The sequence below is a fragment of the Bradyrhizobium sp. UFLA05-153 genome, assembly GCF_054185185.1.
Genome location: NZ_JBBIAM010000025.1, coordinates 1 through 105,130 on the forward strand (window position 1 = coordinate 1; position 105,130 = coordinate 105,130).

Here is a 105,130-nt window from a genome sequence, read left to right on the forward strand (position 1 = left end):
CATGGTTGAACGCCTGGTTGCGGCCGTTCAGCGCATTGAAGCCCTTCTGCTTGGCGATGCCGAGCGTGATGCCGGTCACCGCCGGCACGATGGCGGCGCTCGCCAGCGACTGCGCGACTTGCGAGAACGTCACCGCCCAGAAATTCTGCGAGATCAGGATGATCGCGGAGGCGAGGACGACGCAGACGCCGGGGATCACCACCCAAAGGCGCTTGTTGCGGCTGGCGTCGATGAAGCCGCCGACCGGCGTCGTGATCAGCATGCCCGCGACGTTGCCGATGGTCATGGCGGTGCCGATCAGCCCGCTCGCCCAGCCGCGATCCTGGAGGAACACGCCGATGAACGGTCCGATGCCCGACTGCATGTCGGCCATGAAGAAGTTGAGCGCGAAGAGGGGCCAGAGACGGGGTGAGGAGGGGGACCGCGATGTCATCGATACGTCAAGCGTGGTCTCAGCCGAATTCGTGTTGGCGGGGTTGCCTTGATCTTGTGTGGACCAAAACGTAACGGATGGTGATCCCGTTGGTTCCAGCCGCTCTTGCGGAGGAGCGATCTGCACGTCACATCTTTGGTCGTTGCTGACGGATGTCTTTCCTGGAGTACGCCATGCCACTCTGGACCTGCGAAACCTGCGGCGCGCAATTTCCCTCGAGCGAAAAGCCGCCAACGTCATGTCCGATCTGCGAGGACGAGCGCCAGTTCGTGAACTGGAAAGGGCAAACCTTCCTATCCTGCGAGGCCCTGGCGCGGCGTTGCCGCGTGGTGTGGCGGGACGATCTCGGCCTGACCGGCCTGTCGCTCGAGCCGAGCTTTGCCATCGGTCAGCGGGCGCTGCTCGTTCCGGACGGCAGCGCCTTCGTGATGTGGGACTGCGTTCCGCTCGCAACCGCTGAAGCGATCGCGCATGTCAGATCGCTCGGCGGGCTGAAGGCGATCGCGATCTCGCATCCGCACTACTATGGCGCGCTCGCCGATTGGAGCGAAGCCTTCAGCGCGCCCGTTTATCTCCATGCCGACGACCGCCAATGGGTGACGCGGCCGCATCGCGCCATCGAACACTGGAGCGGCGATAGTCACCGGCTCTCGGATGGCATCACCCTGTTGCGCAGCGGCGGCCATTTCGCCGGCGCCACGATTCTGCACTGGACGCGTGGTGCCGACGGCAAGGGTGCGCTGCTCACCGGCGACATCGCGCAGGTGACGATGGACCGCCGCTTCGTCAGCTTCATGTATTCCTATCCGAACTACGCGCCGCTGAACGCGGCTGCGGTGCGGCGGATTGCGGCCTCCGTGGCGCCGCTCGCCTTCGATCGCATCTACGGCGCCTGGTGGGGCCGCAATATCGCCGACGGCGCCAAGGCAGCATTCGATGCGTCGGTGGCGCGCTATCTCGCCGCCATCGCCTGACGAACGTCGCCTAGGCCCGCTGCCGCAGGGCTGCGGGCAGGTCCTGCCGCCTGGACCAGGAGATGTAGTAGGCCACAGCCGCGATTGCCGCGAGGCCCAACAGGCTGACCAGGACCTGCATTGCGACGAGATTGGGTCCCGTGATCAGGATGAGGTGCGCGGCAAAGGATAGGAACACGCTGACGCAGAATACCGCGAGCCATTCCTCGCCGCTCCGGATCACCGGTTGCAGCGACTTCCATTGCAACGCCGGATGATCTGCCGGCACCAGATACGTCGCGAGGAAGGCCAGCGCTAGGAAATGCAGCACGCGATGCGGCGCGAGGTTTTCCTTGTCGGGCGCGAAGATGTCGAGCACGGCATCCGGCAGATAGGCGGAGAGCGCCGGCGAATGCCGCGCCAGCGTGACCGCCATCGCGAACACCAGATAAGCGCCTGCCAGCGCGCGCAGCCAGGACATGCCGTGCAGCGCGCGGGCAGGCGCGCCGGTCACCGCGAACCAGCCGCCCAGCACCATCAGCATCTGCCAGCAGAACGGATTGAAGGTCCATTCGCTGTCCGGAGAGATCCGGAACGTCCAGCCGAAATACCTCGCCGCGAAGTACACCGCGATCGATGCGAGCAGCGTCAGCTGCGGGCGGCGGAGCAGGCCCCACAGCGCCAGCGGAAAGAACGCCATGAGGGGGATCATCAATTGCAGCAGGTCGAGGTTGAGCGGCTCTTCCTGGAGCACTAGCCCGCGCACCAGGATGCGCAGGGGATGCTCGAGAATGCCCGAGATATTGTACTCGTGGATGATCTCCGGCGCGGTCGATTGCGAGGCGACGTAGGCGATGGCGTCGATATAGATCACGAACAGCACGACGTAGGCCGCATAGAGCCGCCAGACGCGACCGAAGATGCGGGTTGCCGCGACGACGAAGCCGCGCTCCAGCGCGATCTTGCCGTGGATGATCGTGACGCCATAGCCTACCACGAACACGAACAGGTCGGCGGCGCCGCTGAAGCCGAAATTGCGCAAGGTCAGCAGATTCGCAACATTGTTCGGAACGTGGTCGAGGAAGATCGACCAGTTGGCAATCCCGAGCGTGAGATAAAGCCTGGCATCGTGGGTATGTGCGGCAAGGGCCGCCTTGACGGACGGTTTCATTAAAAATTATCAGTTGGAATCAGGGGCGACGCTTGTAACGGCTAGCATTGCACGATCCGAGTAGCGTTTCCGTGAACGGAGATGGTCTTTACCCTCTTCCTTTGTGGGGGAGGGTGCCTCGCGGAGTGAGGTCATCCGCCTTGACTTCGGCAGGGCGCCTTTCCTCACAAGGGGAGAAGGAGGAAATGCCCCATCACAACCTCTTGATCTGCCGCGCCCGTGCGCTATATCCCGGTTTTCCTCATCCAGTTTCGATCGGGTAAACGCATGACGACGTCAGATACGGCTGTGCATTCGCAGCCCTTCCAGGCCGAGGTGTCCGAGCTCCTGCACCTGATGGTGCACTCCGTCTACTCAGAGACCGACATCTTCCTGCGCGAGCTCATTTCCAACGCGTCGGATGCCTGCGACAAGCTCCGCTATGAGGCGATCGAGACCCCGGCGCTGCTCGGCGAGGGCGATGCCCCCAAGATCCGCATCATCCCCAACAAGCAGGACGGCACGCTGACCATCGCCGACAACGGCATCGGCATGGAGCGGCAGGAACTGATCGACCATCTCGGCACAATCGCCCGTTCGGGCACCAAGGCTTTCGTGGCGAAGCTCAAGGAGGCCAAGGATGGGCTTGGCCTGATCGGCCAGTTCGGTGTCGGCTTCTATTCCGCCTTCATGGTTGCGGACAGGATCCTCGTCGTCAGCCGCAGGGCCGGCGAGAGCGACGTCTGGACCTGGAGCTCGTCGGGCGGCTCCGGTTTCGAGATCGCGCACGCGGGCGAGGAAGATGCCGCGCGCGTGACGCGTGGCACCGAGATTGTGCTGCACCTGAAGGAAGATGCGAAGAAATATCTGGAAGACTACGAGATCCAGCGCATCGTCTCCGCCTATTCCGACAACATCCTCTTTCCCATCGAGCTCGTGCCGGCAGAAGGCGAGCCGCGCCAGATCAATTCGGCGAGCGCGCTGTGGCAGCGGTCGAAATCGGAGCTTTCGGCTGACGACTACAAGAAGGCCTATCAGCAGATCGCCACCGCCTTCGATGATCCCGCGATGACGCTGCACTACCGCGCTGAGGGCCGCTATTCCTACGCCGTGCTCCTGTTCGCACCGTCGACGAAACCGTTCGACCTGTTCGAGCCGTCGCGCAAGGGCAGGGTCAAGCTTTATGTCCGGCGCGTCTTCATCACCGACGACGCCGATCTGTTGCCGGGGTACTTGCGCTTCATCCGCGGCGTCGTCGACAGCGAGGACCTGCCGCTCAACATTTCGCGCGAGATGCTGCAAAACAACCCGCAGCTCGCGCAGATCCGCAAGGCGGTCGCCACCCGCGTCGTCTCCGAGCTCGAAAGCCTCGCCGAGAAGGACGCGGAGAACTTTGCGAAGATCTGGGAGGCCTTCGGCGCGGTGCTGAAGGAAGGCATCTACGAGGACTTCGAGCGCCGCGAGAAGCTCTTGGCGCTGTCGCGCTTCACGACGACCTCGGGCGAGAAGCGCTCGCTGAAGGACGTCGTCGCCGACTTCAAGCCGAACCAGACCGAAATCTATTATCTCGTCGGCGACAGCATCGAGCGGCTGAAGTCCAGTCCGCGCCTGGAGGCAGCGGCTGCGCGCGGCATCGAGGTGCTGCTGCTCACCGATCCCGTCGATGCCTTCTGGACCTCGATGCCGATGTCGTTCGACGGCAAGCCACTGAAGTCGCTGGGCCAGGGCGATCTCAATCTCGACCTGATCCCGCGCGTCGACGAGGAGACGAAGGAGGAGCCGGCCGCTGATGAAGCCGCCACCATCGCGCTGATCAAGGGCTCCCTCAACGAGCGCGTGAGCGACGTGAAGGCCTCGACGCGTCTCACCAGCTCCGCATCCTGCCTCGTCGCCGACAGCCAAGGTCCGAGCCGCGAGCTCGAGCGCATCCTGGCGCAGCAGAACCGCGGCGAGCGCTCGAGGCCAATCCTCGAGGTCAATCTGCGCCATCCGCTGGTGACAGCAATCACCAGGGCGCCGGCCGGTTCGACGGTGATCGATGATCTCTGCCTGCTGTTGCTGGAGCAGGCCCAGATCCTCGACGGCGAATTGCCGGAAGACCCGTCAGCCTTCGCCGCAAGGCTGAACCGCCTGGTGCTAAAGGGGCTGGGTGGGTAGGCGAAGCAAGCTGCTCCCACAAGACACGTCATTGCGAGGAGCGAAGCGACGAAGCAATCCAGGCTGCCTCCGCGGAGGCGATCCTGGATTCCTTTGCTGCGCTCGCAATGACGAAGACTGTGGCGTCGTCCTCGCTCACTCCGCCGCGTCCTTCTGCTCGTCCCTCTCGGCGTCTGCCTGCGGCTTCGGCTTCTTCGCCATCCAGCGTGAGAGCAAATTGGAGAAGCGGTCGAGATAGAGATAGACGACCGGCGTCGTGAACAGCGTGAGTGCCTGGCTGACCAGGAGGCCGCCGACCATGGCATAGCCGAGCGGCTGGCGGATCTCCGCGCCGGTGCCGGTTCCGAGCATCAAGGGCACGCCGCCGAGCAGCGCCGCCATCGTCGTCATCATGATCGGGCGGAAGCGCAGCACCGCCGCCTGGCGGATCGACTGCTCCGGCGTCAGATGCTGCTCGCGCTCCGCGGCGATCGCGAAATCCACCATCATGATGCCGTTCTTCTTGACGATGCCGATCAGGAGGATGATTCCGATCAAGGCGATCAGGCTGAAGTCGAAGCCGAAGATCATCAGGATGGCGATTGCGCCGACGCCGGCCGAGGGCAGCGTGGAGAGAATGGTCAAGGGATGGATGTAGCTCTCGTAGAGCACGCCCAGGATCAGGTAGACCACGACGAGCGCGGCCAGGATCAGCAGCGGCACGGTGCCGAGCGATTGCTGGAACGCCTGCGCGGTGCCCTGGAAGCTCGTTGCCAGCGTCGGCGGCGCGCGCATCTCGCTCACGGTTTGCGAAACCGCGTCGGTCGCCTGCCCGAGCGCGACGTCCTCGGCGAGGTTGAAGCTGATCGTCACCGCCGGAAACTGGCCCTGATGGGCGATCGCGAGCGGCCGCACCGGCACATTGGTCCAGCTGCAAAAGACTGAAAGCGGCACCTGTTCGCCCGTTAGCGGCGACCGGATGTAGAGCTTGTCGAGCGTATCCAGCTTGCCCTGCAGCTCCGGCGTGATCTCGAGGATCACGTGATAGCTGTTGGTCTGGGTGAAATATTGCGTGACCTGGCGCTGGCCGAATGCGTCATAGAGCGTGTCGTCGATCAGCTGCGGCTGGATCCCGTAGCGCGCGGCGGTATCGCGATTGATGGTGAGCTGAAGCGTCGTGCCTTCGGTTTGCTGGTCGGTCGCGACGTCGCGAAGCTGCGGCAGCGTTTTCATCGCGTCCAGGATCCTTGGGGCCCATGCGTTCAGCTCGGCGAGATTGGCGTCCTGGAGCGTGAACTCGAACTGGGTGCGCGTCGCACGGCCGCCGAGCCGCACGTCCTGCGAGGCCTGCATATAGAGGCGGGCGCCCTCGACCTCCGCAAGCTTCGGCCGCAGTCGCGCGATGATCTGCTGCGCGTTGACATCGCGCTCGTCCCGCGGCTTCAACGTGATGTACATGCGCCCGGAATTCAGCGCGGTGCCGCCGCCGCCGATGAACATCGCGATCGAATCGACGGCGGGATCGGCCTGCACGATCGCGTTGAGCTCCTCCTGCCGCCGCTTCATCTCCGTGAACGAGATGTCCTGCGGCATCTCGGAGACTGCGGTCAGGAAGCCGTTGTCCTGCTGCGGGAAGAATCCCTTCGGGATCAGGATGAAGAGGTAGACCGACAGTGCGACCGTGGCGAAGAAGATGCAGAGCGTGATGAAGCTGTGCTTGAGCGCGACGTCGAGCCCGCGCTCATAGGCGCCGAGCAGGCGCTCGAACATCCGCTCGCTCCACTGATAGACCCGGCCATGCCGCGCCTCGTGATCGGCGCGCAGGAAGCGCGAAGCCATCATTGGGGTGAGCGTCAGCGACACCACCAGCGAGACGAAGATCGCCATTGCCAGCGTCACGGCGAACTCGCGGAACAGCCGGCCGATGATGCCGCCCATGAGCAGCAGGGGGATCAGCACGGCGATGAGCGAGATGCTGATCGAGACGATGGTGAACCCGATCTCCGCCGCTCCCTTGTAGGCGGCAGCCAGCGGTCGCTCGCCCTGCTCGACGTAGCGGGTGATGTTCTCGAGCATCACGATCGCATCGTCCACCACGAATCCGACCGCGATCGTCAGCGCCATCAGGGAGAGATTGTCCAACGAATAGCCGAACACCCACATCAGCGAGCAGGCGCCCAGCAGTGCCAGCGGCACGGTCACGGCCGGGATGATCGTGGCCCAGAAGCTGCGCAGGAAGAGAAAGATCACCATCACCACCAGCGCAATGGTGATCAGGAGCGTGATCTGCACATCCTCGACCGCTGCGCGGATGGTGGTGGTACGATCGCTGATGATCTTGATGGCGATCGCCGGCGGGATCGCCGCCACCAGCCGCGGCAATTGCGCCTTGATGCGGTCGACGGTGTCGATGACATTGGCGCCGGGCTGCTTGAAGATGACGAGAAACACGCCGCGCTTGCCGTCGGCCCACGCCGCCGTCTTCATGTCCTCAGGACCGGCCACCGCCTCGCCGATGTCGCGGACCCGCAAGGGAGCGCCATTGCGATAGGCAATGATCACATCCTGCCAGGCCGCGGCTTCGAGCAGCTGGTCGTTGGCGTAGATGGTGTAGGCGCGCCGCGTGCCGTCAATGTTTCCCTTCGGACTGTCGGTGGTGGTGATCGCGATCTGGCCGCGCACGTCCTCCAGCGACAGGCCCTTGGCGACGAGTTTTGCCGGGTCGACCTGGATCCGCACCGACGGCTTCTGCTGTCCTCCGACGAAGACCTGCGCCACCCCGGAGATCTGGCTGATCTGCTGGGCAAGCTGGGCGTCGGTGCGGTCGCTGACGGTGGTCAGCGGCAGCGTGTCCGACGTCGCCGACAGGATCATGATCGGCGAATCCGCCGGGTTGACCTTGCGATAGGTCGGGGGCGAAGGCAGGTTCTTCGGCAATTGGCCGCTCGCCGCGTTGATCGCGGCCTGGACATCGTTGGCGGCGGCGTCGATCTGGCGGTTGAGATCGAACTGGATGGTGATCGAGGCCGAGCCTAGTGAACTCGTCGATGTCATTTGTGCGATGCCGGGGATCTGCGCGAGCTGGCGCTCGAGCGGCTGCGCCACCGAGGAGGCCATCGTCTCGGGGCTGCCGCCGGGGAGCGATGCGGAAAGCTGGATGGTCGGAAAGTCGACCTGCGGCAGCGGTGCAACCGGCAGCAGTGGATAAGCCACCAGGCCGACGAACAGGATACCCGCCATCAGCAGCGAGGTGCCGATCGGGTAACGAATGAACAGAGACGAGAAGCTCTCTTGCATGCCCTGAAACCATCGACTGGCCAGCGCATCTTCTCCTCGCGAAAAGCGGAGTCGCGCCCGAGAGCCCGAGCGCGAATGTGCGTTTCCTTCAGCCCATATGTTGATCGCCCCGAGCCATCGGCGGTTCGGGGGCCGGCGTTGTGAGAACAAGATTAGTCCCTTCGCGCCGGCTTGCGAATGGAATCCTGCGAGGGATCATGCGACCTTTGTCGAACAGGGGCGACCTGCAGATATGCGCTTTCTGCAGGTCAAGAGAGGTCAGCTTGTCTGCTCTTTCGAACGTGCGTCACAAGCGGGAGAGGTATGTTCCGGGACGGTCGCCTCCGCCGCCGCGTTGTGCCATATCGAACCGGCGCGACGCCCGTCGTCGTCGCCGATTCGAGGAATTTCCGATGCGCAAAGCACTCCTGACCGTCATCGCGATCGCCACTCTGCAGGCTGCGACGCCTGCCAGTGCCCAGCGCTACGACCCGCGCTATCCGGTGTGCATGCACGTCTACACGGGAGGCTTCCGCGGCGGCGGCAGCGACTGGTTCGACTGCTCGTTCACGTCGCTGGCGCAGTGCCGCGCCACGGCCTCGGGCCTTTCCGCGTCCTGCGACCTCAATCCCTACTACGCCTACGACCAGCCGCAGCCGCGCCGGCGCTATAAGCAGGCTTACTAGCGCCATCATCGGCGCGCCCGAGCGCCGCAATGTGTGCGGCGCAGCGTTCACCGCTCGCCCGGCCACCATTCCGAGCGCAGATCGCGCACGGAGATCTTCGTGGTGCGCAGCGCCACGAGATGGCTACGCTTGTAGGGAAACCCTGACAGTTCCGAGCATTGCCGGCAGCGCATGTAACGTTCGAGCTCGTGGATCGGCGTCGACTTCCGGCGCCTGATGATGTCGAGCGCCACGGTCTGGTGCGTCTCGCAGCCGAGGCACTTCACCTCGAGATAGCAATATCCGGCGTTCAGCGCGTCGCCCAGCGTCGGGGATGGCTGCGCCGGCCCCTGAAACGACAGCATCCGCTTGTTCCAGGCCTCGCAGGCGAGGCGGTCGGCCTCTTTCCGTGCCGCCGCCGCCCGCTCCGCCGCCGCGCGAACGGATGCGCCGTAGATTCGCTCGCGAGATTTGTTGCCCATGGCGCGAGACAATGCGCGCGCAGGAGAGGCAAGGGCAAGCCGCTAGGGATTGCGGGTGTGGATGCTGCGGACGCAAGCCGCTGTTGCGCGCGGCTGCCGCCGTTACTCCTTCTTCGCCCCCGACAACTGCACCACCTTGCGCCAGCGCGCGGTCTCCTCCGTCAGCATGCTGCCGAACTCGTCTGCATTGCCGTGCAGCACCATCGCGCCGAGCTCGGCGATGCGGCTCCTGATCTCGCTGTCGGACAGCGCTGCGTCGATCTCGCGGTTCAAGAGATCGATGATCTCGCGCGGCGTATCCTGCGGCGCGCCGACGCCGTAGAAGGACGACGTCTCGTAATCCGGCAGCGTATCCGCGATCGGCGGCACGTCGGGCAGGATGTCGGAGCGTTCGCGCGTCGTGACGCCGAGTGCGCGCAGCTTGCCGGCCCGCACCAGCTCGAAGGACGAGGTGACGTTGTCGAACATGCCGTGCACCTGGCCGCTCATCACGTCGGTCAATCCGGGCGCGGAGCCGCGATAGGGCACATGGGTGAACTGCACGCGGGCAAGCGCCTTGAACAATTCACCGGACAGATGCAGCGAGGTGCCGATGCCGGAGGAAGCGATCGAGAGCATGCCCGGATTTGCCCGAGCGTAGAGGATGAAGTCCGAAACGGTTCGCACCGGCAGATCGTTATTGACGACCAGCACCAGCGGAATACGTGCCACGCCCGCAACCGGTGCGATGGACTTGGCGAAATCATAGGGCAGTGCCGGATCGAAGGACGCGTTGATCGCGTTCGCGGTCGACGTCAGCAGCAGCGTGTAGCCATCGGGTGCCGAGGCAATCACGGCCTGCGTGCCGATATTGCTGCCGGCGCCGGGCTTGTTCTCGACCACGAAGGTCTGGCCGAGCCGCTCGGACAGGCGCTGGCAGATCAGCCGCGACAGCACGTCGGTCGCGCCGCCGGGCGCGTAAGGAACCACCCATTTCACGCTGCGCGAGGGATAGGAGGGATTGCCGAGGGCAAATGCGCGAGGGGCGGCGAGGCTTGCAGCGGCACAGGCGGCCGCGCTGAGAAAGTTGCGTTTGGTGATCATTATTATTGCCTCAATGCGAGGAAACTACCGGTGCGAACCACAGCTCGCCCGCACGCCTGAAATCGATATCGCAAGAATTGCTCCTCGCCGCACGCCGTTCCCGCCGGCTTGGTAAAGGATGACTAGAGTTAATCGCGGACTAACCGCGTTTTACCTTGTCTCTTAACACCTGGTCAGGGGCTCGCGGTTTATAGCTACCTTGACGGACGAGCGACCAGCCGAAAGACATCAACAACATGAACACCGGCGTCATCGAGCAGGCGAAACCTTCGCGCGCGCCCTCGGCCTCAAAGATCTGGCTGAAGGCGATCGAGCTCACCGCGCGCATCGAGACGCTGCCGGGCCGGCTGTTCGCCGATGTCGTCGAGGATTGGGCGAGGCGCCAGCCGGATCACGCGGCGCTCGTCACGGACGACGAAACGATCAGCTACGATCAGCTCGCAAAACGCATCAACCGCTATGCGCGCTGGGCGCGCTCGGTCGGCCTCGCGAAGGGCAACACCGTCGGTATAATCATGCCGAATGGTGTCGACTATGTCGCCGCCTGGCTCGGCATCAGCCGGATCGGCGCCGTCGTCGCCCTGATCAACACCAGGCTGATCGGGCAATCGCTCGCGCATTGCATCGATGTCGCAAAGCCGTCCCACCTCATCGTCGCGCACGATCTCACCGAGGCGCTTGCGGATGCCAGGCCGCACCTGAATTCGGCGGCAAAGATCTGGACCCATGGCGATGCGCGCAGCGAGCGCTCGATCGATGTGGCGCTGGCCGCGCTCGGCGACGGCCCGCTCTCGCAGGACGAGCACGGCGACGTCACGATCAATGATCGCGCGCTGCTGATCTATACCTCGGGCACCACGGGCCTGCCGAAGGCCGCCAGCATCAGCCATCGCCGTATCCTCAACTGGGGTTTTTGGTTCGCAGGGTTGACCGGTGCGACGCCGCAGGACCGGCTCTATGACTGCCTGCCGCTGTTTCATTCCGTCGGCGGTATCGTCGCGCCCTGCAGCATGCTTGCCGCCGGCGGCTCGGTGGTGATCGCGGAGAAATTCTCGGCGACGAATTTCTGGCCCGACATCGTCCGCCACGACTGCACGCTGTTCCAGTATATCGGCGAGCTCTGCCGCTACCTCCTGAAGTCGCCGCCGTCGGAATACGAGAACCGGCACCGCCTGCGGCTCGTCTGCGGCAATGGCCTGCGCGGCGACATCTGGGAGGATTTCCAGGCGCGCTTCGCGCTCCCCCGTATCCTCGAATTCTACGCGGCGACCGAAGGTAATTTCTCGCTGTTCAACGTCGAGGGCAGGCCGGGTGCGATCGGCCGCATTCCGCCGCTGCTCGCGCATCGTTTCCCGGCGGCGATCGTCAAGCTCGATCCTGATGCCGGCGTACCCTTGCGCAATGCCGACGGCCTCTGTGTCGCCTGCGCACGCGGCGAGGCGGGCGAAGCCATCGGCCGCATCGGCTCCGCCGATGAAGGCGGAGGCCGTTTCGAGGGCTATACCGACGCCGGCGAGACAGAGAAGAAGATCTTGCGAAATGTCTTCGCTCACGGCGATGCCTGGTTCCGCACCGGCGACCTGATGCAGCTCGACGACAAGGGCTTCTTTCATTTCGTCGACCGCATCGGCGACACATTCCGCTGGAAGGGCGAAAACGTCGCGACGTCAGAGGTCAGCGACGCCGTGCGTGATTGCACCGGCGTGGTCGACGCAACGACCTACGGCGTCAGCATTCCCGGCACTGACGGCCGTGCCGGCATGAGCGCGATTGTGGTCAACGAGGGCTTTGATCTCGCCGCACTCGCGGGCCATCTCGCCGCGCGTCTGCCTCCTTATGCCCGTCCCGTCTTCATCCGCATCTCGCACGAGCTCGATGCGACCGAGACCTTCAAGCAGAAAAAGAGCCAGCTCGCGCACGAAGGGTTTGATCCCGGCGCGATCGCCGATCCGCTTTACGTGATGGAACCGAAGTTGGGGGCCTACATTGCGCTGGAACAGCAGGTTCATGCGCAGATCGTCGACGGATCGATCAGGCTCTAACGTATGAATGAATATGCCTCCACGCTAATAGTGCGCTCCCTCCCCCCTTGCGGCCCCTTGCGGGGGAGGGTCAGGGAGAACGGTAGCCCCGGGGAGGATGCCAGACGCCTGCGGATCGCCGGCAATAGAGCGCTCGCGCGCCTACACCGAGGGAGCGTGCCGTGTGGCACCTCCCTCCCTGCCGCTCCACCGCAAGGGGGGAGGGAATGAGAGAAGGTGCTCACCTCATGTCGGTCACTGCAAAATTGACAGCGGACTTCGACGCTGGAATCTGCAAAAACAGAGATAGGTCCAATTTTATCTGAATTGTCCAAGAAGCCATTTACTTCTGTCCGGTAAACCACGGAGCAACGGGAGGCGGGCACTCCGCCGAAGACGACCAAACGACAACAAACACGAAGCGAGCGCAGCCATGTCGGTAAGGTTAAAGGTCACTGAAGCGATCAAGCAGATTGCCAGGGAGCAGCACGTCACGCTGCCGGAGCTGACGGACGACCTGTCGCTGCATGAGACGGGTTTCGACTCGCTCGCCTTCGCAATCCTGGTCGCGCGCCTCGAGGACGAGATCGGCGTCGATCCCTTCACGATTTCCGAGGACGCTGCCTTCCCCGCGACCGTCGGCGATTTCGTGCGGGCCTACGAAAATGTCCCCGCGTGAGATCCTTGCACTCCGCGACTATCTCGGCGCGGAGCTGAAGGGACGGACGCTGTCGGATGCGCATCATCTGGTGTCGCTGACCGACGTGCTGTCGCAGACGGTCCTGGGCGGTCGTCTCGGCGAGTTGTCCGGCCGGTCGGTGCTGCTGAAACTGTCGGACCAGCTCAAATCCGGCCTTGCCATGATCGAGATCGACGGCATCGCCCGTCGCATGCTCTTGTGCCCGCCGGATCTCAATCCCGCGTATCTCGATGCGCTGATTGCGGACGCGGAGATCGACGCTGTCGTGACCGACGAGCCGGAATTCTGGAAAGACAGCGCGATCCCGCTCGTCGTGATCGCGCAACTGCCGCTCACGCCGGCCGCGCCTGCGAAGACCGAGTGCGCAACCGAATGGCTGATGCTGACCTCGGGCACCTCTGGCGTGCCGAAGATCGCAGCGCATACGCTGGAAGCGCTGACCGGCGCGATCCGGGCCGAGGCGCCTGCGCGCGGTCCCGCGCCGGTCTGGGCTACTTTCTACGACATCCGCCGCTATGGCGGCCTCCAGATTTTCCTGCGCGGGATCCTTTCCGGCGGCTCGATGGTGCTGTCGGACGCACATGAGGTCCTCGCGGACCATGTCGCGCGGCTGAACGCGCGCGGTGTCTCGCACATTTCCGGCACGCCCTCGCATTGGCGCAAGCTCCTGATGAGCGGTTCGGTCGCGCAATTTGCGCCGCGCTATGTCCGCCTCTCCGGCGAGATCGCCGACCAGGCCGTGCTCGACGGCCTGAAGGCGGCATTCCCCGGCTCCTCGATCGGCCATGCCTATGCCTCGACGGAGGCCGGCGTCGGCTTTGCCGTCAATGACGGGCTCGAAGGTTTCCCCGCCGATTATATCGGCGTGAACCCAAACGGCGTCGAGATGAAGATCGTCGACGGCTCGCTGCGCATCAGGTCGAAGCGCACCGCGCACGCCTATATCGGCCGCAATGCCGGCAAGCTCGCCGAGGATGACGGCTTCGTCGACACCGGTGACATGATCGAGCTGCGCGGCGACCGCTATCATTTCGTCGGCCGCCGCGGCGGCATCATCAATATCGGCGGGCTGAAGGTTCATCCCGAGGAGATCGAGGCGGTCATCAACCGTCATCCGGACGTGCGGATGTCGCGCGCGAAATCGCGGAAGAGCCCGATCACCGGCGGCATTGTCGTGGCCGACGTGATCCTTGCCGACGGCACCGATCCGGCGCGGGCGAAGGAAATCCGCGAGCAGATCCTGGACCAGTGCCGGGCGCAGCTTGCCTCACACAAGGTGCCGGCGGTGATCCGCTTCGTCGAGACGCTCGACGTCACTCCGGCCGGAAAGCTGGCGCGCACCGATGCATAACGTCCTCATCACCGGCGGCAGCCGTGGCATTGGCCTTGCGATCGCGACGCGGCTCGTGGGCGCCGGTTACAACGTGATCGCGGTGGCGCGGCGCGAGACCGAGGAACTCGCGGCCGCGGTGCGCACGTCGGAGAAGCGTCTGCATTTCCGTGCCTGCGACCTCGCGGTGATCGACGCGATCCCGGCTTTCGCAAAGCTGGTGCGCGACGAGTTCGGTACGATCTATGGCCTCGTCAACAATGCCGGCCTCGGCACCGAGGGGCTACTCGCGACCATGCACAATTCCGAGATCGAGGCACTGGTGCAGCTCAACGTGCTGTCGCCGATCATCCTCACCAAATATATCGCGCGGCACATGATGGCGGATGGCGCAGGCCGCATCATCAACATCTCCTCGATCATCGCCTCCACGGGCTATAACGGCCTGTCGGTCTATGGCGCGACAAAGGCGGCGGCGACCGGTTTCACGAAATCGCTGGCGCGCGAGGTCGGCAAGCTCGGCATCACCGTGAATGCGATCGCGCCCGGCTTCATCGACACCGAGCTGACGCATAATCTCTCCGACGAAGGCCGCAAGCGCATCGCCGGGCGCAGCGCGCTGCGCCGCTTGCCGGAGACTGACGACGTCGCGCGGATGGTCGAGTATCTGCTCGGCGAGGGCGGACGCAACGTCACGGGAACGGTGTTCACGATCGATGCTGGAAATACCGCTTAGAGCATGATCCGGAAAAGTGTGCAGCGGTTTTCCGAAAGATCATGCTCAAACTAGAATAGGGAACTTTCAGCGCCACAATTGAGTTGATCGGGCTCAATTTCATTTCCGCGCATTTGGTTCTAAGATGCCCCGCAATCGGTTGTGTTACGTCAATCGATCTGCCCTAATCGACAGGGAGCAGTGCATGACCGCATCGAACCTTCCGCGGGTGTCAGCGCAGTCATCTCAAGCAAGAGAGAGCGTCAGTAACTGCAAGCCGATGTCGCATCAGAATTCCGGCGATCACGGCTACGAAATGTATCCGCAGCAATTTGTCCGGCTTGTCGGCTGCCATGATGTGCACGCGCCCTCGGCGGCGGAGAAGGAGAAGCTGCACTAGCGCTTTTGTGCGCTCGTCTCAGCCCTTGCGCTTCGGCAGATCGATCCGTTCATTTGAAAATTCCGGCGGGCCTTCGGTGAGGCGGCGAATGCGCCGTTCGCGCTCCTCTGCCGGCAATGCGGGGTCGAGCAATTGATCGAGCTGCCTCGCCGCGCGCTCCTCGATCTCGATGTGATCGCGCGTGATCGTGCCGTGGACGATGGGGACCGCGCCCGCAGCCGTCAGGCCGAGCATAACCAGCTGGCAGATCGCATCCGAGCGCGCGATGTGGTGGACCTCGGCCCAGGCATCGACTGCGGCGGTCAGGTCTTCCGACATTCGCACCGCGCTGACGGCATCGAGCCCCGTACGCCTGCGCACGGGAGCTGCGGAATCCTTCTTGCCGGTATCAGCCACCCTGATCGTCCCGTGAGCAAGCCTTCAGACGTTTTAATTGTAAGCGCTCCCGGCGGCAGCCGGTTTGATGCCGGTCAATGACAGCCTGCGGCATTGCAGCGCGGTCCCGGCTTGTTGTCCGGCCCCGTTTCAGCCAATGATCGCCAGGGCTCGTCATCGGCGAACCCGGATCAATTCTGCAACGTATCTCCTCTTCGAAGCTCACCAGCCATCCGGCCTCAGGCGATGACAGCAGGCGTCCCCTTCTACGGCAGCATCTCCGTCTTCCGCGGCTTTACCAGCCTGATGGATCCCTCCCTCTATTCACCGCTGCCGGATGACTGGACCATCGGGGTGGCCGACATCGTCGATTCCACCAAGGCGATTGCGGCGCAGCGCTACAAGGCGGTCAACATGGCCGGTGCTGCGGTGATCGCCGCCGTCACCAACGCGCTGGAGGGCAGGGAATTCCCCTTCGTGTTCGGAGGAGACGGCGCGAGCTTTGCGGTTGCGCCCAGCGACCTCGATCGTGCCCGCGACGCGCTGGCAGCAACGGCGACCTGGGTCAGGCAGGATCTCGATCTGAAGATGCGCGTCGCGCTGGTGCCGGTCAGCGCGATCCGCAGCGTAGGCCTGGACGTGCGCGTCGCGCGCTTCGGGCCATCGGCCAACCTGTCCTATGCGATGTTCTCCGGCGGAGGTTTGGGGTGGGCCGAAGCCGCGATGAAGCGCGGCGAGTTCGCCGTTGCCGAGGCGCCCGACGGGACGCAGCCAGATCTGTCCGGCCTGTCCTGTCGGTTCGAGGAGATCCCGGCCTCGCGCGGGCTCATCCTGTCCGTGCTGGTGGTGCCGGCGCGCGGTGCCGATCCGTCTGCCTTCCGCAAGGTGATCGAGGACGTCCTCCATCTCGTCGAGCGCAGTCCAGATGCGGGGCGGCCGGTGTCGCCGCAGGGCCCGCCGCTGAAATGGCCGCCGCAGGGGCTCGACTATGAGGCGCGTGCAAGGCGTGGCGGCTCGCTGCTCAAGCGCCGCGTCAGCGTGCTGGCCTATACACTGTTCGCCTATTTGATCGTGCGCTTCGACATCAAGGTCGGCGGCTTCGTGCCCAAAACCTATACGCGGCAGGTTGTCGAGAACTCGGACTTCCGCAAATATGATGACGGCCTGCGCATGATCCTCGACTGCACGCCGGAGCTCGAGCGCGATGTGAGCGATCGGCTTGCAGCGGCGGCGAAGAGCGGCATCGTGCGCTACGGCCTGCACCGGCAGGATGCGGCAATGATGACCTGCTTCACGCCCTCGGCGCTGCGGAGCGACCACGTCCACTTCATCGACGGCGCGCGCGGCGGCTATGCGTCGGCGGCAACGGCGTTGAAGGCGACGGCGTGACGCCATTCTCGTACCCCGGACGCAGCGCAGCACCGAAAGCGCGTTCACGCGCGTCTTCGACGCGCTATGGTGATGCGCTGCAGGGCCGGGGCCCATAAGCATGTGGGTCCCGGCTCTGCGCAGCGTCACTGCGTGCCGCAGCGCTTCCGGGACATGAGAGATCAGCTCAGCGGCCCACGCGCGTCCAGGTCTCGCCGCCGCACAAGGCACCGACACAGCCTTCGACGCGGAGCGTATCAGTGCCGGTGACGGAGATATTGCTCGCATACATGCTGCCGTCATCAGCGTTGTAGATCTGCCCCGACCATTTGTTGGGACCGGTGGCCTGCATGCCGTTGAATAGCGGCAAGCCGATCAGCGGGCGCCTGGCGAGCGCGGGATTTGGATTCTTGCTGTCGCTCGCGGGCTGGCCGGTTGCGGTGTCGTAGGGCTCCTTCAGCCAGACGATGACGCCGCAGATGCCGCCGCCACATTTGCTGACCTTGACGCGCGCGTCGCCCGCCTGCGTCAGCCAGGTCCCGCTCGCATCCGCGCTCTGTGCGCGTGCCGAGGGCGCACCGAACAGCGCAGCAGAGAGAACGATGAAAACAGCGAATCTGCAAATCATGAGAAGCCCCGAAAATGGAGGCGTCTCCATAGCAGCAAATCGCCATCATGCAACGCGCGGCTGCATCACATTCCTGCGTTCATTTGCCCCAGCGCGCAAGGGCAACGGACGTTGCGGTGGACAGTCCGAACACCGTCATGGCGCCGCCGATCAGGGCGAACAGCGTCCAGGCGGGCGCCTGGGCAGCCGTGAGCGCGACGCCGCCGACGGCAACGATCAGGAGTCGCGCGGTTGACGCAAGCACCGGGCCTCCGACACGCGCGGCACCTTGCGAGGAGAAATACAGCGAAACGCCGACGCCGAAGAACACGAAGGCCGGCCCCGCCCAGTGGAAATAGCTGTGCGCAGCGGCGGTGACGCCGGCATCGCGGGTGAAGAGCGAGACCCAGATCGCCGGATCGAGCGCGACGGTCACGCCGATCAGCCCGACTGTGAGGCCCGCGGCTGCGGCCGCCGTCCACGCGACGCGCCGCGCGCGCTGCAACTGTCCGGCGCCGATCGCCATGCCGACCATCGGCACCGAGGCAATGCCGAAGGCGAAGGTGATCGGGATCAGCAAGAATTCCAGTCGTGAGCCGATGCCATAGCCAGCGAGCATCTCGGTGCCGAAGCTTGCGAGAATTTTCGTGAAGATCAGGATTGTGAGCACAGTCTGCAGCGGCGACAGGCAGGCCACCGCGCCGACCTTGAGGATGTCGAGGAACATGCCGCGCTCGAACCGGAATGCGCCAAAATTCAGCGGCAGGCGGCTGCGACCCGCGAGCAGATACCAGACGAAGAAAATGGCCGCGAGCATGAAGGCGATGAGCTGGCCGGAGGCAACGCCGCGCATACCGAGTTGCGGCACGCCGAACAGGCCGAGCCCCAGCGTGCCGCCGACCACGACCTGCACCAGGCTGGTGCCGATCAGCGTCATCGAGGGCAGGCGCATGTCGCCGGTGCCGCGGATCACGGATGCGAGCGTGTTGACCAGCCAGATCGCGATCGCGCCGGAGAACAGCACCTGCGAATAATTGCAGGCTTCTTCGAGGACATTGCCGCGTCCGCCGAGCAGCGTGAAGAAGCTGCGGCCGAACAGCAGCATCATCACGGTGAAGAACAGCCCGCCGCAAATGCCGATGATGGCGGCGTGCACCGCCAGTGTCGCGGCGCGATCCCGGTCGCCCGCGCCGAGCGCCCGGCTGATCGCAGACGACACGCCGCCACCCATCGCGCCCGCGCTCATCATCTGCGTCAGCATCGCGAAGGGAAACACCAGCGCGATCGCGGCGAGCGGAATCGTGCCGAGCCGGCCGATATAGGAGGTCTCGGCGATCGCAACCAGTGTGCTGCCGACCATCGCGATCATGTTGGGGATCGCCAGTCGCAACAGTGTCGGCAGGATCGGCGCAGTCAGCAGGCTGGTGATGGGGGAGGTAACTGGGGCGCGCGACGGTGCGGCGTCTATCGGGGCGTCGATCGTCATGCGTCACCGGACGAAATTAAATGATGGTCAACATACTACAAGGCAGGCGTCGTCCGCGCCAGCCCTCCGTTCACGCAGGGCTCACCACGGCCGGCCGCATAGGTCGATGGTGCCCAGGCGCGGCGCGCGGACGATGTCGAAGACGAACGGCGCCGTACAGTCGAAGCGGATCCGTCCCTCCGGCTGCTCGCAATAGACATCGCCGGTGAAAGGATGCCAGTTACGAGCCTGGTAGAACGCGAAATTATGTGGCTCGCAGAACAGGAGCGCGAAGCGGACCGCCTCGTTGGCGCGCATGGTGTGAATAGCGGCATCGATTGCGAGCGTCGCGTAGCCGCGTCCACGGCAGTCCTCGCGAGTCACGACGCCGCCGATGCCGCCAATATGGACCTTGCGGCCGTTCCAGGTGATGGTGCGGAAGTAGATGCCTACATGACAGGCAAGCCCGCCCTCGGGCGCCTCAATCAACACGCGAAGCTCGGTATTGGCCCATTTGATGTGGCCCCAGGGCCGCTTCTCTACGGCATCGCGCGGCCAGACTGCCTTGAACAGCGGCTCAGCGATCGGCCACGAGGCGTCGCCGTTCAAGATGTCGATCTCGATGCTCATGGGTCCGCCTTTGCTAACTCCGCGCGAGGATGCATTCGTTCTCTCTTAAACGCTTCAAAGGCAATGATATTTTACGCCCCGTCCACGAGCCTGGTTGCGGGCCTGATCTTGTGCGTGAGTTTGGGCAATGAGGCCATGCCGTCGCATCAGGCGTTTTCGCAAATTCTAAGGTATTTAACGGCGCAGGAACCTTCTATAAGGGGTGACCGTTAGAACACGTTCCCCACCCAGTTGCGGACAACAAGCCATGACCTTTACGCTCCCCCCTCTCCCTTACGCCTATGACGCCCTCGGCCAGTACATGTCGAAGGAAACGCTGGAATATCACCACGACAAGCATCATCAGGCCTACGTCACCAACGGCAACAACGCGCTCAAGGGGACCGAATGGGAAGGCAAGTCCCTTGAGGAGATCGTGAAGGGCTCCTTCGGGAAGAACCCGGCGGTCTTCAACAATGCCGGCCAGCACTACAACCACATCCACTTCTGGAGCTGGATGAAGCCCAATGGCGGCGGCACCAAGCTGCCCGGCAAGCTCGAGAAGAAGATCAACGAGGACCTAGGCGGCTTCGACAAGTTCAAGGCGGACTTCCAGGCTGCCGGCGTCGGCCAGTTCGGCTCCGGCTGGTGCTGGCTCCAGGTCAAGAACGGCAAGCTCGAGATCTCCAAGACGGCGAACGGCGAGAATCCGCTGGTGCATGGCGCCACGCCGATCCTCGGCTGCGACGTCTGGGAGCACTCCTACTACATCGACTACCGCAACCGCCGCCCCGACTATCTGAAGGCTTTCGTCGAGAACCTCGTGAACTGGGAATACGTGGAGTCGCTGTTCGACAAGGCGTGAGCCGTCGACTGGTCATTCCGGGGCGATGTGCAGCATCGAGCCCGGAATCCTGAAGTCGTGGCGCGAGATTCCGGGTTCGCACTTCGTGGGCCCAGGAATGACAGAAACAACGAAAGGGCGGTCGCGTCTTGCGACCGCCTTTTTGCTGCGCGGAATTTGCCTCCGCCTCGCGTAGCCCTGCGCGGGGCGCGCATCGCCCCCGCCATCACTGTGTTTGCATCGCGTCAGTGGCGCCCTTAAGCAGAACGGGCATCCCCTCGATCCGACCCGAGCCCGTTGTCAGAACCTTCCCCGAACAATCCGACGCCTGCCGAGGACGCAGAGTCCGAGCCGCGGCCGGGGCGTATCCGCAAGCCGATCGGCTGGTCGACCATCATCATCGCGGTGCTCGTGGCGGTAAGCGCGGCGCTGGTCTGGCGGCGTGACGGCACCGAAGGCGTCCTCGACATTCTCACTCACGATCTCTCGCTGTTTGGCGGCATCCTGCCGCGCGTGCTCGCCGGCTGCCTGCTCGGGGCCTTCATCTCGGAGATCCTGCCGCACGAGAAGGTGTCGCGCTCGCTCGGGCCGAACTCCGGCCTGATGGGCCTTTTGATCGGCACCGCCTTCGGCGCGATCCTGCCGGGTGGGCCGTTTACAGCCTATCCGGTGGCAAGCGCGCTGCTCGCGGTCGGTGCCGATTTCGGCGCCACCATCGCCATGGTCGTGAGCTGGACCCTGATCGGCTATGGCCGGGCGGTCGCCTGGGAAATCCCCATCATGGGCACGGATTTCACGCTGTGGCGGATCGTGATCTCGCTGCCGCTGCCGGTGCTCGCAGGTAGCCTCGGTCGCTTCGTCTATGTCCGGCTCTATCCGAAGCCGGCGGTAAAGGACGACGAGACGTGAGCGCCGCACTCCTCATCGATATCCTGTTGTGGGGCTCGGTGCTCGGCGTCGGCCTGATCGCCTTCCGCCGTGGCAAGCCGGTGTTCAAGGCCTCGCTGCGCGAGGGGTCGATGGACTTCGTCAACATCGTGCCGCGGATCGCGCTCGGCGTGATCGGCTCCGGCTACATCGCCGCGATCATCCCGCAGGAAGTGATCACCGGCTGGCTCGGCCCCGATAGCGGCTGGCTAGGGGTGGCCACCGCCGTGGTCGCCGGCGCCGCCACGCCCGGCGGCCCAGTGATCGGCTTCTCCATCGGCACGGTGGCGCTGAAGTCTGGCGGCGGCGTGCCGCAGGTTGTGGCATACGTCGTCGCCTGGGCGCTGTTCGCTTTCCAGCGGGTGATCCTGTGGGAAATCCCCTTCATGCCGGCCCGTTTCGTCTGGTTCCGCTGCGCCGTCTCGGTGCCTTTCCCGTTCGTGGCGGCGGCCATCGCCATGGTGATCGGCAAGCCGTGAGAGGAATGACGGATGCAGGCGTGGACAGAGGTAATGTTATAATATAACGTTCCCGGATGGTCCCCGCCGCGTCCCACGCCCATCATCACGACCATTCCCATGACCAGGCCCATGCCCATGGGCATGACCATACGCACGCCCACGTCCACGATCCCCTAGCGCCGCACCCGGCCCAGGCCGCGCCCTGGTCGATCCTGCGCATGACCATGGCGGGCCGCCTGGCAGCGGCGCTTGCCGTCTGCGCCGTGCTCTGGGGCATGGTCTTTCTGGCGATGAGGTGACCATGGCGGCGCTCGGTTTCCACAACGTCACCCTCGGCTATGACCGGCACCCGGCGGTCCATCACCTCAAGGGCGAGATCGTGCCTGGGGCGCTGGTCGCGGTGATCGGCCCGAACGGCGCCGGCAAGTCGACGCTGCTGCGCGGCATCGTTGGCATCCTCAAGCCCCTCGCAGGATCCATCCATCTCGGCGGACTCGATCCGCGCGATATCGCCTATTTGCCGCAGACCGCCGACATCGACCGCAGCTTCCCGATCTCGGTGTTCGATTTCGTCGGCACGGGCCTGTGGCGTGGGATCGGCCTGTTCGGCGGCATCGGCAAAGCGGCGCGCGAGAGGATCCTGCGCGCGATCGCCGCCGTCGGGCTGAACGGTTTTGAGAATCGCCCGATCGGCACGCTCTCCGGTGGGCAGATGCAGCGCGTGCTGTTCGCGCGCGTGCTGCTCCAGGATGCTGCGCTCATCGTGCTCGATGAGCCCTTCAACGCGATCGACAGCAAGACCACGGCCGATCTGCTCGCGCTGGTGACGCGCTGGCATGGCGAGGGCCGCACCGTGCTCGCCGCGCTCCACGACATGGAGATGGTGCGGGCGCACTTCCCGCAAACGCTGTTGCTCGCGCGCGGTCCGGTGGCCTGGGGCGCGACCGCCGAGGTGCTCACGGCGGAGAACCTCATGGTCGCGATGCGGATGTGCGAAGCGTTCGACGACAGCGCGGCGGCCTGCGCCGACGATGACGAGCGCTCGCAGGCGGCATGACGCACGATGTATGACGCGCTGATCGGTCCCTTCACCGAATTCGAATTCATGCGGCGCGCGCTCGCTGCCGTGATCGCGCTTTCGCTTGCGGGCGCGCCGATCGGCGTATTCCTGATGCTGCGGCGGATGAGCCTCGTCGGCGATGCCATGGCGCATGCGATCCTCCCCGGTGCCGCGATCGGCTTCCTGCTCTCCGGCCTCAATCTGTTCGCGATGACTGCCGGCGGCCTGATCGCGGGCTTTGCGGTCGCGATTCTCGCCGGCGTCGTCGCGCGCTCGACGGGCCTGAAGGAGGACGCTTCGCTCGCGACCTTTTATCTGGCTTCGCTCGCGCTGGGCGTCACCATCGTCTCGATCAAGGGCACCAATATCGACCTCTTGCACGTGCTGTTCGGCAACATCCTCGCCATGGACGACCAGACGCTGCTGGTCGTCGCCTTCAACGCCACGGTCACGCTGCTCGTGCTCGCGGTGATCTACCGCCCGCTGGTGATCGAGAGCGTCGACCCGCTGTTCCTGCGCACCGTGAGCCGTGCCGGGGGACCAGCGCATCTCGCTTTCCTCGCCCTCGTCGTCATCAACCTCGTCAATGGCTTTCAGGCGCTCGGCACCCTGCTTGCGGTCGGCCTGATGATCATGCCCGCCGGCATCGCGCGGTTCTGGTCGCGCGATCTCACCGCGATGATCTCTATCGCCGTCATCGCAGCAGGGGTCTCGGGCTATGCCGGGCTCGTGCTGTCGTTCCAGACGCGGATACCCTCAGGGCCGGCGATCATCCTGGTGGCGACCGCGTTCTACGTCGTCTCAGTGCTGTTCGGCAGCGTCGGCGGGCTGGTCCGGCAGATGTTTCCCGGCCGGCATCTGGAGGCGTGATGCGCCGCTTCCTGCTCCTCGTCGTCGCGTCCTTGATCGCGTCGCCGCTTCAAGCGGCGGAGCGGCTCAACGTGGTTGCGAGCTTCTCGATCCTCGCCGATTTGGTCCGCAACGTCGGCGGCGATCGCATCAACCTCACCGCGCTGGTCGGCGCCGACAGCGATGTCCATGTCTACACGCCGGCGCCGGGTGATGCGAAGCGGATCGCGGATGCAAGGCTCGTCATCGTCAACGGCCTGGGGCTCGAGGGCTGGCTGCCGCGGCTGGTGCAGTCCTCAGGCAGCAAGGCAACCGTCGTGACCGCGAGCACCGGCATCGCGCCGCTCAAGCTCGGCTCGGATTCCGATCCGCATGCCTGGCAATCGATCCCCAACGCAAAAGCCTATGTGACCAACATCGCCGCCGCGCTGGCCGCGGCCGCGCCTGAGGATGCGGAAGTTTTCCGTAGGCAAGCCAAGGCCTATCTGGAAAAGCTCGAAACGCTCGACCGCGAGGTGCGCGAGGCCATCGCAAAAATTCCCCCCGAGCGGCGCAAGGTGATCTCGACCCACGATGCCTTCGGCTATTTCGCTGCCGAATACGGTATCCAGTTCATCGCTCCGCTCGGCGTCTCCACCGAAACCGAGCCCAGCGCCCGCGATATCGCCGGCATCATCGGGCAGATCCGGGCCCAAAAAATCCCGGCCGTGTTCCTCGAAAATATCAGCGACGACCGGCTGATCCGTCGGATCGCCGCGGAGACCGGCTCCAAGGTCGGCGGGACCCTGATTTCCGACGGTTTGACGGGCGAAAAGGGGTCCGCCCCCACTTACATTGACATGGTCAGGCACAATATAAAGGCCCTGACCAGCGCGCTTGACCACTAGGGCAGGGGCCACCCCGCCTCGCGTCGCGCGAAAAAGCCCGATGTCGGAGTAGTTATGTCTGAAGTGACCTCCCCCAAGATTCCCGTGACCGTGCTGACCGGCTATCTCGGGGCCGGCAAGACCACGCTTTTGAACCGCATTTTGTCGGAGAACCACGGCAAGAAATACGCCGTCATCGTCAACGAATTCGGCGAGATCGGCATCGACAACGACCTCATCATCGGCGCCGATGAGGAAGTGTTCGAGATGAACAATGGCTGCATCTGCTGCACCGTGCGCGGCGACCTCGTGCGCATCATGGACGGCCTGATGAAGCGCAAGGGCAAGTTCGACGCCATCATCGTCGAGACCACGGGTCTTGCGGACCCTGCGCCGGTCGCCCAGACCTTCTTCGTCGACGAGGACGTGCAGAAGAACGCGCGTCTCGATGCGGTCGTGACGGTGGCCGATGCCAAATGGCTGTCCGACCGGTTGAAGGACGCGCCCGAGGCCAAGAACCAGATCGCGTTTGCCGACGTCATCGTGCTGAACAAGACCGACCTCGTCTCCAAGGGTGAGCTCGCCGAGGTCGAGGCCCGCATCCGCGGCATCAACCCATATGCGAAGCTGCACCGCACCGAGCGCTGCTCGGTAGCCTTGGCTGACGTGCTCGACCGCGGCGCCTTCGACCTCGACCGCATTCTCGATATCGAGCCGGACTTTCTGGAGGCTGATGATCATGACCACGACCATGATCATCACCACCATCACGGCCACGACCATCATCACCACCATGATCACGGCCATGGCCTGAAGCACTATCACGACGAGGAGATGCAGTCGCTTGCGCTCAAGACCGACAAGCCGCTCGATCCCAACGTGTTCATGCCGTGGCTGCAGAACCTCGTGCAGGTGGAGGGTCAGAAGATCCTGCGCTCCAAGGGCATCCTCGCCTTCCACAATGATGACGACCGCTACGTCTTCCAGGGCGTGCACATGATGCTGGAGGGCAACCATCAGCGGAAGTGGAAGGAGGGCGAGCCGCGCGAGAGCCGTCTCGTCTTCATCGGTCGCGAATTGCCGGAACAGGCGATCCGCGAGGGTTTCGAGAGCTGCATCGTCTCGTGATGAAAGAGTTTACGCCAGCTCCCGATTCACCCTCGATCGTCTCGGTCACCGACCGCGTCAAGCCGGTCGCGCTCGGGATGGCCGTGACGTCGGTGCATTTCCTTGGCCCGCGCGCCGCCTTCGTCGGCGGCGAGGAGAGCGTCGCATTAGTCGACGCGAGCGGTGAGATCAATATGGTCGCCGTCCACGGCGGTGGCATCCTCTCGACCGCATCCGACGGCAAGCGCCTCGTGATGGGCGGCGACGACGGCAAGGTCACAGCGCTCGACGCCAAGGGCGAGGTGACGCTGCTCGCGACCGATCCCAAGCGGCGCTGGATCGATGCGGTGGCGCTGCATCCCGACGGCGCCTTCGCCTGGTCGGCCGGCAAGTTCGCCTTCGTCAAGAGCGGCAAGCTAGAGGAGAAGTCGATCGAGGTGCCCTCGACCGTCGGCGGCCTTGCATTTGCGCCGAAGGGTCTGCGGCTTGCCATCGCGCATTACAACGGTGCGACCCTGTGGTTTCCGAACATGGCGGGATCCGCCGAATTCCTGCCCTGGGCCGGCTCGCATCTCGCCGTGACCTTCAGCCCGGACAACAAGTTTCTGGTCACCGCGATGCACGAGCCTGCGCTGCATGGCTGGCGGCTCGCCGATAACAGGCATATGCGCATGACCGGCTATCCCGGCCGCGTCCGCTCGATGTCCTGGAGCGCCGGCGGCAAGGCACTGGCGACGTCGGGCGCCGATACGGTGATCCTGTGGCCGTTCGCGAGCAAGGACGGCCCGATGGGCAAGGAGCCCGCGATGCTCGCGCCCCTGCAGGCGCGCGTTTCGGTCGTCGCCTGTCATCCGAAGAACGACATCTTTGCCGCCGGCTATAGCGACGGCACCGTGCTGATGGTGCGGCTGGAGGACGGCGCGGAGATTCTGGTCCGCCGCAACGGCACCGCGCCGGTCGCGGCGCTGGCCTGGAACGCCAAAGGTACGCTGCTTGCATTCGCCGACGAGACCGGCGATGGAGGGCTGCTCGAGCTTTGAAGGGCAACGAGTTTTGGTGCGATCGCGCCGCGGGCTCGCTTCACCTCTCCCGCTTGCGGGAGAGGTCGGCGCGAGGCGCCGGGTGAGGGCTCTCTCCGCATCGGGGTTCTCGATTGCGGCGACACCCTCACCCCAACCCTCTCCCGCAAGCGGGAGAGGGAATGCACCTGCCTCCTAGCCGCGACCGAACCTGATCCCATCCCGCTCTAGTTTGGCTTCTTTCCGGATTTGGCGAGGGTCTCGATCGGCGCGACAACGTCACGCGGCGATCCGAGGGTCTCGTAGATCGATGCCGACTTGCTCATGGCTGCGTAGGCCTGATCGGCTTCCATCGAGGCGTGATCGGGTTTGAATGCCGTAACAAACACGAGCGCCGTCTGATAGTTTCCAAGCGCGGCTTTTTCGGCAGCCAAAAGCTCCTTGAGGCGCTTGTCCCGTCCAAAGAAGCCATCCACCGTTCTGTTGACACCCTCGTCGTTCCTTAGTGCCTGCATGACCCAAATGGCGGTCGATAGAGTGAGCAGACGATAAAATTTGGCCGGATTGGTCTTGCATTGATATTTTGCGCAAGCGGCAGCCGCGGTCATCTCCTTGCGATCCTTTGGAACGAACGTCGGTCCGAATTTGTATTGCATCAGTCCCATGCGCAGGCCGTCACTCGCCAGGCTATCGTCCGCGCTGGAGAAGTTCTCTAGAATGCGTTCAATGAAAACCGTGTCGCCGGACGCCATATAGGCGCCGATCAGCAGGTCATTGTCCCCCGGCGCCAATGATGGCCTGACTTCGTCAAGGGGTGTAGGCTGAGCAATCTCGAGGTTTCGAAGCCCAGGCAGCATTCTGTGCGCGCGGGCATAATTCTCTGCATCGTCGTGCAGGCCCGCTCGGTGAAGAACTTGCAGATAAAGTCCTCGGAGGTATTCCGATGGTTCTGACGCCGCGAGAACGCGCTGCTTTTCATCTGGCGACGATCGAAAGAGCTGCGCGAGAAATCCAATCAACGTCATGGGCTCCGACTTTGGCCACGATGGCGCGTCCCTGACCTGTGACAGAATGCTATCGACGCAAGCTGGTCGCTTGTTGCGATAGTAGTCGTTCATACAACTCGGTTCGGCGGCCTGTGCCGGCAAGCATTGAATAACCAGAAGCGCAATCGCGATATGTGCAGCTTTCACGTCAATCGATCTCCGAAAAGCGCAAGATCGTACTTCTATCAAAGGTTGTCTAGAGCGCAATCTCGCTCGCGTGAGTTATGGCCGGGTGACATCTGAGCGGGAGGAGCTGACAGTGGCGCTCTTGACCGGGATGTTGCTGCTTGCATTCGCCGACGAGACCGGCGATGGAGGGCTGCTCGAGCTTTGATCAACGGTCATATTCCGACCGTATGAGGGGCCATGCGGTTTCTGACGACCTTCCAGCTTGCTGACTTCCTCGACACGCTGATCAGCCTGTTCACGGCCTTCGTGCTGGGAACGCTGATCGGTGCCGAGCGGCAATATCGCCAGCGCACCGCGGGCCTGCGCACCAACGTGCTGGTCGCAGTCGGTGCCGCTGCGTTCGTCGACCTCGCCATGCACCTGACCGGCGCCGACGGCGCGGTCCGCGTCATCTCCTACGTCGTCTCCGGCATCGGCTTTCTCGGCGCCGGCGTCATCATGAAGCAGGGCATGGACGTGCGCGGGCTGAACACCGCGGCGACGCTGTGGGCCTCGGCCGCGGTCGGCTCCTGCGCCGGCGCCGACCTGGTCGCGCAAGCCGTCGCGCTCACGGTGTTCATCATTGCGGGCAACACGCTGCTGCGTCCCCTGGTGAACGCGATCAACCGCATCCCACTGAACGAGAAGGCGCTCGAGGCGACCTACTACTTCAAGGTCGCGGTCACGACGGAAGCTCTGCCCGACATGCGCGACCGTCTCGTCGACAAGCTCGAAGCTGCGAAATATCCCGTGGCGGATGTCGAGGTCGCCGAGATCGGCGACGACATCCTGGAAATCGTTGCTAAGCTGGTCGCGACCGCCGTCGATCCGAACGAGCTGAACGCCGTGGCGGTCGACATGCAGCGCCAGTCCGGCGTCCGCCACGCCACCTGGGAAGTCAGCACGACGGACTGAAAGCGGTGCTCCTACAGGTTCCCTGCGGCGACATCGCGCGGAACTGCAGTCCGGCCATTTCGTTGATACTGCGGACGAATTCGCGGGTAGCGTTATGGCCGGCAAGCAAGACAAGCTCAGATTTCACCGGGATCTCTTGATCGCCTGTTTCCTGTTCGGAGCGGGCGTCCTGATCTCGGGCCTGTCGCTGGCGCAGATCCGGGCCGAGAGCCGGATGCAGACCGCCCAGGCCACGCCGCCGCTGCAGGGCACGCCGGCGCCGGATGATCGGAGCAGGAGGCCTGCGCAATCAAAGCCTGGCGGTGAGCGTCCGACCACTCCAGCGCCTGAGCCCGCACGGCCTGATCCGCAGACGCAGGGCGCCGCGAAGCCGGTGCTGCCACAAGCGCCAGCCGAGAAGATCGCCCCGCCGATCAAGGAGCCGCCGGCGAAGGAGAAGTAACCCCCGCTGTCATTCCGGGGCGCGCGAAGCGCGAGGCCGGAATCCATTCCTCAGCGAACTCTGCGGCACGATGGATTCCGGGCTCGACGCTGTCGCGTCGCCCCGGAATGACGAGAGGAGTCGCCAGCCGTCACCGGCTACTTTGCATGGGGTTGTTTTTGACATTTTTGATGCCCCGCCTTGGCAGGGCATCGCCAGCGCGCCGTCAGCGCACCAGAATATTCCGGAACTGCCAGGGATCGCTCGTATCGATGTCCTCCGGAAACAGTCCCGGACGATCCGTCAGCGGCGTCCAGTCGGTGTAGAAACCCTTCACCGGGCCGAGATACGGCATCTGGATTTCCAGCAGACGATCGAAATCCATCTCGTCGGCTTCGACGATGCCTTCGTTCGGGTTTTCCAGCGCCCACACCATGCCGCCGAGCACGGCGGAGGTCACTTGCAGGCCGGTGGCGTTCTGATACGGCGCGAGTTTGCGGGTCTCTTCGATGGAGAGCTGCGAGCCGTACCAGTAGGCATTGTTGTCATGGCCGAACAGCAGCACGCCGAGTTCGTCGATGCCATCGACGATTTCATTCTCGTCGAGGATGTGGTGCTTTTCCTGCATCTTCGCGGCGCGGCCGAACATTTCATGCAGCGACAGCACGGCATCGTCGGCCGGATGATAGGCATAGTGGCAGGTCGGCCGATAGATCGCGGTGCCCGATGCGTCACGCACCGTGAAGTAATCGGAGATCGAGATCGATTCGTTGTGGGTGACGAGGAAGCCATACTGCGCACCGCGGGTCGGGCACCAGGTGCGCACGCGCGTGTTGGCACCGGGCTGCATCAGATAGATGGCGGCGCCGCAGCCGGCTTCGTGGGTCCGCGCATTCTCGGGCATCCATTTTTCATGGGTGCCCCAACCGAGTTCGGACGGCTGCACGCCTTCCGACAGGAAACCTTCCACCGACCAGGTGTTGACGAAGACGTCCGGCTCTTTCGGCGACTTGGAGCGCTGGGTGTCGCGTTCGGCGATGTGGATGCCCTTGACGCCAGCCTGCCGCATCAAGTCCGCCCATTCGGCTTTGGTCTTCGGCTTGGGGGCATTGAGCTTCAGGTCGGCGGCGACATTGAGCAGCGCCTGCTTGACGAAAAACGAGACCATGCCGGGATTGGCGCCACAGCAGGAGACGGCCGTCGTCGAGCGCGCGGGGCGCGCCTTCTTGGCGGCCAGCGTCACTTCGCGAAGGGCGTAGTTGGAGCGCGCTTCCGGGCCCTTCGACGCATCGAAATAGAAGCCGAGCCAGGGCTCGTTGACGGTGTCGATATAGAGTGCGCCGAGTTCGTTGCAGAGCTCCATGATGTCGGTGGAGCCGGTATCGACCGAGAGATTGACGCAAAAACCCTGGCCACCGCCTTCAGTGAGCAGCGGGGTCAGCAATTCACGGTAATTGTCCCTGGTCACGCCCTTCTGGATGAACTTGACATTGTGCTTCTCGCAATGTGCCTTGCGGCCCTCGTCCTTGGGATCGATCACGGTGATGCGCGACTTGTCGTAATCGAGGTGCCGCTCGATCATCGGCAACGTGCCTTTGCCGATGGAGCCGAAGCCGACCATGACGATGGGACCGGTAATCTTCGCGTAGATCTGCGAGGGGGGGCTCATGGGATGGTTTCTCCGGAACGTGCTGGCGGACAAAGGGTGAGGGTGGATCAGGCGCTGCGGCGCTTGGCGGTCACTTCGATCTCGACCTTCATCTCGGGCTTGTAGAGCGCCGAGACGGCGAGAAGCGTGGCGGCCGGGCGGATGTCGCCGAGGACTTCCCCGCAGACGGCGAAATGGGCATCGGCATCCTTGATGTCGGTGAGGTAGTAGGTCACGCGGACGATGTCGGCCATCTCGAATCCGCCCTCCTTTAGGGCGGCCTCGATGGTCTTGAAGCAGTTGCGTGACTGGCTCGTGACATCTGATGGCATCGTCATGGTCGTGTAGTCGTAGCCGGTGGTTCCGGCGACGAAGGCGAACTCGCCGTCGATCACGGCGCGGCTGTAGCCGGCGGTCTTCTCGAAAGGCGAGCCGGTGGAAATCAGGCGACGGGACATCTGTTCGACCTCGACTGAAGGGGTGTGTTTCGCGGGGTTAAAGGGCCTTTCGAGGCCCTGCGCAACCCCCGAGAAGGCGGTGAAGGGAGCTCAGCGGGACTGCTGCGTCGTAGCTTGCGACGGCGGCGGCGAGCCGCTCCACCGCCGCACCAGGATGTCCCTGGCGATCATGATCGCGATCAGGACGAACAGCACCGATGTGATCAGGCTGCGCAGGCGCGGGCGAGCATCGCCGCTGGATGCGGCCGGGGTCTTCGCCATGATGGACGTCCGCTTTTAGACTAGGCCGCGTGCGCGTGCAGACGCGCTGCCCGCCGTTTGGGCAGCGTTGCGCCGGTCGGAACGATCATCCCGGCCGCGTCGTCCAGTGCGCCCGCCTGGAATTCGAGGCCGAGCAGCCGCTCGCGCTCGAACGGGCCGGGCAGCGAGAGCGCGCCGGTCTTCTCGGCCGAGAAGCCGAAGCGGGCGTAATACGGGGCATCGCCGAGCAGGATCAAGGCGGCATGCCCGCGCGCCCGGGCGGCGGCCAGCGCTTGATGCATCAGCGCGGCGCCGATCCCGAGCTCGCGGCAGGCAGGATCGACCGCGAGCGGTCCGAGGACCAGAGCGGGCCTGCCTCCGGCGCTGACGTGCCACAGCCGCACGGTTCCCACGAGCTTCCCCTCGCGCATCGCCGACAGGGCAAGGCCTGCGGCAGGTGCACGTCCGTCGCGCAGGCGCTGGCAGGTGCGGCCGTGGCGGTTCTCGCCAAAGCAGGCATCGAGCAGCGCTTCACGCATCGCAACGTCGGCAGCACGCTCCGCACGGATCGCGAACGGAGCGGCTTTCGAGGTGAGGGCGACCTGTGGCTTCCGAAGAGCAGTCATGACACGTCAGTCCTCGCTTGGAGCCGCGGACATGCGTCCACGAGCACAAGCGTCGTCAGAAATCGCAATATCAGGGAAGGGAGCCGGCAAGCCGGCCCCCCGGTTTATCAGGCCTCGAAAGCGAGGCGGATCAGATGTGATACGTCTTCAACGGCGGGATGCCGTTGAACGCCACCGACGAGTAGGTCGACGTATAGGCCCCGGTCCCTTCGATCAGCACCTTGTCGCCGATCTCGAGCGTCACCGGGAGCGGATAGGGACTCTTCTCGTACAGGACGTCGGCGGAATCGCAGGTCGGGCCTGCGAGCACGCACGGCGTCATGTCCGCCCCGTCATGCGGGGTGCGGATGGCGTAGCGGATCGACTCGTCCATGGTCTCGGCGAGACCGCCGAACTTGCCAATGTCGAGATACACCCAGCGCACCTCGTCCTCGTCGCTCTTCTTCGAGATGAGCACGACCTCGGATTCGATCACCCCGGCGTTGCCCACCATGCCGCGGCCCGGCTCGATGATGGTCTCGGGGATCTGGTTGCCGAAGTGCTTGCGCAGCGCGCGGAAGATCGACCGGCCGTAGGTCACCACCGGCGGCACGTCCTTCAGGTACTTGGTCGGGAAGCCCCCGCCCATGTTGACCATCGAGAGGTTGATGCCGCGCTCGGCGCAGTCGCGGAACACCTGCGAGGCCATCGCCAGCGCGCGGTCCCACGCCTTCACCTTGCGCTGCTGCGAGCCGACATGGAAGGAGATGCCGCACGGCTCCAGGCCCAGACGCTTGGCGAGGTCGAGCACCTCGACCGCCATTTCCGGGTCGCAGCCGAACTTGCGCGACAGCGGCCACTCGGCGCCGGCGCAGTCATAGAGGATGCGGCAGAACACCTTCGCAGCTGGGGCGGCGCGGGCGACCTTCTCCACCTCGGCAGCGCAATCGACCGCGAACAGCCGAATGCCGAGCGCGAAGGCGCGCGCGATGTCGCGCTCCTTCTTGATCGTGTTGCCGAAGGAGATGCGGTCGGGCGTCGCACCCGCGGCCAGCGCCATCTCGATCTCGGCGACGGTTGCGGTGTCGAAGCAGGAGCCCATGGACGCCAGCAGCGCCAGCACTTCCGGCGCGGGGTTCGCCTTGACGGCATAGAACACGCGGCTGTCGGGCAGCGCCTTGGCAAAGCTCTGGTAATTGTCGCGCACGACCTCGAGGTCGACGACGAGGCACGGCTCGGTGTCGAGGCCCTCGCTGCGGCGGTTGCGCAGGAAATCCCTGATGCGATCGGTCATAGCACCCTCCAAACGGCCCCAGCGACGGAGCCCGTTCAAAATGTTCTCGGACAGGGGTGCTTTGGCGCTGCCGCACGATGGAGACGCGACAGGGCCGAGAACCCGAGACCGAATTGTGCTGCCGTGGATTGGTTGGGAATTTTCCCGCCCGCTCACCTGGCAATGAAGGACAAGCCTTTTCAGTAGCCCGCGCCGGCGTTGGAATGCCGGTAGAGACCAAAAAAGCCCGATCCGTCGTTGCTTTAAGTCGCGTCCCCCGTTGAGAACGAGGTGCGCCGGTTCGCCTCCGGCTGCCAGTCACGGTTGCAAAGAGCAAAGTCACCTTCGACTAGGCATCTCTTTGAGAGAGATGCTGGACGCTCCGGGTTTGCTTCAGTCTTCCGACTTCTGCACTTCCGAAGAGCCCCTCGGCTTCTTCACCCCTTGGCGGCTGTCCGGCCTCTTGTCCGGATACCTACCGACTGACACACGACCACAGGCACGTGCGAAATTGGGCAAGAACGCACATAAGCGTTTTGACTCTGCTTCGCAAGAAATTTTTTAGGCTGAGAGCAGAATTGCCTAACGACTGCTTGCGCTGTGATGCGCGAGCGACGCTGAAGATGAACGGCTGTTAAGTTTGCGCGCGCTGCGAAGCGTGTCGTGCTCGCGCGCGTCGCCTCACGCGCGCTTCGTGAACGGCTCGACGCGTTGAGCCGCGCGGATGAACGCGGTCATGACGAGCACGCCGAGTGCGAACAGCACGGCCTGCACGATGTGCGCGCCGGTGTCGTCGAGCCCGAACAGAATTGCGAGCGCCCAGCCGCCGGCAAACGCCGCGCCGAACACCTCGGCGCCGATCAGGATGGCGGCGCTAATGACGGTGATGACGCTCGGCCAGACGATCCGGCGGGAGGAGGAGGCAGGCGCGTTCATGAGCTTTAGATCCGTGGTCTTTGAGGGCCGCAATCTCCCCGAAAAGGGGCCCGGGAGCAAGGCCAAATGGCGCAAAAAAGCCCCATCGCGTGCTATAGCTGGCTGCAACAAACCCAGCTCAAAAAAACGGGACAAGTCATGTCAGAACCCAGCGAAAATACCGGCGCCGCGCCGGCCGAGACGAACCCGCTTCTGAAGGCCTGGGTGACGCCATTCGCAACCCCGCCGTTTGACGAGATCAGCCCGGAGCACTTCCTACCGGCCTTCGAGCAGGCCTTCGCCGATCACTCCGCGGAGATCGCGGCGATCGTCCATGATCCGGCAGCCCCCGACTTCGCCAACACCATCACGGCGCTCGAGCGCTCCGGCAAGCTGCTCAACAAGGTCTCGGCCGTGTTCTACGACCTCGTCTCCGCGCACTCCAATCCGGCGATCCTGGAGATCGACAAGGAGGTCTCCTTGCGGATGGCGCGGCACTGGAATCCGATCATGATGAATGCGGTGCTGTTCGGCCGCATCGCCCAGCTCCACGAGAATCGCACCAGCCTCAATCTGACGCCGGAGCAGCTTCGCTTGCTCGAGCGCACCTACACCCGCTTCCACCGCGCCGGCGCCGGCCTCTCCGAAGAGGCCAAGGCGCGCATGGCCGAGATCAACGAGAAGCTCGCCCAGCTCGGCACCAGCTTCAGCCATCATCTGCTCGGTGACGAGCAGGAGTGGTTCATGGAGCTCGGCGAGGACGACCGCCAGGGCCTGCCCGAGAGCTTCGTCGCGGCCGCCAAGGCTGCGGCAGAAGATCGCGGCATGGCCGGCAAGGCCATCGTCACCCTGTCGCGCTCCTCGGTCGAGCCATTCCTGAAGGGCTCGGCGCGGCGCGACCTGCGCGAGAAGGTCTACAAGGCCTTCACCGCGCGGGGCGACAATGGCAACGCCAACGACAACAACGAGACCATCGTCGAGATCCTGAAGCTGCGCGAGGAGAGCGCCAATCTCCTGGGCTATCCGACCTTCGCCGCCTACCGGCTCGAGGATTCGATGGCCAAGACGCCGGACGCGGTGCGGGTCCTGTTGGAGCGGGTCTGGAAGCCCGCGCGGGCGCGCGCGCTCGCCGATCGCGACGAGATGCAGGCGCTGATCACGACCGAGGGCGGTAATTTCCAGCTCGCGCCCTGGGACTGGCGGTACTACGCCGAAAAGCTGCGCCTCCAGCGCGCCAATTTCGACGACGCCGCGATCAAGCCATTCTTGACGCTCGATCACATGATCGCGGCGGCCTTCGACTGCGCCACGCGCCTGTTCGGCATCACCTTCGAGGAGCGCAAGGATGTCCCGGCCTGGCACCCGGACGTCCGCGTCTGGGAGGTAAAGGACCGGGACGGCAAGCACAAGGCGCTGTTCTATGGTGACTACTACGCCCGGCCATCAAAGCGCTCCGGTGCCTGGATGACGTCGCTGCGCGACCAGCAGAAGCTCGACGTCGAGACCGCGCCGCTCGTCATCAATGTCTGCAACTTCGCCAAGGGAGCCGGCGGGGAGCCCTCGCTGCTGTCGCCCGACGATGCCCGCACCCTGTTCCACGAATTCGGCCACGGCCTGCACGGCATGCTCTCCAACGTGACCTATCCGTCGCTGTCGGGCACCTCCGTGTTCACCGACTTCGTCGAGCTGCCCTCCCAGCTCTATGAGCACTGGCAGGAGCGGCCGGAGGTGCTGCAACAGTTCGCCCGCCACTATCAGACCGGCGAGCCGCTGCCCGACGACCTGCTCCAGCGCTTCCTCGCGGCGCGCAAGTTCAACCAGGGCTTTGCCACCGTCGAATTCGTCTCCTCGGCACTTCTCGACCTCGAATTCCACACCCAGCCGGCGGCGGCCGCGCAGGACGTGCGCGCCTTCGAGAGACAAGAGCTCGAGAAGATCGGCATGCCCGGGGAGATCGCGATGCGGCACCGGCCCACGCAATTTGGCCACATCTTCTCCGGCGACCACTATGCTGCCGGCTATTACAGTTACATGTGGTCGGAAGTGATGGACGCTGACGCCTTCGGCGCCTTCGAGGAGGCCGGCAACATCTTCGATCCGGCGGTGGCAAAGCGCCTGCACGACGACATCTACTCCACCGGTGGATCGGTCGATCCGGAAGCCGCCTACGAGGCCTTCCGTGGCCGGCCGCCCGAGCCGGATGCGCTGCTGCGCCGGCGCGGCCTGCTCGACGCCGCGCAGGCGGCCTGATGGGCATGCGCGCCCTGTTCGGATGGCTGCTCGCCGCTGGCCTCTCGCTTGCGGCGGGGGTGGCGCAGGCGCATCCGCATGTCTGGATCACCGCGACCAGCGAGCTGATCTACGCCCCTGACGGCTCGATCACCGGTGTCCGCCACGCCTGGACCTTCGACGACATGTTCTCGGCCTATGCGACCCAGGGGCTCGAGGGCAAGACCAAGGGCAGCTACACGCGCGAGGAGCTGGCTCCGCTTGCCCAGACCAACGTCGAGTCGCTGAAGGAATATGCCTACTTCACCTTCGCCAAGGCCGACGGCAAGAAGGAGCGCTTCAATGAGCCGGTCGACTATTTCCTCGACTACAGGGACACCGTGCTGACCCTGCACTTCACGCTGCCGCTGAAGACGCCGCTGAAGCCGAAACAGCTCGTGCTGGAGGTGTTCGACCGCTCCTTCTTCATCGACTTCCAGATGGCCAAGGACAACCCGGTCAGGCTGGTCGGCGCGCCCGCCGGCTGCCAGATGAAGCTGGAGCGGCCGAATGACGGCACCGCGAGCGCCCAGAAGCTCAACGAGCAGACCTTCATGAACGGCGAAAACTCGAACTTCGGCATGATGTTCGCCAACAAGATCACCGTGGATTGCCCGTGACCTCTTTCCTTCGTTTTCCGCTTGCGCGTGCACTCGGCACCGGCGCGGCCGTCCTTGTCGCGGTCTGGGCCGTCGATGCGGCGCTTCATGATCTCTTCGCGCAAAACCCCTTCGGCGGGCCGCGCCCGGCGCCCGAGCCGGAGGCCGGCGGCGTCGTCGGCTGGCTGCTGGCCAAGCAGTCGGAGTTCTACCGCGAGATGTCGGCGACCATCCGCGCCGCGAAATCGGACGGCTCGGCGGTGTGGACGCTGCTCGCGATCTCCTTTGCCTACGGCATCTTCCATGCCGCCGGCCCCGGCCACGGCAAGGCGGTGATCTCCTCCTACCTCGTCGCCAACCAGGAAACGGCACGGCGCGGCATCGTGTTGTCCTTTGCCTCGGCGCTGATGCAGTCGCTGGTCGCGGTCCTCATCGTCGGCATCGCGGCCTGGGCGCTGAACGCGACCGCCAAGACCATGTGCAGCGCCGAGAAGGTGATCGAGATCGCCAGCTACGCCCTGATCGCGGCGTTTGGGCTCCGCCTCGTCTGGGTCAAGGGCGGCGCCTTCATCCGCGCACTCCAGGCCTCTCAGCCGGTGCCCGCGATAGCCGGCGTGCCGCATCACCACGATCATCACGGCCACCATCACAATCATCATGACGAGCATGGTCATGGTCACGACCACCATGACCATCACCACCACGGCCATGGCCACGCGCATGCCCACGACCAGGTCCATGGCGAGCATTGCGGCCACTCCCATGGCCCCACGCCGGGCGAGCTTGCCGGCCCCGGCGGCTGGCGGCGTGGCCTCGCGGCAATCCTCACCGTCGGCATCCGCCCCTGCTCGGGCGCGATCCTGGTGCTGGTGTTCGCGCTCGCCCAGGGACTGTTCTGGGCCGGCATCGCCGCGACCTTCCTGATGGGGCTCGGCACCGCGATCACGGTCGCGACCATTGCGGTCATCGCCGTCTCCGCCAAGGACGTCGCCCGGCGCCTGAGCGCCGGCCGCGACGGCGGCGGCGCGCTCTTCATGCGCGGCATCGAATTCGCGGCCGCCGGCCTCGTGCTGCTGTTCGGCGCAGGCCTGCTGCTGGGCTACCTCGCCGCCGAACGCACGACGTGTTTTTGAGATGCACTCTTTTTCCCTCTCCCCTTGTGGGAGAGGGTGGCTCGGCGCTGCGAAGCAGCGGCGAGACGGGTGAGGGGTCTCTCTCTCCACGCATGAATCACTCAACCTGAACGCGCGGAGATAGCCCCTCATCCGGCGCGTCGCGCCACCTTCTCCCGCAAGGGGAGAAGGGAAGAGAGAAGTCACACCGGCAGAAACCGCTTCAGGGCGGGCATGAAGAAGATCGCGACATTGATCGCAAAACCGATGCTCCAGAGGATCGACCGCAGCGTCGGACGGTTGCCGAGATAGGTGAAGACGTAGGCGACCCGCACGATCAGGAAGAGCGCGGCGAGCTCATCGACCAGGCGCTGCGGGGAATCGCGGAATTCGGCGAGCAGCACGGCAATCGCGAAGAACGGGAAGGTCTCGATGCCGTTCTGGTGCGCGCCCAGCGCGCGCTGCGAGATGGCATCCTCATAGAAGGCCGGGTCGCGCGGTTTCGAATTGTCGAAACGACCGAACCTGATCCATTTGATCGAGGCGATCGTCGCAAGATAGAGCAGCAGCGCTCCAAATATGCACCATTCCGCGTGCGTCATGGTTCCTTCCCCCTGCACCCCCGAAACCCTAGCGAAGTCGGCCCAATCTTGACAAGTTCGGCCCAACGCGCGAACCCGTTGGGCCATGACGCGCGTTCTCCCGATCGACACATCGAAGGCCACCGCAGCTCCGGCCGCTTCGCGTGTCGGCGTGCTGCTCGTCAATCTCGGAACGCCCGACACCGCGGATGCCCCGGGCGTGCGCGTCTACCTCAAGGAATTCCTGAGCGATCCCCGCGTCATCGAGGACCAGGGCCTGGTCTGGCAGTTCGTGCTGAACGGCATCATCCTGCGCAGCCGGCCGCGCAGCAAGGCGCTCGACTATCAGAAGATCTGGAACACCGAGAAGAACGAGTCGCCGCTCAAGACCATTACCCGCTCGCAGGCCGACAAGCTCGCCGCCGCACTCGCCGACCGCGCGCATGTCGTGGTGGACTGGGCGATGCGCTACGGCAACCCGTCGATCAAGTCCGGCATCGATGAGCTGGTCGCGCAAGGTTGCGACCGGATCCTGGCGGTGCCGCTCTATCCGCAATATTCCGCCTCGACCTCGGCGACCGTCTGCGACGAGGTGTTTCGCGTTCTCGCCCGCCTGCGCGCGCAGCCGACGCTGCGGGTGACGCCGCCTTACTACGAGGACGAGGCCTATATCGAGGCGCTCGCGACCTCGATTGAGGCGAGCCTGGCGAGCTTGCCGTTCAAGCCGGAGCTGATCGTCGCCTCCTTCCACGGCATGCCGAAATCCTATGTCGACAAGGGCGATCCCTACGAGAGCCACTGCGTGGCGACGACCGAGGCGCTGCGCCGCCGGCTCGGCATGGACGCCTCAAAGCTGCTGCTCACCTTCCAGTCGCGCTTCGGTAATGACGAGTGGCTTCAGCCCTATACGGACGCGACCATGAAGCGCCTGGCGCAGCAAGGCGTGCGCCGCATCGCGGTGGTGACGCCGGGCTTTGCCGCCGACTGCCTGGAGACGCTGGAGGAGATCGCGCAGGAGAATGCCGAGATCTTCAAGCACGGTGGCGGCGAGGCGTTTGCCGCGATCCCCTGCCTCAACGACAGCGAGCCCGGCATGGACGTGATCCGCACCCTTGTGCTACGCGAGCTGCAGGGCTGGATCTGAGGGGCGCCCCATGAAGCGGCGCGAGGTTCTGGCACTTCTCGGCTGCGCCGCGCTGCTGCCGCTGCCGGCGGTGGCGCAGCCGGCGCCGGCCGGGCTGCGCCGGCTCGGCGTGCTCACAGTGACGGCAGCCGATGACGCGATCGGGCAGATGCGCGCGACGATCCTGACCGATGCGCTGGCTACACTTGGCTGGAAGGAGCAGGACAATCTGCGGATCGAATGGCGCCATGGCGGCGGCGATCGGGCGCTGATCGCGCGGCAGGCCGGCGAGCTGCTTGCGCTCAATCCCGACATCCTGCTCGCCATCGGCACGCCGTCGGTCGTGGAATTGCGCAAGCGCGTCGCGGCAACGCCGATCGTGTTCGCCGTCGTCACGGATCCCGTTGGCCAGGGTTTTGTCAAAACCCTTTCGCATCCGGGCGGCAACATCACCGGTTTCACCGACTATGACGGGCCGATGGCCGGCAAATGGCTGGAGATGCTGACGCAGATCACGCCGAAAGTCTCCCGCATCGCCGTGGTCTACAATCCATCCACGGCGCCTTTCGCCGGCCTCATGCTGCCCGCGATCGAACAGGCGGCCCGCTCGCTCGGCGTGTCGGTCGACCCAGTGCCGGTCCATGACGCGGCCTCGATCGCGGCGCTCGCGGCCCGCAAGGGCGAAGGCCTGCTCGTCCTGCCCGATTTCTTCACGCTGGCGAATCGCGCGCGCCTCCAGGCGGCGGTCGCCGAGGCACGCATCCCTGCGGTCTACTGGAGCCGGACCTTCGTCGATGAGGGCGGCCTGATGTCGTACAGCACCGATAGCGCCGAGCAGGTGCGGCGCGCCGCCGCCTATATCGACCGCATATTGAAGGGCGCAAGGCCTGCCGATCTTCCGGTGCAAAACCCGACCAAATTCGAGCTTGCGATCAACTTGCGGACTGCACGAACGCTCGGCGTCACCATCCCGCCGGCGCTGCTTGCGATCGCCGACGAGGTCATCGAGTAGCAGGCGCATCCGTTGGGGTGGCCCGGCCGCCTTTCAAGAGCCTTCCCGCCAATACTTAATGGCCGTCGTTCCGGCTTCGTGCGTCTTGTGAAATGATCGCCGCAGGCCGACGTAAAGAGTGCCGCTGAACCGGTCGGGACGAAAACCCGACCAATGAACGGCGCGGGAAACGCCTTTTCCCGCCTTGGAGGACCTATGAGCGGTTTCGATATTTTTGCTATTGCACTGGTGTTTCTCGTCATCGTCACGCTGCTTGCCGGTGTGAAGACGGTGCCTCAGGGCTACGACTGGACCATCGAGCGGTTCGGCAAATACACCCAGACGCTGTCGCCGGGGCTCAACCTGATCGTGCCCTATTTCGATCGCGTCGGGCGCAAGATGAACATGATGGAGCAGGTGATCGACATTCCCGAGCAGGAGGTGATCACCAAGGACAACGCGACGGTGAGCGTGGACGGCGTTGCCTTCTACCAGGTGTTTGATGCTGCGAAAGCGAGCTACGAGGTCGCCAACCTCAACAACGCGATCACGGTCCTGACCATGACCAACATCCGCTCGGTGATGGGCTCGATGGATCTCGACCAGGTGCTGTCGCATCGCGACGAGATCAACGAGCGTCTGCTGCGCGTCGTCGACGCCGCGGTCTCGCCCTGGGGCGTCAAGGTCAACCGCATCGAGATCAAGGACATCGTGCCGCCGGCCGATCTCGTCGAGGCCATGGGCCGGCAGATGAAGGCCGAGCGCGTCAAGCGCGCCGACATTCTGGCTGCCGAAGGTCAGCGGCAGTCCGAGATCCTGCGCGCCGAGGGCGCCAAGCAGGGCCAGATCCTGCAAGCCGAGGGCCGCCGGGAGGCCGCATTCCGCGACGCCGAAGCGCGCGAGCGCCTCGCGGAGGCCGAGGCCAAGGCGACGCTGATGGTGTCGGAGGCGATCGCCAAGGGCGACGTCGCCTCATTGAACTATTTTATCGCCGACAAATATATCAAGGCGTTCGGGCAATTTGCGGAGGCCCCGAACCAGAAGATCATCATGCTGCCGATGGAAGCCGTGAGCCTGCTTGGCTCGCTGGCCGGCATCGGCGAGATCGCCAAGGCGACCTTCGGCGAGAGCGCGGCGTCCACATCCGCCGCCGCCCGCCGCGGCTCGGTGCCGCCGGCGGGAAGCTCGCCGCCGGTAGTGCCGCCGCAGCAATAAGATAACCCAGAGGTCGTGTCATGACCGACATGTTCGTCACCCTCGGCACCTGGAACTGGCTGATCTTCGGCTTCATCCTGATGGCGCTGGAGGTGTTCGCGCCGGGCGTGTTCCTGTTCTGGCTCGGGCTCGCTGCGCTGCTGGTCGGGCTGGTCTCGTTCGCCGCCCATCCCGCCTGGCAGGTGCAGCTCGTGATGTTCGCGCTGTTCGCCGCCGCCGCAGTCCCGCTATGGCGGCGCCTCGCGCGCGGCAGGATCGACACCAGCGCGAGCCCGCACCTCAACAAGCGCACCGAGGCGCTTCTGGGCCGCGAGTTCACGTTGGAGAAGCCGATCATCGATGGAAGCGGCACCGTGCGCATCGGTGATACCGTCTGGCGCGTCGCCGGCCCCGATACACCAGCCGGCACGCGGGTGAAGGTGGTGCAGGTCGACGGCGCGAACCTGACGGTGGCAGCGGCGTAGCTCCTCTTACCCTCCTCCCTTGCGGGGGAGGGTGGATCGCCGCGGAGCGGCGAAACGGGTGAGGGGTCTCTCTCCGCGTGTGCTTCTCGCGATCGAGTTTGTGGATGCAACCCCTCATCCGGCGCTTCGCGCGACCTTCTCCCACAAGGGGCGAAGGGAAGTTGAGGTGCGCGGCTGTTCGAATTCTACTTCCTCCACCTTTCCGCAAACCGGTGCAGCGGCATGAAGGTCTCGCACAATTCCCGCCCGAGCGGCGTCAGGCTGTAGCCCCCGGCATCTCCGAGCTCCACGAAGCCCGCCTCGCGCAACTCCGTGAGCCGGGCTTGTAGCACCGTGGGGGATGCCTCGTCACAGGCGCTGCGGAGCGCGCGGGAGGTGAGGGGAGCGCCGCGCAATTCCCAGAGGATCCGCAGACTCCAGCGTTTCCCCAAGAGGTCCAGCAGGGCCATGATCGGCCGGCCCGTGCGCGAGCCGCGTACGCTGCGTTGCCCTGCCAGTCTCGCCATGTCGCCCCCCTTGCGCGCTGCTACGGATAGTGTAGCGTATCGCTACAATTATTGTAGCAGAGGGATCGGCCATGTCACAGACGATGTCGCGCATCGCGCCGCTGGATCCGCCTTATCCGCCCGAGATCGATGAGCAGTTCAACCGCATCATGCGCGGCGCGCCACCCCTGATGCTGTTCCGGGTGATGGCGGGACACAAGCGCGCCTGGGACAAGTTCCGTGCCGGCAGCCTCCTGGATCCGGGGCCGCTGTCGTTGCGCGAGCGCGAGATCGTCATCGACCGCACCTGCGCGCTGAACACATGCGAATATGAATGGGGCGTGCATGTCGCGATCTTCGCGGGAGCTGCGGGTCTCACGGATGAACAGGTCCGCGCCACCGCTCATGGCGAGGCGACTTCAGCCTGCTGGTCTACGGCCGAGCAGGCGCTGATCGCGGCCGTCGATGCCTTGCATCACCGCGCAACGCTTGATGACGTGGAGTTTGCCGCGCTCGCAGCGCATTACGACGACGCCCAGATTTTGGAGATCATGATGCTGTGCGGGGTCTATCGGACGGTGTCGTATCTGGCGAACGGGCTGAGATTGCCGCTGGAGGAGAAGGCGGCGCGATTTCCGGCGAACTAAGCGTCTCAGAATCTCTCCGCGGTGACAGTCTGGATTGCTTCGCTGCGCTCGCAATGACGGAGAGGAGGCAGGCAGTGCGCGCCCTACATCCTCCGTGTCATTTCGCGGCGCGCCTCTTGGCGCGAGCCCCGAATCCATTTCGCCACGGGTCACGCGGATGAATGGATCCGGGCTCATCGCTGCGCGATGCCCCCGGGATGACGAGAGTTGGCTTAAGCCACGCCGGCCCGCAACAGATCGTGCAGGTGCACGATGCCGACCGGCTTGCTCGCTTCGGCCACGATCAGCGTCGTGATCTTGCGCGTGTTCAGCACCTCAATCATCTCGGTCGCGAGCATGGAGGGCGGCACGGTCTTCGGCTGCTTCGTCATGATGTCGTCGACCGTCGCGGTCAGCAGATCCGGCCGCATGTGCCGGCGCAAATCGCCGTCGGTGATGATGCCGGCGATCTCGCCCGTACTGCTCACGATGCAGACGCACCCCAAACCCTTGGCCGACATCTCGACCACCGCTTCCGACATCTTCGTGCCGACCGGCTTGACGGGGATCTCCGTGCCGGTGCGCATGTAGTCGCGGACGAATTTCAGCATCGCGCCGAGCTTTCCGCCGGGGTGGAAATGCGCGAACTCCAGCGCCGTGAAGCCGCGGCCTTCGAGCAGCGCGATCGCGATGGCATCGCCGATCGCGGCCTGCATCAACGTCGAGGTGGTCGGCGCCAGATTGTGCGGGCAGGCTTCGCGCGCCTTGGGCAGCTCGATCACGATATCGGCGGCCTGTCCGAGCGCGGAGCCTGCGTTCGACGTCACCGCGATCATGGGAATCGCAAAGCGCGCCGAGTAATTCACGAGGTTCTTCATCTCCGGCTGCTCGCCGGACCAGGACAGCGCCATGATGACGTCGTCGGTGGTGATCATGCCGAGGTCGCCATGGCCGGCTTCGGCGGCGTGGACGAAGAAGGCGGGCGTGCCGGTCGAGGCGAGCGTCGCTGCGATCTTGCGCGCCATGTGGCCGGACTTGCCGAGCCCGGTGACGACGACGCGCCCCTTGGCGTTGCGGATCTTGTCGATCGCCGCTGTGAAGCTCGCCCCTAGCGGCCCCTTCAGCGCGGTCGCGAGCGCGCCGATGCCGCCGCTCTCCGTCTCCAGCGTGCGCAGCGCGGATTCGATGTCGGAGGAGGCGGGGCCGGATGATGGGGTCATCAGCGGTTTCGAGCTCGGCATGTTTTGATCCAGGGAAGAGGGGCAAACCCGGTTTGCGCGTGGCTGCCTGCTTAGCACGGCCGCGGCGGGGAGGCGACGTGAGGAGGTCCGCCCTCAACGGGTCATTAACCATAATTGTTTTAACTCCATTAACGATGGTTCCCGCGTCCCCCGCGGGAGCCATCGCAGAAGTGTCGGAATTCGTTGGAGTTTTTTTCCATCGTGGGGTCGTCTCCAGGCAGGAGCCGGAGCAAGCGCGCGCACGTCTTGCGCGCCGTCTTGCCATGCCTTGCGCTGACCATGCTGGAGCGCGCGCCCGCCGCCGCCCAGAGCCTCACACCGGACCTCTTCAATCCGAACCGCGGCGGCTTCGTCTCGCCGGACACGCTCCCCACGCGGCGCACGGCCACGACGACGTTCGCGCAGCCCCCGTCGGATGGCTTGCCGGCGCTGCCCGATCCCGGCGCCGATCCGCGCAAGAGCAGGGACACACCGGCGCCCTCGCGCGTCGGCCAGGTGCCGACCTATGGCCTGCCCGCCGCCAATGGCTCTGGCGCCTCGGGTTATGACTCGCTCAATCGAAAGCGGCAGCAGCCAAAGCTTTATCCGGGGCAGCCGAAGCCGAAACGCGCGCCGGGTCCCGGCACCCCGGCTCCGGCCGCGACGTCCGCACCTGGCATCGGCCTGCCGCGCATCGCGCCGCCGCCGTCGGAGACCGCCAACAAGACGCCGGTGCCGGCGGCGATGGCCGGCACAGTGCCCGGCCAGCCGCTGCGCCGGCGCCTCAAGCTCGACGATGATCCCTTCGGCCCCGTCGGCGATTACGCCGGCAGCTTCCTGATCAAGGGCGCGCTCGAGCTCTCCGGCGGCTACGACACCAATCCGGCGCGCCTCAACAAGCCGATCGGCTCGCCGCTCTATGTCGTGGCACCCGAGCTCGTCGTGATGTCCGACTGGGAGCGCCACGCGCTGGTCGCGGACCTGCGCGGATCCTTCACCGGCTATGGCAACCAGTTGCCTGCGACGATCGACGGCATCGCCTCGCCCGCGCCCGTCGAGATCAACCGCCCGGATTTCACCGGCCACATCGACGGCCGCATCGACGTCGACCGCGATCTCAGGCTGACTTCGGAGCTCCGCCTGCGGCTTGCCACCGACAATCCCGGTAGCCCGAACATCCAGGCGGGACTTCAGAGATATCCGATCTACGCCACCTACGGCACGACACTCGGCGTCGACCAGACCTTCAATCGTTTCGAGGTCGCCGCCGGTGCCACGGTCGACCGCACGGCGTACACCAACTCCAAGCTCACCGACGGCACGGTTTCCAGCAACGACGACCGCGACTTCAACCAGTATGGTGGTGTGGGGCGCTTCTCCTACGATCCCAAGCCGGGCCTGAAGCCATTCCTGGAGATCGAGGGCGACACCCGCGTGCACGACCAGGCTGCCGACCGCAATGGCTATTTGCGCGATTCAAACGGTGGCTACGCCAAGGTCGGCACGTCCTTCGAGTTCTCGCGCATCCTCACCGGAGAAATCTCGATCGGCTACGCCGCGCGCAACTATGTCGATCCAAGGCTCAGCCAGCTCAGCGGCTTCCTGACCACGGGCTCGCTGGTCTGGAACGCGAGCGGACTGACCACCGTGAGATTCAATTCCGACACTCAGATCCAGGAGACGACGCTTGTGGGCTCCCCGGGCATCCTGGTGCGCACTTACGCCGTTGAAGTCGATCACGACTTCCGTCGTTGGCTGACCGGCATCGGCAAGTTCACCTACGGCACGTATGACTACCAGGAGAATGTGCGTAAGGACAAAACGTACTCGATCGAAGGCGATCTCATCTACAAGCTCAACCGCAACCTCTGGGTCAAAGGTACCCTGCGCCACGACATCCTGAATTCGAACGTCCCGCTGTCGAGCTCGCAGGCGACCGTGGTGATGCTGGGGGTGAGGTTGCAGAATTGACGTGAAGGAAGAGTGATTGTATTGGCGGACACGTGCCCGCTACGCACTCCGCCGTCATGCCTCGCCAAGGCAGGGTATCCAGTACGCCGCGGCTGATCCGTATACGTTTGACGTCTCTGGAATACCGGATCGCCCGCTCCAGTGCGCAATTGCGCACAAGGCGGGCGATGACAGTCTCACATGTGGCAGCCAGCTCGCGAAAACTTATCGCGGCAAATCCGTCTTCCCCATCAGGAACGTGTCGATCGACCGCGCGCAGAGGCGTCCCTCGCGGATCGCCCACACCACCAGCGACTGGCCGCGGCGCATGTCGCCGGCGGAGAACACGTTGGGGCGCGAGGTCTGGTAGTCGAGCGTGTTCGCCTTGACGTTGCCGCGCGGGTCGAGGTCGACCGAGAGCAGCTTCAAGAGGCCCTCGTGCACGGGGTGCACGAAACCCATGGCGAGCAGCACGAGCTCGGCATCGAGCTCGAATTCGGTGCCGGCCATCGGCTTGAACTTGTCGTCGACGCGCACGCAGTGCAGCTTCTTGACCTTGCCGTTCTCGCCGGAAAACTTCTGCGTCAGCACGGCATATTCGCGGATTGCGCCTTCAGCTTGGCTCGAGGACGTCCGCATCTTGAGCGGCCAGTTCGGCCAGGTCAGGCCCTTGTTCTCGCGCTCGGGCGGCGCCGGCATGATCTCGAGCTGGGTCACGGACTTGGCGCCCTGGCGCAGCGAGGTGCCGATGCAGTCGCTGCCGGTATCGCCGCCGCCGATGACGACGACATGCTTGCCGCCGGCGAGGATGTCGGTGACGCCGTTCAAAGGCTCCTCGGAGTTGCGGCGGTTCTGCTGCGGCAGGAAGTCCATCGCGTATTGGATGCCGTCGAGGTCGCGGCCAGGGATCGGCAGGTCGCGCGGCGCTTCCGCACCGCCGGTCAGCGCGATGGCGTCGTACTCGTTGAGCATCTCGCGCGGATCGACGTTGCCGGCGGCACCGACATGGCTGTTGTAGTGGAAGGTGACGCCCTCCGCCTCCATCTGCGCGACGCGGCGGTCGATGATGTCCTTTTCCATCTTGAAGTCGGGAATGCCATAACGCAGAAGGCCGCCGGCCTTGGCGTACTTCTCGTAGAGATGCACGTCATGACCGGCGCGTGCCAACTGCTGTGCGCAGGCCATGCCGGCCGGACCCGAGCCGATCACCGCGACCTTCTTGCCGGTCTTCTCGGTGTTGATCTCCGGCTTCAGCCAGCCGTTCTCCCAGGCGCGGTCAACGATCGCGCACTCGATGGTCTTGATGGTGACCGGGTTGTCGTCGATGTTGAGCGTGCAGGAGGCTTCGCACGGCGCCGGGCAGATGCGGCCGGTGAACTCCGGGAAATTGTTGGTCGAATGCAGGTTGCGCGAAGCCTCTTCCCAGTTGCCCTGGTAGACGAGGTCGTTGAAGTCGGGGATCTGGTTGTTGACCGGGCAGCCGGGCGTGCCCGGCGCGACCGAACCGGTGCCGTGGCAATAGGGAATGCCGCAATTCATGCAGCGCGCGGCCTGGTCGCGCGTTTCCTTCTCCGAGAGCGGAACGACGAATTCCTTGAAATGCTTCAAGCGCTCGGCGACCGGGGTGTACTTGCGATCATACCGTTCGATTTCGAGAAAGCCCGTGATCTTGCCCATTAAACCCGTAGTCCCTGCCGCTTCGTTTTTCATTTCGAACCCCATTCCTGAGGAACGCGGAATACGCGTCTCGAAGGATGACGGCCCGGATGGAGGCCTCATGGTTCGAGACGGCGCTTTCGCGCCGCCTCTGCCCACGAGGGGTTAGACTTACGCGCCGATCGCGATTTTCGGCTCGGCGTCCGCGTTGGCCTGCATTTCGCGCAGTGCACGCCGGTACTCGACCGGCATCACCTTGCGGAATTTGGGCAGCCATTCCTTCCAGTTCGCGAGGATCTCGATCGCGCGCCTGGAGCCGGTCGCCTTTTCATGGCGCGAGATCAGGACGTGCAAGCGCTCGACGTCGGAATCGAGCAGGTTCTCGAACACGTCGACCCGGCCATGCGCCTCGAGATCACCGGAGTGGTTGTAGGTGCCGGCGTTGATCAGTTCCTCCGACAGCACCGGCTCGAGCTCGACCATCGAGAGATTGCAGAGCTTGTCGAAATCGCCGGCCTCGTCGAGCACATAGGCGATGCCGCCGGACATGCCGGCCGCGAAGTTGCGCCCGGTCTTGCCGAGCACGACCACGATGCCGCCAGTCATGTATTCGCAGCAATGATCGCCCGCGCCCTCGACCACCGCCACGGCGCCCGAATTGCGCACGGCAAAACGTTCGCCGGCGATGCCGCGGAAGTAGCACTCGCCTTCGATCGCGCCGTACATCACGGTGTTGCCGACGATGATGCTCTCTTCCGGCACGATACCGCCGTTGCGCGGCGGCTTGACGATGATCTTGCCGCCCGACAGGCCCTTACCGACATAGTCGTTGCCTTCACCCTCGAGCTCGAAGGTGACGCCGTGGGCGAGCCACGCGCCAAAGGCCTGGCCGGCGGTGCCCTTGAGGCTGACATGGATCGTGTCATGCGGCAGTCCTGCATGGCCGTAGATCTTGGCCACCGCGCCCGACAGCATCGCGCCGGCGGAACGATCGGTGTTGTTGATCTCGGCCTCGATCTTCACGGGCGCGCCGCGGTCGAGCGCGGGCGTCGCGTTCTCGATCAGCTTGCGATCGAGCACGGCCTCCAGATGATGGTTCTGGCGCTCCGAGTGATAGATCTTCTGGCCCTTCTCTTCCTTCTGCTTGACGAACAGCTTCGAGAAGTCGAGGCCCTTGGCTTTCCAATGCGCGACCAGGCGGGTCTGGTCGAGCATCTGGGTCTGGCCGACCATCTCGTTGAAGTTGCGGAAGCCAAGGCTCGCCATGATCTCGCGAACCTCTTCGGCGACGAAGAAGAAGTAGTTGATCACGTGCTCGGGCTGGCCGGTGAAGCGCTTGCGCAGGACGGGGTCCTGGGTGGCGACGCCGACCGGGCAGGTGTTGAGATGGCACTTGCGCATCATGATGCAGCCGGCCGCAATCAGCGGCGCGGTCGCAAAGCCGAACTCGTCGGCCCCCAGCAGCGCACCGATCACGACGTCGCGCCCGGTGCGGAAGCCGCCGTCGACCTGGACCGCGATGCGGCTGCGCAGCCGCTCGCGCACCAGCGTCTGGTGAGTTTCGGCAAGACCGATCTCCCAGGGCGAGCCTGCATGCTTGATCGAGGTCAGCGGCGATGCACCAGTGCCGCCCTCGAAGCCCGCGATGGTGACATGGTCGGCGCGCGCCTTGGCAACGCCCGCGGCCACCGTGCCGACGCCGATCTCGGAGACGAGCTTGACCGAGACGTCGCCCGTCGGGTTAACGTTCTTGAGGTCGTAGATGAGCTGCGCCAGGTCCTCGATCGAGTAGATGTCATGGTGCGGCGGCGGCGAGATCAGGCCGACGCCCGGCGTCGAATGCCGGACTTTGGCGATCGTCGCGTCGACCTTGTGGCCGGGCAACTGGCCGCCTTCGCCGGGCTTGGCGCCCTGCGCCATCTTGATCTGCATCATGTCGGAGTTGACGAGATATTCCGTCGTCACGCCGAACCGGCCCGAGGCGACCTGCTTGATCGCCGAGCGCATGCTGTCGCCGTTCGGCAGCGGCTTGAAGCGGTCAGCTTCTTCGCCGCCTTCGCCGGTGTTCGACTTGCCGCCGATCCGGTTCATGGCGATCGCAAGCGTCGTATGCGCCTCACGCGAGATCGAGCCGAAGCTCATCGCACCCGTGGCGAAACGCCTGACGATGTCCTTGGCCGGCTCGACCTGGTCGAGCGGCACGGGCTTGCGCTTCTCTTCTTCCGCGCTCTTGATCCGGAACAGGCCGCGCAGCGTCAACAGGCGCTCCGACTGCTCGTTGAGGATCTTCGCGAAGGCGCGATAGCGCTCCTGCGAATTGCCGCGGGCGGCGTGCTGGAGCAGCGACACCGATTCGGCCGTCCACGCGTGGTCCTCGCCGCGGGTGCGGTAGGCATATTCGCCGCCGACATCCAGCGCGGTCTTGTAGACCAGCGCCTCGCCGAACGCGTCGGCATGGCGGCGCACGGCCTCTTCCGCGATCTCGGCCAGACCCACGCCCTCGATGCGGGTGTGGGTGCCGGCGAAGAACTTGGACACGAAGTCCGCCTTCAGACCGACCGCGTCAAAGATCTGGGCGCCGCAATAGGACTGGTAGGTCGAGATGCCCATCTTGGACATCACCTTCAGCAGGCCCTTGCCGATCGACTTGATGTAGCGCTTGACGATCTCGTAGTCGTCGAGCGGGCCGGGCAGGCGGTCCTTCATCGCGATGATGGTCTCGAACGCGAGGTAGGGATTGATCGCCTCCGCGCCGTAACCGGCAAGGCAGGCGAAGTGATGCACCTCGCGCGGCTCGCCGGATTCGACGACGAGGCCGACCGAGGTGCGCAGGCCGGTGCGGATCAGATGATGATGCACGGCGGCGCAGGCCAGCAGCGAGGGGATCGGCACGCGGTCCGTGCCGACCATGCGGTCGGACAGGATGATGATGTTGACGCCTTCGCGCACCGCGGCTTCCGCACGCGCGCAGAGTTCGTCGAGCACCTGGTCCATGCCGGCCGCGCCGAGGCCGGCATGGAAGGTGGTGTCGAGCGTGCGCGACTTGAAGTGGGTATCGCCGAGATCGGCGATCGAGCGGATCTTTTCGAGATCCGCGTCGGTCAGGATCGGCTGGCGCACTTCGAGGCGCTTGGTGGTGGCGAGGCCCTGCAGATCGAACAAGTTCGGCCGCGGTCCGATGATCGAGACCAGGCTCATCACCAGCTCCTCGCGGATCGGGTCGATCGGCGGGTTAGTGACCTGCGCAAAGTTCTGCTTGAAGTAGGTGAACAGCGGCTTGGGCTTGGCAGACAGCGCCGAGACCGGCGTGTCGTTGCCCATCGAGCCCGTGGCTTCCTCGCCGGTGGAGGCCATCGGCGTCATCAGGATCGTGATGTCTTCCTGGCTGTAGCCGAACGCCTGCTGCCGGTCGAGCAGCGACAGGTTCGAGCGCACGCCGGTGGTCGGCGCCTTCGGCAGCTCCTCCAGCACGATCTGGGTGCGGTCGAGCCACTCCTTGTAGGGATGGCTCTTGGCAAGCTCAGCCTTGATCTCGTCGTCGGGAATGAGGCGACCCTGGTCGAGGTCGACCAGCAGCATCTTGCCCGGCTGGAGCCGCCACTTGGTGACGATCTGGTCCTCCGGAATCTTCAAGACGCCCATTTCGGACGCCATCACGATGCGGTCGTCCTTGGTCACGAGATAGCGCGCGGGCCGCAGGCCGTTGCGGTCGAGCGTGGCGCCGATCTGGCGGCCGTCGGTGAAGGCGATCGCGGCCGGGCCGTCCCACGGCTCCATCAGGGCGGCGTGATATTCGTAGAAGGCGCGGCGCTTCTCATCCATCAGGGGATTGCCGGCCCACGCCTCCGGAATCATCATCATCACCGCGTGCGGCAGCGAGTAACCGCCCTGCACCAGGAATTCGAGCGCGTTGTCGAAGCAGGCGGTGTCGCTCTGCCCTTCATAGGAGATCGGCCAGAGGCGGCTGATGTCCTTGCCGTAGAGCTCGGAGCTCACGGAAGCCTGACGCGCCGCCATCCAGTTGACGTTGCCGCGCAGCGTGTTGATCTCGCCGTTATGCGCGATCATCCGGTAGGGATGCGCCAGTGACCAGGTCGGGAAGGTGTTGGTCGAGAAGCGCTGGTGCACGAGCGCGAGCGCGCTCTCGAAATCTTTCTCGTGCAGGTCGGGATAATACTTGCCGAGCTGATCGGCGAGGAACATGCCCTTGTAGATCACGGTGCGGCAGGACATCGAGCAGGGGTAATAACCCGCGAGGCCGCGGTCGCGGCGCTGATAGATCGCCTGCGAGATCGACTTGCGCAGGATGTAGAGCCGGCGCTCGAACTCCTCGTCGGTCTTGGCGGCGCCGTTTCGGCCGATGAACACCTGCATGTGGTTCGGCTCGGTCGGCTTCACGGTGACACCGAGCGAGGAGTTGTCGGTCGGCACGTCGCGCCAGCCGAGCAGCTTCAACCCTTCGGCCTTGATCTGATCGGTGATGATGCTCTTGATGACGTTGCGCCAGGCGCTGTCGCGCGGCATGAACAGCGCGCCGATGGCGTATTCACCCGGAGCGGGCAGCGAGAAGCCGAGCTCCTTGGCCTTGCGGGTGAAGAAGGCGTGCGGGATCTGCACGAGGATGCCGGCACCGTCGCCGAAGCGCGGATCGGCGCCGACCGCGCCGCGATGCTCGAGGTTGCAGAGGATGCTGAGCGCGTCCGAGACGATCTGGTGCGACTTCTTGCCCTTGATGTTGGCGATAAAGCCGACGCCGCAGGAATCCTTTTCCAGGGTCGGATCGTACAGGCCTTCGGCCGGCGGGCGGTACGTGTGCTTTTCAAGCGGACGATCAGTCGTTTTCGAGGCGACCGTCGCCGACAGCTCTTCTGCCACGATGTTTGCGCGCTCGAATTGCGACCCGTTCATTGTTCCGTCCTCTTCATGCGGCAAGCTGTCTCACCGCCATCTTCGGCGCACCTTGGGCGTACCGCGGCACCCGCTCTTTGGGCCACCGCTCGTCCGTTGCGAGCCGCATTTTCTTAAATTCAGGCCTGGGCGTTCCACGTCCCCGAGAACGGCTTTAGCCTGCAACTTCTTGGCGCTCGAGAGCGCCGCTTTGCGTTGCAATCCCTGTGCCGGGATCACAAGCGGAATTAAGACAGCTTTCCTGTCCTAACCATCACCTTGCCAAAATTTTGTCTAGCACACAAGCACGCAAAAGTCCCGATTCCCAAGGTGTCAATCACGCGCTTTCCCGCATCAGGTCCGCCCCGGATTTAAGGCAAACGCGCCGCGATCCGGCCCTGAGGGCGTCGGAATCCCGGGGGAAGCTTCGGATCAGCCCTTCGAAAGGCGCGCCATGGCTGAACAAGCGAAAGAGCGCATGCCGTCCGCGGGCCTGACAGGAGCGTTTCGACCATGAAGTTGTTCACAGGATGGGTGGCTACCGCCGCATGCGTGCTGGCGGTATCTGCTGCCGACGCGCAGGTGCTGGGGAACGGAGGGCTCCGCGGGCCCGCCACTACCGTCTCGGATTTCGACGGGCCCTATGGCCCGCCGGAGGCGCCGCCGCCGTCGCGTGCCTATGGTTACGGCTATGAATATGAGCGCCCGCCCGTCCCGGCGCTGCTGCCGGCAACCGAGGTCTACGCCGTGCTGCGTGAAAACGGCTTCTCGCCGTTGGGCATCCCGCGCCTGCGTGGGCTGGTCTACACCATCGCCGTGATCGACCGCCGCGGCGACGACGGCCGGCTTGTGATCGACGCCCGTGACGGGCGGATTTTGCGCTTCATGCCGGCCTTCGGCCCCGGCTTCGGCATGGGGCCGGCCTATGACGAAGGTGCGGTAGCACCTTACGGGCCGCAGGGCGCGCTGCCGCCGCCGACTGTGATCCGCAGCGCGGCGCCGCGGCCACCGGCTCCGATCCCGCATGTCGCAAGCCGCACCGTTCCGATTCCGAAGGCCGCCCCGCTACGCGGCGAGACCCCTGTGGCTGCGGCCAAGCCGGCAGCATCCGAGCCCGCGTCGCAGCAGGTTCAGGCGCCCCAGGCTCGGGCTGAAGCCTCGCAGCAGGCCGCAGCCGTGCAGGCCAAGCCCAGCGAGGCCGCGCCGCAAGCAAGCGCGCCGACAGTCGGCCAGACCAAGCCCGTCCCGACCATCCTGCCGACCCAGGACATGCCGGCCGCGCAGGGATTGGAGTAGGCGACGAGGTGCGCAGTCGAACGGTCGCTTGATGCGAAAACTGCGCGCCACACTCACGGCTTCGTCCCGGACTTCGCCGGGACGACTTGGGGGGAGAACTGAGCGAGACGAAAGGCGCCGGGAAAATCCTGGCGCCTTTTGCGTTCAATCGTGTTGCGCACTCAGCTCTGCCCGTATCCGGCGGCTTGCAGGATCAGATTCGCCACTTCCTTCGGACGCGACACCAGCGACAGGTGGCCGGCATCGAGTTCGACGGTGGTCGCGTGCATGCGCTTGGCGAGGAAACGTTGCAGGTCGGGGTTGATGGTGTCGTCATTCTTCAACACCGCATACCAGCTCGGCTTCGCATGCCACGCGGCGTCCGTCGTGCGGCCGGCGAAGATCGAGGCCGCCGTCGGCCACTGCACGGCGTAGAGCTCCTTGGCCTTCTCCGGCGTAACGCCATTGGCAAAATATTTCAGGAACGCGTCCTCGGAGAGTTTTGTGAAGCCGTCGCGCTCGACGATGCCGGCGCGCACCGGGCCGGTCGGGAATTGCTTCGACAGTGCCACGAAATCCTCGTTCGCATCCGGCGCTCGCGCGGCGATGTAGACGAGCCCGGTCACCTTCGGATCGGTGCCGACCTGGCTGATCACCGTGCCGCCCCAGGAATGCGCGACCAGAACCGTCGGGCCGTCCTGTTCGGCCAGCGCGCGCTCTGTGGCCTCGACGGATTCGGAGAGCGACGTAAGCGGGTTCTGCACGGCCGTGACATGCAATCCTGCCGCCTGCAAGATCGGGATGACGTCGGACCAGCTCGAACCATCAGCCCAGGCGCCATGCACCAGCACGACATTCTTCGCCTTCACCGGCGCCGTCGATTGCGCGTAGGCGAGGGTGATGGGCGCGGCCAGCAAGCTCGCTGCGACTAACAGGGTACGCCAAACCTTCATGGTCGATCTCCGTCTGTCTTGTTCGATGCCAGGAAGGACGGACTGCGCCGCAGCCGCGTTACGCCTCTTCACCGCTCTGTGATGCAGTGCAAACAGGACAAACAAAAACGCCCCGGGGCACCGGGGCGTTTTCGCAACTTGGAAGTCGAATGTGATGCACGCCTTAGGCGGCGGCCTTCTCGCCCTCGATCACCTGCGTGGCCTGCGCGCTGGTGTTGATCGCGATCTGGCGCGGCTTCTTGGCCTCGGGAATCTCGCGCACGAGGTCGACATGGAGCAGGCCGTTCTCGAGCGAGGCGTCCTTCACCTGCACGAAATCGGCAAGCTGGAAGGCGCGCTCGAAGGCGCGTGCGGCGATACCGCGATAGAGCACTTCGGACTTGCTGTTCTCATTGGCGACTTTCTCGCCCTTGATCGTCAGCGTGTTTTCCTTCGCGACGATGGATAGCTCGTCCTTGGAGAAGCCGGAGACCGCAACCGTGATGCGGTAGGCGTTCTCGCCGGTGCGCTCGATGTTGTAGGGGGGATAGCCGGGGCTGCCGTCCGAGGTCGTCTGGTCGAGCAGGTTGAAGAGACGGTCGAAGCCGACGGTGGAGCGATAGAAGGGAGTCAGGTCGTAGGTACGCATGGTTAGTCCTCCATTGAGCGACTGATCTGGTAACCCGCCCGCCAATCGGGCCGGGCTTTAGTCTGTGTGCAGCCTGATGCTCGGGTTCCCGAAGCACTGGTAGCGGCCTGCACGAAAATGATATGGGTGGGGTGAAACAGCGTTCAAGAGGGCGATAGCAGCGCCTTTTCGGCGCTCCCGCCCCTTGATTCCTGGCATTTCCTGCCCATGACGCTGGTCTCGATTCCCGCCAATCCCGTTCCCGAAAACGTCGTCAGCGGCACCATCAAGACGCCCGACGGCGCCGAGCTGCGCTTTGCGCGCTGGGCGCCGCCTGCGGGGCGCAAGGGCACGGTCTGCGTCTTCACCGGCCGTAGCGAGCAGATCGAAAAATACTTCGAGACGGTGCGGGATCTGCGCGATCGCGGCTTTGCGGTGGCGATGATCGACTGGCGCGGGCAGGGCCATTCCTCCCGCCGCCTGCGCGATCCACGCAAGGGCTATGTACGGTCCTTCTCCGACTTCGAGATCGACGTCGAGACCTTCGTCCAGCAGGTGGTGCTGCCGGATTGTCCGCCACCCTTCTTCGCGCTCGCCCATTCCATGGGCGGCGCCGTGATGCTCAGGGTTGCACATTCGGGCAAGCGCTGGTTCGACCGCATGGTGCTGTCGGCGCCGATGATCGATCTGCCGGGCCGCGCCACCTCGTTTCCGTCGCGGGCCTTGCTCAGGACAATGCGGCTGCTCGGGCAGGGTGGCCGCTACATTCCCGGCGGCAACGACCGCATCACCGGCATGGATCCCTTCATCAACAATCCCCTGACCAGCGATCCCGTGCGCTACGCGCGCAATGCCGCCCTCCTCGAGGAGGATCCGACGCTCGGCCTTGCCTCGCCAACGGTCGCCTGGGCCGACACCGCGTGCCGTGCGATGCACACCTTTAAGGGCATGTCTTATCCGTCCGAGATCCGCCAGCCGATCCTGATGCTGGCGGCCTCCAACGACAGCATCGTTTCCACCGCCGCGATCGAGGAGTTCGCCTATCACTTGCGCGCCGGCTCTCACCTCGTGATCGCCGGTGCAAAGCACGAGATCCTCCAGGAGCAGGACCGTTACCGCTCCCAGTTCTGGGCGGCCTTCGATGCCTTCGTCCCCGGCACGCCGCTGTTCGGGTGAGGGGCGGGCGGTACGCTCCCACGTCCCGCTTGGGGGGCGAGGGAAGAAGGCGCGCTACAGCGTCTTCAGATACTCGATCAGGTCGTAGCGCTCTTGCTCTTTGAGCGCGCGGCCGATGGTGCCGTCCTTGCCGGGACCCGGCGTGCCATCGAACGAGTGGCCGGCATTGCTGTTGCCGAACAGCTCGGTGCCGTCAGACGCTCGCGTCGAGAAGCGCGACTGCCCGGTCTTGCAGCTCTCGCCGTCGACGACCGCGAATCCGACCTGCTTCGGATCGTAGTCGCGACCACCACCCATGCAGAACGATTTGGGGCGCTCGGCCGCGGGGCTCAGCATCCAGTAGAGCGAGGGCACCGATCCGTTGTGCAGGTAAGGCGCGGTGGCCCAGACGCCGTTGAGTGGGCGCGCGCGATACCAGGGCGGCGGCTCCTTTTTATCGGGCGGCTGCGGACCGGGGTTCGGGCAGTTCTTGCGCTTACCCCACCAGGCCTCCTGAACCTTCGGGTCGATCTTCGCATCGTCCATCGCCTTGCGGCTGACGATGTCGACGAGCACCATCAGGCCGAGCGAGTACGGCATATCGGTCGAAGAGACATCCGGCAGGTTGCAGCTCCACCAGGCATTGAGTTTTTGCGTGGGATCGAGCTTGAGAAAGCCCGGCACCTGAACCGTTCGCGTCGCCAGCACACTGGCCTGAGCGGGATCGGTCCCCATGCCTTTGACGCCTTTCTGGACCTCGTTCAGGAATTTGTCGCTGCCGATGGTCTCCCAGCGCGTCGGGGTCCAAATGCTCTGGTCCGGAAATTCGGCGTCGAACACGGGATCGTTGACCGGCCCGAGATGGCACTCGGCGCAGATCTGCGCGTAGAGCTTACGGCCGTTCTTGACGCGGTCACCATCGATCTTCCAGGCATCATCGCCGAAGATGTCCGACGGCCATTTCGGTGATGTCAGTCCCGAGAGCTGCTTTTTGGGATAGGGCGCCGACCCCTTCAGCAGATCCTCGATCCAGTTTAGATTCTTGATGTCCATCGACGAGCGGAACAGCGTGTCCTTGGGTGTATTGTCGGACAGATTGAGCAGCGCGGTCACGCCGAGCGCCTCGCCGGCATTGCGGATCAGCGGTTGTTCGATGGAAGCGTCATATTGCGCGAATTTGAGCCAGGGCACGGTCCAGATCGGCGGGAAGCTGACCGGCGCGTCCTTGGCATGGAGATTCTTCTCGAAGCCGCTGAGGCCGCTGAGCGCCATGTCCTGGGAGAAGACCTGGTTGCCGATGCGGTTGAGCGCGTCGAGACGGCCGTATCCTTCCTCCGTGTCCTGCTGCTGCTCTTCCCGCTTCGTCTTCTCGTTGAACCTCGTCTTGCCGTCGATGGTCTTCTTGTAGGTCTTCTCCCAGTCGATCAGGAACGTGCTGATCGCACGCAGCTTCTGCTTCAGCGCATCGCGATCCGCATCGCTGGCGGAGGGTCCGAGCACACGGTCGGCGAAGCGCGTAAAGCGGCCCGGCACGAGGAGCGTGTAGGCGATCGACAGGCCGGTCGTGATCTCGAGCTTCCTCAGGTCGGTCATCGCCGGGCCGCCGTCGAAGCGGATGTCGATGCCTTTGTAGTGGATCTGGCCAGTGTGGCAGGCGGCGCAGGTCAGGCCGATCCGGTCCTCACCGATTTGGCCGGTCGTGGGATCGGGCACACCGGTCATGCGCGCAAAGCCGACGGGCAGGCCGTCGACGTTTTCAGCCTGGGTGCCCCAGTCAACCGGGGGATCCCAAAGCCGCGCCGGCACCGGCTTCGTCTTGTCGTAGACGTTGGCATAGCCGAACCGGCGCAGCGTGGTGTCGTCGGTGTTGATCGTCTGTGGGCTGGGGATGAAGCCGAAGCGCTGCAGATGGTCGCTGTCATGTAGCATCCCGGGTTTTGCGAAAAAATGAAGCCGCGGCTGCTCCAGCGCCATGAACCAGCGATAGGGCACCGGGAAGGTCGCGGTGCCCTGGCTTGCGTGATGAAACCAGTGTCGGTCCTCGAGCGCCCAGTTTTGCTCGAGCCAGTACGCGGCCCGGGGTTCGACGTGCTCCGGCAATGGCGGCGCCACCAGGTCCCCGAGGATGCCGGGCAGCATCGGCTGGAATTGATCGGGAAAACGCAGCGCCACGACGCCAAAGACGAGGAGCGCGGCGACGAGTCCGCCGGCAACGCGGAATATGAGCGAGGGCGGCGTGACCGGCTGGCTGACGACCCGCTGGGTGATCCTGTCAGGAAATTTGCGCTCGTTGAACAATGTCCTCACCTCGGCCACGCTGAGATAGCGGTCGTCACCCTGACCCTTGCCCATGATCTTGAGCAGGATCGGCCATTCGAACTTCATCAGGATCGGGTAGTACCAGCGCGATTGATTGCCGGCGCGCTTGAGATTGTCGTCCATGAAGGTCTGGATTTGCGAGGCGTTGAGCCCAGTCTCGGTGCCGCCGTCGGGATCGGCGTAGGTGCTGCCGAAACTTGCGAGCCGCGCGATCTCGTCCTCGTTGACGCTCCCGTCGACGCCGAGGATGCGCGAGCCGGCACCGAGCTTGTCGAGCGGGCCGCCGCGCAGCCTATTGAGCTGCGCGCCCCAGAAGATGCTTTGCAGGATGTGACAGGCGCCGTTGGCGATCAGTGCAACGCCTCGGACCTGGATGCGGGCCGAGGTCTTCTTCAGCCCGGTCTCGCCGCTCGCATTCGCGATCGTTTGCGATAGCGTGCGGAGCGGGACGGTCCCGCCATCGACAAAGCCTTCGCCAACGAGGCCGCGCAGGAACGGACAGGGATTGTTCGGCGAGACCTGGATCGAGGGGTCGAAGGGGGGCTTCGAAGCGGAGTCATGCATGGCCCAAAATCCTGAAAATAGCGAATCGTGAAAAGCAGACGCGCCGATAGAGCGCGGAAAATCCTAACAAAGATAAAGCGCTGGACCGGCAGCTTATGCTACTACAGCGTGCAACGAAGTGTGGCCGAATTCGCTGTCCTGTCAACAGAAGCGCGCGTGACGGCGCCGCCCTGTTGCGGTTTGCGCTCTTAGGAATCGGCGGCGCGTTTGACGTCGCTCTGGACGAGGCTGAGCTTGACGAGCGGGACGCCCGCCTTCAGGAGCCCTTCGCGGTAATGGGCGAGGTCCGAAGCCTGCTTCCAGTGAAAATTCCTCAGGTGCCGCTCGACCGTCAGGCTCGGGTAGTTGCTCATCAGCACCTCGGCCGCCTCAGTGGCTTCTTCGGCCCGTCCGAGCTGCGCCAGTGCCGCGGCGCGGATCGCGAGCGCCTGCATGTGGTTCGGATTGATGTAGAGCTGCTCCCGCGCCCACGACAACGTCGCGTCGTATTGGCCCAGCATATAATGGCTGAACGCGTTCAGCGCCGCCCATTGGTAGCGCGGATCGCTGTTGCCGCGCTGCGCCGCCATCGAGAACAGCTCGATCGCCTGGCGATGCTCGCCGATGACGAAGTGGCAGATGCCGAGCACGCCGCGCGCGCCCATGTCGTAGGGGTTGAGCGCGACCGCGCGCTTGGCGGCGTCCATCGCGGCCTCGTAATGCCCGTCCTGCGCATGAACCCAGGACAGGATCGAGAATGCGAAAGAGGAGCGCGGGTCGAGCCGGACACTGGTCTCGGCCAGATGCATCGCCGCGACCCACATCTCGCGCGAGCCCTTGACCCAGCCGAACTGGATGCTCTGGAGCTGGATCGTGGCGAGATAGGCATGCGCGATCGAAAGCTTGGGATCGAGCGAGATCGCTTCCTTGAACAGCGCGATGGCGGTGTCGAAGTCCTCCTTGGTCTGCCGGTAGTAGTGTGACAGCCCCTTCAGGAAGCGGTCCCAGGCGGTGACATCGTTGGTCTGGCGCGCCGGAGCGGAGGCTTCCGCACGGAAAATTTCGGTCGCGATCGCAGCCGACAGGTTGGTCGTGATCTCGTCCTGCATGGCGAAGAGGTCGCCGATGTCGCGGTCGTAGCGGCCGGTCCAGAGCTGCTCGCCGGTCTCCGGCGCGATCAGCTCGGCCGTGACGCGGATCTTGCTGCCGGCGCGCCGCACCGAACCCTGGATCAGGTAGGTCGCGTCGATCTCGCGCGCGATCAGCCGGGTCGAGAGGTTCCTGCCCTTGAAGGCGAAGGTCGAGTTGCGGCTGAGCACGCGATAGAAGGATTGCAGGGCCAGCGCGTGAATCAGATCCTCGGTGAGGCCGTCGGAGAAATATTCGTCGCCGGCGTCGCTCAAATTGGCAAAGGGCAGCACGCCCACGATAGCGGTGCGATATTGCTGCGGCAGCGCCGAGACCTCTTTGGTCTGCGCCACCTGAGCGGACGTGCCGTCCGGCGTCCAGGTGAAGACGCCGATCGGCTCCTTGATGTTCTTGAAGCGGTGCGTCCCGGCATTGGCCAGCGGCATGTTGAGGTGCTTGCCGGCCTCGCCAAAGGCCTTGGCCGAGATTGCGAACCCGCCGGGGCTCGCCACCGATTCGAGGCGGACGGCGATGTTGACGTCGTCGCCGAACACCTCGTCCTCGTCGGCGATGATGTCGCCCATGTGGATCCCGAGTCGGAATTGCATGGCGCGGTCGGCGGGCAGGTGGTCGTTGCGCTCCGCCATCAGGAGCTGCATCGCGATCGCGGCTTCGGTCGCGCCGACGATGCTGGGGAATTCCAGCAGGAAGCCGTCGCCGGTGTTCTTCACGACGCGGCCGCCATGATTGAGGATAATGGGATGGATCGCACTGCGATGGGCCTTGAAGGCGGCATGGGTGCCGGCCTCGTCAGTGCCCATCATGCGCGAATAGCCGGCGACGTCGGCGCAGACGATGGCGGCCAGGCGTCTCTCCATATTCTCGCGGGCTCCAAGGGATCGGGAACCGGCCACCGGCGTGACGGTCTTCCGCGAATCCGTGCATTTCCAGAACCTACCCCTTATAGAGCACGCGCAGGCAAGCGGAAGTATGATCCGCATTGCAATTTCGTTGCAAATCCTAGGCAAATCCGGTGGTGGACGCAGCTCGCCGAACCGACTAAGCCGGCCGCTTGGGTGGCCTTCAGGGACGCGAAACATGCTCGGCATTCACGAACTCTGGCTCTTCGTCCTGTCGGGCGTGGCCCTCAACATCACGCCGGGACCGGATACGGTCTATGTCATCGGCCGCAGCATGCAATTGGGCTGGCGCGGCGGCGCCGCGGCGGCGTTCGGCATCAGTTGCGGCTGCTTATTCCACGTCACGGGCGCGGCAATCGGTCTCTCCGCACTGCTGATGGCCTCGTCCACCGCGTTTTCGGTCGTGAAGCTGGTGGGTGCTGCCTATCTCGTGCTGACCGGTTTGCAGATGCTGTGGTCGCGGCCGGTGCTCGCGGGTTCCCTGACGGGCGAGGATGGGCGGACGCCGCTGCGGCGAGTCTTCCTCCAGGGCGTCTTCACCAACGCGCTCAATCCCAAGGTCGCGCTGTTCTTCCTGGCCTTCCTGCCGCAATTCGTCGCAGTCGATGCCCCGCACAAGCCGCTCGCCTTCCTGACGCTCGGCCTGATCTTCATCTGCACGGGCACTTTGTGGTCGCTGTTCCTGGCGGCGTTTGCCGCGAAGGCTGCGCTGCGGCTCCGGCGGTCCGACGGAATCATCGCCTGGATCAACCGCGCGCTCGGCGGGCTCTTCGTCTATCTCGGCTTCCGCGTTGCGATGCTGGAAGCGCGCTAAATAAACTCTTTCAGCAGCGCGCTGCCGGCGAGGTAGAGTCCGAGCAGGACCATCGCGATCAAAAACCAGCGGCGAAACGTCTCGGCCGGCATCTTCGAGCGCAGCGACTGGCCGATGAACATGCCGGCAAAGGCGCAGGCCATGGCGACGATGCCCGGCACGGCGTTGGCTGGTGTCAGTAGTCCGCCCGCGGTGAGGTTGAAGGCGAGCGCGAGCGTTGCGACCGTGAAGAACACGCCGAGCGCCTGCACCAACTCGTCCTTCTCCATGCCGATCGCCTGCATGAACGGCATCGATGGAATCACCTGCACGCCGGTCGAGGCCGAGATCACGCCGGTGACGACGCCGACGGCGCCGCCGACCCATTTCTCGTTCCTTGGCGCGACACGAAACTGGAACTTGTTCAGCCCGACGATCGCGTAGATCACCAGCAGCAGGCCGAGCACCACAGAGCCGTAGCGCGCATAGGGGCCGGTCAGCGCGCCGGCATTGAGCCAGCTCCCGATCACGGTGCCGAGCATCAGCGGCCACAGCCGGCGGAGGATGTCGAGCAAATGAGGGCCGACGAAAGTCTGCCAGATGTTGGTGATGATTGCCGGCACGATGACGATGGTGATCGCCCGGCCCGGCGCCATGGTCACTGCGAGCAGGCCCATCGACACGGTTGGCAGGCCGAGCCCGATCACGCCCTTGACGAATCCGGCAGTCAGGAAGACGGCGGCAATGAGAATGATGAGCGGGTCGATCATGCCGGCCACATTGACCGATCGGTGGAGATGGCACAATCTGGAGGTTACGGAGACAGCCTTCGCCTAGGACGAAGGCTAAAGGAGATTTGTCCCGTGCGATTCGACCTTGTTGACCTCCAGCTCTTCATCGCGGTGGCGGACCAGCGCAGCATCACCCGCGGCGCCGAGCGCTCGCATCTGGCGCTGGCCTCCGCAAGCGCACGGATCAAGGGCCTGGAGGACGCGTTCGGCGTAGCGCTTCTGAAGCGCGGACGGCGCGGCGTGGAATTGACCGCCGCGGGCGAAAGCCTGCTCGATCATGCGCGGCTCGTCATCCACCAGGTCGAGGCAATGCGCGGCGATCTCGCGGGCTTTGCCAGCGGCGTGCGTGCGAGCGTGCTGTTGCTCGCCAACACGTCGGGGCTGTCGGAGCACCTGCCGCGGGCGCTCGCAACTTTCCTGCGCGAGCATCCCGACATCAACGTCGACGTGGAGGAGCGCGAGAGCGCCGATATCGCGACCGCGATCGCGAGCGGCGCTGCCGATCTCGGCTTCGCCGCCGAGCACGCTTTGCCCGACAGCATCGAGCGATTCCTGTTCAGCGAGGACCGGCTAACCCTCGTGGCCGCCCGGCGCAGCGAGCTCGGTAGTCGCCGCCAGATCGATTTCCAGGAAGTGGCGGATCGCGATTTCGTCGGCCTGACGGCATCGACCGCGTTGCAGGTTCATATCGCGCGGCATGCGGCGAAGCTCGGCGCGCGTCTGCGCGTCCGTGCCCGCTTGCGCGATTTCGATGCGATCTGCCAGATGGTCGCGGCCGATGTCGGGGTCGCCGTCGTTCCGGAGACTGCGGCGAAGCGCTGCGCGCGATCGATGCCGATCGTGGCGATCCGGATCCGCGACAGCTGGGCCAATCGGAGGTTGACGATCTGCGCCCGAAGCTTCAAGGCATTGCCTCGCCCGGCCAAGCAACTGGTCGAGTACCTTCGCGCCGCAGTTTAGAGGTGAGACCATATGTTGAAGGTGTGGGGACGACGCAGCTCGTTCAATGTGCAGAAAGTGATGTGGCTGATCGGCGAACTCGATCTCGCCCACGAGCACATCAATGCCGGCGGCTCCTTTGGCGGCCTCGATGCGCTGGAATTTCTGGCGATGAATCCGCACGGCCGTGTTCCAGTCATCGATGATGGCGGGACGATCGTCTGGGAATCGCATGCCATCCTTCGCTATCTCGCGGCGCGCCACGGGGCGGAACGCTTTTGGTCGGAGGATCCGGCCGTGCGGGCGCGCGTCGACGGCTGGATGGACTGGTCGCAGACTGCGCTACAGCCGGATTTTCTCAACGGCGTGTTCTGGGGTTTCTTCCGCACGCCCGAGGACCAGCGCAATTGGCCGGCAATCCGCGCAGCCCTTGCGCGCTGCGTGCAGCATTTCACCAAGCTGGAACGGCTCCTCGAACAGCGATCGTTCCTGCTCGGTGCGGAGTTGTCGCTTGCCGACATCACGGCCGGCACGTCGCTCTACCGCTATTTCGAACTGGAGATCGAGCGCCCCGCGCTGCCGGCGGTCGAGCGCTGGTACCGTACACTGCAGGAGCGGGCGGCGTTTCGCACGCATGTGATGATTCCGTTTGGGGAATTGCGCGGCCGTCTCGCCTATTAGAGTATGATCCGGAAAAGTGTGAAGCGGTTTCCCTCGCGACAAACGCGGAACGCGTTTTGCGCGGAGATCATTCTAAAACAATAAGCCAAAGCGCGATGACTATTCACATCGCGCTTTAGCGTCACTTCGCCGTCTCGACGCCGGCGTCCTTGATCACCTTGGCCCATTTCGCGGTCTCGTCCGCGATGAATGTGCGGAAATGCTCGGGGCTATCGCCGATCAGCGTCGCGCCTTGGGCGGCGAGCTTCTCCTTCACCGCTGCATCAGTCATCGCTTGCGTTGCGAGGCGGTGCAGCTTGTCGACGATCTCTTTCGGCGTGCCCTTCGGCGCCACCATGCCGTACCAGTTCTCGATCCGCAGGTCCGGAAAACCCGCTTCTGCCGTGGTCGGCACCTCGGGCGCGGTGGGCGCGCGGTCGGGCGAGCCGACGGCGATGGGTTTCAAGGCGCCTGCCTTGATCTGCGGCAGCAGCACGGGGAGATCGAGGAAGGTCATTTGCACCTGCTGGCCCAGGAGATCGTTCACCGCGGGCGCCGCGCCGCGATAGGGCAAAATCGGGCTTGCTCTCGCCCGACAGCGCCCTATAGTGCCCCGCGCAAGTCATTGAACGGCCAAGAGATACCCTATAGATACCCGTTTCACCCTATAGGACCCTCTCCCGCCGTTTCTGACACTCGGCGGACACTCGGAGACGACCATGCCCCGCAAGCAACGCAGCCCGCTGGAGACCGCGACCGCCCGGCAGCGCCTGCCGATCCGCAAGAAACCGCACTGGCAGCGCCTCGGTCCCGGCCTGTCGCTCGGCTATCGGCGCAATGCCGGCGCCGGGACGTGGAGCGTGCGCGCCTCCGATCATGCGGGCGGCGAGTGGCTGAAGCGGTTCGGCACCGCGGACGACCACGAGACGGCCGATGGCAAGCGCGTCTTGGACTACACCCAAGCCGTCGACGCGGCGCGCACATTGGTGCGGCCGGCGGACGCGGCGGACGATCCGACCAAGCCGCTCACGCTCGATCAGGCGTTGACGGCTTATGGTCGCGACCTCGAAGCGCGCGGCGCCAATCCGTACAACGCGAAGCAGCCGCGCGTGCATCTCACGGCCGCGCTGCTGGCGAAGCCGCTGGCGCTGATCACCGCGCACGACTTGAAGCACTGGCGCGACGCGCTGGTCGCTAAGGGCAAGGTGAAGCCCGCCACCATCAACCGCGTCATGAACTCGCTGCAGGCCGCGTTGGAGCTGACGGCGAAGCACCGCTCGCATATCTGGCGCCAAGGGCTGGAGAGCCTGCCCGACAGCCAGCGCGCGCGCAACATCGTCCTGACCGACGCCAAGGTGCTCGAACTGGTTGCGGAGTGCTACGCGCGTGATGCCGCGCTTGGGTTGCTTGCCGATGTCCTCGCCGTGACAGGCGCGCGCCCGGGCCAAGCAACGCGACTGCGCTGCGACGATCTGATTCTCGGCACCAAGCCCAAGCTGATGATGCCGCGGTCCGGCAAGGGTGGCGGACGCAATCGCGCCGCGAAAAAAGCGCACCGCTACAGCGTGCCGATCACGCCCGCGCTGGCGTCACGATTACAGCGCGCCGCGGCCGATCGCGCAGCGGGCGCATTCCTGCTGTTGCGCAGCGACGGGCAGCCGTGGGACGAGAAGAATCCGCATGCCGACTATCGCCGCGACGTGCTCACCGCGATCGAGGCGGCGAATCTCGATCCGAAAGAAACGACGCTGTATTGCTTGCGGCATAGCTCGATCACGCGCGCGCTGTTGCGCGGTGTGCCGATTCGCATTGTGGCTGCGAGTCATGACACGAGCACACAGATGGTCGAAAAAAATTACGCCCGGTACATCACCGAGCATTCCGACGATGTGAGCCGCGCGGCGCTGTTGCTCGACGAGCCGCCTCCGTCCAACGTCACGGTGCTGGCGCCGCGGCGATGAGCCTGTTTCCGCCGCTTTTAGATGCGGCACGGTCCGAGCCGAAGCTTTTACCACAGATTTGCACGCCATAGGCGCTATAACAGGGTGTGGTAAGGCCCCATAGGGAGAGCGGCCCATGCCGACGCCTTCGCGCAAGACACTCGCCAAATTGACCAAGCCGATACAGCGGCTTGCGTACACGCCCCTCGAGTTTTGTGCCGCAGTTGGCATCAGTCCCTCGACTTATCAGAGGATGAAACGCGAGGGAGGCGGACCCCGCGAGGCCCGCGTTTGGGATGGCAGCGAGATGACGATCATCACGAGCGCAGCGGCCGACGAGTGGATTGCGGAGCGCGATCGTCTGGCGCAAGAGGACGAGCAGGCGCAAGAGAGCGAGCAAGCCGACAAGTGAGGAGTGGCCGTGAAGTCGAAGACCGACCGACAGCTCGTCGCTACACGCGCACACGACGCGCTGGCGTTCGCCCGCGAGCAGGTCCGCGCCATCAGAGACAGGGGCATCGTCGGACAGCTCGACTGGATCGAGGGCGGCACGCTGCGCGGTTGGCGCGAGCGGCTCGACCCGTTCGACAGAGATAACTCGCTGCACGGTCTGCGAGAGACGCTCAAGATGCGCGCGAGGCATGATCCGGATGCGATGCAAGACTTGGTGTTCTCTGCGCGCGCGGGATGGGGCCTCGCCGACGAGGCGCTGTGCGAGCTGGATCGGTACTACGGGTTTATTCGCTGCGACAGGCCAGTCCTGCTCGACGCCTACATGCAGGACCGAGTCCGATTCGGCAGACCGTCGCGTGTGCGTTCGATGCAGACGAACTCGCACTACCTGCGAGATATCGCGATCTTGTTCGTCATCCGCGATGTATGTGCGCGGTTCGGGATGCGGCCGCGGCGAAGCCCCGCACAGCGGCAGAGAGAGCACCCGAGCGGCTGCGCGGTCACGACCCAAGCACTGCACGCCGAGCGCGCTGCGACGATCGACGAGGACTCGGTCGAGCATGTCTGGAGTCGGCTGCACGGCCTCATTCTTGGAGGCGGGGCTCACTAACAGCGCATCGTGGTAAAAGCTTCCGCGTCTGCCCGCAGCCCAAGCTTTTCCCACAACTCCGATCATCGGCCGGCCTAAAAGCAAAGCCCTCGACGCCAGCCAGCGCCGGGGGCTTTTCTCAAGGAAAAGGCCCCAGCGCTAACCGGGGCCGATTTTCGCAGAAGATGGAAAGTTTCCGGCCGAGCGACCAGCCGGAGGCTCTGCACGAGCCCCCGTCATATAGCGCCAAGGCCGGAGTTCCGCAACAGAGGAGCACGAGCCCATGTCGCAACTGTCAAACCATCAGCACAGAATCATCCGGAACGCCGCGGCCGGCCTCGCGCCGCCCGCGCGCGCGGCGTTCTACAGCAACTTGATCCGCCGCATCCACCACCCGCGCCATTTCAGCGACGTCGAGATTGCTCATGCGGTGCGGCTCGCACTGCGCCACGTGGCAAAGCGCGCGTTCATTCTGGCGGCTTAAGCCAGCAGTGAGCGGGCAGCGATCATCTCTGCTGCTCGCTCAACAACCCACAGGAGAATTCGAATGAAGCCCTACGACCCGACGACCACGTGTCAAATCCAGCGAGCCGCGATCGACACCGTGAAGTTCATGGTGAGCGAGGACCTGATCGAATTCAATTTCAAGCGCTGCGCGCGCGACAAGATCGAAGTGCGCGCTCGCGCGACCGGCTCGGCGCTCGCCGTCGTCGCGCTGCTCGACGAACGCGATCTGATGGACGACTGCGCCTGAGAATTTTTCGGCCGGACCCGTTCGCAGCGAGCCCGGCCGCACTTGTCGTCAACACCCGGAGGATTTCCAAATGTCGAAGACACCTAACAATCCGAACGTCATCAGCATGATCGGCGAGACGCAAGAGCCGACGACCGAACCGCTCGACCCGTTCGCACCGGAGAACATGCGCCTTCCGCCTGAGGGCGCGGGCGTCGCGCCGGCCGAGAAGCCGCTGCTGACGGTGCGCGTCCGCAAGCCTCCGAACCAATCTTGGGTCCGCGTGCACCCGGACCCGGCGTATCACCGCGACCTCTGCATTCTGGAGGACAAGGACGAGCGCGAGGTCTACTACGTGCCCGCGACCGTCAGCGAAGCGATGAGCGATGAGGCTGTGGACGCGTCCGTGTACCTCGCGATCGATCGGCAGGGCCGCGTGTTCTTGTGGCCGATCAAGCTGCCGAACCGGACGACCGGCAAAGACAACTCGTGGAACGTCAGTGCGCGCGAGGCGGCGCAATTGGCCATGCGCAAGTGGGTTCGCCTGAAGGCTGACATGGGGAACGGTGGCTATGACGTTTGGGTGGCGACCGCCGAGATTCCCGAACCGAAGTGGCCGAAGGAGTCGATGGACGAGATTCTCAAGATCGCGTTCAAGCACTACTGCATCGCCGACGAGGATCACATCATCATCCAAACCCTGCGGCGAGGCGGGAAGTGAGCGCGTCGCTCGTGAGCTTCCGCGAGGTCGTGGTTCTCGATTTCGAGTTCGAGGCGCCTCCCGGCGAGCGACAGATACCCGTCTGCTGCGTCGCGTACGAGCTGCGTAGCGGCCGGCTCTTCCAGATTTGGGAAGACGAGTTCGCCACCGAGCCACCGTTCGCCACGGGTCCCGATGTGCTCTGCGTCGCCTTCTTCGCTTCGGCCGAATGGGGCTGCTATCGCGCGTTGGGCTGGCCGCCGCCGCTGCGCGTGCTCGACCTCTACGCGGAGCAGCGCTGCATCACGAACGGTCTATCGGTCACTGGCCGGAGCTTGGTCGCGGCGCTGGCGCACTACGGCATTCCTGCCGGCGACGCGGCGTTCAAGGACGCGATCTCGAAGGCGATCGGCGCTGGCGTCTGGCGCGACCGCTACAGCAAGGAGGTCGCCATCCAATATTGCACGGATGACGTCGTGGAGAGGACGGTGCCGCTGCTCGGTGCGATGCTGCCCGCGATCGATCTGCCGCGCGCGCTGCTGCGCGGGCGCGGCACGGTCGCGGTCGCTGCGATGGAGCATGAGGGCGTCCCGATCGACACCGAGACGTTGGCCGCGCTGTGCGAGAATTGGGAGTGCATCGAAGACCTCCTGATCGGGGAGGTCGATCGCGATTACTGCGTCTATGACGGCCGCGCGTTCCGCGAGCAGCGATTCCTCGCGATGTGCGCGGAGCGCGGCATCCCTTGGCCGCTGCACGAGAGCGGGCGTCCTGTTCTCGACGATGACACTTGGAAGGACCGCGCGCATGCCTACCCCTGCTTGGTCCCGCTGCGTGAGCTGCGCAACACGCTGAGCGAGATGCGATTGCACGACCTCGCGGTCGGGCGCGACGGGCGCAATCGCACACTGCTCTCGCCCTTCAGCACCACGACCTCGCGCAACGCGCCGAGCAACGCGAAGTTCGTGTTCGGCCCGGCGAAGTGGATTCGCGGACTGATCAAGCCGCCGCCCGGTCACGGCGTGGCGCTGGTCGATTGGAAGACGCAAGAGATCGGCATCGCGGCGAAACTGTCGAACGATCCCACTCTGATGGCGTCCTACCTCAGCGGAGACGTGTACATCGACTTCGGCAAGCGCGCGGGGGTGATGCCGTTCGATGCCGATGAGGAGAGTCATGGCGACAGTCCGGAGCGCGCGCTGTGCAAGAGCGTGGTGCTCGCGGTCAACTACGGGCAGAGCGCGCGCGGCATGGCGAACCGCCTCGACAAGCCGGAGTGCATCACGCGTGAATTGGTGCGCGTACACCGCGAGCAGTATCCGCGATTCTGGGAGTGGTCCGACGCCACCGTCGATCGCGCGATCCTGAGCGGATCGATCCGCACCGTGTTCGGCTGGACGCAGCGTATCCCGCCGTCAACAGCCAACTATGAAAACACAGCGGCGACCGCGAGCGCGAAGAAGAGGAAGCGGAGGGATCTCAATCCGCGCTCGCTGATGAATTTTCCGATGCAGGCCCACGGTGCCGAGATGATGCGGCTCGCGGCCTGCCTCGCCACCGAGCGCGGCCTGCGAATCTGCGCGCCGGTGCACGATGCCTTCCTGCTGATCGCGCCGCTGGATCGCTTGGAGGCCGACACTGAGGCGCTGCGCGCCTGCATGGTCGAAGCCTCGCGCGTGGTGCTCGACGGCTTCGAGCTCGGCACTGACGCGAAGCTGATCCGCTACCCGGACCGCTACATGAAGGCGAGCGGCGCGGCGATGTGGGGCAAGGTCATGAAGCTGCTCAACCGATGCGAGAGGGCGATTGCATGAGCGCGAAGGCAACGTGGTGAGGATCGACGGCATCGAGGGCGTGCGCGTCGAGACGCGGTTCACGCGCAAGCGAGCGGCCTTGCGGGGCGAAGCTTTCATCAAAGTGCCGCTGGCGTGGCACGACGCGCTCGACGGTGCGGGCGGCCGAACGTGGCAACTCGCGCTGCATCTGCTGATGCTGCGATTCCGCGAGCACAGCGCCACGGTCAAACTCGGAAACAAGACGCTGAGCTTGTCGCGTCGCGTCAAGTGGCGGGCACTGCGCGATCTGGAGCGGCGCGGGCTCATTGCCATCGAGAGCCGGGGCAATGGCAAATCGCCGATCGTTCGGCTCGGTGTGCCGACTGAAACCTGAGCCAATTTAGGCTCAGGTCCGTCGACCAAAATTGGCTCAGGTTTTTCCCGAAACCTGAGCCGGATTTGGCTCAGACGTACCCCTTCTCTCTTACTCTTCTCTACTCTCTTACTCTTCTCAGGAATCTAGATACCCCCAACCAATCCACCGAGGTGAGGACAACGATGGGTAAGCGATCGGACTTCCAACGGCGCGAGGCGGACTTCTACGCAACGCCGCGCAAGGCCGTGCTGCCGTTGATCCCCTACCTTCGCGGCGTTCGCAGTTTCGTTGAACCCTGTGCAGGCGATGGCACGCTGGTTCGGCACCTGGAATCCTTCGGCTTGCGTTGCGTCTACCAAGGCGACATCCGCACCGGCCAGGACGCGCTCGCTCGCGATCGGTACACTGACAACGGCACGATCGCGATTGTAATCACGAACCCTCCGCACTCCCGCGAGGTGCTGCATCGGCTGATCGTTCACTTCCAACGCGCCGCGCGTATCAGTTGGCTTCTGATCGATTGGGACTGGTTCGCGACCAAACAGGCCGCGCCGTTTCTGCCCTCCTGCACGGACATCGCAGTAATCGGCCGCATGAAATGGATCGACGGCTCGAAGCACACGGGCAAGGACAATTTCGTTTGGGCTAGGTTCGATCGCCGCCACACGGGCGGCCCCGTCCTTCACCCTCGCGGCGAGGACCCGCAACGGCCGGTGATAACACCCCTGCTCAGTCGAGAGCTTGCGATGGCAGGAAGATCCGTCTGATGCGTAAGCGTCCAACAGCGGCCGGGAGTAACGCGTGGAAGCAAGCACGCTACTGCGAGCGCTTGCGGTGACGATCGACGCTGACGTGCGCCGCTTCCTGGTCAGCACAGGCTGGCTGGCTGCCGTGCTGACGCAGCCGTTGGGTCATTCGACGGTGCCGCATCAATCACCGTTCCGGCCCTCACCCTGCCGCATGCGCAATGGGTTGGCGAAGGGCAACCAATCAGCGTGCAGCAAGGCACGTCCACGTCTGGGCCAACGATCGTGCCAATCAAGCTTGCTTTGATCTTTGTTCTCACGAGGCACTCCTCGTCCATCCGACCTTCTATCTCCAGATTGCTCACGGCGTGGCGCTGTCGGGTGCCTGGAATGCGCAGGATCGCCGGGCCGCACCGCAGGCGGCGGTTCGCTCGAAGTCATGGCGAAAGTGGAGGGCGAGGCGCATGAAATGGGTGGGGGGAGGGTCTAAAAATAGAGGTTCCTCTTTTGCGGACCGCGGCAGCACCGCAAGACGGAGTTAATTTCTCCGCGGAATTTGCCCGGGCGCTGCTTTCCTCGGGAATTTTTATTAAGTTTGGGGTATGGGATTACGCGGCCCTCACGCCAGACCTCAACCACCCGCCGGGAAACCCGTGCGGAACGCCTGGAACCGCAAGCGCAAGCGGGTCGATCGGGTTATCGCCTTCCTGGAAAGCCTGCCGATCACAAAAGGTATTTTCGCCGGCCGCAAAATGCGCCTGCTGTCTGGTCAACGCCGGTTTGTCGAGGCCGTCTATGGCCGCATGTCGACGGCCGGGCGCCGAAAGATCCGGTTAGCGATCAAGTCAGAACCGCGCGGCAACGGCAAAACCGGCCTGTTAGCAGGGCTCGCGTTGGCGCATCTGTTGGGACCCGAGAGCGAAACGCGCGGCGAGGTCTATTCGGCCGCATTCAACAAATTGCAAGCCGGGCTAATCTTCGCCGAGATGCAGGCCATCATTCACGCCGTCCCCGAATTCGATGCCCGCTGCAACCTGCAACGCTACGGCAAAGTCATCGAAGTGATGAGAGGCGCTGGCGCTGGCAGCATCTATGAAAGCTTGAGCGCCGACGACAGGCGCGCACACGGTTTGTCGCCTTCGTTCTGGATCTACGATGAATTTGCGCAGGCGCCGAACGCGGATCTTCTCAACAATCTACGCTCGAGTATGGGCAAGCGTAACGAAAGTCTCGGCGTCGTCATCTCCACTCAGGCGGCGAACGATCAGCACCCCTTGTCGCAACTGATTGACGATGCTGCGCTGGGCCAGGACGAAAGCGTGTACCTGCAACTGGCCGCGGCCCCGGCCGATGCCGATGTTTTCGATGAGCGGACCTGGCACGATTGCAACGAGGCCCTCGGCAAGTTTCTCGACCTGGAAGAATTTCGCGCGTCGGCAGCGCAGGCGAGACGACTGCCGAGTTTTCGCAGCCGGTTTGAAAATCTGCGCTTGAACAAGCGGATCGACATGAACCTGCAATTCATTTCCGATGTCGATTGGATGGCCTGCGCCCAGCCGCTCAACATGGCCGAGCTCTCCGGCAAGCTTTGCTATGCCGGGCTTGATCTATCTCAGACGACGGACATGAGCGCTTTGGTGCTGTACTGGCCGCACAATGGCGCCGTGCTGCCGTACTTCTGGCTACCCGCGGAGGGCTTGCTAGATCGCGATCGCAAGGAGGGCGGACACTATCGCACCTGGCGCGACCGCGGCCTGCTCGAGACGACCCCAGGCCGCGCGATCAACTATCGGGCAATCATCCAGCGGCTTGCCGAGATCCGCGCAAAATACGAGCTCACGCACGTCGCCTACGATCGCGCCTACATCAAGACGTTCAACGCCAAGTGCGAGGAAGAGGGCATCAAGTTGCCGCTGGTGGAGTTTGGGCAAGGGTTCGTGAGCATGTCCCCGGCCGTCCAGGAATTGGAAGCTGCCGTTCTAGACCGGCGCATCCACCACGGTGGGCATCCGATCCTGCGCTGGCAGATGAGCAACGTTGCGATCGAAACGGACGCAGCCGCCAATCGCAAGCCGAGTAAGAAGCGCGCCATCGGGCACATCGACGGCATTGTCGCGCTGTTGATGGCGATGGGCGGCGCCGCAAAACCGGCGGCTGTGAAATTCGACCCTGAGGCAATGATCGGGTGAGGGCGAAATGGCTAAGTGGCCGTACAACACCACGCGATGGCAGAACATACGGGGCGCCAAGTTACGAGAGCAACCGCTTTGCGAGCTCTGCCTGGACGCTGGTCGCGTTGAAGTCGCCACCGTGGTCGACCACCTGGTCGCCATTTCGAAAGGCGGTGAACCTTTCCCGCCGCTGTATGCGCTGTTGTCGCTTTGTGCGTCGTGCCACAACACCAAGACGCGGGTGATTGAACAACTCGGCAGGAAGTTCTTGTTCCGAGGATGCGATATCAACGGCATGCCGCTTGATCCCGATCATCCGTGGAATAGGACGCCCGACAAGGGAAATGTGCCTTAAGGTTAGACGCGCGTTGCCGTCGCCCAGGCGTCGCGATAAGCTAGCCTCGCGCCAGGATGTCATGACCTGGCGCCTCTTCGTGGTGTTGTTGGTGTTGTGATGAGAGGGCCCCGATTTCTCGGGACCGGGGCCTTTCGTTTGCCGCGCGGATCCTCGACTTCACCGACAAGATCACCCGCAAGAGCCTGCCGTCCCTGCTGCCGAGCCGTCGCCTGCCAATGACGCGAGAGGCACAGCAACGTTGGCGGCGAAATGACCGGGCCGGCAAGCGGGTCGATCACCAATAGCGGCACGCTTCGTTTCCCGGCCGCGATGCCTCAGGGAGGGTTCAGTCACCTGAGCTTTCCGTATGGTATTGCTCAAACAGCGGGCGCAACTCCAATGCCGGTCCCTCGCTTCCATCAGACATCAAAGGCCTTGCGTGATAACGCTCGGGATCGATCTGCCAGCTCAGGACCGCCTGACCAGGCAGGCCGCGCTCACCGCGCGGACCGGGTTCACCGCGCTCTCCCTTTGGCCGTGGCTTGCCGACCCTGCCAGCGGATGCGATCAGTTGCCATCCATCACCCTGGGCACGCCCCAGGATCGTCCGTGCGTGCAAATAAAACTGGAGCCGTTCAGCGCGACGATGTTCTCGAAGCCGTACGTCTCGCTTTCGCGATAGGTGCCGCAGACCTTCGACATCCTGGCATCGCGCCCAGCGGTTGCAATGTAGGCCCAATCGGCATGCGGCGGCCCGCGGCCGGGCGGGAGTCCGTCACCATCGTTGACGCTGTGGCATACTGCCCACTGGTGCTGGTCATCACTGCCTCCTGGCTCAACTGAGGCAATGGCCAGTATATCTCAATCGGAAAGGAAGCGCAGTGATGACCGATAGCGCAGCGATCAACCCGAGATGCGGAAAGCTCACTGAGCGGGACATGCCTGTTTGCGGAAAATTTTCCTCCAACCTGCGGCCGCTAAGATAGGAGCGCCGCCGCGCTCGAAATGGGATGGTCGGAAAAGAAACTACCTGCCCCCCCGCCTGTGCTGCCCATTCCGCCGACAGCGATGCGCACGCGGGCCGATTTTCACAAATGTCATGTGGGCAAGAGCGGCGCCCGGATACAACGACAGTCCGCCGAAACTCGCCGTGGAAGACCTGCTTGCGGAACGGCCTATTTTCGGCCGGTTTTTCGCGATCGTGAGGGGAGCTCTTGTGTCTCTGCGCACAGGTCTCGTTTCTTAGGCACGTTTTGGGGCGCCTGTCTCTGGCGGCAAAAATCCCGTTCCCGCCAGTAAGATGGCTGTTTCTTGTTGCGCTGCGTCGATTACCAGCTCGTTTTGAAGTAGCCCCCCGAATTTCGGCCCAGACGAATTGGATTTGGGGCCGTTCCGTCGCAACAGACGGAGCGGAACCTGTCTCCGACGACAAAAAATCCCGTTCCGGGCGGCAGCCTGGGAATCTTTTCCGAAAGCGACCTCTCGCGTCGAGGCTGGGTTCTTGACCGGCGCCGCCGCCCCGAGTGCCGCATCGAGCAGCGCGAGAACCCTTGCGCCCCAGTTCACCTTCGTACAAGATGCCGCGTTAGGAGCGGGCTTGACCATGGAGCCAGCACAACCACCTCGGGTCGGACGCAGGGTTAGCAGCCATAGTCGCGGCTGACGTGGCCGGTTACTCGCGCCTGATGGGTCTCGACGAGGTCGGTACGGCCGCGGAGCCGGGCGGTATCTGCATCTCATCTTCGGCCTACGATCAGGTGCGCGGCAAGGTCGCAGTCGAGTTCGCTGCGCCGCGACGGGGGCTACATCCCGGCGATCCTTCCGGCCTCTCACCACATCCACCTCTCAGACTTGAGAATGCAGCTCGGCGACAAGGTCGACCTGGCGAATGAAGACGAGATCGCGCAGCTGTTTTGCGACTGCGAACGTGGGGCCGTTCCGCCGGTTGGCGAGTGCTATGGACTCGACGTCATCGTCGACGACAGCATCGAGGTGCAACGCGAGATCTACATGGAGGGCGGCGATCACGCCACACTCATCCATCTGGACCGCGAGCAGTTTGCGCGATTGACCGCGGAGGCTTGGCACGGCCACTTCACCGCGCACGATTGAGGCCGTTCAATGCGGACTGGAGCGATCACGGCGTAAGCCGCCTTTGAAAAAAGTCTGGTTGCTGACGATAGTAGTTTTCACATGCTTTTGAGAGGTGGCTTTTCGTTCACGACTGGCACGATCGGCAATAGCGCCCCACGTTCAGAATTGCGTACAGCGCAATGAATTCACGTGCGGGCGGCGGTGGAGCGCCATGGGGATGCTTCGGACACGAGCGTCAAGCCCGCACGAGATCGTCGCCCAGATGCAGCCCGTCGATTTGGACCACCAGAAGGTCGAGCGCGGACAGATCGGCAGCCATGAAGTCGGCCAGCCGCGCCGCTGACAGCGCTACGAACCTCCGCGAGGCCGCCGACTTCGAAACCCCAGATCCAGACGGCGCCGGCACGTCACCCTCGGGCGGCCGAACCGCCGCGTCGAGACATTGATCAGCATCAGATTCATCGCCCAGCGACCGAGCCAGTCCTCCTCCGCCGCCATTTTCCAGCTCGGGATCGTGACCTTGCGGCCGTCCAGGCCCCGAACTCGCGGGCGCTCGACCTCGATCTTGCCACCGTGGAAGCCGATCCGCCGTCGCGTTCGGCCCCAACGGTGCGTCCGCTACGCCGCGTCGCGACTGTGGCGCGGCCCGCAGGCCGCCGTGACATCCGCCTCCATCATCGTGCCAAGCGCCTCGATCCCTGCCGCAAGACAGAACCGATCGAAGCTCGCCCGCACTTCTGCAAACGCTTCGTCCACAGCTCCAGTCGCCGGCGGAACCAGCCGGTGTGATATCTCTCGTCACGGCGTTGCTCTCCTTTGTGGAATCAGCACCCCGAGCCTACCGGCTCAAAGGTGGGCAACGCCGACCTCTTCAGAAATTCAACAGAACCCGGGACATCCCCGGGACTACCCGCTTTGGTTGCACTCAAAAAGGTTCTAGAGTAAAGTGATTTGTATCGCCGGAGCTTTCCGTGCCCCCATTGTCTGCCCCCGGCCGCCTTGGTGGCAAGCGGCCTCGGATCGTTTTCGCCTTGATTTCCTTGGACTGCGCGGAGCGCGACGCCTTGAAAGGAGGTCATAATGCCTAAGCCTGCGACTGGTGTAATGCCTGTTGATTTGGGCCCTCTGTTGGGGGAAATGTACGGTCAATCAGCGATGGATGCAGCAATCGTCGAAACCGCGATCGCTGTTGCAAAGGATTTTGTCGATCGTCCCAACTACTTTACCCAAGTTCCCGACGAAGTCGCAACACACCTCGCAAACTTGTGGTATCGGGCAGGCTCCGATCCTCGCTTCCCAGATCGAGTCAAGCGAGCCGCGATGTTTCGCGCGGTGTTCGGCGCATGTGATTGCGCGGGCGCTGACGGTGAGCCGCAAGCGACGCAGTTTCAGATTGCTCGCGATGCAGTCCTCGACGCTGCCATGCGATACACCAAACGCACGTTTGATGAGGGGGTAGAAAGCCTGAAGCAAGCATTTCGCGATCGACTCAGTACCCTAAGCGAGTACCTCACGACGTTTAGCGGTACCGCCGTCAAAGCATCTCACGCGCAGACATCGAGTATATTCTCCACATGCGTGCATGTTTTGCAGAATGACGCTGTGGCTCGTGCTTACGGATTGCCACCGGCACCGGAAGGGGCCGCGTGGCCACTTGGTGGCTTATACTCGGGCCAGGGCGCGCAACTCATTGAAGCGATCGCCGAGAAGACCAGAGTTGCTGAGACAAGTTCGTTCACTCGCCATCAGGTTCTGGCGGCACAGCGTGCCGCGTTCGCTGGCGCAGAGACCATCAGGGCGACTCTCGAACTCGCCGCAGACGCCGATGTGGTTCCCATCATTAAAACGGCGTTCGCTTGGTGGACCGCGCTCCAGGACGCGAAGCCAGCACCCCCGGAGCCACAAGCGCTCAAGCAGACTGACACGACTGTTTCCGGAGCTGAAACGACGATTCCGCGGGTTAGTAGCATCAAGCCGCGATAGATCTATCCTCGCGCCGCGCTCTGGGCAATTGTGGTCATGCTGTTTGCGCACGATAAATGCTGTGCGAGTTGATCATGGAAGAGGATCTTAAATCAGTCGGAGTCCGAGCCAGCGGTGTCACTTCGCCGTCAGAACAACTTAATTCGGACAACGGGCCCCAGGCGAGACAAGGCAGCGCGGCCGCGACGATACAATCCGCGATAAGCGACGCGTTCCTGAATGAAGGACACTTGAAGACGGCGCTCGCCGAAAACCTGCGTCCGAGGGCGGTCGACAGTCAGACGATGCGGACGCGTGCTGACCTTGCCTTTAAGGCATTCACTGCAAGCAAGTACTCCGCTGACGACAGAGCAGGGCCTACGTATGCCAACTCGGGCGTTGCACTCGACCCCGCCTCCAGGGAAAACACAGTGCGTGCCGGACTCGACTCGCTCGCTGCTTCTGCCCACCTTCGAACGCTCCGGATTCGCGAGACCGATTCACTTATCACGCTTATCGACCAACGCGGGGCTGCTGTGGGAATGCTTGGTACGATTGCGCTCGCTGACCTGCTCACTTATATCCAAGATCGAATAGACGCGCTACCGTCTGAACGCCCCCGTTTCGCTCCATCACCCTGCAATGCTGAAAAAGAGGCAGAACAGTGGCTTCTTAGCATGGAGCAAGACGAAATTGACGCCACGCAGGACGACCAACCCGGCAACCCCATACCCTCTGATCGCAACAGTCCTGAGCCGCCCAGTGAGTCGGATGTGCGATCACTTATCAATCAACAAGTCACGTCGCTGATGGAGAGCGTGTCTGCTCCGGAGACGCAGGTTCGGTTCGAAGTCCCAGGGCGTCAGCGGCAAGCTGATCTCGCGGATGCATTGCAGACGTTCGAGTTGCGCTCAGGGCCCTCGGATGTCACGTCGTACCACGACTTCAGCAGTTTGCAGATAGCGTTTCAACATATATGGACGGAAGTATTCGATGGCCAGCTCACCACGCTGGGCAAAGAACTTTATTACGAATACGTCAAGCTTAAGACATCCCTGGGAATCGACGACCGTCCCGATCTGACAGTCAACACGCTGGATGATCTCGCACAGCTCATGGGCGAAATTCGAGATCTCTCGACGATCAAGGCTGTCGATACACCGCCCGCGCTACAACAATCAACCTCTCCTGGCGACAGCACGTCAATCTCAGCCGCAGGCGTGGCCGCCGATGTAGCCAAGCATACCACACTGGGCGGCATCGTAGCGGGTGCAACTGGAAATGACTTGGCCGGCGCCTTCTCCGACCCCGTGGGTTGGAGCATCGGAAAGATCGCGCAATGGCTCGCAGGAAAGCCAACGTTGACATGGGACAACTTCGAAACTCCTGAAAGCGGAGAAAAGCCACCTCTGCCTCTCGAGGGCGACCGAATTGAGGTAACCTTTGAATCTGATGCGGTGTCACCAGGCCAAGTCGAGATTGTGATCGCCAACACTCCACAAACGTGGTGGTGGAAAGGGATCGATTTCTTTTTATTCAGTCAGGACGGTACGATTCTCAGTACCAAGGGAGTGGGCACCGACAACAACAAGGGCTGGAATCCATCTCAAACGGATCGCATGCAGGTAGCGACAAGCGATCTGAGAACCGCAGCGCTTGAATTCGTAAAGGCGGCGCCTAGAGGAATCGGTGCGTTTCGGACTGGTTTCTATCGGCTGACAGGGCTCGATACCAAACTCAGCGATCGCATGCGCGTTACGTTTACATGGATCAAGGATTGATTATGGGGCCAAATACGGGGACCGCAGCAGCTCGGTTGATCAAGCCTGGATCAGCAACCCTTGTTGCTCTGGCAAGCAGCCAAACCGACACCGTTACCACTAGTCAACCCGCGTTGAATGGAGCAAGCCGCCTCCAACATCTGTTGGTGTCGCTAGATGCTGTTATGCGGGAGCGATACGCATTCGAGGTGTTTGCTAAGGACTCAATCAATTTCGGCCTGATGATTACCTATCGCCAAACTTGGGAACCCAAGAACTACCAAGTTGGGGATCTTGTTTCCACGATACCGCTCGCGCCTAAGGAAATTCGCCGTTACACTACAAAAGTGGTCACGAAGAAGAGCCGCGCTCGTAAGGAGTTGGAGGACAATCTACACACGAGGCGATCGGAGCGGAATGACACCTCGCGCGCCGAGTCCGAAATCATTGAGAAGGCCAGCCAAACCAGTAATTTCAAAGTCACCGCAGCAGAAACAATCGGCAACGATAAGATATACGATATCAAGGCCACGCAGGAGGCCGGCGGCGATCAAAGTAAGGCGTCTCAGACAACTAAGCGTGAGTTTCGTGAAAGCGTAGTGAAGGCAGCACAGGAGTATCGCCAGCAGAACAAAGTCGAGCTTGAAACAGCCAGCTCAACAGAAACCGAAGAGACGACTTTCAATGAAATCCAGAATCCGAACGACGAGCTCGCCGTTACATATCTGTTTTATGAGTTGCAGCGCACTTATGCTTTAAGTGAGCGGATTCAACGCATCACCCCTGTCATTCTCGTAGCCAACGACGTGCCAGCACCGCACGAGATCGATGATGCATGGCTAATCAGGCATGATTGGATCCTCAGGAGGAGCATCCTCGACGACTCGTTTCGTCCAGCGCTCGACTACCTCGTGAAAAGCTTCGTTGGAGCGGAAATCAACATTCGCATTCTGGAGAGCAATGCGCAGGCACAAAAAGCGGTCATTGAGGCGCTTACTCAACAGATTCAAGCTCAGAATCAGGTCCTTACGAAGGACCAGCAGGACGTAATGAATGCGATACGCGGGTTGGGTACCGCCGAACAGCAACAAGGAATGATCAATATAGTCTCGCGCATCTTCGATCCCATCAATTTCACCGGGCAAAAGGATACGGGAGCGGTTAGCGCCGCACAGGCGATGGTCGATTATGTTAAGGAAACACGCGATCGCGCCGAGCGGGAAAGGGCGCGACTGCTGGCCGAGCTCGAGGTGGCGAACACAGCCCTACAGAGCGCGACGGATAAGTTCTCCGCGGCAGTCAAAGAACATTATGACAATGTTGCCGCGGTCGATAGGCTGCGCGTGCATATCAAAGATAACATTTTACACTACATGCAAGCCATCTGGAGTTACGAGCCGCCGGACCAGCGATACTTTCGTCTGTACAATATAGACGCGCCTGATATCGAGCTCGATACCACCGATGTACGAGTGCCCGTGCGAAGGTTGGATCCCGACATATTGGATCTCATTGAAGGCAAGCGAACGCTTTCGCTCTCAATCCCGGTACCGAAAGTCGATGTCCAAACAAGGAAGTTGGTGGAGATTGCCGATCTCGATCAGGTCCTAGGCTACAAAGGAAATTACGCTATCTTTGCGCTCAAAAAGAGCAACTTTATCACTCTCAACATGATGCAAGATTACCTGAACCTAGATGAAGACTTGCAGCTTCGAGATCCTGACTCACTTGGTGGATACAGCATTGACGAACTGAAGGGGCTTGTACGTTGCCTGTACGAGCGGGATCCAGCCGCCTACAATCAACACCGCGACGAGATAAAGCGTATCCTAGCTGAACGAATGATGAGCACAAACGACACGAGCGAACTTGTCGTGGTTCCGACATCGTCACTTTACATAGAAGCTCTTGTCGGCACGCATCCATTGCTCGAAGATTTCAAGCTCATCCACCGCGCCATCGATATCAAGAAAGCGCAGGCCGAAGCGCGTCACGCCGAACTGGAGAATCTGCGGCTCGCCGCGCGGTTGGCGAACGGTGAATTGGGCGATCCCGATATCGACAAGGTCGTGGTGGTAGGAGACAACAAGAACATAACGGTAGACGCCGGGCAATGATTCGATCGGTTTTCCCGACGTGCAGGATAGCCAGTCTAGGCGACGGGGCATTGCCGGAATTTTTCGGACGCAGAAGGACGCTGTTTTGACCGTTCGAGCCATACTCACACGGAGCAGCCATGAAGCTGGTCGTTTCAGAGATGTTCGACGAACTCATCCCGTGGGTCACATCACACCGGAGCAGGACCCGTGTGATCTGACGCTCCCTGGCGCCTTTGCAGACGTTCCGGCGCAGATGGGGGTGCACTGGCATGCCGACCTGGAACGAGAAATTTCGGTCTTTCAGGCGAACACAATGAATCCGCCTTCGATACCATTCGGCGTAAAATCACCCTGGACATGATGCAGGACTGCCTCGACGTGGGCGAGGAGCTCCTGTTGCGCGATCCGAACTGCTGGCAACTACACCATCAAGGAACTGGAGGCGCTTGCGAAAGCAGTTTATGAAAGTGATCCGGACCGACTCACCTGGCCGCGGAAGGGCAACGACCTCGTCATCGAGCCAACCAATTCGCTCTACATCGAACGCCTGGCGGGGACGTATTTCCGCTGCTTGAGGACTTCAAGCTTATCCATCGCGCGCTCGATGTGAAGAAGGTACAGGCCGAGGTCCGGCGCGCGGAGCTAGAGAACATCCGGCTGGCGGCGCGAGCACTGGAGGGAGAGCGCGAAGATCCCGATATCGAGAAGAACATCGTGATCGAGAACGCCCGTGATCTCGTGATTGACACGGAGTGACACTTCATCGATCTGGGTCGACGACGTCGCGAAAGCTAACTATGGCTGAGCGCCCATCTTTTTCGGGCGGTCCGCTCGAAGGACTGGCGTCTGAAATATGGGCGCGCTGAGATTGAGGGCACGAAGAAGCTGGAGACCCAGGAAATCGCAAGCGATTGGTCGTACCGGGGCAATCTTTGGGACACTACAGTTCCTTCGAAATCGGGCTCTGATTGAGTGTTGGGACCGTCAATTCCGAACCGGACAGAACTTGACTTCCCTTGGTGGTGACCGCGGGTTATGCTTTTGGCCCTGTGTTCGGATCTGATCCCGATCGAGCATCGGACCTTGGGGCGCGGCCCGTGCTTCTTGACCCACCAGTCGAAGAGAACAGTTATCGCGCCAATGACGATCACTGAAGAGGAAAAGGGACTCAAGACCCCCGCCGGGTCAAGTGGTGGGACCGCGGCTACGCAGCAAGCCGCACGTGGGCTGGGTGGCGCCGCGCGAAGCACTGAGCGTCGTGCCACAGACAATGGTAACCCAGGCACCCTTGTCGGTACGGAGAATCGCGAAGGTGTCCGGTACGCACGATTTCGAGCAAAGCAAGGGACATGGGTCTCGTCGTCACTGGCACAACTCGGGTATGACAAAGAGTATGGACGCGATTCGGCTTACGGCGCTTATCTAGGGATTGCGAAGGCGCCCGATGGTCGGCCGTTAGAGAATCCGGACAAAATCAAACCGGGTCAGGAGTACCTCATCCCTGTTGGCACGGTCGGGAAGATCGAAGGTCCGCCTCCAGCGTCCAAAGAACTTCCTCCGAACGGCGTGCCACCGAACCCCGGTGGTTATCGTGGTACGGAACCCATACGCCCACCGGCACAATCGAATGTGAATCTACGTTCGGGAAAATGGAGCGCACGACTAATCCCAACACCTCCACGGGAGATAGTTGCCCCCGATCCGACGGCCACCGGGATACTCGGAGAAACCGTGATTCCTAACGTAGTTCGGCAAGCTATTTTGGGTTTCGATCCAATTTTTGTATGGTGGCTGCTGTTTACCCTTGAAGAACTTGTAAAAAATTTCTTGATAAATCTGAAACTGGAACTCAATGATCCGTTGGTACTTCGGGCCAACGGGATGACTTTTCCAGGGCAAAGCAACAAAGACAAAGGAGACGTCTTGCAGAACGGGAGTGAGATGAATGCCTTCAGGCATACCTTCGGGCAGGCCGTCATCACTCAGAAATGGGGCAGGAACCACGCCGTAGCCGTGGGAGCCGCCCACGAAAACATTACTGTCGACACCACCAAAAGAAGTTTCACTAACCGAGCCGTACCTTCCAATGCGCTATTCGAAGCGGATACCGTTGCGGATCAGCTCAACAACGAAATTGGCCGCCGAATCGCGGAAAGCCTCGGCAGCAAAGCCAGCACTCGCGATATCGCGGCAGAAGTACTACGAACGTTCAGGGATGACGGGCTCTACGTTGCCACCTTCCGAGGAAAAGGCGAAGTCACTATCGTTCGGCGACCGATTCCGGAACAGCAGTTTCAGTTTCACATGTGGCTGCTGAAGTCGTTGAATGACGAAGGCAGGCTCGCCTTGCCAACGCCTTACACTAATCCAAGGCGCTGACTCTCGGGGGATTCCCAAATCAGAGGATCGATGATTCAACATGGCAACTGGAGGGAGTCGCCATGGGCCAGCCTGTTGCGGTTCGAACGGATTTTACAGCGGTTGAGGTGCGCCGGCTGGCGCGCCGGGCGAAGGACAGCGATCAGGTCCGGCGCCTTCTGGCGATCGCTGCGGTGCTTGATGGCTCGTCGCGGGCGGAGGCCGCCAAGGTCGGCGGGATGGACCGACAGACGCTTCGCGACTGGGTGATCCGGTTCAACGAGCACGGGCCTGATGGTCTGATCAATGTCACCGCACCAGGTGCGCCGGGCGAAGCTCAACAAGGGACACCGGGAATTTCTGGCGCAAATCGTGGACGAAGGGCCGATCCCGGCCATCCATGGCGTGGTGCGCTGGCGGGCCTGTGACTGTCCGTCGTCAGATAATTTGAGACTCGTTAGGCGTTTTGCGAAGGGAGGCTCTGGCTCATCAGGGGTTAGAGTTTAAGCGGCCTGCAGCTGATGCTGCAAGCGTCGGTTTGCGATAGTTGCTCGCTTGATGCGGCGAAAGCGCCAAGCTGTGACCGTTCAGGCTTTGTAATTCCACGGCATGAGGTTTTCGATCTGGGAGATCGGCCACCTGTTGGCGAGGCGCTCGAGCGTCTGCGTCAGCCAGGCAAACGGATCGACGTCGTTCATTTTTGCCGTCTGCAAAAGTGTGGCGACGGTTGCCCACGTCCTGCCACCGCCATCGCTGCCCGCGAAGAGCGCATTCTTTCGCGTTATTGTCTGGGGTCTGATGGCCCGTTCGACAATGTTGGAATCGATTTCGACGCGACCGTCGAGGAGGAAGCGCCCGAGAGCCTCGCGTCGGGACGTGGCGTAGCGGATCGCCTCGGCCAGTTTTGACTTTCCCGAGATGCGCGGCAATTCCGTTTCCCAGAGCTTGAAGAGGTCAGCTACGATGGCCGCCGAACGGTCCCGACGCGCGGTCAGGCGTGCGGCAGGATCGCGGCCGCGGATCTTCTCTTCAATCTTCCAGAGCTCGGCCATCGTTGTGATCGTCTGCGTCGCAATTTGCGAACTGCCATTGATGTGCAGTTCATAGAACCGTCTGCGCAGATGTGCCCAGCAGCCCGCGAGAGCCATCACCTCATTGGAGCCGGCTTTCGCTTTGGCCAGCTGTGTGTAGGCGGCGTAACCATCCACCTGCAGAATGCCGGTGAAGCCTGCCAGATGACGCGCCACGCAGTCGCCGCTGCGGCTGTCCTCGAAGCGATAGGCGACCATCGGCGGACTGGTACGCCCGAAGGGCCTGTCGTCGCGCGCATAGGCCCATAACCAGGCCTTTTGGGTCTTGCCGCTTCCCGGCGCCAGCGTCGGCAATGTGGTTTCGTCGGCGAACAGCCTGTCGCCCTGCTTGATGCGCGCGAGAACATAGTCCGCCAGAGGCTGCAGTTCGAAGCCGACCTTGCCCATCCATTGGGCCATCAGCGAACGGCTCAGTTCGGTCTTGTCGCGGGCGTAGATCGTCTCCTGCCGATACAGCGGCAGGCCGTCGGCATATTTGGCGACGGCGATCTGGGCCAGAAGCGCCTCCGTCGGAATGCCGCTTTCGATGATATGGGGCGGCGCCGGCGCCTGGATCACGCCGTCGCGGCCGCGATAGGCGTATTTCGGGCGGCGGGTCACGATCACCCGGAACTTCGCCGCCGCCACGTCGAGACGCTCCGATACGTCCTCGCCAATCAGGACCTTCTCCAGATCCTCGCAGCCGGGCGGGACCCCTGGCTCAATAACCTGCTCGATCCGCTCCAGGTGAGGCGCAAAGCCCTTGCGCGGCCGCGGCGCGCGCTTCAGCTTGTCCTTGGCCGCTGTCTCCAATTCGGCGTCGATCGCCGCCACGCCGGTCTCGATCTCGTCGAACACGAAGTCGATCTGCTCATCGTCCAGCCGTTCCCCGCGCATGCGTTCCGAGCGCGTGCCGTAAAGCATGCGTTCAAACGTCTTGACGATCGCCGTCAGCTCCGCAATTCGCGCATCCGAGGTTGTGTTGATCAGCTTGAGAGCTGCGATCTCGGAGGCAATGCGGCTATTCTCCGCCTCCATCGCCGCGCGCTGCTCGACTGTGGCCAGCACCATCGCCTTGAGCGTATCAATATCGTCCGGAAGCTCGGCAACGGTCGGCATCATCGCCGAGAGCAGAGCATGATCGCCGCCGATTTTCGAGGCATTTCAACTGCCCCGATTCAAAATGTCACAGCCTTTTCTAGCCAACCGATTGCGGACGCTGCACCGTTGTCGGCCGAACCTTTTTCCAGTCCATCCCGTCGACAAGGGCGAGCAACTGGGCATAGTTCAGTTGCACTGTCGCCGGAGCAATCCGGGGCCAGCAAAACTGCTCCTTCTCGAGCGTTTTCGCAAACAGGCAAATACCGCCGCCGTCCCACCAAACGATCTTCACCCGGTCGGCTCGTTTCGAGCGGAAGACGTAGAGCGCTCCATTGAAAGGATCAACACCGCCGTCGCGCACCAGGGCCATCAGCGACACCGGCCCCTTGCGGAAGTCGACCGGCGTGCTGGCAACATAAACTTCAACGCCCGACGGGATCATGCCTTGCGAACCGCACGGATGACATTGGCGAGATGATCAGGCTCGACATCGCTTCCGGCGCGCAACACCACTTCACCAATGACAATTTCCACCAGCCCGCGGCTCACCGCCGCAATGCGCTCGAACCGCATTGCCCGACCGGCGTCTACCGCCCCGTTCCCGATCGCAACCCTCGCTGCCAGCGCTTGGCGTCGCCAACCAAACAACTGCGACGGAGCCATTCCGGCCCGCCGGGCAATCGCCGAAACATTGGCGCCGGGAACAAGCGTCTCCTCCACAAGCCGGGCCTTCGCCTCGGCGGACCAGCCGCGCCGAGCCCGAAGAGGCCGTGCCTCCAGGTGCTCGATCACCTGACAATTTCCATCATCAGGCATAGGCGTACTTACAGAAATTTGCATCACCAGATCTCCGACTTCATCAACGCCGAAGACTCTCAGATCTCAATCAACCGCGCCATGTGCGGTCACCTTGACGCTTACGATGCGGCGTCGCTCAGCGAGGATTGTCTCGGCCCTTCCAAAGTAGACGTCGGCCGGGGTGAGATTGTCGATGCTCTCGTGATAGCGGACATGGTTATAGTGCCGAACAAAGGCGTCGATCTGCCGTTCGAGGTCGCCGGGCAGGTAATAATTGTTGAGCAGAATTCGGTTCTTCAGGGTCTGGTGCCAGCGCTCGATCTTGCCCTGGGTTTGCGGATGATTAGGGTGCCCCGCGCACATGCTCGATGCCTTTGTCCTCGAGCCACTTGGCCAGATCGCCCGCCACGTAAGATGAGCCATTGTCTGAGAGAAGCCGCGGCCTGCGCCCGACGGTGACGTGATCAAGGCCCGCGGCCGAGAGCGTCAGGTTGTTCAGCGCTGTCGCAACATCTGGGTGGTTGGGACCGAGTGCCTTCTCTCGTATCGCCAACGCCCGCTTGTACAGTGGCTCGGCGTCGGCGTAGCGACCTTGGGCTCGATAAAGCTCCGCCAGATTGTTCAGCGCTAGCGCAACAGCTGGGTGATCGGGGCCGAGAGCCCTTTCTCGTATGGCCAGCGCCCGTTGCGCAAGCGGGAGCGCTTCGGAATAATGCCCGTTCTTATATAGCTGAATGACCTGTTGATTTAGAGCCGTTGCCTCGTCGAGCCCCTGTGCCGACGCGAAACACGGTACAAACAGAACAAGCCAAAGTAGCGCCGCCGAAACGATCTGGCCTACTCTACTTTCAAACATCGACCGGCTTGCCTCGTCCAATCGCCGCCCCCTCCCTAAACTACCTTCTTGCAGTCAAAAATAATGAGTGTCCATCTACGGAAGTGGCTTGATCTTGCTGCGAATGTTAGCAGCCCGCCCATCGTCAACATCTAGATCGGCAGCGACGATCCTCGTTGCCAAAGCCGTAAGACGCGGTAGTCGCGTTCCACCAAACGTTCGAAGAAACCCTGAAATATGTCGGCGACGTCAGCCGCATCCGCCCGTGTGCGGATGCAATGATAGATCAGACGCTCGTACCTTTCGTAGAATAACTCAAATGCACCAGGCGCTCCACTCAATAGCTGATCAACTATTTCAATATCTGAAAGGTCGCTGCCCTCACTACGGGCACGGCCAATTCCAATCTGGCGCCGCCTTGGCCGCCCGGGCAATCTGGCAATCCCGCTGGTCGACCGCGAGGTTCGCGCAGCAAGTTATCGGAATCGTTTCTCTCCGACTTTCATTAGGAAAAGTGCCCGATCGCGCCAAGGGTCCTGCCCGGCAAGTGCACGATCGCTTTTGCGTAAACGGGCAGGCCAAGAAAGCCCTGCCCGTTTAGTGCACTTGCTTAGGACCCGGTTTGAGCGGGCAGAACATCGGTTGCCCGATCGGTGCCCGATTAAAAATGGTCTAAACGGGCAGCCCAAATTGGCACTTCCCCGGATCTCCACACCGCGTTAGGCCGCCTCTCGCGTCCGATTGCGGGCCTCTTTGTCAACGAACAAGCCCTTGGCGGGCTCTCGCCGTTTCGGGTCGTCGTAGTCTTTGCTGACGAGCACGCCGCTCTTGAGCCAGTCCCGAATGATCTCACGGCACGCCGCCTCGGTCTTGCCGGGGCAGTGCTGTTGCACGACAAGCCACGCGGCCCGGCTCTTGGTCGCACGCTGCGGCGGCGCGGCCAGAAGGACCGCTTCTCATGGCAACGAATGCAACGATTGGCGGCCGACTGGCTCCCCCAACCGCGTATCCTTCACCCGTATCCTGACAAGCGCTTCGCCGTCATGCACCCAAGGCAGGAGCCGTGTGCGGGAATTCCGCGGAGCCGCGGAATAGCGCCGGTCGTCCCCCGGCCCGGCCTCGAGGTCGTCCAGGATCGCGTTGATCTGCTCGTCGGTGATTCCAGCCCAGACCTCGGGCGGGAGCCATTTTTCGATCGCCTGCACGTCGTCGCCCTCTTCATAGATCATGCTCACGTTGCCCAAGGGCACGCTGGTCATGTGGAACCACGACGCCTTGATGGAGCGCCGCACAATGTTCGCCTTGGCACGATCGAGCCTGACGTAGTCCCGGCGTTCATCAAGATCGACGCCGAAGCGGCGGGCCTCCTCCTCAGTCATATGAGTGAGCGTGTAATCGAGGCGGCCGGCATCACGCTGGGCGCTGGCGCCGCGGCGGTTGTCGGAATTGCCGGCCTCAAGCTCGCCCTTGCGGGTATGAACGGGGCAATCGACGGCGATGTCGGAGTCGTGCGCGATCTTGACCAACTGAGCGCAGACGAAATCCATGTCGGCGTTATCGTTCTCGACGAGCGTGTGCAGCTTCACGAACGGGTCGAGAATGAGAAGGTCGGGACGCCGACGTTCGATGGCTCGGCGCACCATGCCGTCGAGGGCACCAAGCCGGCGTTCGCCGTCGATGCGCTCGACGAGCTTGGGGCCATTCAGCTCGCGGCAGAACAACCAGCCCTTCAACTCGGCGTGGTCGACGCCATGGTGGGCCGACACTGACGGTGCTCAATCTCGGTGATCCGATTGACGTGCTGCCGACAGACGCGACGCGTGGAAAGCTTGAAGCGTTGCGTCAGAAGACGGTGGACACTCGCGCAATTTGGCTGCCGGTCATCGACGAAATCCGCTCGACGCGCGCCGACTTGTACCGAGCGCAGCAACGGCACAAGCAATTGACCTTGGCGCGGATGGCAGGCGGCTTCGGGTTGGATGACGACGACCCGCAGGTTGCCGACATCCGGCGCACCGTCACGCGGCTCGAAGCCGAATTGGCAAGGCTGACCTCGTTGGAGCAATCACGCGGCGCAACGATGCACGCTGTCGGCACCTTTCTGCAACGTTGCGAAGCTTGGCTGAGCGGCCGACCGGGCGGCACGACGTTGATTGAAAGCGCGGTGATCGAGCCCGCCGAGGTGATGCGGAAGAACGAGCGGCTGCGCGATGCGGCCGAGCGGTTGAGGCATCGGTTGCGTGAACTGGACGCTGACGCGCATCGCATCCGCTCCGCGCCGTTCCCATCGAGCGATTGCAAGGCGCGTATGCGAGAGCAAATCGAAAACCTCGCGATGCGCGGCGTGCCTGACGTAAGCATGGTGGTGGAGCACTTCGGTCAGGTCGGATGGCCGCGCGCCGACACGGTGCTGCCGTTGGTCGCGATGACCGATGGCGGCAAGCCGATCGTCGGCAATGCGCAAGGCGAAACAACGGACGTGCTCGCGCTATTCTGTTGGTTGCACCGGCCCGCATTGCTCAAAGCAATCGACAGTCTAATCGACAGCGAAAGCGACGACGGGCACGCGCTATCGCAGCAAGATCGCCAGATGAAGCTTGCCGAGATTGATCGCGACCGGTTCATGATCGAGAGGCAGGAAGCCGCGCTTATCTGGCACGCGCAAGGTCAAGGCGACAATCTGGAGCACCGCGCAAATGCGCATGTCATGGCGGTGCTCGGCTTCGCTCTCGAAACGAGTGCGGCATGATGATTTTCTCCACGGCCACGCCCACGAAAGGGTCGTGGAGTATTCCGCAGGACGGCTTCGCGCGGCAGTCGGCGGAAGCGGGACCGGGCAACGGTGCTCCTAACGCTGCGCTCGGTCTCGTGGCGGTCCTGCGGAGGGTGACCTTACTGAACCTTCGGCAGCCTTCTCGGGACCGCCGATAATTCGACGGCATCCGCTGCAATGTCGGTGAGGTGCTGAGGGTCGGCGGTTGGCATGGCCGCCGCGCAAGCGTCGCCGCCGCAGTCGAGCACGGCGGGGATGTATGGCGGGCGGGTCGCTGTGCTCCTCTCCCTCGCAGCGGCCCGCCTGCGCGGAAGCCATAGCACGGCTCGCGTCCAGGCCGAAGATGGCGCGGCCCTCGTTCTCGATCATGGTCAGCACCGACCGACGCACCGGCTGGCTCCGCGCCGAAGCGACGCACCATCAATGTCGAGGTCTGGAATTGGATCGACGCCGGTCTGGCAGCACGGTCGGCCCTGCTCCTCCTACATTCGGCAGGCCGGGCAAGACAGAGGTCCTTTATCCTCGCCAAAGCGAATTAGGACACCTGCGCTCTCAACAGATAGGCGTGCACTGCACGTACACCGTGATTTTCCGGATAGACCCTGCCGTATAGTTAACGTCCCAATAGCACGATCCCGCAAGGCTTGTGGTTGCAATGTAGGCGGGCTTCGAGCATTCTGGTTGTACTGTTCCGGCCAGTGCTGGAAGGGCATGTCGCTACGGCACGAGGGCGGGTCGGCAACAGATGAATGGGCTTGGGCAGCCGAAATCTGCCAATTTTTACTTTCTCGCGAAGCGTTTTCCCGATTTGGAGCGGATTGGTGCTCTATCGGAGCACTATTTCACTTCGGACCCTATCGTCGCGCTGATTACAATCCGCCAGTTTGGCGAGCTGTTAGCACAGATAGTCGCCGCCAAATCGGGTCTGCTACCCGACCCACAAGACACGCAGGCGGATCTTCTTCGCCGACTGCGGGTCGAGGGAAGCTATCCCGGGAACGTTCTCGAACTTTTTCACCAATTGCGGATGGCGGGGAACGCGGCCACGCATCGGCGCGAAGGTGATTACGCGACCGCTCTGGCCAATCTCAAAATGGCCAGACAACTAGCGATTTGGTTCCATCGCACGTTCCAGGACAGCAAGTTTAAGGCTGGTCCATTTCAACCGCCACGACCACCAACCGATCCAACGATCGAAGTTGCGGCTGAGCTCGCTAGGCTGAAAGCGGAGCGTGACGCCGCGCTTAGTGAGGCAGAGCGCGCCAAAACCGCCGCTGCCGAAGCCGAAGCGGCGCGACTGGCCGCCGAGCAAGGTGCGCACGGAGCGGCAGAGGAGCGGAAGGTTTGGGAAGAACTCGCGAGCGAGGCAGAGGCGGCAAAAGCGGAACTGACTAAACAATTGGCGATCCTGCAAGCGACCGCTGGGGCCGAAGCGTTTAGTTTGGAGAGACGCGATGCATTTAGGTTGGAGAAAGGGGTCGAGCGTCTGCGTTCCCCCCGACTTCCTTCACCTGCAATACTGAGCGCGAGAGATCTGGCGGAAAACATGGTTGAATGGCAAGCCGCCTCGGCTGCCAGTTCAACTGCCGTAAAGCAAGACACCCTTCGCCTTGCCGAGGCTGCGGCCCAAGCGATCGATCTGGACGAGGCGGACACTCGTGTCCTCGTGGACGAACAACTGCGGGAAGTCGGATGGGAAGCCGACACTATCAACCTCCGATACTCGAAGGGGGTGCGACCGGCTCGCGGTAGATCCTTGGCCATTGCTGAATGGCCGACGAAGAAGGGCCCTGCGGACTACGCGCTGTTCGTTGGCCTGACGCTTGTCGGAATGGTGGAGGCTAAACGGAAAAGCAAGAACGTTTCCGCGGCAATCGATCAAGCCGAGCGATATTCAAATGGCGTACAAGCGACTGACGATTTTCAATTTGCCGGTGGGCCTTGGGGAACGCACAAGGTGCCGTTCGTCTTTGCTACAAACGGCCGTCCATACTTGAAGCAACTTGTGACCGAGAGCGGCATCTGGTTTCGCGATACAAGGCGTGCTGCGAACCATCGTCGCGCGCTGGTGAGTTGGCCTACGCCGGAAGGACTGACCGAGCAACTTGACGTCAATCAAGATGCTGCAACGGACGCGCTCAAAGAAATGCCATTTGAGTTTGGCTTCCCGCTCCGCGACTATCAAAAGGGCGCGATCAAGGCGGTCGAGCACGCTCTCGCCACTGACCGCCGCTCGATGCTCATGGCGATGGCAACCGGAACCGGCAAGACCAAACTTGCGATCGCGATGCTGTACCGTTTGCTCGCTACCAAGCGGTTTCGGCGCATCTGTTTCGTCGTGGACCGGTCCGCACTTGGAGAGCAAGCGGCGGGTGAGTTCACGACCACCAAAATCGTTTCCGGTAAGGCGTTTGCAGACATATTCGGTCTCAAGAAACTTGCCGACATAAGCCCCGAGACCGAGACGAAGGTGCATATTTGCACAATCCAAGGCTTGGTAAAGCGAGTTCTGTACGCGACCGATCGCTCGGAAACTCCTCCGGTAGATCAATACGACCTGATGGTGATCGATGAATGTCACCGGGGCTATCTACTCGACCGGGAAATGTCCGATGCCGAATTGAGTTTCTGAGGACAAGAGGACTACATCTCGAAATATCGACGCGTGCTGGAATATTTCGACGCGGTGAAGATTGGTCTAACTGCGACGCCCGCCTTGCACACGACCGAGATTTTTGGCGATCCAATCTTCACCTACTCTTACCGGCAGGCGGTCATCGATGGTTACCTTATCGATCACGAACCTCCAATTCGGATCGAAACTGCGCTCGCACGGGCAGGGATCGTGTTCGCGAAGGACGAGCCCGTCGAATTGCTGAATACCGCGACCGGCGAAGTTGATCTGGCTCATGCGCCCGATGAAATCCGCTATGACGTTGAAAAGTTCAACAAGCAAGTCGTAACGACCGATTTCAATCGAGTGGTGGCGGAGGAACTTGCGAACCACATCGATCCGCACGACCGCATGGCTGGCAAGACCTTAGTCTTCGCCGCTACGGACGCGCACGCCGACATCGTTGTTGCTGAAATCAAAAAGGCGTTCGCCAAGAAATGGGGTGAAATTGACGACGCTGCCGTGAGGAAAATCACGGGCAGTGTGGATCGCGTCGGAACTTTGATCCGGTCATATCGCAACGATGCTGATCCGAGAATTGCTGTCACCGTCGATCTACTGACGACTGGTGTAGATATTCCGTCGATAACAAACCTTGTGTTTTTGCGACGGGTCAATAGCCGCATTTTGTATGAGCAAATGATTGGCCGCGCCACACGATTGTGCCCGGAGATAGAGAAGGAGGTCTTTCGCATTTTCGATGCGGTCGACCTTTATCCGCACCTGCAAAATCTCACGGAAATGAAGCCGGTGGTGGTCAACCCATCCATTACTTTCGCGCAATTGGTGAAAGAGATGGTTGGCTCGCAGGAGGACGCTCACCGGGAAAGCGTTCGCCAGCAACTTGCGGTGAAGTTGCGGCGCATATTGAAGAAGACGCCAAGCGAGGTCAGGGCCAAGTACGAAGGGGTTGCGGGCGAAGCACCGGAAGCCACTTTGAAACGGCTATTGGATAGTAAGCCCGCTGAACTCGCCAAATGGCTTTCTCCCCGCACTGGTATCGGCGCAATCTTGGACTGGCAAGGCGATGGCGAAGGATCGCCCCGCTTGATCCCGATTTCGCCTCACACCGATAAAGTAGTCGCTGTAACGCGCGGCTATGGTGATGCCAAAAAGCCGGAGGACTTTCTGGAAGGGTTCCGGGACTACGTGCAGAAGAACATCAACCAAATCGCGGCTCTGAAAATCGTTGAGCAGCGTCCGCGTGATCTAACCCGTGCCGATCTTCGGGCACTTCGGACTGCGCTCGACCAAAAAGGGTATTCAGAAGCCAACCTGCGTCGCGCTTGGGCCGATGCGAAAAATGTGGATATCGCTGCATCCATCGTTGGCTTTGTGCGGCAAGCGGCCCTAGGTGATCCGTTAATCGCGTATGCCGACCGGGTAAGGGATGCCTTGCAGAGGGTCTTGCAGGCGAGGAAATGGAGCGATCCGCAGAAGCGATGGTTGCGCCGTATTGGCGAACAAGTCGAAAAGGAAATCATCGTGGACCGCGACGCGCTTGATCGAGACCCGTTTGCTGCGGATGGTGGCTTTGCACGGCTAAACAAGGTCTTTGACGGCGAGCTAGAGCGCGTCCTGAGCGACATCAACGAAGAAATGTGGAAGAAGGCGGGCTAATGACGAGCACCGGGGATATCGTTGCCAAGTTGTGGTCTATGTGCCACATCCTGCGAGATGACGGCGTAAGTTACAACGAGTACGTGACGGAGCTAACCTTCTTGCTTTTCCTCAAGATGCTTGAGGAGACCAAGAAGGAGGATCGCCTGCCAAAGACATACAGGTGGCGGGAACTAGCGAAGCGAGACGGTCTCGATCAACTCGATTATTACAAGCGGTTGTTGCTGGACCTTGGCAAGCCGGAAATTAAGGACGGCTTGGTCCGCGCCATCTTCATCGACGCGCAGACCCACTTGCGCAAGCCGACCAATCTCAAGGCGCTCACGGCAAGCATTGATCAACTCGACTGGTTCTCGGCGCGAGAGGAAGGCTTGGGCAACATTTACGAAGGTTTGTTGCAGAAAAATGCCGAGGACAAAAAATCGGGTGCCGGGCAGTACTTCACGCCGCGAAGGTTGATCGATTGCATCGTGCGGCTAATCAAGCCGCAGCCCGGAGAGGTCGTGCAGGACCCCGCCGCAGGTACGGGCGGGTTCCTGATTGCCGCCGACCGGTACATCAAGGATCACACCGACGACCTCTACAAGCTTCCTGAACAGCAAGCCCATTTTCAGCGGCATAGCGCGTTCCTCGGTGCGGAGTTGGTCCCTGACACGCATCGGCTTTGCATGATGAACCTATTGCTGCACGGAATTGAAGGCGGTGTCGAGTTGGCAGATACGCTGTCGCCCGACGGAGAACGTCTGCCCAAGGCAGACATCGTGCTGACCAATCCACCCTTCGGCACGAAAAAGGGCGGCGGTCGGCCCACTCGCTCCGACTTCTCAATCACTGCGGATACCTCCAACAAGCAACTGGCGTTTGTAGAGCATGTGGTCCGCGCTTTGAAGCCGGGTGGCCGTGTCGGAATGGTGGTGCCTGACAACGTGCTGTTTGCCGATGGTACCGGTCAGGACGTGCGTACTTGGCTGATGGACCTGTGTAACCTTCACACCATTCTGCGGCTGCCTACCGGCATTTTTTATGCGCAGGGCGTGAAGACGAACGTACTATTCTTCCAACGCGGCAAGACGGACAAGGGAAACACCAAGGCGGTCTGGGTGTACGACATGCGGGCAAACATGCCTGCATTCGGGAAGACACGTCCGCTAACGGTTGAGGATTTTGCTGAGTTCGAGAAAGCCTACGGCAACGATCCGAATAACGGCGGCAAGCGCAAAGATGAGGGCGAAGAAGGACGCTGGCGATGCTTCACACGAGAAGTCATCAAGGCGCGCAACGACAACCTTGATATTGCATGGTTGCGCGACACCGAGGCGGAGGCTGAGGATCAACTGATTGAGCCTGAGGATATTGCGGCCGCTATCATCGGGCACCTGAAGGCAGCACTTGATGATATCGAGGCTCTTTCGGAGGACCTTGAACCCCAAATTGAAGGCGAGAAATCTGTGGCGGAGGCGGCGGAGTGAGCGTCGAGATTGACAGGGGCGAGTGGCAGTCTGACATTCTTCCCGACAGTTGGTGTTGGGCAACCTTCGATGAATTTTGGAGGGATTTCACTGATAGCAAACGAAAACTTCCAACTAACACTACTTTGGCAGAAACTGTTTGTGCTGGGCCTCTTCAAGGATTTGTTTTCGGCAGTACGGACACCACGGAGCCGGCGGCCGCAGGATGAGATCGACGATGGCTTGACGTACGGCGGGCATGGTTGGCTGAGGCGGAGGCCCGTTGATTCTTTTTTTTCCGCCCCGCATATGCGAGGCGACGATGTTGCAGGAAGGCGTAGGCAATCATTGTCATCAGGGCATGGCGATGAAGACCCTGCCATGATCGCCCTTCGAAGTGATCAAGTCCAAGCTCCTCCTTCAACTGCTGATGCGCCTGCTCACAAATCCATCTTGCCTTAATGGTGGCGGCCAGTGTGCGCAGGTCCGTCGCCGCAGGGAGATTGGCGAGATAGTATTTCTTCTCCCCTGAAGCACGTTGCTCGCCAATGAGCCAAGCTTCGTCGCCCGGGAGATGCTGATGACTTTTATCCCAAATCCGCTGCGGAGGGCCGTCGGCGGTGCGGACACGGAGAGCAGCAAATCGGGCTTTCAGCCGACCTTTCGTCCCGCTGCGCCAACTCACGGTTTTCCATTTGGCGCTGGCCAGCATTTGTTCTGCCGCAATCGATAAGATATCTGGCACGTGGTGCTTTCGTGGTTTCCCGCGGACTTTGGTAATCGGCCAAATGAGCTGTACATCAACCGGATACACCTTGAGGTGCCGAGGGATGCCGACAGCCCAGGCCAGCCCGCGCTCTGTTAGCCCTTGTCGAAACGGTGCGCTGAGTCCGTACCCTGCATCCGCCAGCACACATCTAAAGCGCAAGTTGGCTGCCATCGCGCGGTCAATCTCGGCCAAAGCAATTTCCGGCTTGGACCGTGGCGTTCGGTGTTCGACTGGCACGCGAGCGCGCTTCAAACGAGACACGTTGCTTGTCCAACTGTCGGGCAGAAAGAGACGCAACGCGACCATCACCGGCACTTCCCCGCGCGCAAGCGTCAAAGACACCAGCGTTTGGCAATTTGCCGTTTTGCCGAGAGCCGACGCGTATTGAGCTGCAACACCAACCGAGCGTTCGCCCTTCTTTGGGATTGCGGTGTCATCAACAACCAGCACCGCATCCTTGCCGCCGACAAGCCGATCCGCCTGGCTAAGCAGCTCAGATTCCAGCGGTGACGCGTCCCAGACGCCGTCGGCGATGAAATGGTGCAGCTGATCGTAGTTGCTGGTTGCGAGGCGTTCCGCCATCGGCTGAACGCTCTTGCGATCGCCAGGACCGATCAATCCGGCAACGTACAGTGGACACATCCGCTGCCGAGTCTTATGACCTAACCGGTCCAAGAACGGCGTCAGCCAGCGTTCGAGCTCGTCTTCCCATCCCGCCATGGTCAGCCCTCCAAGAGCCGACCACCTATGAATCATCGAAAAATTGATTCGGGAATCCTATAAAGCGCCGCGAAACCGAAAATCTGCCAAAGTAGTGCTAACCTCTATGCTCAAAAAGGCTCTCTAGCCGTGGTCGATCAAGGCGCAGAGTTGATAGGAGGTTATACGGACGACACCAGTAGACAGTCTCTCGCGCCGCTTCCCGCAATAGTGTTCGGTGATCACACGCGGATCGCAAAATATATCGAAATACCCTTCGTGCAAGGTGCGGATGGGGTTCGGGTGTTGTGCGCTACCGCGGCGGTCGATCCAAAGTTTGCCTATCATGCGCTTAGGTGCGTTAGGTTGCCAGACAAGGGTTACAGCCGGCATTTCAAATTTTTGAAGGCAACGGCATTCCCGCTTGCTCCAGTTGCCGAGCAACGGCGTATAGTTGCGAAAGTCGATCACCTGTCCGGGAGGTCAGCACGCGCGCGCGGTCAACTCGACCGCATTCCCCGATTGGTGAAAAAATATAGGCAGGCGATTTTGGCAGCCGCGTTCCGCGGCGACCTGACGCGGCAATGGCGGATAGACGCCGGCCTCGATGACCGTTGTGCCGAGCATGATGAACTGCCCAAAGAATTGGCCGAGAGACCCATTCCAATCGGTTGGAAGGTGAAATCGATCGCGGATGTCGCCAACAACTACGATGGAAAACGTGTCCCCGTACGCGAGAGCGATCGAGCACTCCGTAGAGGAAAATTCCCATATTACGGGGCTTCAGGAGTAATCGACACGATTGACGATTATTTGTTCGATGGAGACTACCTCCTTATTGGGGAAGACGGAGCAAACCTAATCTATAGATCAACACCGATCGCTTTCCACGCGAGCGGGCAATTTTGGGTGAACAATCACGCGCATGTACTCAAGGCTAGGGAAAGAACATCGAACGAGTGGCTTTGCCAGTTTATCAATATGATCGACCTCGCGCCTTATGTTACCGGAACTGCACAGCCAAAGCTCACTCAAGCGGCATTGAACAAGATTTACATCCCCATGCCGCCTACAGATGAGCAACAGGCGATCTTGCGGCTGATTGTGGCTGCGTGTTCTTGGGTCGATCGATTGGAAACCGAAGCGACAAAGGCAGGCAAACTGATAGGCAATCTGGAGAATGCCATCCTTGCAAAAGCCTTTCAGGGCGAACTCGTGCCGCAGGACCCAAGCGACGAACCAGCCAGCGTCCTCCTAGAGAGGATCAAGGCGGAGCGGATAGCGAACGAGACTGCCGCGAAAGAGAAGAAGCCGGGAAGGAACATCCGACCGAAAACTCGGCTCGTCCGTTTGCAGAAATCGCACGGGAAGCGAAAAGCACGAAAAGAAGATGGTGGTGAAGTGACGCAGAGGAAAAACCTGTCTGACCCAAGTACTGACGGGCAACCCGGAGATGGTGGCTTCACTAATCCTGTCATGTACAACTCAATCGAAGAGGCGATAGCGGCGGGCACGGTTGAAGACAGGTGGCTCGAAAGCCTCGACCAACCCGATGAGGACAACCAAGCTGACTGACGCCTTCATCCTCGACGGTGTGATGGCTACCTCACTAGACCTAACTTCGGACACCATCATCCCGCGCTGGCAGCACCGCGCGGGCGAAGGGCCGGGCTCTCCAATTACCCATCCGCGCGGCATCTCGACCACTCGACCGTCGATGCGACCGACCCGGTGCGGCCGTTGGCGGCAGGCAATGAAGCTTTCCTTCGCCAAGGTAAGGTACTCTGGGGTTCGCAGACCGCGCGGGGTACGCGCGACCGCTCGGTCTCGGGATATTTGGGCACTCGCGTTTCCGATTTTGCTCGCGCTCGACGCGCCCGGCCATCCGGCATCATCGCCTTGAAGCGGCAGGGACTCTACGACGAGATGCGTACCGACAGGCCCCGCCGCCGACATCGCGCGCGGAAGGCGCTGAACGCAACTCATTCGCGTTCACTCGCCACTCCGTAAGACCCCCCATTTCCTTTCTTGTGGCCTCAGCACGGAACTCAAGGTACTTTGCGAGATCGGCCAGATGAATGCCCTTCGCACAGTTCTGCCTCTCTTCGGTCCGCACGAACGGAAGGTGACTTCGTTCGTCGAAATCTTTCGGATCAGCTTCGTCTGGCGACTGCTAAACCTGAAACTGCTTCCGGCCAGCCACCATGAAGCAGCCATAGCGTTGATGTGGATACACGTGTGTCTTCAACCCATATCCACTCATGACGGATGACAACTCATTCTGTTCATACAGATATCTTTCTACTCCGGTGTGAGACGCACGCGTTCGATCATAGGGGTCCCGCAGAACGATCCGATCTCCGCCGTTATCGACAAACATCAGATCTATGAATTGCGTTCGAGATGCCTCATCCACACGAGATGACGTCGCGAGTTCGCCATCATGCATCTTCCACCATCGATCATACGGTTCCGTTGAGGCACTTGGCTGCAATGCCTTCGGAGTCCAACACTCCAGAATCAAATTGTCGATCAGAACGATACCGCTGTCTCCAGTCGCTCGCGCCATCTTACCGACTAGCTTGTCCTCTTCATCCCGAGACATAAGGCCGAAGGTGTCAAAGGACACAACCGCCCCGTACTGCTCCGTTCCGAGGTCTATGGTTCGCAGATCGCCAACGTCGAAGGTGGCTGACAACCCCTCGGCGGCGGCCCTCTGGTTCGCAAACTGAACGAAAGTGGGCTCAACGTCGATACCCTTGATCTCATAGCCTCGCCGCGCCAAGGCTAGCTCATGACCACCCTCGCCGCATCCGCACGACAATATTGGTTTCGTCTTGTCAAGCCCGAATGTTCCTTGGAGCCACGCTGCGCGCGAGTCAGCGTTGCTAGTATACTGATCCCATTTCCCGTCAAAAAAATCGATGCGGAGTTTCTTTGCCCAAAATGAACCCCAGGTCTCCTCACGTGCAACCCTCATGATTTTCCTCCTTACAAGAGTGCCCGATCGAACCACGTTCGCCTAACCGCGTCAGCATGCTTTCCAGGACGGAGTTTCATCCCTACTTCTGGCATGAGGCAAGATCTCCATATCACGCTGCACAGGGGGCCGATATAGCCTATTCAGGCCCAGCCATGTTCGGAGTTTCGCAAGGCTGCACAACGCCAGACGATGCCGTGGAAAGCGATGACAAACGCCGCAACGCGGGAAATGCTGGTTACTCGGCGCACGCAGCTCACAATGGATTTTGTGCTTGCTCGCCGAATATGGCTGATCGCGCCGCGGCGTCCGTCGTGCCTCCGACGGCTGATCGTTCAACTCTAAGATTCTGAGTCCGCTATTTCGGAGGCGGCAGGGTGTGTCAGTTTGTGCGGTCGAACTCGCTCCAAAGCCCCCAGCAAAAGATCGCAATGGTATTGCTTCCTCCGTCGCATCGTCAGACACGATCTGGCCGTGCCGATAACGCTCACTAGCCTCTCATATCCGAGAGGCTGGTGCTTGGAGTCGCGGACGACGCCGGCGTCGTCCTGAACCTGCCCGAACAACCAGGGCCTGCCGTGAACGGCTAATCGGCAACCGACAGCACCGCCACCTATCCTAGACCGTCTGGCCGAGCGCTCGACCTGGCACCTGTCGCCCTGCTCGGCGTCTTCGGCATCGCCGTCCGTCCTGACTTGCCGGAGGCCATGATCAGGTTCGGCCTTGCGACAGACGGGGCTCGTCAACGCGCAGTGGCTGGATGTCCAACGAAGAAGTGAAGTTTCGGGCGCGCCGGGTTCAACGACCTTGGGAGTCCTGAGCAAGACCGGGCAAGTCAGCGCCGATTTCGGCCAGCGAAGCTTCAAACTGGCTCGGTGGGCTCCGAGCAGGTTCGCGGCCATCCCTACTGCCGCTCGATCCGCCTCAAAGGTGGCGTCTCCCTCAGGTCCCGCTACGCGCCACACGAGGGTTAGCTCAGAGCTAGTAGGTTGGCGAGATATCCTTCGCCACGGCAATATGCAGGTTCTTTCTCGCATTTGGCAGATGCGCCATCTGGCGTATGGGCCGCTCGGCGCGTAGGCAGGGCTGGACGCTGAGCCGCTAGCGTAGTCCGCTGCAGGGTCCGGGGCGGGCGGGTCCGATCAGTACATTGCCAGATCGACATCCTGCGTGACAATGGCCTCGGTCGAAAGACGCGAGTAGCGCGTGATGCGGCGGGCCGATAGGGGCGAGGGCAGCTCCCATTCGCCGGTCAGGTGTCCGTCATTCGTAAGCACCCTTTGCGGATCCCCGATGCTCACATTGAACGGATCCACGACGGTCAGCGTTGCGGGCGCATATTCCGTCAGCCGAGCCTCGCCTCCGCCGAGACGGTCGCGGTGCCAAGCGACGATGTCATGTGACAGATCAACCGTTTCGGGGAAGTGCCGACCCTCGTCGGGAAGCACCGCCTCCTGTGCGGTCATTGCGGTAGTGAAGGCGCTGTCGTGCGAGATCTGCGGCGCGGCGATCGCCAGGTAGGCCGCAAATTCACCGAAGAGCCTGCCCCAACCGCCGGGGCTCTTACGATGCCCACCCAGCGCATCGACTGCCCAGGCTAGCATCGGCCAGCGCTCACGTGCCTCCGACGCAATCAGCCCCGAGAAGAGCGTCAGCGCCGGGATCCCGTGATCCCATTGTAGATACCGCGCGACGTATTTCAACAGACCGTAGGGTCCTAGAAAGCTGCGGTAGATGCGATAGAGCGCGATCATCTGGTCCCGCTCAGCACGGTCGAAGCTGTGGCAGCTTTCGACGAATCCCAGCGCGTCGGTGACTATGCCGTGGCGGCGGCGGTACTCAGGCGCGGCCATCGGGCTGTTCGGCAGGACGCGGGTCAGAAAGGCCTTAGCACAGACCTTCCGGTCGAAGAAATGCTGCAGATCGGCGGCGAAGCTGTTCAGGGTCGCCCCCGGCAGTCCAATCATCAAATCTACGTGCAGCGGTAGTTCCATGCCCTGAAAACGCTTGGCCAGCGCATCGTAGTTCGCGGTCTTGATGTTGCTGCGCGCGATTGCCTCGAGCGTCTTCGGGTCCGTCGTCTGGATGCCGAGGATGCCGTGGGTCACAAGCCCCGCGCCCGCCAGCTTCTCCACGATGCAGGCGACGCGATCGGTGGCGTTCTTGGCGTAGTTGACAAAGAACTGCCGCGGGGCGGCGTGCGCGGCCTTGCAGCGGACAATGTGCTCGGCGATTTCCTCGTCGCGCGCGAGGATGCCGAAGTTCGCATCGGCCACGCCAAAGCCGCCGATCCCGCGCCTTGCGATCCAGGTGATTTCCTCCTTCACGCGCGCGAGGTCGAATTGGCGGACCTTCGACTGGGTCGCCGAGCCCCAGTCGCAGAAGGTGCAGCTGTAGGGGCAGCCGCGGTTCGTTTCGAT

Annotated in this window: 92 protein-coding genes and 4 pseudogenes; 58 read left to right on the forward strand and 38 right to left on the reverse strand. The window is 62.8% G+C overall.

What is annotated here, in order from left to right; genetic code table 11:
• On the reverse strand, positions 1-433 hold a 433-nt coding region (locus tag Q2941_RS17095; RefSeq protein WP_458193193.1), incomplete at its 3' end, for an MFS transporter.
• 173 nt (positions 434-606) lie between these two features.
• On the opposite strand from Q2941_RS17095, the gene Q2941_RS17100 reads away from it, so the two are divergent.
• Positions 607-1,407 carry an MBL fold metallo-hydrolase gene (locus Q2941_RS17100; RefSeq protein ID WP_458193194.1) on the forward strand — a complete coding sequence of 267 codons (801 nt, stop codon included), beginning with the start codon at positions 607-609 and terminating at the stop codon, positions 1,405-1,407.
• Positions 1,408-1,417: 10 nt separating this feature from the next.
• Here the strand turns inward: Q2941_RS17100 and Q2941_RS17105 are convergent, their stop codons facing one another.
• A complete protein-coding gene (locus tag Q2941_RS17105; protein ID WP_027522212.1) occupies positions 1,418-2,557 on the reverse strand; it encodes an OpgC domain-containing protein in 1,140 nt (379 codons plus the stop codon).
• Positions 2,558-2,824: 267 nt separating this feature from the next.
• Here Q2941_RS17105 and htpG point away from each other — a divergent pair, with 267 nt between their 5' ends.
• Entirely contained in the window at positions 2,825-4,693 is a 1,869-nt protein-coding gene (gene htpG, locus Q2941_RS17110) for a molecular chaperone HtpG (protein ID WP_458193195.1), read from the forward strand.
• A 135-nt stretch (positions 4,694-4,828) separates the two neighbouring features.
• On the opposite strand, the gene Q2941_RS17115 is transcribed toward htpG, so the two are convergent.
• Complete coding sequence (locus Q2941_RS17115; protein WP_458193196.1) at positions 4,829-7,969, reverse strand: multidrug efflux RND transporter permease subunit; 3,141 nt, start codon at positions 7,967-7,969, stop codon at positions 4,829-4,831.
• Positions 7,970-8,361: 392 nt separating this feature from the next.
• Here Q2941_RS17115 and Q2941_RS17120 point away from each other — a divergent pair, with 392 nt between their 5' ends.
• Positions 8,362-8,634, forward strand: a complete 273-nt coding sequence (locus Q2941_RS17120; RefSeq protein ID WP_458193197.1) for a DUF3551 domain-containing protein — start codon at positions 8,362-8,364, stop codon at positions 8,632-8,634.
• 47 nt (positions 8,635-8,681) lie between these two features.
• On the opposite strand, the gene Q2941_RS17125 is transcribed toward Q2941_RS17120, so the two are convergent.
• Both Q2941_RS17125 and Q2941_RS17130 read right to left on the reverse strand, forming a co-directional pair.
• Positions 8,682-9,095 carry a hypothetical protein gene (locus tag Q2941_RS17125; protein ID WP_458193198.1) on the reverse strand — a complete coding sequence of 138 codons (414 nt, stop codon included), beginning with the start codon at positions 9,093-9,095 and terminating at the stop codon, positions 8,682-8,684.
• Between the two features lie 102 nt (positions 9,096-9,197).
• Complete coding sequence (locus Q2941_RS17130; protein ID WP_458193199.1) at positions 9,198-10,178, reverse strand: Bug family tripartite tricarboxylate transporter substrate binding protein; 981 nt, start codon at positions 10,176-10,178, stop codon at positions 9,198-9,200.
• Positions 10,179-10,405: 227 nt separating this feature from the next.
• Here Q2941_RS17130 and Q2941_RS17135 point away from each other — a divergent pair, with 227 nt between their 5' ends.
• From Q2941_RS17135 to Q2941_RS17155, 5 genes are all read left to right on the forward strand, one after another.
• Positions 10,406-12,220: a long-chain-acyl-CoA synthetase gene (locus Q2941_RS17135; protein ID WP_458193259.1), complete on the forward strand. Its 1,815-nt coding sequence runs from the start codon at positions 10,406-10,408 to the stop codon at positions 12,218-12,220.
• 412 nt (positions 12,221-12,632) lie between these two features.
• Positions 12,633-12,878: an acyl carrier protein gene (locus Q2941_RS17140; RefSeq protein WP_027522219.1), complete on the forward strand. Its 246-nt coding sequence runs from the start codon at positions 12,633-12,635 to the stop codon at positions 12,876-12,878.
• On the forward strand, positions 12,865-14,250 hold the full coding sequence (locus tag Q2941_RS17145) for a class I adenylate-forming enzyme family protein (protein WP_458193200.1): 1,386 nt from the start codon (positions 12,865-12,867) through the stop codon (positions 14,248-14,250). The genes Q2941_RS17140 and Q2941_RS17145 overlap by 14 nt, the downstream gene beginning before the upstream one ends.
• The gene (locus Q2941_RS17150) at positions 14,243-14,965 is read left to right on the forward strand and encodes an SDR family NAD(P)-dependent oxidoreductase (RefSeq protein WP_027522221.1); all 723 of its coding nucleotides are present in this window, start codon (positions 14,243-14,245) and stop codon (positions 14,963-14,965) included. The genes Q2941_RS17145 and Q2941_RS17150 overlap by 8 nt, the downstream gene beginning before the upstream one ends.
• Before the next feature lie 184 nt (positions 14,966-15,149).
• On the forward strand, positions 15,150-15,344 hold the full coding sequence (locus Q2941_RS17155; RefSeq protein WP_027522222.1) for a hypothetical protein: 195 nt from the start codon (positions 15,150-15,152) through the stop codon (positions 15,342-15,344).
• Positions 15,345-15,362: 18 nt separating this feature from the next.
• On the opposite strand, the gene Q2941_RS17160 is transcribed toward Q2941_RS17155, so the two are convergent.
• Positions 15,363-15,740 carry a hypothetical protein gene (locus Q2941_RS17160; RefSeq protein WP_458193201.1) on the reverse strand — a complete coding sequence of 126 codons (378 nt, stop codon included), beginning with the start codon at positions 15,738-15,740 and terminating at the stop codon, positions 15,363-15,365.
• Between the two features lie 225 nt (positions 15,741-15,965).
• On the opposite strand from Q2941_RS17160, the gene Q2941_RS17165 reads away from it, so the two are divergent.
• The gene (locus Q2941_RS17165; protein WP_458193202.1) at positions 15,966-17,108 is read left to right on the forward strand and encodes a DUF3095 domain-containing protein; all 1,143 of its coding nucleotides are present in this window, start codon (positions 15,966-15,968) and stop codon (positions 17,106-17,108) included.
• 166 nt (positions 17,109-17,274) lie between these two features.
• Here the strand turns inward: Q2941_RS17165 and Q2941_RS17170 are convergent, their stop codons facing one another.
• From Q2941_RS17170 to Q2941_RS17180, 3 genes are all read right to left on the reverse strand, one after another.
• Positions 17,275-17,715, reverse strand: a complete 441-nt coding sequence (locus Q2941_RS17170; protein WP_027522225.1) for a DUF2147 domain-containing protein — start codon at positions 17,713-17,715, stop codon at positions 17,275-17,277.
• Between the two features lie 79 nt (positions 17,716-17,794).
• Entirely contained in the window at positions 17,795-19,180 is a 1,386-nt protein-coding gene (locus Q2941_RS17175; RefSeq protein ID WP_458193203.1) for an MATE family efflux transporter, read from the reverse strand.
• An 81-nt stretch (positions 19,181-19,261) separates the two neighbouring features.
• Positions 19,262-19,789 carry a GNAT family N-acetyltransferase gene (locus Q2941_RS17180; RefSeq protein WP_458193204.1) on the reverse strand — a complete coding sequence of 176 codons (528 nt, stop codon included), beginning with the start codon at positions 19,787-19,789 and terminating at the stop codon, positions 19,262-19,264.
• Between the two features lie 247 nt (positions 19,790-20,036).
• Here Q2941_RS17180 and Q2941_RS17185 point away from each other — a divergent pair, with 247 nt between their 5' ends.
• The 9 genes from Q2941_RS17185 to Q2941_RS17225 all read left to right on the forward strand — a co-directional run bounded on the left by Q2941_RS17185 (position 20,037) and on the right by Q2941_RS17225 (position 26,922).
• Positions 20,037-20,633 (forward strand): superoxide dismutase, encoded by a 597-nt coding sequence (locus Q2941_RS17185; RefSeq protein ID WP_027522228.1) that lies wholly within the window; start codon positions 20,037-20,039, stop codon positions 20,631-20,633.
• Positions 20,634-20,909: 276 nt separating this feature from the next.
• Complete coding sequence (locus Q2941_RS17190; RefSeq protein WP_458193205.1) at positions 20,910-21,521, forward strand: permease; 612 nt, start codon at positions 20,910-20,912, stop codon at positions 21,519-21,521.
• Positions 21,518-22,018 carry a hypothetical protein gene (locus tag Q2941_RS17195; protein WP_458193206.1) on the forward strand — a complete coding sequence of 167 codons (501 nt, stop codon included), beginning with the start codon at positions 21,518-21,520 and terminating at the stop codon, positions 22,016-22,018. The genes Q2941_RS17190 and Q2941_RS17195 overlap by 4 nt, the downstream gene beginning before the upstream one ends.
• 56 nt (positions 22,019-22,074) lie before the next feature.
• Positions 22,075-22,299: a hypothetical protein gene (locus tag Q2941_RS17200; RefSeq protein ID WP_458193207.1), complete on the forward strand. Its 225-nt coding sequence runs from the start codon at positions 22,075-22,077 to the stop codon at positions 22,297-22,299.
• A gap of 2 nt (positions 22,300-22,301) precedes the next feature.
• The gene (locus tag Q2941_RS17205; protein ID WP_458193208.1) at positions 22,302-23,057 is read left to right on the forward strand and encodes a metal ABC transporter ATP-binding protein; all 756 of its coding nucleotides are present in this window, start codon (positions 22,302-22,304) and stop codon (positions 23,055-23,057) included.
• A 6-nt stretch (positions 23,058-23,063) separates the two neighbouring features.
• On the forward strand, positions 23,064-23,930 hold the full coding sequence (locus Q2941_RS17210) for a metal ABC transporter permease (RefSeq protein ID WP_027522233.1): 867 nt from the start codon (positions 23,064-23,066) through the stop codon (positions 23,928-23,930).
• Positions 23,930-24,796, forward strand: coding sequence for a metal ABC transporter substrate-binding protein (locus Q2941_RS17215; RefSeq protein ID WP_458193209.1), 867 nt, complete (start codon positions 23,930-23,932; stop codon positions 24,794-24,796). Before Q2941_RS17210 ends, Q2941_RS17215 begins: the two co-directional genes overlap by 1 nt.
• A gap of 54 nt (positions 24,797-24,850) precedes the next feature.
• Positions 24,851-25,903, forward strand: coding sequence for a CobW family GTP-binding protein (locus Q2941_RS17220; RefSeq protein WP_027522235.1), 1,053 nt, complete (start codon positions 24,851-24,853; stop codon positions 25,901-25,903).
• Positions 25,903-26,922 carry a WD40 repeat domain-containing protein gene (locus tag Q2941_RS17225; protein WP_458193260.1) on the forward strand — a complete coding sequence of 340 codons (1,020 nt, stop codon included), beginning with the start codon at positions 25,903-25,905 and terminating at the stop codon, positions 26,920-26,922. Before Q2941_RS17220 ends, Q2941_RS17225 begins: the two co-directional genes overlap by 1 nt.
• Before the next feature lie 206 nt (positions 26,923-27,128).
• On the opposite strand, the gene Q2941_RS17230 is transcribed toward Q2941_RS17225, so the two are convergent.
• Complete coding sequence (locus tag Q2941_RS17230; protein ID WP_458193210.1) at positions 27,129-28,094, reverse strand: hypothetical protein; 966 nt, start codon at positions 28,092-28,094, stop codon at positions 27,129-27,131.
• A 219-nt stretch (positions 28,095-28,313) separates the two neighbouring features.
• Between Q2941_RS17230 and Q2941_RS17235 the strand changes: the two genes are divergently transcribed.
• Together Q2941_RS17235 and Q2941_RS17240 are read left to right on the forward strand one after the other, a co-directional pair.
• Positions 28,314-29,030 carry an MgtC/SapB family protein gene (locus Q2941_RS17235; RefSeq protein WP_458193211.1) on the forward strand — a complete coding sequence of 239 codons (717 nt, stop codon included), beginning with the start codon at positions 28,314-28,316 and terminating at the stop codon, positions 29,028-29,030.
• Positions 29,031-29,124: 94 nt separating this feature from the next.
• Positions 29,125-29,472, forward strand: coding sequence for a hypothetical protein (locus tag Q2941_RS17240; RefSeq protein ID WP_458193212.1), 348 nt, complete (start codon positions 29,125-29,127; stop codon positions 29,470-29,472).
• Between the two features lie 205 nt (positions 29,473-29,677).
• Here Q2941_RS17240 and Q2941_RS17245 read toward each other — a convergent pair whose 3' ends face one another.
• The 6 genes from Q2941_RS17245 to Q2941_RS17270 form a co-directional block, all read right to left on the reverse strand.
• Positions 29,678-31,120 (reverse strand): homospermidine synthase, encoded by a 1,443-nt coding sequence (locus Q2941_RS17245; protein WP_458193213.1) that lies wholly within the window; start codon positions 31,118-31,120, stop codon positions 29,678-29,680.
• Positions 31,121-31,167: 47 nt separating this feature from the next.
• Positions 31,168-31,557: a RidA family protein gene (locus Q2941_RS17250; protein ID WP_027522240.1), complete on the reverse strand. Its 390-nt coding sequence runs from the start codon at positions 31,555-31,557 to the stop codon at positions 31,168-31,170.
• Between the two features lie 90 nt (positions 31,558-31,647).
• Positions 31,648-31,818: a hypothetical protein gene (locus tag Q2941_RS17255; protein WP_198031730.1), complete on the reverse strand. Its 171-nt coding sequence runs from the start codon at positions 31,816-31,818 to the stop codon at positions 31,648-31,650.
• A gap of 20 nt (positions 31,819-31,838) precedes the next feature.
• On the reverse strand, positions 31,839-32,423 hold the full coding sequence (locus Q2941_RS17260; protein WP_458193214.1) for a GNAT family N-acetyltransferase: 585 nt from the start codon (positions 32,421-32,423) through the stop codon (positions 31,839-31,841).
• 130 nt (positions 32,424-32,553) lie between these two features.
• A complete protein-coding gene (locus Q2941_RS17265) occupies positions 32,554-33,696 on the reverse strand; it encodes a type III PLP-dependent enzyme (protein ID WP_027522242.1) in 1,143 nt (380 codons plus the stop codon).
• A gap of 660 nt (positions 33,697-34,356) precedes the next feature.
• Entirely contained in the window at positions 34,357-34,611 is a 255-nt protein-coding gene (locus Q2941_RS17270) for a hypothetical protein (protein ID WP_027522243.1), read from the reverse strand.
• A gap of 138 nt (positions 34,612-34,749) precedes the next feature.
• Between Q2941_RS17270 and Q2941_RS17275 the strand changes: the two genes are divergently transcribed.
• The 3 genes from Q2941_RS17275 to Q2941_RS17285 are packed head-to-tail and all read left to right on the forward strand — an operon-like array spanning position 34,750 to position 38,590.
• Positions 34,750-36,840 carry a M3 family metallopeptidase gene (locus tag Q2941_RS17275; RefSeq protein ID WP_027522244.1) on the forward strand — a complete coding sequence of 697 codons (2,091 nt, stop codon included), beginning with the start codon at positions 34,750-34,752 and terminating at the stop codon, positions 36,838-36,840.
• On the forward strand, positions 36,840-37,478 hold the full coding sequence (locus Q2941_RS17280) for a DUF1007 family protein (RefSeq protein ID WP_027522245.1): 639 nt from the start codon (positions 36,840-36,842) through the stop codon (positions 37,476-37,478). The genes Q2941_RS17275 and Q2941_RS17280 overlap by 1 nt, the downstream gene beginning before the upstream one ends.
• Positions 37,475-38,590 carry a nickel/cobalt transporter gene (locus tag Q2941_RS17285; protein ID WP_458193215.1) on the forward strand — a complete coding sequence of 372 codons (1,116 nt, stop codon included), beginning with the start codon at positions 37,475-37,477 and terminating at the stop codon, positions 38,588-38,590. Before Q2941_RS17280 ends, Q2941_RS17285 begins: the two co-directional genes overlap by 4 nt.
• A 182-nt stretch (positions 38,591-38,772) precedes the next feature.
• On the opposite strand, the gene Q2941_RS17290 is transcribed toward Q2941_RS17285, so the two are convergent.
• Positions 38,773-39,171 (reverse strand): MAPEG family protein, encoded by a 399-nt coding sequence (locus Q2941_RS17290; RefSeq protein WP_458193216.1) that lies wholly within the window; start codon positions 39,169-39,171, stop codon positions 38,773-38,775.
• An 85-nt stretch (positions 39,172-39,256) separates the two neighbouring features.
• Between Q2941_RS17290 and hemH the strand changes: the two genes are divergently transcribed.
• The 4 genes from hemH (at position 39,257) to Q2941_RS17310 (ending at position 42,943) form a co-directional block, all read left to right on the forward strand.
• The gene (gene hemH / locus Q2941_RS17295) at positions 39,257-40,294 is read left to right on the forward strand and encodes a ferrochelatase (protein WP_027522248.1); all 1,038 of its coding nucleotides are present in this window, start codon (positions 39,257-39,259) and stop codon (positions 40,292-40,294) included.
• 10 nt (positions 40,295-40,304) lie between these two features.
• A complete protein-coding gene (locus Q2941_RS17300; RefSeq protein WP_458193217.1) occupies positions 40,305-41,285 on the forward strand; it encodes an ABC transporter substrate-binding protein in 981 nt (326 codons plus the stop codon).
• A gap of 195 nt (positions 41,286-41,480) precedes the next feature.
• On the forward strand, positions 41,481-42,479 hold the full coding sequence (locus Q2941_RS17305; RefSeq protein WP_458193218.1) for an SPFH domain-containing protein: 999 nt from the start codon (positions 41,481-41,483) through the stop codon (positions 42,477-42,479).
• Between the two features lie 20 nt (positions 42,480-42,499).
• A complete protein-coding gene (locus Q2941_RS17310) occupies positions 42,500-42,943 on the forward strand; it encodes an NfeD family protein (protein ID WP_458193219.1) in 444 nt (147 codons plus the stop codon).
• 185 nt (positions 42,944-43,128) lie between these two features.
• On the opposite strand, the gene Q2941_RS17315 is transcribed toward Q2941_RS17310, so the two are convergent.
• Positions 43,129-43,449, reverse strand: coding sequence for a winged helix-turn-helix transcriptional regulator (locus Q2941_RS17315; RefSeq protein ID WP_027522252.1), 321 nt, complete (start codon positions 43,447-43,449; stop codon positions 43,129-43,131).
• A 71-nt stretch (positions 43,450-43,520) separates the two neighbouring features.
• Here Q2941_RS17315 and Q2941_RS17320 point away from each other — a divergent pair, with 71 nt between their 5' ends.
• Complete coding sequence (locus Q2941_RS17320) at positions 43,521-44,075, forward strand: carboxymuconolactone decarboxylase family protein (protein ID WP_027522253.1); 555 nt, start codon at positions 43,521-43,523, stop codon at positions 44,073-44,075.
• 212 nt (positions 44,076-44,287) lie between these two features.
• On the opposite strand, the gene Q2941_RS17325 is transcribed toward Q2941_RS17320, so the two are convergent.
• Positions 44,288-45,295, reverse strand: a complete 1,008-nt coding sequence (locus Q2941_RS17325) for a KpsF/GutQ family sugar-phosphate isomerase (RefSeq protein ID WP_027522254.1) — start codon at positions 45,293-45,295, stop codon at positions 44,288-44,290.
• 201 nt (positions 45,296-45,496) lie between these two features.
• Between Q2941_RS17325 and Q2941_RS17330 the strand changes: the two genes are divergently transcribed.
• Positions 45,497-47,245, forward strand: a complete 1,749-nt coding sequence (locus Q2941_RS17330; protein WP_458193220.1) for an outer membrane beta-barrel protein — start codon at positions 45,497-45,499, stop codon at positions 47,243-47,245.
• Between the two features lie 204 nt (positions 47,246-47,449).
• Here the strand turns inward: Q2941_RS17330 and Q2941_RS17335 are convergent, their stop codons facing one another.
• Together Q2941_RS17335 and gltB are read right to left on the reverse strand one after the other, a co-directional pair.
• The gene (locus Q2941_RS17335) at positions 47,450-48,901 is read right to left on the reverse strand and encodes a glutamate synthase subunit beta (protein WP_027522256.1); all 1,452 of its coding nucleotides are present in this window, start codon (positions 48,899-48,901) and stop codon (positions 47,450-47,452) included.
• 150 nt (positions 48,902-49,051) lie between these two features.
• Positions 49,052-53,788, reverse strand: a complete 4,737-nt coding sequence (gltB, locus tag Q2941_RS17340; protein ID WP_027522257.1) for a glutamate synthase large subunit — start codon at positions 53,786-53,788, stop codon at positions 49,052-49,054.
• Positions 53,789-54,280: 492 nt separating this feature from the next.
• Here gltB and Q2941_RS17345 point away from each other — a divergent pair, with 492 nt between their 5' ends.
• Positions 54,281-55,063, forward strand: coding sequence for a hypothetical protein (locus tag Q2941_RS17345; RefSeq protein WP_458193222.1), 783 nt, complete (start codon positions 54,281-54,283; stop codon positions 55,061-55,063).
• A gap of 161 nt (positions 55,064-55,224) precedes the next feature.
• Here the strand turns inward: Q2941_RS17345 and Q2941_RS17350 are convergent, their stop codons facing one another.
• Positions 55,225-55,995: an alpha/beta fold hydrolase gene (locus tag Q2941_RS17350; RefSeq protein WP_458193223.1), complete on the reverse strand. Its 771-nt coding sequence runs from the start codon at positions 55,993-55,995 to the stop codon at positions 55,225-55,227.
• A gap of 163 nt (positions 55,996-56,158) precedes the next feature.
• Positions 56,159-56,623, reverse strand: coding sequence for an Hsp20 family protein (locus Q2941_RS17355; RefSeq protein WP_254110763.1), 465 nt, complete (start codon positions 56,621-56,623; stop codon positions 56,159-56,161).
• Positions 56,624-56,830: 207 nt separating this feature from the next.
• Between Q2941_RS17355 and Q2941_RS17360 the strand changes: the two genes are divergently transcribed.
• Positions 56,831-57,778 (forward strand): alpha/beta fold hydrolase, encoded by a 948-nt coding sequence (locus Q2941_RS17360; protein WP_027522261.1) that lies wholly within the window; start codon positions 56,831-56,833, stop codon positions 57,776-57,778.
• Between the two features lie 54 nt (positions 57,779-57,832).
• On the opposite strand, the gene Q2941_RS17365 is transcribed toward Q2941_RS17360, so the two are convergent.
• On the reverse strand, positions 57,833-60,640 hold the full coding sequence (locus tag Q2941_RS17365; RefSeq protein ID WP_458193224.1) for a di-heme-cytochrome C peroxidase: 2,808 nt from the start codon (positions 60,638-60,640) through the stop codon (positions 57,833-57,835).
• Positions 60,641-60,828: 188 nt separating this feature from the next.
• Positions 60,829-62,625, reverse strand: coding sequence for a tetratricopeptide repeat protein (locus Q2941_RS17370; RefSeq protein ID WP_027522263.1), 1,797 nt, complete (start codon positions 62,623-62,625; stop codon positions 60,829-60,831).
• Between the two features lie 220 nt (positions 62,626-62,845).
• Here Q2941_RS17370 and Q2941_RS17375 point away from each other — a divergent pair, with 220 nt between their 5' ends.
• Positions 62,846-63,481, forward strand: a complete 636-nt coding sequence (locus tag Q2941_RS17375; RefSeq protein ID WP_027522264.1) for a LysE family translocator — start codon at positions 62,846-62,848, stop codon at positions 63,479-63,481.
• Here the strand turns inward: Q2941_RS17375 and Q2941_RS17380 are convergent.
• Positions 63,478-64,230 (reverse strand): sulfite exporter TauE/SafE family protein, encoded by a 753-nt coding sequence (locus tag Q2941_RS17380; protein ID WP_458193225.1) that lies wholly within the window; start codon positions 64,228-64,230, stop codon positions 63,478-63,480. The genes Q2941_RS17375 and Q2941_RS17380 overlap by 4 nt on opposite strands.
• Positions 64,231-64,323: 93 nt before the next feature.
• Here Q2941_RS17380 and Q2941_RS17385 point away from each other — a divergent pair, with 93 nt between their 5' ends.
• Entirely contained in the window at positions 64,324-65,211 is an 888-nt protein-coding gene (locus Q2941_RS17385; RefSeq protein WP_458193226.1) for a LysR substrate-binding domain-containing protein, read from the forward strand.
• A 12-nt stretch (positions 65,212-65,223) separates the two neighbouring features.
• Positions 65,224-65,871, forward strand: a complete 648-nt coding sequence (locus tag Q2941_RS17390) for a glutathione S-transferase family protein (protein WP_458193227.1) — start codon at positions 65,224-65,226, stop codon at positions 65,869-65,871.
• Positions 65,872-65,992: 121 nt separating this feature from the next.
• On the opposite strand, the pseudogene Q2941_RS17395 reads toward Q2941_RS17390, so the two are convergent.
• A pseudogene (locus Q2941_RS17395) lies at positions 65,993-66,424 on the reverse strand (Bug family tripartite tricarboxylate transporter substrate binding protein); the annotation flags it as partial.
• Between the two features lie 145 nt (positions 66,425-66,569).
• Between Q2941_RS17395 and Q2941_RS17400 the strand changes: the two are divergent.
• The 11 genes from Q2941_RS17400 (at position 66,570) to Q2941_RS17450 (ending at position 75,688) form a co-directional block, all read left to right on the forward strand.
• Complete coding sequence (locus Q2941_RS17400; protein WP_458193228.1) at positions 66,570-67,811, forward strand: tyrosine-type recombinase/integrase; 1,242 nt, start codon at positions 66,570-66,572, stop codon at positions 67,809-67,811.
• Positions 67,812-67,926: 115 nt separating this feature from the next.
• Positions 67,927-68,202, forward strand: coding sequence for a hypothetical protein (locus Q2941_RS17405; protein WP_458193229.1), 276 nt, complete (start codon positions 67,927-67,929; stop codon positions 68,200-68,202).
• Positions 68,203-68,211: 9 nt separating this feature from the next.
• Positions 68,212-68,853, forward strand: coding sequence for a hypothetical protein (locus tag Q2941_RS17410; protein WP_458193230.1), 642 nt, complete (start codon positions 68,212-68,214; stop codon positions 68,851-68,853).
• 262 nt (positions 68,854-69,115) lie between these two features.
• Positions 69,116-69,316 (forward strand): hypothetical protein, encoded by a 201-nt coding sequence (locus Q2941_RS17415; protein WP_458193231.1) that lies wholly within the window; start codon positions 69,116-69,118, stop codon positions 69,314-69,316.
• A gap of 63 nt (positions 69,317-69,379) precedes the next feature.
• Positions 69,380-69,586 carry a hypothetical protein gene (locus tag Q2941_RS17420; protein ID WP_458193232.1) on the forward strand — a complete coding sequence of 69 codons (207 nt, stop codon included), beginning with the start codon at positions 69,380-69,382 and terminating at the stop codon, positions 69,584-69,586.
• A 70-nt stretch (positions 69,587-69,656) separates the two neighbouring features.
• Positions 69,657-70,286 carry a hypothetical protein gene (locus tag Q2941_RS17425; protein WP_458193233.1) on the forward strand — a complete coding sequence of 210 codons (630 nt, stop codon included), beginning with the start codon at positions 69,657-69,659 and terminating at the stop codon, positions 70,284-70,286.
• Entirely contained in the window at positions 70,283-72,079 is a 1,797-nt protein-coding gene (locus Q2941_RS17430; RefSeq protein ID WP_458193234.1) for a DNA polymerase, read from the forward strand. The genes Q2941_RS17425 and Q2941_RS17430 overlap by 4 nt, the downstream gene beginning before the upstream one ends.
• Before the next feature lie 16 nt (positions 72,080-72,095).
• A complete protein-coding gene (locus Q2941_RS17435; protein WP_458193235.1) occupies positions 72,096-72,434 on the forward strand; it encodes a hypothetical protein in 339 nt (112 codons plus the stop codon).
• 164 nt (positions 72,435-72,598) lie between these two features.
• The gene (locus Q2941_RS17440; RefSeq protein ID WP_458193236.1) at positions 72,599-73,183 is read left to right on the forward strand and encodes a hypothetical protein; all 585 of its coding nucleotides are present in this window, start codon (positions 72,599-72,601) and stop codon (positions 73,181-73,183) included.
• A gap of 581 nt (positions 73,184-73,764) precedes the next feature.
• A complete protein-coding gene (locus Q2941_RS17445; RefSeq protein ID WP_458193237.1) occupies positions 73,765-75,351 on the forward strand; it encodes a terminase large subunit in 1,587 nt (528 codons plus the stop codon).
• Positions 75,352-75,358: 7 nt separating this feature from the next.
• Positions 75,359-75,688, forward strand: coding sequence for an HNH endonuclease (locus Q2941_RS17450; protein WP_458193238.1), 330 nt, complete (start codon positions 75,359-75,361; stop codon positions 75,686-75,688).
• A gap of 549 nt (positions 75,689-76,237) precedes the next feature.
• Here Q2941_RS17450 and Q2941_RS17455 read toward each other — a convergent pair.
• On the reverse strand, positions 76,238-76,372 hold the full coding sequence (locus Q2941_RS17455) for a hypothetical protein (protein ID WP_458193239.1): 135 nt from the start codon (positions 76,370-76,372) through the stop codon (positions 76,238-76,240).
• A 1,083-nt stretch (positions 76,373-77,455) separates the two neighbouring features.
• Here Q2941_RS17455 and Q2941_RS17460 point away from each other — a divergent pair.
• Positions 77,456-77,782 (forward strand): aminoacyl-tRNA deacylase, encoded by a 327-nt coding sequence (locus Q2941_RS17460; RefSeq protein WP_458193261.1) that lies wholly within the window; start codon positions 77,456-77,458, stop codon positions 77,780-77,782.
• A 226-nt stretch (positions 77,783-78,008) separates the two neighbouring features.
• On the opposite strand, the pseudogene Q2941_RS17465 reads toward Q2941_RS17460, so the two are convergent.
• Positions 78,009-78,566: pseudogene (locus Q2941_RS17465) on the reverse strand (IS256 family transposase); the annotation flags it as partial.
• Positions 78,567-78,844: 278 nt separating this feature from the next.
• Here Q2941_RS17465 and Q2941_RS17470 point away from each other — a divergent pair.
• From Q2941_RS17470 to Q2941_RS17495, 6 genes are all read left to right on the forward strand, one after another.
• The gene (locus Q2941_RS17470; RefSeq protein ID WP_458193241.1) at positions 78,845-79,747 is read left to right on the forward strand and encodes a hypothetical protein; all 903 of its coding nucleotides are present in this window, start codon (positions 78,845-78,847) and stop codon (positions 79,745-79,747) included.
• A 74-nt stretch (positions 79,748-79,821) separates the two neighbouring features.
• Positions 79,822-81,507 (forward strand): hypothetical protein, encoded by a 1,686-nt coding sequence (locus tag Q2941_RS17475; RefSeq protein ID WP_458193242.1) that lies wholly within the window; start codon positions 79,822-79,824, stop codon positions 81,505-81,507.
• A complete protein-coding gene (locus Q2941_RS17480; protein ID WP_458193243.1) occupies positions 81,492-83,603 on the forward strand; it encodes a hypothetical protein in 2,112 nt (703 codons plus the stop codon). Before Q2941_RS17475 ends, Q2941_RS17480 begins: the two co-directional genes overlap by 16 nt.
• A gap of 588 nt (positions 83,604-84,191) precedes the next feature.
• Complete coding sequence (locus Q2941_RS17485; protein ID WP_458193244.1) at positions 84,192-84,341, forward strand: hypothetical protein; 150 nt, start codon at positions 84,192-84,194, stop codon at positions 84,339-84,341.
• 384 nt (positions 84,342-84,725) lie between these two features.
• Positions 84,726-85,964 (forward strand): DUF6973 domain-containing protein, encoded by a 1,239-nt coding sequence (locus Q2941_RS17490; protein WP_458193245.1) that lies wholly within the window; start codon positions 84,726-84,728, stop codon positions 85,962-85,964.
• Positions 85,965-86,026: 62 nt separating this feature from the next.
• Complete coding sequence (locus Q2941_RS17495; RefSeq protein ID WP_458193246.1) at positions 86,027-86,371, forward strand: helix-turn-helix domain-containing protein; 345 nt, start codon at positions 86,027-86,029, stop codon at positions 86,369-86,371.
• 159 nt (positions 86,372-86,530) lie between these two features.
• Here the strand turns inward: Q2941_RS17495 and tnpC are convergent, their stop codons facing one another.
• The 5 genes and pseudogenes from tnpC to Q2941_RS17520 form a co-directional block, all read right to left on the reverse strand.
• A complete protein-coding gene (tnpC, locus tag Q2941_RS17500; RefSeq protein ID WP_458193247.1) occupies positions 86,531-88,135 on the reverse strand; it encodes an IS66 family transposase in 1,605 nt (534 codons plus the stop codon).
• A gap of 76 nt (positions 88,136-88,211) precedes the next feature.
• Positions 88,212-88,556, reverse strand: coding sequence for an IS66 family insertion sequence element accessory protein TnpB (gene tnpB, locus Q2941_RS17505; RefSeq protein WP_458193248.1), 345 nt, complete (start codon positions 88,554-88,556; stop codon positions 88,212-88,214).
• A complete protein-coding gene (locus Q2941_RS17510) occupies positions 88,553-88,954 on the reverse strand; it encodes a transposase (protein WP_458193249.1) in 402 nt (133 codons plus the stop codon). Before Q2941_RS17510 ends, tnpB begins: the two co-directional genes overlap by 4 nt.
• Positions 88,955-88,996: 42 nt before the next feature.
• Positions 88,997-89,426: pseudogene (locus Q2941_RS17515) on the reverse strand (integrase core domain-containing protein); the annotation flags it as partial.
• A 30-nt stretch (positions 89,427-89,456) separates the two neighbouring features.
• Positions 89,457-89,768 (reverse strand): annotated as a pseudogene (locus tag Q2941_RS17520) (tetratricopeptide repeat protein); the annotation flags it as partial.
• 386 nt (positions 89,769-90,154) lie between these two features.
• On the opposite strand from Q2941_RS17520, the gene Q2941_RS17525 reads away from it, so the two are divergent.
• Positions 90,155-90,256: a DUF5681 domain-containing protein gene (locus Q2941_RS17525; RefSeq protein ID WP_458193262.1), complete on the forward strand. Its 102-nt coding sequence runs from the start codon at positions 90,155-90,157 to the stop codon at positions 90,254-90,256.
• Positions 90,257-90,703: 447 nt separating this feature from the next.
• On the opposite strand, the gene Q2941_RS17530 is transcribed toward Q2941_RS17525, so the two are convergent.
• A complete protein-coding gene (locus tag Q2941_RS17530; RefSeq protein WP_458193250.1) occupies positions 90,704-91,480 on the reverse strand; it encodes an AAA family ATPase in 777 nt (258 codons plus the stop codon).
• A gap of 38 nt (positions 91,481-91,518) precedes the next feature.
• Here Q2941_RS17530 and Q2941_RS17535 point away from each other — a divergent pair, with 38 nt between their 5' ends.
• The 4 genes from Q2941_RS17535 (at position 91,519) to Q2941_RS17550 (ending at position 98,283) form a co-directional block, all read left to right on the forward strand.
• Positions 91,519-92,496, forward strand: a complete 978-nt coding sequence (locus tag Q2941_RS17535; RefSeq protein ID WP_458193251.1) for a hypothetical protein — start codon at positions 91,519-91,521, stop codon at positions 92,494-92,496.
• 769 nt (positions 92,497-93,265) lie between these two features.
• Positions 93,266-95,152 carry a DEAD/DEAH box helicase family protein gene (locus Q2941_RS17540; protein WP_458193252.1) on the forward strand — a complete coding sequence of 629 codons (1,887 nt, stop codon included), beginning with the start codon at positions 93,266-93,268 and terminating at the stop codon, positions 95,150-95,152.
• A 33-nt stretch (positions 95,153-95,185) separates the two neighbouring features.
• Complete coding sequence (gene hsdR, locus Q2941_RS17545; RefSeq protein WP_458193253.1) at positions 95,186-96,814, forward strand: type I restriction-modification system endonuclease; 1,629 nt, start codon at positions 95,186-95,188, stop codon at positions 96,812-96,814.
• Entirely contained in the window at positions 96,814-98,283 is a 1,470-nt protein-coding gene (locus tag Q2941_RS17550) for a class I SAM-dependent DNA methyltransferase (RefSeq protein ID WP_458193254.1), read from the forward strand. Before hsdR ends, Q2941_RS17550 begins: the two co-directional genes overlap by 1 nt.
• Before the next feature lie 154 nt (positions 98,284-98,437).
• Here Q2941_RS17550 and Q2941_RS17555 read toward each other — a convergent pair whose 3' ends face one another.
• Entirely contained in the window at positions 98,438-99,787 is a 1,350-nt protein-coding gene (locus tag Q2941_RS17555; protein ID WP_458193255.1) for an IS701 family transposase, read from the reverse strand.
• A gap of 93 nt (positions 99,788-99,880) precedes the next feature.
• Between Q2941_RS17555 and Q2941_RS17560 the strand changes: the two genes are divergently transcribed.
• Complete coding sequence (locus Q2941_RS17560) at positions 99,881-101,305, forward strand: restriction endonuclease subunit S (RefSeq protein ID WP_458193256.1); 1,425 nt, start codon at positions 99,881-99,883, stop codon at positions 101,303-101,305.
• Between the two features lie 598 nt (positions 101,306-101,903).
• On the opposite strand, the gene Q2941_RS17565 is transcribed toward Q2941_RS17560, so the two are convergent.
• Complete coding sequence (locus Q2941_RS17565) at positions 101,904-102,710, reverse strand: class I SAM-dependent methyltransferase (RefSeq protein WP_458193257.1); 807 nt, start codon at positions 102,708-102,710, stop codon at positions 101,904-101,906.
• A gap of 1,142 nt (positions 102,711-103,852) precedes the next feature.
• Complete coding sequence (locus Q2941_RS17570; protein WP_458193258.1) at positions 103,853-105,130, reverse strand: radical SAM protein; 1,278 nt, start codon at positions 105,128-105,130, stop codon at positions 103,853-103,855.

Excerpts from the sequence above, each read along its gene's own strand:
- Q2941_RS17100 (WP_458193194.1), top strand. The coding sequence starts at position 607 with ATGCCACTCTGGACCTGCGAAACCTGCGGCGCGCAATTTCCCTCGAGC.
- Q2941_RS17105 (WP_027522212.1), bottom strand. The coding sequence starts at position 2,557 with ATGAAACCGTCCGTCAAGGCGGCCCTTGCCGCACATACCCACGATGCC.
- htpG (WP_458193195.1), top strand. The coding sequence starts at position 2,825 with ATGACGACGTCAGATACGGCTGTGCATTCGCAGCCCTTCCAGGCCGAG.
- Q2941_RS17115 (WP_458193196.1), bottom strand. The coding sequence starts at position 7,969 with ATGCAAGAGAGCTTCTCGTCTCTGTTCATTCGTTACCCGATCGGCACC.
- Q2941_RS17120 (WP_458193197.1), top strand. The coding sequence starts at position 8,362 with ATGCGCAAAGCACTCCTGACCGTCATCGCGATCGCCACTCTGCAGGCT.
- Q2941_RS17125 (WP_458193198.1), bottom strand. The coding sequence starts at position 9,095 with ATGGGCAACAAATCTCGCGAGCGAATCTACGGCGCATCCGTTCGCGCG.
- Q2941_RS17130 (WP_458193199.1), bottom strand. The coding sequence starts at position 10,178 with ATGATCACCAAACGCAACTTTCTCAGCGCGGCCGCCTGTGCCGCTGCA.
- Q2941_RS17140 (WP_027522219.1), top strand. The coding sequence starts at position 12,633 with ATGTCGGTAAGGTTAAAGGTCACTGAAGCGATCAAGCAGATTGCCAGG.
- Q2941_RS17145 (WP_458193200.1), top strand. The coding sequence starts at position 12,865 with ATGTCCCCGCGTGAGATCCTTGCACTCCGCGACTATCTCGGCGCGGAG.
- Q2941_RS17150 (WP_027522221.1), top strand. The coding sequence starts at position 14,243 with ATGCATAACGTCCTCATCACCGGCGGCAGCCGTGGCATTGGCCTTGCG.
- Q2941_RS17155 (WP_027522222.1), top strand. The coding sequence starts at position 15,150 with ATGACCGCATCGAACCTTCCGCGGGTGTCAGCGCAGTCATCTCAAGCA.
- Q2941_RS17165 (WP_458193202.1), top strand. The coding sequence starts at position 15,966 with ATGACAGCAGGCGTCCCCTTCTACGGCAGCATCTCCGTCTTCCGCGGC.
- Q2941_RS17170 (WP_027522225.1), bottom strand. The coding sequence starts at position 17,715 with ATGATTTGCAGATTCGCTGTTTTCATCGTTCTCTCTGCTGCGCTGTTC.
- Q2941_RS17175 (WP_458193203.1), bottom strand. The coding sequence starts at position 19,180 with ATGACGATCGACGCCCCGATAGACGCCGCACCGTCGCGCGCCCCAGTT.
- Q2941_RS17180 (WP_458193204.1), bottom strand. The coding sequence starts at position 19,789 with ATGAGCATCGAGATCGACATCTTGAACGGCGACGCCTCGTGGCCGATC.
- Q2941_RS17185 (WP_027522228.1), top strand. The coding sequence starts at position 20,037 with ATGACCTTTACGCTCCCCCCTCTCCCTTACGCCTATGACGCCCTCGGC.
- Q2941_RS17200 (WP_458193207.1), top strand. The coding sequence starts at position 22,075 with ATGGTCCCCGCCGCGTCCCACGCCCATCATCACGACCATTCCCATGAC.
- Q2941_RS17205 (WP_458193208.1), top strand. The coding sequence starts at position 22,302 with ATGGCGGCGCTCGGTTTCCACAACGTCACCCTCGGCTATGACCGGCAC.
- Q2941_RS17210 (WP_027522233.1), top strand. The coding sequence starts at position 23,064 with ATGTATGACGCGCTGATCGGTCCCTTCACCGAATTCGAATTCATGCGG.
- Q2941_RS17215 (WP_458193209.1), top strand. The coding sequence starts at position 23,930 with ATGCGCCGCTTCCTGCTCCTCGTCGTCGCGTCCTTGATCGCGTCGCCG.
- Q2941_RS17220 (WP_027522235.1), top strand. The coding sequence starts at position 24,851 with ATGTCTGAAGTGACCTCCCCCAAGATTCCCGTGACCGTGCTGACCGGC.
- Q2941_RS17225 (WP_458193260.1), top strand. The coding sequence starts at position 25,903 with ATGAAAGAGTTTACGCCAGCTCCCGATTCACCCTCGATCGTCTCGGTC.
- Q2941_RS17235 (WP_458193211.1), top strand. The coding sequence starts at position 28,314 with ATGCGGTTTCTGACGACCTTCCAGCTTGCTGACTTCCTCGACACGCTG.
- Q2941_RS17240 (WP_458193212.1), top strand. The coding sequence starts at position 29,125 with ATGGCCGGCAAGCAAGACAAGCTCAGATTTCACCGGGATCTCTTGATC.
- Q2941_RS17245 (WP_458193213.1), bottom strand. The coding sequence starts at position 31,120 with ATGAGCCCCCCCTCGCAGATCTACGCGAAGATTACCGGTCCCATCGTC.
- Q2941_RS17250 (WP_027522240.1), bottom strand. The coding sequence starts at position 31,557 with ATGTCCCGTCGCCTGATTTCCACCGGCTCGCCTTTCGAGAAGACCGCC.
- Q2941_RS17255 (WP_198031730.1), bottom strand. The coding sequence starts at position 31,818 with ATGGCGAAGACCCCGGCCGCATCCAGCGGCGATGCTCGCCCGCGCCTG.
- Q2941_RS17260 (WP_458193214.1), bottom strand. The coding sequence starts at position 32,423 with ATGACTGCTCTTCGGAAGCCACAGGTCGCCCTCACCTCGAAAGCCGCT.
- Q2941_RS17265 (WP_027522242.1), bottom strand. The coding sequence starts at position 33,696 with ATGACCGATCGCATCAGGGATTTCCTGCGCAACCGCCGCAGCGAGGGC.
- Q2941_RS17270 (WP_027522243.1), bottom strand. The coding sequence starts at position 34,611 with ATGAACGCGCCTGCCTCCTCCTCCCGCCGGATCGTCTGGCCGAGCGTC.
- Q2941_RS17275 (WP_027522244.1), top strand. The coding sequence starts at position 34,750 with ATGTCAGAACCCAGCGAAAATACCGGCGCCGCGCCGGCCGAGACGAAC.
- Q2941_RS17280 (WP_027522245.1), top strand. The coding sequence starts at position 36,840 with ATGGGCATGCGCGCCCTGTTCGGATGGCTGCTCGCCGCTGGCCTCTCG.
- Q2941_RS17290 (WP_458193216.1), bottom strand. The coding sequence starts at position 39,171 with ATGACGCACGCGGAATGGTGCATATTTGGAGCGCTGCTGCTCTATCTT.
- hemH (WP_027522248.1), top strand. The coding sequence starts at position 39,257 with ATGACGCGCGTTCTCCCGATCGACACATCGAAGGCCACCGCAGCTCCG.
- Q2941_RS17300 (WP_458193217.1), top strand. The coding sequence starts at position 40,305 with ATGAAGCGGCGCGAGGTTCTGGCACTTCTCGGCTGCGCCGCGCTGCTG.
- Q2941_RS17305 (WP_458193218.1), top strand. The coding sequence starts at position 41,481 with ATGAGCGGTTTCGATATTTTTGCTATTGCACTGGTGTTTCTCGTCATC.
- Q2941_RS17310 (WP_458193219.1), top strand. The coding sequence starts at position 42,500 with ATGACCGACATGTTCGTCACCCTCGGCACCTGGAACTGGCTGATCTTC.
- Q2941_RS17315 (WP_027522252.1), bottom strand. The coding sequence starts at position 43,449 with ATGGCGAGACTGGCAGGGCAACGCAGCGTACGCGGCTCGCGCACGGGC.
- Q2941_RS17320 (WP_027522253.1), top strand. The coding sequence starts at position 43,521 with ATGTCACAGACGATGTCGCGCATCGCGCCGCTGGATCCGCCTTATCCG.
- Q2941_RS17325 (WP_027522254.1), bottom strand. The coding sequence starts at position 45,295 with ATGCCGAGCTCGAAACCGCTGATGACCCCATCATCCGGCCCCGCCTCC.
- Q2941_RS17335 (WP_027522256.1), bottom strand. The coding sequence starts at position 48,901 with ATGGGCAAGATCACGGGCTTTCTCGAAATCGAACGGTATGATCGCAAG.
- gltB (WP_027522257.1), bottom strand. The coding sequence starts at position 53,788 with ATGAACGGGTCGCAATTCGAGCGCGCAAACATCGTGGCAGAAGAGCTG.
- Q2941_RS17345 (WP_458193222.1), top strand. The coding sequence starts at position 54,281 with ATGAAGTTGTTCACAGGATGGGTGGCTACCGCCGCATGCGTGCTGGCG.
- Q2941_RS17350 (WP_458193223.1), bottom strand. The coding sequence starts at position 55,995 with ATGAAGGTTTGGCGTACCCTGTTAGTCGCAGCGAGCTTGCTGGCCGCG.
- Q2941_RS17355 (WP_254110763.1), bottom strand. The coding sequence starts at position 56,623 with ATGCGTACCTACGACCTGACTCCCTTCTATCGCTCCACCGTCGGCTTC.
- Q2941_RS17360 (WP_027522261.1), top strand. The coding sequence starts at position 56,831 with ATGACGCTGGTCTCGATTCCCGCCAATCCCGTTCCCGAAAACGTCGTC.
- Q2941_RS17365 (WP_458193224.1), bottom strand. The coding sequence starts at position 60,640 with ATGCATGACTCCGCTTCGAAGCCCCCCTTCGACCCCTCGATCCAGGTC.
- Q2941_RS17370 (WP_027522263.1), bottom strand. The coding sequence starts at position 62,625 with ATGGAGAGACGCCTGGCCGCCATCGTCTGCGCCGACGTCGCCGGCTAT.
- Q2941_RS17375 (WP_027522264.1), top strand. The coding sequence starts at position 62,846 with ATGCTCGGCATTCACGAACTCTGGCTCTTCGTCCTGTCGGGCGTGGCC.
- Q2941_RS17380 (WP_458193225.1), bottom strand. The coding sequence starts at position 64,230 with ATGATCGACCCGCTCATCATTCTCATTGCCGCCGTCTTCCTGACTGCC.
- Q2941_RS17390 (WP_458193227.1), top strand. The coding sequence starts at position 65,224 with ATGTTGAAGGTGTGGGGACGACGCAGCTCGTTCAATGTGCAGAAAGTG.
- Q2941_RS17400 (WP_458193228.1), top strand. The coding sequence starts at position 66,570 with ATGCCCCGCAAGCAACGCAGCCCGCTGGAGACCGCGACCGCCCGGCAG.
- Q2941_RS17405 (WP_458193229.1), top strand. The coding sequence starts at position 67,927 with ATGCCGACGCCTTCGCGCAAGACACTCGCCAAATTGACCAAGCCGATA.
- Q2941_RS17415 (WP_458193231.1), top strand. The coding sequence starts at position 69,116 with ATGTCGCAACTGTCAAACCATCAGCACAGAATCATCCGGAACGCCGCG.
- Q2941_RS17420 (WP_458193232.1), top strand. The coding sequence starts at position 69,380 with ATGAAGCCCTACGACCCGACGACCACGTGTCAAATCCAGCGAGCCGCG.
- Q2941_RS17425 (WP_458193233.1), top strand. The coding sequence starts at position 69,657 with ATGTCGAAGACACCTAACAATCCGAACGTCATCAGCATGATCGGCGAG.
- Q2941_RS17440 (WP_458193236.1), top strand. The coding sequence starts at position 72,599 with ATGGGTAAGCGATCGGACTTCCAACGGCGCGAGGCGGACTTCTACGCA.
- Q2941_RS17445 (WP_458193237.1), top strand. The coding sequence starts at position 73,765 with ATGGGATTACGCGGCCCTCACGCCAGACCTCAACCACCCGCCGGGAAA.
- Q2941_RS17450 (WP_458193238.1), top strand. The coding sequence starts at position 75,359 with ATGGCTAAGTGGCCGTACAACACCACGCGATGGCAGAACATACGGGGC.
- Q2941_RS17455 (WP_458193239.1), bottom strand. The coding sequence starts at position 76,372 with ATGTCGAAGGTCTGCGGCACCTATCGCGAAAGCGAGACGTACGGCTTC.
- Q2941_RS17470 (WP_458193241.1), top strand. The coding sequence starts at position 78,845 with ATGCCTAAGCCTGCGACTGGTGTAATGCCTGTTGATTTGGGCCCTCTG.
- Q2941_RS17475 (WP_458193242.1), top strand. The coding sequence starts at position 79,822 with ATGGAAGAGGATCTTAAATCAGTCGGAGTCCGAGCCAGCGGTGTCACT.
- Q2941_RS17480 (WP_458193243.1), top strand. The coding sequence starts at position 81,492 with ATGGATCAAGGATTGATTATGGGGCCAAATACGGGGACCGCAGCAGCT.
- Q2941_RS17490 (WP_458193245.1), top strand. The coding sequence starts at position 84,726 with ATGACGATCACTGAAGAGGAAAAGGGACTCAAGACCCCCGCCGGGTCA.
- Q2941_RS17495 (WP_458193246.1), top strand. The coding sequence starts at position 86,027 with ATGGGCCAGCCTGTTGCGGTTCGAACGGATTTTACAGCGGTTGAGGTG.
- tnpC (WP_458193247.1), bottom strand. The coding sequence starts at position 88,135 with ATGATGCCGACCGTTGCCGAGCTTCCGGACGATATTGATACGCTCAAG.
- tnpB (WP_458193248.1), bottom strand. The coding sequence starts at position 88,556 with ATGATCCCGTCGGGCGTTGAAGTTTATGTTGCCAGCACGCCGGTCGAC.
- Q2941_RS17510 (WP_458193249.1), bottom strand. The coding sequence starts at position 88,954 with ATGCAAATTTCTGTAAGTACGCCTATGCCTGATGATGGAAATTGTCAG.
- Q2941_RS17540 (WP_458193252.1), top strand. The coding sequence starts at position 93,266 with ATGAATGGGCTTGGGCAGCCGAAATCTGCCAATTTTTACTTTCTCGCG.
- Q2941_RS17550 (WP_458193254.1), top strand. The coding sequence starts at position 96,814 with ATGACGAGCACCGGGGATATCGTTGCCAAGTTGTGGTCTATGTGCCAC.
- Q2941_RS17555 (WP_458193255.1), bottom strand. The coding sequence starts at position 99,787 with ATGATTCATAGGTGGTCGGCTCTTGGAGGGCTGACCATGGCGGGATGG.
- Q2941_RS17565 (WP_458193257.1), bottom strand. The coding sequence starts at position 102,710 with ATGAGGGTTGCACGTGAGGAGACCTGGGGTTCATTTTGGGCAAAGAAA.